The sequence below is a fragment of the Achromobacter ruhlandii genome (genome assembly GCF_002082135.1).
GTDB classification, from domain to species: domain Bacteria; phylum Pseudomonadota; class Gammaproteobacteria; order Burkholderiales; family Burkholderiaceae_B; genus Achromobacter; species Achromobacter ruhlandii.
The window spans coordinates 833,700-947,419 of record NZ_CP017433.1 but is presented as its reverse complement, the minus strand read 5'-3'; the positions used below and the strand labels follow the sequence as shown (position 1 = coordinate 947,419).

Here is a 113,720-nt window from a genome sequence, read left to right as displayed (position 1 = left end):
CGCGGCAGCGCCGTCTCAAGACATTGTTCAGCGGCTTCCTGGCGCAACAGGCGCCGCTGGCCCCCGCGCCCGACTGGCAACGGCTGGACGTGGACGCACGCTCGGCCAGGGGCATCGACCGCTGCCTGCACGCCGCCCCGGTTTTTGCGCAAGCCTGCACCATCGGCCTGCCTGGCGCCGTGGCCGCGGAATGCGCACGCGATATCGGCGCGTTCCTCGCAGCCCTGCCACCCTCCGCCGCCGAGGACCGGACAGCGGCCGGACACGCGGCGGCCGAGCGCCTGCTGGCGCGCCTGCGCGCCCATTTGGACGGTCCCGCCGCCAGCCCGGCCTTGCGCGAATTGCGCATCCAGGGCACAGAGGCCGGCCTGGATCCGATGCTGCTGGCCGCCAACCTGGCGGGCCTGCTGTTCCAGGCCTGCGAAGCCGGCGCCGGCCTGCTGGGCAATGCGCTGCTGCGCGCCGCGCGCCTGGGAGCCGGAGCGGACCTGACGCGGGCGCAGGCCTGGGAAATGGTCGATGCGACGCTGCGGCACGACCCGCCCATCCACAACACCCGCCGCTTCCTGGCCGGCCCGATTGAACTGGACGGCCAGCGCATCGAGGCCGACGAAACCGTGCTGCTGGTGCTGGCCGCGGCCGCCATGGCGCAACCCGACGCGCACTGGACCTTCGGCGCACAGGGCCATGCCTGCCCGGGCCGCGACGCCGCACGGCGCGATGCGGCGGGCGCGCTCGTTCACCTGCTGAAGGCCGGCATCGATGGCGCCGCCCTGGCGGCGCGCTTTCGCTACCGCCCCCTGCCCAACGCGCGCATTCCCCAATTTGATTTCACCGAGGAGCCCACCCCATGATCGCCGTGATATTCGAAGTCGAACCCGCCGATGGCAACCCCGCCCCCTATCTGCACATCGCCGCGGGCCTGATCGATGAACTGAAGACCATTGACGGCTTCCTTTCGGTCGAACGCTTCCAGAGCCTGACGACCCCAGGCAAACTGCTGTCGCTGTCGTTCTGGCGCGACGAGGACGCGGTCAGGCGCTGGCGCTCGCTGGAATCGCATCGCCGCGCCCAGGAGGCGGGACGGGGCGGCGTGTTCGCCAACTATCGCCTGCGCGTCGCGCAAGTGCTGCGCGACTATGGCATGCGGGACCGCGACCAGGCGCCGGGCGACAGTCGCGCGCATCATGGCTGACGCCGCGTCTGTCCGTTACCATTGCAGCACCGCCGCTCCCGCCCGCCCCACTGCGCTGCAAGTCGACCTGGCGCGCCTGATCGCGCAGGACATCGCGGCCGCCCGGGCGCGGCCACGCGCGCGCCATCAGGCCAGATGGCGCGCCACGGCCTCGACCACCCGGCGCACGTCGTCGCGCGACACGTCCAGGTGCGTCACCATGCGGGTCGGGCCGCCATAGACAGCGCGCATCAGGATGCCGTCGGCCGCCAACGCGGCGGTCAGGGCCTCGCACCGTGCCGGCTCGAACTCCGCGAACACCATGTTGGTGTCCTGGCTCAACACCCGCACGCCGGCGATGGCGCGCAGGCCGTCGGCCAGCAGGCGCGCGTTGGCGTGGTCTTCGGCCAGGCGGTCGACGTTATGTTCCAGCGCATACAGGCAGGCCGCCGCCAGCACGCCGGATTGGCGCAGGCCGCCGCCCAGCACCTTGCGCCAGCGGCGCGCGCGGGCGATCAGTTCCTCGCTACCCACCAGCACCGAACCGACCGGCGCGCCCAGGCCCTTGGAAAAGCAGATCGACACCGAATCGAACGGCGCGCACAGTTGGGCCAGCGGCTTGCCACTTGCCACGGCGGCGTTGAACACGCGCGCGCCATCCAGGTGCGTGGCCAGGCCATGGCCGCGGGCCCAGTCGGTCGCCGCGCGCACGTAGTCGGCCGGGATCAGCTTGCCATGGAACGTGTTTTCCAACGCCAGCAGACGGGTGCGAGCGAAGTGCGGATCCCCTTCGGGCTTGAGCGCCGCCGCCAGCTTTTCCAACGGCAGCGTGCCATCCTCGGCGTGTTCGATGGGTTGAGGCTGGATGCTGCCCAGCACCGCCGCGCCGCCGCCTTCGTACTTGTAGGTATGCGCCTGCTGGCCCACAAGATACTCATCGCCACGCTCGCAGTGCGCCATCAGGCCGGCCAGATTGCTCTGTGTGCCCGACGGAAAGAACAGCCCGGCGGCCTTGCCGGCACGTTCGGCGACGGCTTGCTGCAGCTGGATGACGGTGGGGTCATCCCCCATCACATCATCGCCCAACGGCGCGCTGACCATGGCCTGCAACATGGCCGGGGACGGCCGGGTGACGGTATCGCTGCGCAAATCGATCATGAAACTTCCTTGGAGGAAAATGGAATCCGGTACTGCACGGGCCGGTCAGCCCGCGCGCGCGGCGGGCGCCGCGCGGCTCACGACAAAAATGCCGGCGAGAATCAAGGCCATGCCGCCCAGCTCGACCGGCGACGGACGCTCGGACAGCACCGCCCACGCCATCAGCATCGCCACCACCGGCACGCCCAGGCTGGACAGGCCGGCAATCGAAGCCGGCACCCGCCGCACCACCTGCAGCCACAACAGCCAGCCGGCGGCCGTGGCGATCAGGACGATATAGACCATGCCGGTCCACAGCTGCCAGCCCCACTGCGCCGGAATCTGCGGCACCAGCCACGCCACCGGCGTCATCACCAGTCCGCCAAACAGCATCTGCCAGGCCGTGAAGGTCATCACATCGGGCGCGTGACGCTCGAACAGGCGCTTGGACAGCACCGTGCCCACGCCCCAGCACAGGCCGCTGCCCAACCCCAGCAGCACCGGCCGCATCTCGCCCACCCCGTGCCAGGGTTCGATGAACAGCACCAGGCCGATCGCGGCCAGGCCGATGCCGACGCCGTGGCGGGCCGTCGGCCGCTCGCCCAGCAGGCCCCACGCGAACAGCACCACCCAGAACGGCATGGTATAGGCCATCAACGACACCTTGCCGACACCGCCGGATACCAGCGCGGTCTGCACGAAGCCCTGGAAACCGGCGGTCTGGGTCAGGCCGATCAGCAAGGTCAGCTTCCAGGACGGCAGGCCCAACGGCCGCCGGGTGGCGGCGGCCAGCGCGAACAGCACCAGCGCGCCGGTCACGTAGCGCAGCGCCACGAAATCGAACGGACCGATGTACGGCACGATCAGCTTCATCGCGATCCAGCTGCCCGCCCACACGAGGATGGTGCTGAACATCAGGGCCAGCCCTGCGCGATCGAAACTGCTGCGGCTCACGGCGGCGTCTCCAGTGAAAGTGACGAAGAAAAAAACGACGATGCCCATGCCGGCAAACCGGCATGGGCATCTCGCATTATGCTCCCGTCGGGCGGGCAACCGTCCACGCCGTCCGCATGACGGACGGCGCGCGCCGCGTCACAGCGGCTTGGACAGCTGTTCCAGGATGGCGGGGTTTTCCAGCGTGGACACGTCCTGCGTCACTTCCTCGCCCTTGGCGACCACGCGCAACAGGCGGCGCATGATCTTGCCGGAGCGGGTCTTGGGCAGGTTGTCGCCGAAGCGGATGTCCTTGGGCTTGGCGATCGGGCCGATTTCCTTGGCCACCCAGTCGCGCAGCGTCTTGGCGATGGCCTGCGCCTCGGCGCCTTCGGGACGGGCGCTCTTGAGCACCACGAAAGCCACCACGGCTTCGCCGGTGGTGTCATCGGGACGGCCGACCACGGCGGCCTCGGCCACCAGTTCGTGCGCGACCAGCGCCGATTCCACTTCCATCGTGCCCAGGCGGTGGCCCGACACGTTGAGCACGTCGTCGATGCGGCCCATGATCCAGAAGTAGCCGTCCGCATCGCGCTGCGCGCCGTCGCCGGCCAGGTAATAACCGCGCAGCTCCGACGGGAAGTAGCTCTTCTTGAAGCGCTCCGGGTCGCCCCAGATGTTGCGGATCATCGCCGGCCACGGACGCTTGATCACCAGGAAGCCGCCGTTGCCCTGGTCGACGTCGCCGCCGGTTTCATCGACGATGGCGGCGGCGATGCCCGGCAGCGGCAGCGTGCACGAGCCCGGCTTGGTCGGCGTGGCGCCCGGCAGCGGCGTGATCATGTGGCCGCCGGTCTCGGTCTGCCACCAGGTGTCCACGATCGGGCAACGCTCGCGGCCGACGTGCTTGTGATACCACATCCAGGCTTCGGGGTTGATGGGCTCGCCCACCGTGCCGATGATGCGCAGGCTATCCAGGTCGTATTTGGACGGATGGGTCTCGGGCGCGGCCTCGGCGGCCTTGATCAGCGATCGGATCGCGGTCGGCGCGGTGTAGAAGGTGGTGACCTTGTGGCGCGCGATCATGTCCCAGAAGCGGCCGGCGTTGGGGAACGTCGGCACGCCCTCGAACACCACCTGCGTCAGGCCGGCGGCCAGCGGACCGTAGGTGATGTAGGTATGGCCAGTGACCCAGCCCACGTCGGCCGTGCACCAGTAGACGTCGTCCTTGCGCGCGTCGAAGGTCCACTTGACGGTCAGCAGCGCCCACAGCAGGTAGCCGGCGGACGAGTGCTGCACGCCCTTGGGCTTGCCGGTCGAACCGGAGGTGTACAGGATGAACAGCGGATGCTCGGCATTGACCGGCACCGGCTCGCAGGTGTCGGCCTGGCCGGCCTCGACGTCGTGCATCCAGAGATCGCGGCCTTCGTTCCAGGCCACCTTGCCGCCGGTGCGGCGATAGACGATGACGCGCTTGACGGCTTCGCAGCCGCCCATGGCGATGGCGTCTTCCACCGCCGGCTTGAGCGGAATGGTCTTGCCGCCGCGCACCTGCTCGTCGGCGGTGATGACCAGCGAGGCGCCCACGTCGACGATGCGCTCCTGCAGGCTCTTGGCCGAGAAGCCGCCGAACACCACCGAGTGCGTCACGCCCAGGCGGGCGCAGGCCTGCATCGCCACCACGGCCTCGATCGACATGGGCATGTAGATGATGGCGCGGTCGCCCTTCTTGTAGCCCAGCTTGGCGATGCCGTTGGCGAAGCGGCACACGCGCGCCAGCAGTTCGCGGTAGGTGACCTTGGTGACCTTGCCGTCGTCGGTCTCGAAGATGATGGCGGTCTTGTCGGCGTTGCCGTTGGTCAGGTGCACGTCCAGGCAGTTGGCCGAAACGTTCAGTTCGCCGTCGCCGAACCAGCGGTAGAACGGCGCGTTCGATTCGTCCAGCACCTCGGTGAACGGCTTGGTCCACTGCAGGTTGTCGCGCGCCTGGCCGGCCCAGAAGCCGTCGAAATCCTTTTCGACCTGCGCGCACAGCGCGTTGTACGCGTCCATGCTGGGAATCGCGGCGCCCTGCGCCGCGCGCTCGGGCGGCGGGAACACCCGGGTTTCCACCAGTACGGACTCAATAGCATTCGACATGATCTTGTCTCCAATCTGTGATTCTGTTGTTGATGCCGCTTTTATCTGACTGCCCACTCGCAACCGTATCGCCGCGCTCTTACGGGCACCTTACGCAAAATACGGGCCATAAGCCCGTATCCCGCGGGAACGCGCGCCAAACATGGCGGCAACGGCATCGACAACTGACAGCGCAATACGCAACCCGCCGGACATCGCGCCGCCATCAGGCGCAGCGATGTCCGGGACTTCATAAGAATATCAGTTGCGGCGAACACCCGCGCCGTCAGGCGGCGCGGCGCGCCAGGCCCCGCGCCATGTCCACGCGCGACAGCAGGATCAGGCCGCCGACAAAGAACAGCCCGGTGACCAGGATGGCCAGGCGGTGGTTGCCATGCGTGGCCCAGGTCACCAGGCCGTAGGTCAGCGGGCCAATGACCGCGGCCAGTTGCACCGCGAATGTCCACAGCGAAAAGAATTCGGCCAGGCGTCCGGCCGGCGCCAGCGCGCCGGTCATGGCGCGGCCCGCGCTCTGCGTCGTGCCCATGCACAGGCCGGCCAGCGTCGCGGCCACCCAGAACACCGGCGCCGTCACCGCGGCGTAGGCCACCAGCACCATCAGGATCCAGCCGCACAGCGTGATCGCCAGCGCCGGCTTGTGGCCGATGCGGTCCTGCACATAGCCGAACGAGAACGCGCCGGCCGCGGCGCCGATATTGACGGTGAACACCAACAGCATGATCTGCGGCGTGGTGAAACCCATGACCTCCGAGGCATACACCGCCGCAAGCGTGATCACCACCGAAATGCCGGCCTGATAGCAGGCGATGCACATCAGCAGGCGGCGGAACTCGGGAAAGTGCTGGCCGGTCTCGCGCCAGGCATAGGCCAGGCGCTTGAGCATCGCCAGCGCCGCCTGCGGCTCGCCGGAAGGCCGCGCGCGCTCGCGCAATATGAAGAACGACGGCAGCGCCGCCAGCGCGAACACCGCACAGGTCACCAGGATGACACGTGGCACGAAATGCTCGGCGTCGAGCCCGTCGGCCTCGGCCAGCTTCACCACCACCAGCGACAGGCCCAGCGTGAGCATGCCGCCGCAGTAACCGAAGCTCCAGCCCCACCCCGATACCCGGCCCAGCGCGGAGGGCTTGGCCAACTCGGGCAGGAACGCCGCCACCACGGACTCGCCGACGCAATAACAGTAGTTGGAGATGACGATGGCGGCCAGCGCCAGCCATACGTCGCCCGGCCCCGCCTGGGTCAACACCAGCGTGGCGGCCACGCAGCCGATGGTGCTGCTGTACAGCAGGCGCCGCTTGCCGGCGCGGGCGTCGGCGCGCGCGCCCAGCGTGGGCATCGTCAGCATGATGAGCAGATAGGACAGCGACAGCGCCGCGGTCCAGGCCAGCGTGGCCCACGGCGCGCGGCCGCCGACCACGCCGACGAAATAGGTGCTGAACACCGCCGTGAGGATCACGGTGGTGTAGCCGGAATTGGCGAAGTCGTACATGGCCCAGGCCCAGACTTCGCGCTTGGCCACGCCGGGGTTCAGCGGACTCCTGTCCGCCGCCCCGCCGGCGGAGACGGCGGGGCCATCGGGCGCCTGCCGCGGCGTTTCCTGGCTCACAGGCCCAGCGCGGCGATGCCAGCCTGGGCGATCTGGGCGTCTTCGGTGGACTTCACGCCCGACACGCCGACCGCGCCCACCACGTGGCCGTTGGCCACGATCGGCACGCCGCCTTCCAGCATGCCTTCGATCAACGGCGCCGACAGGAAGGAATAGCGGCCATTGTTGATGATCTCTTCGTAGACGCGCGACTCACGGCGCCCCAGGGCCGCGGTCTTGGCCTTGGCCGGCGCGATGTGCGAGGAAATGGGCGCGGCGTCGTCCAGCCGCAGCATGCCCAGCAGGTGGCCGCCATCGTCCGACACGGCGATGGTGACGGCCCACTTGTTCTGCAGGGCGTGTGCTTCGGCCGCGGCCAGGATTTTCTTGACGTCTTCGGCGCTCAGCACGGGTTTGGTATTCATTGCAGCGACTCCTTGATCTGTTCCAGGGCGGTGGGGTCTTCGATGGTGGTCAGGTCGCCGGGATCACGGCCTTCGCATACCGCGACAATGGCGCGGCGCAACACCTTGCCCGAGCGGGTCTTGGGCAAGGCGCCCACGAACCGGATCCGGGCCGGTCGCGCCACCGCGCCCAGCTGATCTTCCACCAGCCGCATGATATCCGCTTCCAGCTGCTTTGCGCCCTCCGGCGTCTCCGCCGTGGCCGGATTCTTCAGCACGGCGAAGGCCATCGCCACCTGCCCCTTGAGTGCATCGGCCACGCCCACCACCGCGCACTCGGCGATGCCGCTGTGGCTGTTGACCGACTCCTCGATCTCGCGCGTGCCCAGGCGGTGGCCGGCCACGTTGATCACGTCGTCGGTGCGGCCCAGGATGAACCAGTACCCATCCGCGTCGACCAGGCCCCAATCGAAGGTGGAATACACCTGGCGGCCCGGGATCGACGTGAAGTAGGTCTGCACGAAGCGCGCGTCGTCGCCCCAGATGGTCGACATGGCGCCCGGCGGCAGCGGCGGCACGATGGCTACCACGCCCTTCTGGTCGGGGCCCAGGTCCTCGCCGCTGGACTCGCTGACGATGCGCGCATCGAAGCCATAGACCGGGAACGACGGACTGCCGAAACGGGTCGGCACCTTTTCCACGCCCGGCTGTGCCGACAGGATCGGCCAGCCGGACTCGGTCTGCCAATAGTTGTCGATGATGGGCTTGCCCAGCCCTCCGGAAATCCACTGCGCGGTGGGTTCATCCAGCGGTTCGCCGGCCAGGTACACCGCCCGCAGCGAAGACAGATCATGCTTGCGCAGCATGGCCGGATCCTGGCGCTTGAGCACCCGCACCGCCGTCGGCGCCGAAAACAATGTGTTGACGCCGAACTGTTCCACCAGCTTCCACAGGATGGCCCCGTCCGGCCGCACCGGCGTGCCTTCGTACAGCACGGTCGCCTGGCCGCCGATCAGCGGGCCATACACAATATAGGAGTGCCCCACCACCCAGCCGATGTCGCTGGTGCAGAAGAACGTATCGCCGGCCTTGCCGTCGAACAGGTACTCCATCGACGAAGCCAGCGCCACCGCGTAACCGCCGGTGTCGCGCTGCACGCCCTTGGGTTTGCCGGTGGTGCCGGACGTGTACAGGATGTAGCTGGGTTCGGACGACTCCAGCCAGGCCACCGGCACGCGGGCGCCGCGCTGGGCGGCGCGCAGCGTGGCGTAGTCCAGGTCGCGCCCGGGCACCGGCTCGAACGGCGCCAGGCCGCGGTCGAACACCACCACGGAAGCCGGCGGCGTCTTGCACAACCCCAGCGCCCGGTCCAACAAGGGCTTGTACGGCACCACCTTGCCCGCGCGCGAGCCGCCGTCGGTGCACACCACCACCTTGGGCGCGGCATCATCGATGCGCTGCGCCAGGTTGACCGAGGCAAAGCCGCCGAACACCACCGAGTGCACCGCGCCGATGCGCGCGCAGGCCAGCATGGTGAAGACCGCCTCGGGCACCATCGGCATGTACAGCAGCACGCGGTCGCCGCGCCCCACGCCCAGGTCCTGCAGCATGGCCGCGGCCGCATTCACCTCTTCATAGACGTCCTGGCGGGTATAGACACGTTCGCGCTCGACCTCGGTCGAGACCCAGATCAGGGCCGGCTTGTCCGCCTGGGTCGGCAGCCAGCGGTCGACGGCGTTGTAACAGAGGTTGGTCCTGCCGCCCACGAACCACTTGGCGAACGGTGGCCGGGAAAAATCCAGGACCGACTCGAACGGCGTCTCCCAATGCACGCGGTCGGCCTGCTCGCGCCAGAAGGCCTCCCGGTCGTGTACCGAGCGGTAATGGAAATCCCGGGTTTTTTGCATTTTTGTCTCCTGTTATTGTGCATACGCCTTAAGGCTGATTGCTTTCTTTTTGAATCCTTCGGTCATTTTGGTAGGCAAACCTTGCACCAGGCTTGCCGCAAGTCAAAAAATTCTGCCACGCGTCTACGCCGCACGGGCGCCGGGCTGGTTACAGTAACGAACCAGTCTTAAAAGTTTGGTAGAATCCCCCGCAAGTTGTAGACAACATATCAGTTGGTTCGCTGCTTGATTCCCGCTATTCAGGTGTTTTTTAGCGTTTTTGACGCTTTATTACCCGGAAAATGCGAAACAGGCGGCAACCTTCCCTAGGCGAATGCATCGACACTCCAAAAGCGCGCGACTGAATTCATCCTCTGGCCAGGCAAACCGCGGTCTGCGTTTGCTGGCGCTGGCGGCGTGCGTCGCGGGTCTGGCGGGTTGTGCAAGCACCAATCAAAAGTCCACCGCCTATACGTCCGAGATCGATCCGTACGAGACGGAATGGGTCGCCACCGCCGATGACCCCATCGGCATGCTGGTGGTGCAGAAATTCAAGCGTGAACGCCAGCGCAGCCACAGCGGTGTCAACAGCGACAACGCCATGGTCAGCGAAGCCCTGAACTACCTGGGCATCCGCTACCGCTTCGGCGGCAACTCCCCCGATACCGGTTTCGATTGCAGCGGCCTGGTGGCCTACACCGCTGAACGCTCGCTGGGCCTGAAGCTGCCCCGCAACGCCGCCGAAATCGCACAACAGGGCGTGTCCATCGACAAGAACGAGCTCAAGGCCGGCGATCTGGTCTTCTTCAACACCATGGGCCGCCGCTATTCGCATGTCGGCATCTATCTGGGCGACGACCGCTTCGTGCACTCGCCCAGCTCTGGCGGCGTGGTGCGCGTCGAAAACATGACCATGGCGTACTGGTCCAAGCGCTACAACGGTGCCCGCCGCATCGACACCAGCCTGGTGGCCACGGCCCGCGCGGCCAACTGATTCCTGCCATTCTGACCGGCCGGCCTGGCCTGCGCCATCGTCCGAACGGCACGATCCGCGCACGCCGCCGCGCGGCCTGATCCAGACAGCAAAACGCCGCCGGACTTGCCAGTCCGGCGGCGTTTTTCATTCCTCTTCGCGGCGCGGGGCCGCAGGCCTGTTCGGCCTCCCCAGTTTTCAGTGTTGGTGGCGGCTCGGCACGATGTCAGTGGACCGCGGCTCCGGCGGCGCCCGCGCACAGCCCGCATTGCTGCAGGGCCTGCTGCATGCTGCACACCGAACGGCGACAAGCCACGACACGGATACCGCCGCGCTGCGCCGCGTTGCGGAAGGTCTTCATGACGTTATGCCCCAGGAAGTCGGTCAACAGGATAACCAGCTGGGTGCCCGAGGGCAGCTGCAACGTCTTCTTCTGATGCGAGGGATCACGGCCACTGATGTGGTGCGTGATCGAAATGTTGTGTCCTTTGAGCAGATCCGGGATGTTGCCGAGCCTGTCGGCCCCCACTACCACTGCACTCAATCCTGCCGTCATGTTGAACCTCACTGGGTCGTTGAGACTGGATGTAATGATAATGATTCCTATTTTTTAGTCAACTCAAATGAGATCAGTTCTTATTTAATTATTTTTATGAGCTCATGGAAAGGGATAGCGAGCGGCCCCTTTCTTCGCGCTTCCCCGCGCCCTGGACGGACAACGGGCAAGAAAAAAGGCGGTCTCCCGAACGAAGAACCGCCTTGGCTCGACACGCCGCCGCGCTTATTTCGGCACGCCCTGCACCGCCTCGGTCACCACCGCGCGGGTCAGGGACGGGGCCAGCATTTCCAGGAAGGTGTACACGTAGTCGCGCAGGAACACGCCGGCCTTGACGCCGACGCGCGTGGTGTGGGTGCCGAACAGATGCCCCACGGGCAGCCCGACCAGGCTCGAATCCCGTCGCGGATCGTAGGCCACCCCGGCGATGATGCCGATGCCCAGGCCCACGTCCACGTAGGTCTTGATCACGTCGGCGTCGATGGCTTCGAGGACGATGTCCGGGTGGATGCCCTGATTGGCGAAGACCTCGTCGATCGTGCTGCGGCCGGTAAAGGCGCGGTCATAGGTCACGATGGGGTATTCCGCCAGTTGCGCCAGCGACAGGCGCTTGGCGGCGCTGGAAGTCAATTCGGCCAACGGATGGTCCGGCCGCACCACCACGGTGTGCTCCCAGGCATAGACCGGCAGGGTCGCCAGGCCGGGCGTCAATGCCAGCGACTCGGTCGCCAGCGCCAGGTCGGCCTGCTCGTGCAGCACCATCTCGGCCAACTGCGCCGGGCTGCCTTCGGCCAGCGACAGGTGTACCTTGGGGAACTGCTTGCGGAACGCCGGGATCACGCGCGGCAGCAGGTAGCGCGCCTGGGTGTGGGTGCAGGCGATCACCAGGCCGCCTTCGTCGCGGCGGGCGAATTCGTCGCTGACCTTCTTCAGATTGTCGACCTCGCGCATGATGCGGTCGATCACCTGCGACACGGCCAGGCCGGGCTTGGTCAGCCCTTTGATGCGCTTGCCGTGGCGTTCGAAGATCTTGATCCCGAGTTCATCCTCGAATTCGATGATGGCCTTGGATACGCCCGGCTGTGAGGTATAGAGCATCCGGGCGGCTTCGGTCAGGTTGAAGTCGCGCCGGATGGTTTCGCGCACAAAACGAAATTGCTGCAGGTTCATGAATTGGCCCCTGATAGACGGGCCAATTATAAGTAATAAAGACGCCTTATTATATAACTTATTAATATAAGCTTAGGACAAGGCGTCCCTCTTTCAGCGCATCGAGATCGTGGTGTTCACGGTCTTGGCATGGGCCGACCAGCGCGCCGTGACGGTCTTGGTCTGGGTCCAGAACTGCACCGCCTGCTTGCCGTTGGGACCCAGGTCGCCCAGCTTGGAGCCGCGCGAACCGGTGAAACTGAACCACGCCACCGGCACCGGGATCGGCACGTTGATGCCGACCTGGCCGACGTCGATGTTGTTCTGGAAGTAACGCGCCGCGCCGCCGTCCTGCGTGAACAGGGCAACGCCGTTGCCGTTGGGGTTGCGGTTGATGAATTCCACCGCCTCTTCCAGCGTTTCCGCGCCGACCACGCACAGCACCGGACCGAAGATTTCCTCGGTGTAGATGGTCATGTTCTCGGTCACGCCATCGAACACGGTCGGGCCGACGAAGTTGCCCTGCTCGAAGCCGGAGACCTTCAGGTTGCGGCCGTCCAGCAGCAGCTTGGCGCCTTCGTCCACGCCCTTCTGGATCAGGCTTTCGACGCGCTTCTTGGCGTTCGGCGAGACCAGCGGGCCCAGGTCGGCGGCGCGGTCCATGCCCGAATTGACCTTGAGTTTCTTGGCGCGCTCAACGAAATCGGGCAGCCAGTTGCGGGCTTCGCCCACCAGCACGGCCACCGACGAGGCCATGCAGCGCTGGCCGGCCGCGCCGAAGGCCGCGCCCAGCAATTGGTTCAGCGCCACTTCCGGATCGGCGTCCGGCAGGATCACGCAGTGGTTCTTGGCGCCCATCATCGACTGGCAACGCTTGCCGGCCGCCGAAGCACGGTTGTAGATCTCGGTGCCGACGCGGGTCGAACCAATGAACGACACGGCCTTGATGTCGGGATGCTCGCACAGCCCGTTGGCCGTTTCCGGACCACCATGCACCACGTTCAGCACGCCCGGCGGCAGGCCGGCTTCCAGCGCCAGCTGCGCCAGGAACAGCGACGAGCTCGGGTCCTGCTCGGACGGCTTGAGCACGAAGGTATTGCCGCAGGCCACCGCGATCGGGAACATGAAGCACGGCAGCATCACCGGGAAGTTGAACGCGGTGATGCCCGCGCACACGCCCAGCGGCTGGATCAGCGTGTAGACGTCGATGCCCGAAGCGGCGTTCTCGGCGTACTCGCCCAGTTGCAGATTGGCGATCGAGCAGGCGTGCTCGACCACTTCCAGGCCGCGGCCGACTTCGCCTTCGGCGTCGGGCAGGGTCTTGCCATGCTCGCGGGTGATCATCTCGGCCAGCTTGGCGGTGTTGGCGCGCAGCAGTTCCTGGAACTTCAGCATGACGCGCATGCGCGCGCCCTGGCCGCTGTTGCGCCAGGTCTTGAAGGCTTCCTTGGAATTGGCGATGGCCTCGTCCAGTTCCGCGCGCGTGGCGAACGGCACCTTGGCCACGACTTCCTGGGTGGCGGGGTTGATCACGTCGCGCCATTCGGTGGTCTTGGACTGCACGAGCTTGCCGCCGATCAATAGCGGAACGCGGGGGACTTCACTCATTTGATGCTCCTCACACTGCATAGTCGATGCGGATGGATTCCGCGTTCTTGGATCTCGCGCGCGCGCCGCCGGGCGAGCCCTGGCGGCGCGCCGCGCCTTACTTCTGCACCAGCGGGCAGGCCGAATCGGCCAGCGGCTGGAAGGCCTCGGCCGCCGGAATGGTGGCCACCAGCTTGGAATAGTCCCAACCACCCTTGGACTCGGATGGCTTTTTCACTTCGTACAGATACATGTCGTGGATCACACGGCCGTCGGGGCGGATCGAAGCGTTGCGCATGATCGGGTCCTTGATCGGCAGTTCGCGCATCTTGTCGGCCACCACCTTGCCGTCGGTGCTGCCCGAGGCCGCCACCGAACGCAGGTAGTGCAGCACGCTGGAGTACACGCCGGCCTGCGTCATGGTCGGCTTCAGGCCGCGGAAGGCCTTCTCGAAGCGGGTCGACCACTGGCGCGTGGCGTCGTCGTAATCCCAGTAGAAGCCGTCCACGTACGACAGGCCCTGGGCGCTCTCCAGCCCCAGCGCGCGCAGGTCCGACAGGAAGATCAGCAGCGACACCAGGCGCTGGCCGCCGGCCACGATGCCGAACTCGCGCGCCTGCTTGACCGCGTTGACGGTATCCTGGCCGCCGTTGGCCAAGGCCACGACCTGCGCCTTGGAGCTTTGCGCCTGCAGCAGATAGGAGGCGAAGTCCGGCGCGTTCAACGGATGCCGCACGCTGCCGGCGACGGTGCCGCCCAGCGCCTTGACCGCCTTGGCCGTGTCGGCCTCGAGCGAATGGCCGAAGGCGTAGTCGACGGTGATGAAGTACCAGGACTTGCCGCCCGCCCTGACCGTGGCCTTGGCGCCGCCGGCGGACTGCGAATAGGTGTCGAACATCCAGTGGAATCCGACCGGCGAGCATTCCTTGTTGGTCAGCGCCGTGGTGGCCGGGCCGGAGAACATCACGACCTTGTTCTTTTCGCGCGCGATGCCCTGCACCGCCAGCGCCACGGCCGAATTGGTCAGGTCGGCGATGGCGGTGACGCCGTCGCGATCGAACCATTCACGCGCCTTGGCCGCGCCCACATCGGCCTTGTTCTGGTTGTCGGCCGACACCAGCTCGATCTTCATGCCCTTGCACTCGGCCGCCAGGCAATCGTCGATAGCCAATTGAGCCGCCGCCACCGAACCGGGCCCGCCCATGCCGGCGTAGGTGCCCGACATGTCGGTCAGGATGCCGATCTTCACCGGCGGTTTATCCGCCGCGTACGCCTGGCCCAACAGCGCTGCGCCCAGACACAAGCCTGCGGCCAGCCCGCGTGCGTGCAATTCCATGGATTTGTCTCCTGAGTTTTATGCGTTATGGGGCCGTCTTCGCGACCCGCGGCTCCCGGAGCATTACCCCCAGGGCTGCCGACCCAGTGTAGATGTGTGAAAATCAACAAGCAACACCAGAAATGCACATTCCTTGTGCATCAATGCACAATCAATGCGGGGACGAAAAACATGCTGGATTGGGACAGCCTGCGGTATTTCCTGGAGGTCGCGCGAACCCAGCGCGTCAGCGCCGCGGCGCGCAAGCTGGGCGTCGAACACACCACGGTCTCGCGCCGTATCCGCGCCCTGGAAGCCGAATTGGACACGCTGCTGTTCGAGAAATCGCGCAGCGCCGGCTTCGTGCTGACCGAGGACGGCCAGCGCCTGTTCGTACACGCGGAGCAGATGGAGAGCACGGTGCACAGCGCCCGCGAGACGCTGTCCGGGATCGGCCAGGCGCTGTCCGGCCACCTGCGCATCGGCGCCACCGAGGGTTTCGGCAGCTACGTGCTGACGCCGCTGGCGGCCGATTTCCAGCGGCGCTATCCGCACATCACGCTGGACATCCTGCCGGTGCCGCGCTTCGTCAGCCTGTCCAAGCGCGAGGCCGACCTGGCCATCACAATCGAACGGCCCCAGCGCGGGCCCTACGTGTGCAGCAAGCTGTGCGACTACACGCTGCGCCTGTACGGCACGCCCGAGTACCTGGCGCGCCATCCGCCGATCCGCGGCCGCGCCGACCTGGCCGGACACAGCTTCATCGGCTATGTCGACGAATTGCTGTTCAGCGAACGCCTGCGCTACCTGGAAGACCTGTTGCCGGCCAGCCGGGTGGTGTTGCGCAGCACCAGCGTGGTGGCGCAATACCATGCGGCGCTGCAGGGCCAGTCGCTGGCCATCCTGCCCTGCTTCATCGCGGCGCAGGACCCCAGGCTCAAGCCGGTGCTGGAAAAGGAAGTGGAGATCACCCGCTCGTTCTGGATGTACTGCCACGAAGACCTGCGCAAGCTCAAGCGCGTGACGGTGCTGTGGGAGTTCATCCGCAAGTCGGTGCTGAAGAACGCCGACCTGCTGGCCGGCAAGCGCGGCACGATGAAATACCTGCCCTGAAGCCGGCAGCGGCGGCGCGGGTCAGGCCGCGCCGACGGCCAGGCCTGGCAGCGGGACGCCGTGGCTGGCGGCCCGTCCGGCATGTCCCCGCGTCCCTGGGGCGGGCCGCGGGTCGGGCCGCTAGCTGTTCTTGGGCGCCTTGACGCGCAGGCGGCGCATCAACAGGAAGGCCGTGAAGGCGGCCACCACCAGGTGGATCGCCACGGTGCCGACGCCGAAACTGAGCTTGCCGTTGGAAATCCAGGCGCACGACAGGTTGATCAGGTTCATGTACAGCAGGCCCACCAGGCCGGCGATCAGCAGGTCGCCCGAACGTCCCAGGCGCGGGTTGACGGCGCCCAGCGGAATCGCCAGCAGCGCCAGGTTCAGCGCGGCCAGCGGCAGCGAGATGCGCCACATCACCTGCGACCAGCTGCTGGTGGTGTTGTCGGCCATCAGCTGCGGGGTGGTGCGCGCCTTGGCCGAGCGTTCGGCGGCGGCGCGCGCGGACGCGACCGGGTCGTCGCCGCCCTTGCTTTCCAGGCGCAGCCCGTATTTATCGAAGTGCACCAGGCGGATCTCGGGCGTACCTGGCTTCAGGTCGTAGCGATGGCCCTCGCCCAGCACCAGGAAGCGGTCGCCGTTGGGCAGGGTTTCGCTGTGGGCGCTGCTGGCGGTCAGGACGCTGAGCCATTCCGGCCCGGTCTCGCGCGCGAACACGTTGCCCAGTTCGTCGGTCGGCTTGGCCGGATCCTCGGCGAAGAACACGCGGTTGCCGCCCGCCGATTCCGCGAACTGGCCCGCCGTGACCTTGGACAGATCGGAGCGCTGTTCAAAGCGTTCGTGGTATTCGCCGATCTGCCGATAGGCCCAGGGCGCGGCCACCAGCGTCAGCCCGGCCACCGCGATGGCCACGGGAATGGCGACGCGCAGCACCGGCTTGAGCCAGTCCGCCAGCGACAGGCCGCTGGCGAACCACACCACCATCTCGGATTCCCGGTAATTGCGCGTGACCGTGGTCAGCACCGCAATGAAGACCGACACCGCCAGGATGGTCGGCAGGGCCGTGATGGTGGACAGCGCGGCCAGCACGAGCACGACGTCCGCCCCGATGTTGCCGCCCGCCGCCTCACCGAGCAGGCGCACCAGCAGCACGCTGAGCCATACGATGAGCAACGTGGAAAAGACAACGCCAGCGTGACTGGTGATCTCGCTGACGACAGAGCGTTTGAATAGAGACATGGGAGAATATGCGGGATAATCGACCGCATCATACAGACGCACACGGGAAACCCTCATGGAATTTAGCACACAGACCACCGCTTCCCTGCACCAGATCAAAACCGCCGCGCTGGCGGTCGGGGTCTACGCCGACGGCGTGTTGAGCCCCGCGGCCGACCTGATCGACCGCGCCTCCAACGGCGCCGTGCGCGCCGTCGCCAAGAACGAGTTCCGCGGCCGCGCTGGTTCCACCCTGGTGCTGCGTTCCCTGCCGGGCGTGGCGGCCCAGCGCGTGGTCCTGGTGGGACTGGGCAAGCAGGATGAATACGCTGCCCGCGCCCACGCCTCGGCGGAACAGGCCTTCGCCGCCGCCTGCGTCGCGGCCCAACTGACCGAAGGCGTGTCCACCCTGGTCGCCAACCCGATCGCCGACGTGCCCCTGGTTGCCCGCGCCCGCAGCGCCGCCATCGCCGCCGGCAGCGTCACCTATCACTACGACGCCAGCTTCGGCAAGCCCGACCGCGACGCCCGTCCCAAGCTCAAGAAAATCGTGCAGATCGTCGAGCGCGCGGACGCCGCCCAGGTCCAGAAGGGCCTGCGCGAAGGCGCCGCCATCGCCAACGGCATGGAACTGACCCGCACCCTGGGCAACCTGCCTGGCAACATCTGCACCCCCACCTACCTGGGTGACACCGCCAAGCGCCTGGCGCGCGAATACAAGTCGCTCAAGGTCGAGGTCATGGACCGCAAGCAGGTCGAGGCGCTCGGCATGGGCTCGTTCCTGTCGGTGGCGCGCGGCTCCGAGGAAGCGCTGCGCTTCATCGTCCTGCGCCATGCCGGCAAGCCCGCCAAGAAGGGCGCCAAGACATCCGAGGGCCCGATCGTGCTGGTCGGCAAGGGCATCACTTTCGACGCTGGCGGCATCTCGCTCAAGCCCGCCGCCACCATGGACGAAATGAAGTACGACATGTGCGGCGCCGCCAGCGTGCTCGGTTCGTTCCGCGCCCTGGCCGAGCTGGAACTGCCGCTGGACGTGATCGGCCTGATCCCGGCCTGCGAAAACCTGCCGAGCGGCAAGGCCAACAAGCCGGGCGACGTGGTCACCAGCATGGCCGGCCTGACCATCGAGATCCTCAACACCGACGCCGAAGGCCGCCTGGTGCTGTGCGACGCGCTGACCTACGCCGAGCGCTTCAAGCCGTCCACCGTGATCGACATCGCCACCCTGACCGGCGCCTGCGTGGTGGCCCTGGGCCACGTCAACACAGGCCTGTTCACCAAGGACGACGCGCTGGCCGAGGCCCTGTCGGCCGCCGGTCGCCAGGCGCTGGACACCGCCTGGCGCATGCCGATGGATGACGCCTACCAGGACCAGCTCAAGTCCAACTTCGCCGACCTGGCCAACATCGGCGGCCCCCCGGCCGGCGCCGTCACGGCCGCCTGCTTCCTGTCGCGTTTCACCAAGGCCTACCGCTGGGCCCACCTGGACATCGCCGGCACCGCCTGGAAGAGCGGCAAGGACAAGGGCGCCACCGGCCGTCCCGTGCCGCTGCTGATGCAGTTCCTGCTGGACCAGGCTTGACCCCGCACGCACGGAAACCGGCATGACGCGCATCGACTTCGCCTTCGGCGCGCCCGACCGCCTGCGCATGGCCTGCCAGGTGGTGCGCAAGCGCTACCTGGCGGGGCAACGCTTGGTGGTGTACTGTAAAGAAGGCTCGCGCCTGGCGGCCTTCGATCGCATGTTGTGGGCCTTCGACGACACCTCGTTCGTGCCGCACGTCCTGGCCAATGACCCGCTGGCGGCCGAGACGCCCGTCGTCCTGACCGCCGGCGATCCGCAGCAGGCGGCGCAGGCCGCCGGCGACGGCCCTTCGCCCTGGCTGCTCAATCTCGACGACAACTGCCCGCCGGGCTTCGAGACCTTCGAGCGGCTGCTCGAGATCGTCTCGGACGATCCCGACGACAAGCAGGCCGCGCGCCAGCGCTGGCGCGTCTATCAGGGCGCCGGCCACACGCCGCAAAGCCACGACCTGAGCCAACGGCAGCCGGGCGCCTGACCGCCCTCTCCGCCTCCCGCGCCGCCCCCGGCGGCGCCATCTCGACCCTCGGGAGCCCCCATGCCCCACCGCCCTTCCGACCCCGGTATCCCCACCCTGACCCAGCGGGCCGAGCCGACGCTGTCGCCGTCCACGCCGCCGGACATCGCGCCGCTGACCAATGTGGCGAGCGGGCGCGAATCCGCCCATGACAGCGACGCCTTCCCCCTGCTGACCGACATAGCTCGGCGTGACGACGCCTTTCCGTTGCTGACGGACGTCGCCCGGGATGACGACGCCTTCCCGCTGCTGACCGACGTCGCCCGGGATGACGACGCCTTCCCGCTGCTGACCGACGTCGCCCGGGATGACGATGCCTTCCCGTTGCTGACCGACGCCGCCCGGGATGACGACGCCTTCCCGTTGCTGACCGACGCCGCCCGGGATGACGATGCCTTCCCGCTGCTGACCGATGTCGCCCGGCACGGCGCCGACGCGCCGCTTCCGGCTGAAGCGACCGATACGCCCGCCCTGCCGTCGCCCGCCGCGGTGGTCGCGCCAGCCGCCCCGGCCGCCGCATCGCCGCAGGCCTCGGTGCTGGCCGCCCGCCTGCAGGCGGAAGTCGAACAGGTCATGCGCCAGGCCCTGGCCGACGCCATTGAACAGATCCAGGCACGCATGGACGAGGAACTGCCGCGTATCGTGGCGCGGGTGATGCAGGACGTCAGGCCCGGTTGAAACCGGCTTGACCATCCCCATAACAGGGTCATGCCTGCCCGCCCTGCGCGCTAATGCTTCCGAAAACTGGATTCTTCAGGGAACTGTAAGGTATCCTTGGCATCTAAGCCTTCTAGGCAAATCAATTTCTGCCGTACACAGGAGTCCTCCATGAACGAATACCGTCCGTCCCCCTTTAACCGTTCCGGCACCCTCGCCGGCGCGCCGGGCGAGGTCGTGCGCAACAAAGTGCTGCGCAACACCTATTGGCTCCTGGCGCTCTCGCTGATCCCGACCGTATTGGGCGCGGCCGTCGGCCTGTACACCGGCATCAATCGTGTCATGGGTGCCAGCCCGGGTCTGTCCGCCATCGTGTTCCTGGTGGGCGCCTTCGGCATGATGTTCGCCATCGAGAAGAACAAGAACAACTCGCTGGGCGTGGTGTTGCTGCTCGCCTTCACGTTCTTCATGGGCGTAATGCTGTCGCGCCTGCTCGGCTTCGTGATGGGCTTCAGCAACGGCTCGCAGCTGGTCATGACGGCCTTCGGCGGCACGGCGATCGTGTTCGGCACGATGGCCACGCTGGCCACCACCATCAAGCGCGACCTGTCCGGCCTGCAGAAATTCCTGTTCATCGGCGCCGTCGTGATCCTGGTGGCGGCCCTGGCCAACATCTTCCTGCAACTGCCCGCGCTGATGCTGACCATCTCGGTGCTGGCCATCGTGATCTTCTCGGCGTTCATGCTGGTCGACCTGCAGCGCGTCGTGAACGGCGGCGAAACCAACTACGTGTCCGCCACGCTGGCCATCTACCTGGACGTCTACAACGTCTTCTCGAACCTGCTGATGCTGCTGGGCATCTTTGGCGGCAACCGCGAGTAAGCGCGCCGCTGTCACAGTCGCAAGGGCCTGCATGAACCATGCAGGCCCTTTTTCATTGGAGCGAGCCATGCCTGATCGCCGTCGATTCCTGCAGGCCGCCGCCTGCGCGCCGCTGCTGGCCCAGTCCTGGACGGCAAGCGCCCTGAGCCTCCAGCGGCCGATGCTGACCCGCCCGATCGGGGCCGCCGGCGACATGCTGCCGGTGATCGGCCTGGGCACCGCCGACACCTTCAATGTGTCGCCCTCGGACGCGGCCGCCATGGCGCCGCTGGCGCAGGTCGTGGACGCCTTGCTGGAGGCGCGCGGTTCGCTCATCGACACCGCCCCCAGCTACGGACAGGCCGAGGCCGTCACCGGCGCGCTGCTGGCGCGCGAGCCGGACCGGCGTCCGCTGGTGTTCCTGGCCACCAAGATCAGCACCCAGGGCCACGAGGCGGCCCGGCGCCAGATCGAGAACTCGCTGCGCGCGCTGCGCACGCAGAAGCTCGACCTGATCCAGGTCCACAACCTGATCGACACCCGCAACCAGCTGGCGCTGCTGCGCGAACTCAAGCAGCAGGGCGTGACGCGCTACCTCGGCATCACGCACTACACCGACGCCGCCCACGACGAACTGACCGAGCTGGTCGAGAAGGAAAAGCCCGACTTCCTGCAGATCAATCTGTCGGTGGGCGCGCGCAATGCCGAAAAGCGCCTGCTGCCGGCCTGCCAGGCCAACGGCGTCGCGGTGCTGATCAACCGCCCGTTCCAGGACGGCGCGCTGTTCCGCCAGGTCCGGGACCGGCCGCTGCCGGCCCTGGCCGGTGAAATCGACTGCACCTCATGGGCGCAGTTGTTCCTGAAATTCATCATCGGCCATCCCGCCGTGACCGCCGTCATCCCCGCCACCTCCAAGCCGGCCAACATGGTGGACAACGCGCGGGCCGGCTTCGGTCCGCAACCGGACGCGGCGCTGCGCGAACGCATCGCCGCCCTGCTGGGCTGAAGCCATGCGCGCCCCCGGCTCCTGGCGCCAGCGGGCGGCGCAAGCGCTGGGGATCCAGCCCGGCGAGGTGGCGGCGGGCGCCTGCGGCTTCGCCTTCTTCTTTTTCCTGTTCTGCGGCTATTTCATGCTGCGGCCGATCCGCGAGACGCTGGGCATCCAGGCCGGCGTCGACCAGTTGCAATGGCTGTTCACGGCCACCTTCCTGGCCATGCTGGCGGTGGTGCCGCTGTTCGGCTGGCTGTCTGGCCGGGTGCCGCGCGCCACGCTGGTGACCTGGGCCTACGCGGTGTTCGCCGCCACCATGGCCGGCTACGCGGCGCTGTTCCACTGGCAACCCGATGGCGTCTGGGCCGCGCGCAGCTTCTACGTGTGGTTGTCGGTCTTCAACCTGTTCGTGGTCTCGCTCGGCTGGAGCCTGATGGCCGACGTCTTCCGCATGGAGTCGGCCAAGCGCCTGTTCGCCTTCATCGCCGCCGGCGCCAGCGCCGGGGGATTGTGCGGCCCCCTGTTGGGCGGCCTGCTGGCGGGCACGCTCGGCGCGGCGGGCCTGCTGCTGTTGTCGGCGCTGCTGCTGACGGCGACGCTGCCGCTCAAGCGCTGGCTGCTGCGCTGGCGCGCCGCGACCCGCCCCGAGGCCGAGACCGCCGCACTGGCGCGCCCGATCCCGGGCGCCATGCTGGCCGGACTGTCGCGGGTGTTCCAGTCGCCCTACCTGCTGGGCATCGCCGTGCTGGTGCTGCTGCTGGCCACGCTCAGCACCTTCCTGTACATGGAGCAGGCGCGGCTGGTGGCCGAGACCTTCCCGGACAGAGCGCAGCGTATCCGCGTCTTCGCCACGCTGGACTTCATCGTGCAAGCCCTGGCGCTGCTGTCGCAGCTATTCCTCACCGGCCGCGTCGCCGCCTGGCTGGGCGTGCGATTCCTGATGGCGGCGGTACCGCTGGCCATGGCGCTGGCGTTCCTGGCGCTGGCGGCCTACCCGGTGTTCGCGGTGCTGGCCGTCGCCATGATCTTGCGACGCGCCGGCGAATACGCCCTGGTCAAGCCGGGACGCGAAATGCTGTTCACCGCGGTCTCGCCCGAGGACAAATACAAGACCAAGAACGTCATCGACACCGTGGTCTACCGCGCTGGCGACGCGGCCAGCGGCTGGGTCAAGGCCGGGGTCGACGCGCTGGGCCACGGCGTGGCGCTGATCGCCCTGCTGGGCGCGCTGTGCGCGCTGGCCGCGGCGGCGCTCGGCTATGGGCTGGGACGCAAGGCCGACCGCCAGCCGCCGCAACCTTAGATTCTTTCAAATACCCATCTGATAAAACCAAACGGAATCCCGACGCGGCCGCCGCACAATAGCGCAGCCCTCAACGTCCCGGGAACCGTCATGAAACGCTCCGCCAGCCTTGCCGCCCTGTTGCTTTGCCTGACCGCGCAGCCCGCGCTGGCCGAATACCCGGAACGGCCCATCACGATGATCGTGCCGGCCGCCGCCGGCGGCAACGCCGACATCACCGCCCGCCTGGTCGGCCAGGAAATGAGCCGCGTGCTGGGCCAGCCGGTGGTCATCGAGAACCGTGTGGGCGCGGGCGGCCGCATCGGCACCCAGGCGCTGGTGCGCGCCGCGGCCGACGGCTATACCATCGGCTACGCCCACGTCGGCACGCTGGTGCTGCATCGCTATCTCTTCAAGCAGCAGCTCTATGACCTGGACCGCGACATCACGCCGATCGGGCTGGTGGCCGAAACCCCCAACGTCATCGTCGTCAACGCCGCCTCGCCCTACCGCGATCTCAAAAGCTTCATCGACGCCAGCCGCGCCCAGCCCGACCGCCTGACCATGACGTCGGCCGATCCCGGCACCACCAGCGAAGTCGGCGTCAAGCTGTTCATCGCCCAGACCGGCGCGGCGGTGCGGCAGATTCCCTACAAGGCCACGGCCGCGCAGTTGGCCGACCTGCTGGGCGGCCACGTCGATTCGATGATGGAGAACCTGCCGCCCCTGATCGGCAACCTGAAGGATGGCCGCCTGCGCGCGCTGGCAGTCACCACCAAGGCCCGCGCGGCATCCAACCCGGATGTGCCGACAGTGGCCGAGCAAGGCTATCCCGACTACGAGCAATCGGCCTGGAGCGCGCTGGTGGCGCCGGCCGGCACGCCGCCCGCCGTCATCGCGCGGCTGAACGCCGCGATGAACGCCGCGTTGCGGGCGGAACCCGTCGCGCGTGAACTGCGCAGCCGCTCGCAGGAGCCGCTCGGCGGCGCGCCTGCCGACGTCCAGACCCAGATCCAGAAGGAACTGCCCAAATGGGAAAATCTCATCAAGGCCGCCGGCACCACGCTGGATTGATTCACCCTCGCCCCCGACCGGAAGCCACGCCATGATCCAGGTAAGCCGCGAAGACTTCAGCTGCGCCGCCACCAACGCCTCGGCCTACCGGCGCGTGACCATCCCGGTGCTGAAGATCGAGGCCGGCCCCGGGCCGGCCGTGGCGCTGATGGCCGGCGTGCATGGCGACGAATGGGAAGGCCAGGCGGCCATCCTGCAGCTCTGGCAACTGCTGCCGGGCGTCCTGCAGCGTGGCACGGTCTACCTGCTGCCCGCCGCCAATGCCGAGGCCTCGCTGGCCGGCACGCGCCTGTCGCCCTCCGACGGCGGCAACCTGAACCGCGCCTTCCTCGGCGCGCCGGCGCGCGGCTATACCGAGAGCGTGGCCGCCGCGCTGGAGGCGCGGCTGCTGCCGCGCATCCAGGCGCTGGTGGACGTCCACAGCGGCGGTGCGTCGCTGCGCTATCTGCCGTCTTCGGTCATCACGCGCTACGGTGATGATCCCTATGATGAACGCCTGCCGGCCCTGGCCCGCGCCTTCGGCATGCCGCATTGCGTCTTCTTTCGCGGCGGCGAATCCGGTTCGATGCCGGCCGCCGCCAGCCGCCTGGGGGTGCTGCGCCTGAGCGCGGAAGTCGGCGGCGGCGGCGAGACCACCCGCGCGCTGGTGGAACGCTGCCGCGACGGCCTGCTCGGCTGCCTGGCCGAACTGGGCCTGCTGGCCGCCGCCACGCCACGCCAGCCGGCCCCGTTGCTGCACGACCTGGACGCGCCGGCCGCCACCCTGCGCGGCCGCGAACCGGGCGTGTTCATCCCCGCCGTCGATCTGGGCCAGACCGTGACCGCCGGCCAGACCATCGGCCAGCTCATAGAACCCGCCCGCCCCGATCTGCCCGCGCGCGCCCTGGCCAGCCCGCAGGCCGGCACCGTCGTCTGCCTGCGCGCCATCGCCCGCAGCGACGACGGCGACTGCCTGCTGCAGGTCGCGCCCGCCCTTCCCCTGGACTCCCTTGCCTCGTTGTACTGACCCATGCTGATGAACCCCCGCTTGTCCGGCCTGCGCTGCATCCGCTGCGACAGCCACCTGCCGCCCGCCGACTACCCGGAAGGCTGCCCGCATTGCCTGGAGGCCGGCCATCCCGCGTCGCTGGAATGCCAGTACGCCGCAGGCTCTGGCGACGCAATCGACCTGCCGGTGCTGGACCCCGTCACGCTGGGTGAAGGCGCCACGCCCTGCCTGGACGCGCCCGCGCTGGCGCAGGCCGAGGGCGTGGGCCGGCTCTGGCTCAAATGCGAGAGCGCCAACCCCACCGGCAGCCACAAGGACCGCATGGCCGCGCAACTGGTGTCGCGCGCCCGGCTGGCCGGCGCCACGCGCGTGGCCGCGGCTTCCAGCGGCAACGCCGGCGTCTCGCTGGCGGCCTATTGCGCCGCCGCCGGTTTGCAGGCCGACATCGCCATCACCCGCAACTGCCCGCCGCTGCAGCGCGAGGCCATGCAGCGCTTCGGCGCCCGTCTGACCGCGTTCGACGACAGCCTGGGCCGCTGGCCCCATGTCGCCGACCTGTGCCGCAACCAGGGCGCTTTCGCTGGCACCAACTATCTCAACCCGCCGGTCGGTACACACCCCCACGGCGTCGAAGGCTATAAGCCAATCGCACAGGAATTGTTCGACCGCTGCGGCCTGCCCACCGACATCGTCGTGCCAACCGCGCGCGGCGACCTGCTGTGGGGCATTCTGCTGGGCTGGCAGCAATTGCTGCGCGCCGGCCGCATCCCCCGGCTGCCACGGCTGCATGCGGTCGAGCCGTACGCCCGCCTGTCGCGGGCCCGCGCCGCGGGCGATGCGCGCGGCCTGTGGGAAGGGGCCACCGACCAATACTCGATCGCCGGCGGCACGGTCACGCTGCAATCGCTGGAGGCGCTGACGCGCTCAGGCGGCTCGCCGGTCGAGGTCTCCGATGCCGCCGCCGCCCAGGCGCAGCAGCGGCTGGAGCGCCTTGGACTGGCTACGGAGCTGTCGTCGGCCGCCGCTCTGGCGGCGGTCACGCGGTTGCGCCGCGCCGGCCAGCTGGATGCGGAATCGTCGGTGGTGCTGATCCTGACGGCGGACGGCCGCCGCGGCTAGGCGGCGGCAACGGCTGCGCGGGCCGCGCACCCGTCAGCCGCGCTTGACGCCGTAGCGTTCCACCAACGGCGCCAACGCCGCGCGCAGGCAGGTCGCCCAGTACTTGCCAGCCTCCGACAGCGGCCGGCTGCCATGCAGGATCATGTGGCATTCGAAATGCACCGGCGCCGCCAGCGGCCGGTGGCACAAGCCCGCGGCTTCCAGCCCCACCGCGGTGGCGGGGTTGGCGATGCCGACGCCATGGCCGGCCAGCGCCAGCTGGCAAACCGTGCTCGAGTACGGCGTCTCGATCGCGACGCGCAGGCCGAGGCCGGCCTGCAGCACCAGCGCGTCCAGCCGCTGGCGCGAGGCATCCTCGGCATTCAGGGCGATCACGTCCACCTCGGCCAGTTGCGCCAGGCCGACCTGCTCCAGGCGCGCCAGCGGATGGCCGTCCGGGAACACCGTCACGGCCCGCAGGCTGGCCAGGCGGTGGCCGCGCAGGCCCTCCAGTTCCGACTCATCGGCCACGGCAGCCAGATCGAGTTCGCCCGACACCACCATGTCGCGCAGCGTGTTCGAATCGCGGATCTGCAGATACAGGGGCGTGTCCGGATAACGCTCGCGAAAGCGCGCGATGGTAGCGTTGACGATCGCCCCGCTGTAGGCATGGATGCAGCCGATGCGCAAGCGCGGCTGGGCCGCGCCGCGGATCGCGCGGATCTTGCGGCCCAGGCTTTCCAGGCCGACGTTCAAACGGCGGATTTCCTCGTACAGCAGCGTGGCCTCGGGCGTGCGCTGCATGCGCTGGCGCACGCGCTCGAACAGTCGCAATTCGATGCTGGCCTCGAGCGCGGCCAGCGTGGCGCTGACCGTGGCCGGCGACACATCGAGCCGCCGGGCCGCGGCGGTCACGCTTTCCGTTTCATAGACGGTGCGGAAGGTCTCGACCTGCTTGAGCGTGAAGGTCATGGCCGGCGCCCCGCGGGTTCAGATACGCTGCAGGTCCATCAGCACCCGGCGCGTGGCCAGGGGCCGGCCGGCCAGGTTCTCGGCCAGGCGTTCGCGCAGGTCGCGGCGTAGCGCCGGCTCGATGACAGGGTCGTCGAAATCGGGTTCGGCCTCATCGACGCCGTAGCCGGTCTCGCGCAGCAGCGTCCATTCGAAGCGGCGCAAGGCCCCCGCCGCGCGCGTGCCGCCCGACAGCTGCTGCAGCGCCATGTCGTAGGCGTCGAACAGCAGCGGATGGGCATCCTCGCGCGGCAGCAGCCGCAGCAGCAGTTCATTCATGTACCACGCCGACATCAGCGCGGTGCCGCTCAGGGCACGCACGCCCATGATCTCGGCGCGGGTCAGGGTCTTGACCTCGCCGTTGCCGGTCCACGACAGCAGCAGCGGCTGGAACGCCGACAACACCGGACGCAGCACGGAATACGGGCGCTTGGCGCCCTTGGCGACCATGGCCACACAGCCGTGGTCGCGCGAGAAAGTCTGAACGATGAGGGACGTCTCGCGCCACGCGGTGGCGTGGAGCATGTATCCCGGGCGATCCTGGACGCGAGGCGCCCGTCTACTCATAGCCCAGGTCGCGCAGCGCACTCTCGCGGTCGGACCAGCCCTTGCGCACCTTGATGTAAATCTCCAGGTGCACTGGCTTGTCCAGCAGCTTGGCGATGTCCTGCCGCGCCTCGGAGGCGATGCGTTTCATGTGCATGCCGCCGGTGCCCAGCAGGATCGGCTTGTGGCTGTCGCGCTCCACCACGACGCAGGCGGCGATGCGCGCGCCCTTGTCGGTCTCTTCCCACTGCTCGATCACGACCGTACAGCCGTAGGGCAGTTCGTCGCCGACCAGGCGGAAGATCTTCTCGCGCACCAGTTCCGCGGCGATGAAGCGCATCGGCCGGTCGGTCAGGGTGTCTTCCTCGAACATCGGCTCGCCTTCCGGCAGCCGCGCCGCGATTTCCTGCAGCAGCTGGTCGAGCTGCTGGTTCTTGGTGGCGCTGACCGGCACCACGGCGCCGAACGGACGCAGCGCCATGATCTTCGAAACGAACGCGAACAACTCGTCGCGGTTCTTCAGCGCGTCGATCTTGCTGACGACCAGGATGGTGCGTTCCGGCGCCGGCAGCAGCGGCAGCAGCTTGGCGTCGCCTTCCGACCACTTGCCGGCCTCGACCACGTGCACCACCACGTCGACGTCGGCCAGCGCCTGCGTCACGACGCGGTTCATCATGCGGTTCATGGCGCCGCCGTGGCGCGTCTGGAAGCCCGGCGTATCGACGAACACGAACTGTTCGTGGTCGCGCGTCAGCACCCCGTGGATGCGGTGGCGCGTGGTCTGCGCCTTGCGCGACACGATGGAGATCTTGGAACCGATCAGCGCGTTCGTCAGCGTGGACTTGCCCACATTGGGGCGGCCGACGATGGCCACGAAACCGGTACGGAAAGGGGTATCGCTCATTTAGTCTCTTGGGACACTGCCACGGGCAGCGACAACTGCGCGGTCTTGCGCGCCTTGCCCGACTTGCGGGCGGCCTTGGACGCCGGGCTGATGGCCTGCGCCGCCTCCAGCGCCAGCTTGGCGGCCGACTGCTCGGCCGCGCGGCGGCTGGCGCCGGGCGCGTTCACCTTGATCTCGAGCGCAGGAATGGCGCATTCGACCTCGAACTGCTGGCTGTGGGCGGCGCCGTGCGTGGCCACCACGGTGTACACGGGCAAGGCCAGCTTGCGGCCTTGCAGGAATTCCTGCAGCAAGGTCTTGGCGTCCTTGCCCAGGGTCTTGGGGTCGACCGAGGCCAGCACCGGCTGGTACTGGCGCACGATCACGCGGCGGGCAGCGTCGAAACCAGCGTCCAGGAACACCGCGCCGAACAGGGCTTCGACCGTATCGGCCAGGATCGACGGCCGGCGGAAACCGCCGCTCTTCAGTTCGCCTTCGCCCAGGCGCAGGTATTGGGACAGCTCCAGGCGCTGGGCGATGTCCGCCAGCGAAGCCTGCTTGACCAGGTTGGCGCGCAGGCGTGACAGATCGCCCTCGTCGATTTTCGCGTAACGCTCGAACAGCATCGCCGCGACGACGAAGTTGAGCACGGAATCCCCGAGGAACTCCAGGCGCTCGTTGTGGCGCGCACCATGGCTGCGGTGGGTCAGCGCCTGTTCAAGCAGTGCTGGATCACCGAAGTGATGATCCAGCCGGTTTTCTAGCGTGGCTAGCGACATAATCAGTTGAACCGGCCGATGCGGCTGAGATCGCTGAAATTCATCCAGATGAAGAACGCCTTCCCGACGATATTGGATTCCGGCACGAAACCCCAGTATCGGCTGTCGGCGCTGTTATCCCGATTATCGCCCATGGCGAAGTATTGCCCCTCGGGTACTTTGCAGCGTACCCCATCGCGCGAATATTGGCAGTTCCCGAGGTTGGGAAATTGGTACTGCGGGCGATATTCCTGCGGCCTGCCTTCATCCAACAGGATATTGTGGCTAACTTCGCCCAATTTCTCCTTATATTGTGCGATATAGGAGACACGATCAGGCTCAAAGTAGTCACCGTCGCGCGTATGCGGCACCAATTGGCCGTTCACATACAGTTTTTTGTCGAGGTAGGCGATTTCGTCGCCGGGCAGGCCGACCACCCGCTTGATGTAATCGACGTCCGGATCGACCGGGTAGCGGAACACGAACACGTCGCCGCGCTGCGGCTTGCCGATGTCGATGACCTTCTTGTCGATCACGGGCAGGCGCAGGCCGTAGCTGAACTTGTTCACCAGGATCAGGTCGCCCGATTGCAGCGTCGGCAGCATCGAACCCGAGGGAATGCGGAACGGCTCCACCACGAACGAACGCAGCACGAACACGAACAGGATCACGGGAAAGAAACTGACCGCGTATTCGATCCACCACGGCACGCGGCGGGCCTTGTCGCCGGCCTCGCGTCGCAAACGCTCGGCCTCTTGCGAATCGCCGATCAGCGCCGCGTCGTACTGCGCCATCGCCTCTTGCGCCCGGCGCTCGCGGCCGCGCCGCAATACGGCCAGATCGAGCGCCCAGATAATGCCGGTCAGCACCAGCAGAACAAACAGGATCAGGGCAAAGTTCCAACTCATCAGCTAACCGCCTTCTCGGGTTCTATTTGTCTTCCACTTGCAGGATGGCCAGGAAGGCCTCTTGCGGAATTTCCACCGTGCCGACCTGCTTCATACGCTTCTTGCCGGCCTTCTGCTTTTCCAGCAGCTTCTTCTTGCGCGAGATGTCGCCGCCATAGCACTTGGCCAGCACGTTCTTGCGCAGCGCCTTGACGTTCTCGCGGGCGATGATTTCGGCGCCGATGGCCGCCTGGATCACCACGTCGAACATCTGGCGCGGAATCAGGCCGCGCATGCGCGTCACCACGTCGCGGGCGCGATGGCGGGCGTTGCTGCGGTGGACGATCACGGCCAGCGCGTCGACGCGATCGTTGTTGATCAGCAGGTCCACGCGCACCACGTCGGCCGAGCGGTATTCGAGGAACTCGTAGTCCATCGAGGCGTAGCCGCGCGACACCGACTTGAGCTTGTCGAAGAAGTCCAGCACGATCTCGGCCAGCGGGATCTCGTACACCAGGTGCACCTGGCGGCCGTGATAGCTCATGTTGATCTGCACGCCGCGCTTGTTGTTGCACAGCGTCATCACCGGACCGACATAGTCCTGCGGCATGAACAGCGTGACCTTCACGATCGGCTCGCGGATGTCGGCGATCTTGCCGATCTCGGGCATGCGCGACGGGCTTTCGACGGTGATCACCGAGCCATCGCGCTGCTCGACTTCGTACACCACCGACGGCGCGGTGGTGATGATGTCCATGTCGAACTCGCGCTCCAGGCGCTCCTGCACGATTTCCATGTGCAGCAGGCCGAGGAAGCCGCAGCGAAAGCCAAAGCCCAGCGCCTGCGACACTTCGGGTTCGAACATCAGCGCCGCGTCGTTCAGCTTGAGCTTCTCGAGCGAATCGCGCAGCTGGTCGTATTCGGAGCTTTCGACCGGGTACAGGCCGGCGAACACCTGCGGCTTGACTTCCTTGAAGCCGGGCAGCGGCTCGGCGGCCGGCTTGCTCGCCAGCGTGACCGTGTCGCCGACCTTGGCGTCCTCGAGCTGCTTGATGCCGGCGATGATGAAGCCCACCTCGCCCGCCGACAGGTGCGGACGCTGCTGCGACTTGGGCGTGAACACGCCGGTCTGCTCGCACAGGTGGGTGGCGCCGGAAGCCATCAACAGGATCTTGTCCTTGGGCTTGAGCATGCCGTTGACGATGCGAACCAGCATCACCACGCCAACGTAGTTGTCGAACCACGAGTCGATGATCAGCGCCTGCAGCGGCGCATCGGGATCGCCCTTGGGCTGCGGCACCCGCGCGACGATGGATTCGAGGATCTCGTCGATGCCCATGCCGGTCTTGGCGCTGGCCAGCACCGCCTGCGAGGCGTCGATGCCGATCACGTCCTCGACTTCCTGGCGCGCGCTGTCCGGATCGGCCTGCGGCAGGTCCATCTTGTTCAGCACCGGCAGCACTTCCACGCCCAGCTCGATGGCGGTGTAGCAGTTGGCCACGGTCTGCGCTTCGACGCCCTGCGAGGCGTCGACCACCAGCAGCGCGCCTTCGCAGGCCGACAGCGAGCGGCTGACTTCATACGAGAAGTCGACGTGCCCCGGGGTGTCGATCAGGTTCAGGTTGTAGATCTTGCCGTCCTGCGCCTTGTAGTGCAGGGCCGCCGTCTGGGCCTTGATGGTAATGCCGCGCTCGCGCTCGATCTCCATGGAGTCGAGCACCTGCGCCGACATTTCGCGATCCGCCAATCCGCCGCAGCGCTGGATCAGGCGATCGGCCAGGGTCGATTTGCCGTGATCGATGTGGGCAATGATGGAGAAGTTGCGAATATGCTGCATGCTTGAATTTAAAAGGGACGGAACATTCGGCAAACTGCCGGAAGACGCCGCCACCAGGGTAGGCACGGCTGACGGGTTGGGGCCGCCAGGCCGGACCGCCCGCCGCCCCGGCCTCGCTTGCGGCGGGCTGCGGACGGCGTCTGGCGGGGGCAAAAACGAGGGGGCGCCAGGCGCCCCCTCTTGCGGCAACCAGCCATTTTAGCCGGTCTTGGGCCTTATTTGCTTGCCGGCACCGCCACCCACTGGGTCTGCTCCCCCCGGCGCACCAGCAGGCCGACCGCGCGGCCCTTGTCCAGCTTGCCGACCAGCTCGGCGAACTGCTTGGCGCCGGTGACGTCGGTGTCGTTCAGGGCCAACACAATGTCGCCTTCCTGCAGGCCGGCCTTGGCCGCGGCGCCTTCGGCGACCTTGACCTGCACGCCGCCCTTGATGCGCAGCTTCTTCTGCACGTCGGCGGGCACGTCGATCACACCCAGGCCCAGCGCGTTGGTGACTTCCGGCGCCGGCGGCGCGCCCTTCTTGCCCGGAGCGGCCTTGTCGACCGGAATCTCGCCGACCTTGACCGACAGGGTCATCTTCTTGCCCTTGCGCCACACTTCCATGTCGGCGCGCGTGCCCGGCTTGGTCTCGCCGACGATGCGCGGCAGGTCGGACCAGCGCTTGATCGGTTCCTTGTTGAAGGTCAGGATCACGTCGCCCGGCTGCACGCCTGCCTGCTCGGCGGGACCGTCGGCCTCGACGCTGCTGACCAGCGCGCCCTCGGCCTTGGGCAGGCCGATGGCCTCGGCCACGTCCTTGCCGACTTCGCCGATCTGCACGCCGACGCGTCCGCGCGTGACCTTGCCGGTGGCGCGCAGCTGGTCGACCACCCGCATCGCTTCGTCGATCGGGATGGCCAGCGAGATGCCCATGAAGCCGCCGCTGCGCGAGATGATCTGGGAGTTGATGCCCACCACCTCGCCCGCCAGGTTGATCAGCGGGCCGCCCGAGTTGCCCGGGTTGACCGCCACGTCCGTCTGGATGAAAGGCAGGTATTCGCCGGTATCGCGGCCGATGGCGCTGACGATGCCCGAAGTCACGGTGGAATCCAGGCCGAACGGCGAACCGATCGCCAGCACCCACTGGCCTTTCTTCAGCTTCTTGGGATCGCCGATCACCAGCGGCGTCATGTCCTTGGCCTCGATCTTGATCAGCGCCACGTCCGTGCGCTCGTCGGTGCCGATGACCTTGGCCTTGAATTCGCGGCCGTCGGTCAGGGTGACGTAGATGTCGGTTGCATCGCTGACCACATGGTTGTTGGTCATGATGTAGCCGTCATCGGAAATGAAGAAGCCCGAGCCCACGCCGCGCGGCACGGTGCGCTCCTCGGGCTGCTGCGGCTGCGGACGCTGGCGCGGATTGGGCGACTGCTGGCCCGGCGGCTGGAAGTCCGGACCGAAGAACCAGCGGAACAGTTCCGCCGGATCGTTGCCACCCGGGCCCACGCCGCGGATCGGCACGGTGGCGGTGGTGCGGATGTTGACGACCGCCGGGTCGGCCTTTTCGATGATGCTGGTGAAGTCAGGCAACGCCACCGTCGGGGTCGGCGTAGCGGCCGCGGGGGTCTGCGCCTGCGAGACGGGCGCGAACGCGGCCGACATCATGAGCCCCGCCGTCGCGGCCGCCAGGAAGCGGCGCAGGCTGGGGTTCGACACCATCATTGCTTTCATAGATTGCTCCGAAATCACTTCTTGCCGCAGAGGCCGCTCGTCACTTGGCGCCGGCCGCCGGAGCGTTCGCCACGGGTACGTATTCAGTCGATTGCGCCAATTGTTCCAGCGTCGCCACGGGCACTTCGCCCACGGCAGTCAGCCAGAAATCGGCGATGCGCGTGCCATAGACAGTAATCGATCCGCGCTGTGCCGCGCCAGGGGGCGGATGATGACCGCGCTGGCTGTCGTACGGCTCGATGAAGACCGAGATGGCCGCCAGGCCGTCGGACAGCACCATCTGGTTGACCGTCGCGCCGCGCCCCATCGAGCGCGCCACCTGCATCACCACGGAAAAGCCCTTGGGCGCCGGAATGCGCCAGCCGAGCGCCCCCAGGTCGACCGGCTTCATGGAGGGTTCGAGCACCTTCCAGTCGCGCGTGTTCCAGCGCGACGTCAGCGACTGCGGATCGACCTCGGCCCCCAGGCGCAACGACGTGAACGACACCTGTTCGACCACCCCGCGGGCGGCGTTGAGGGTCTGGGCCTTCAGCAGCAGATTGGTCTCGACATCAGCACAGAGCCGATAGCCATAACGCAACTTGTCCAGCGGTTCGATAGTGATCAGCCGGCACTCGCGCCCGGCGACGCGGTGCAGGGCCGACTCGGTGCGGATCTTGTAGTGTTCGGTCAGGTTGGCCGGATCGCCCAGCAACAGACCGGGGAAGCGGTCGCCGCGCCGGCGTTCGAGCAGCACGGTCTTGCGCTCGGGGATCAGGCACTGCACGTCTTCGTTGTGGCGCAGGTATTCGCGCGGCTGGCCGTCGAGGATCTCGAGGCGCTCGCGCTCGCCGGTGCCATCCAGGACGTGCACCAGGCGCGACGACTGGATCATCTCGCCCTGCTGGTACATGAAGACGCCTGCGTAGTCCTGCTTGCGCGCCGCTTGTTGGATGCGCGAGAGCAACTGGACCACGTCATCGCCCTGCTGGGCGGGCGCGGTATCTGCGGCGCGCGCGGGATCGTGCGCGGCCAGGAATGCGGTCAGGAGCGTAGCGGCGAACCAGCCGGCGCGGTGGGCCTGCCATGCGGCAGCCCGTCCCAGCACCGGCCAACGGGTCGGAAGCACCAGGGCCATCAGCGCCCCGCCCCGACGTCGAAGGACACCTGACGCACCGCGCTGGGACCCGCCATCTGGCGATGGGCCTCCAGGTAGTCGCTCAGGCCCGACGTGTCGGCGCCGCCGCTGACGCTGGCGTCGGCCAGCACGCGGGTCTCGGTGCCGGGCGAGCCGCCCGCCAGGTACGGCTGGGCCACCCAGGCCACCGTGGCGACCGCCGCCGCCACCGCCAGGCCCGACAGACCCAGGCGCAGCGGGGAGCGACGCCGGGGCGCGGCCACGATCGGCAGTTCGGCATCCAGCGCGCGCGACAGGCGGGCATGGAAGTTGGCGCTGGGCGTCAGCGCCAGATCGGTGTTGCGCAGGGCATCGCCGATCAGATGATAGGTATCCCAGGTCTGTCGCCCTTCGCGGGTCAACAGGCCAGGGAGAATATCGTCGGTTTCTTCCCCGTCCATCCAGGCGGAAACAGATTCCTCCCAGGCGGCTTCGGAAGCAACGACGGACTTGGCTGCTGTAGTCTGCATGACTGCCACTCCTTACCAGCGACGCTCGGCATCGGTGCCAAGCAATGGGCGCAACTTGGTCGCAATGGCTTCCCGCGCACGGAAAATGCGGGAGCGCACCGTACCAATGGGGCAGTCCATGCTCTGGGCGATGTCTTCGTAACTCATACCTTCGATTTCACGCAGGACGATTGCGGTGCGCAATTCCTCGGGCAATTCCTCGATGGCCGCGTTCACCGTCTCGGCGATTTCGCGGCTGGCGACCATGGATTCCGGCGTGCTTATATCGGTTAGGTTGTCGGTTTCGTTAAAAGTTTCACCGTCTTCCGTTTCTATCGCATTGGGCGCGCTCGGCCGCCTGCCCTGGGAGGCGAGCCAATTTCGGGCCGTATTGATGGCGATACGATACAACCAGGTATAGAACGCGCTCTCTCCCCGGAACTGGGGCAAGGCCCGGTAGGCCTTGATGAACGCTTCCTGGGCCACGTCCTCGATCTCGGCGGGGTCGCGGATCATGCGCGCCAGCAGACGCAGGATCTTGCGCTGATACTTGAGCACCAGCAGATCGAACGCCTTCTTGTCGCCCCGCTGGACGCGCGCGACAAGCTCGGCGTCGACTTCGCGCTCGCTCATGTGGCCTCCCGCAGGCCGACCGCCTTGGACACGCGCCGCGCCGCGCCAGCCAGCAGGCACAGGCGCCGCCAGCAGTCGGGTCGCAACGTCCGTTGCCAGACGGTGAAAGTTACATGGTGGTCGTTAAAGGCCGTACTCCCGGAGGACAAGGGCTGCAGGGTAAGCGTGAGCCACGCCGGGCCGCGTCGCTGGTCAAGCAGCGCCGCGTCCCGCCAGCCGCCCGGCAGGCGCACCTGCCAGTGGCCGGCGCCCGCCGCCGTGCGCAATGCCGATACCGGGGACGGGCTGTGGCGGCTCAAGTGTAACAGCCCCGCAGCCACGGGGAGCGCAACCGCCGCGGCCAGCGCGGCCCAGGCCGAGCCGAGCCAGGCGGCCACGATCACGGCACTGGCCGCGGCCGCGGCCAGTCCCAGGGCGGACAGCGCCGCGACGCCGCGCGGCCGCAGGACAGGCACGCGAAACGTCCAGCGCCCCTTGCCCGGGCCTTCCAAATCAGATCCGGCGAACGGCCATCGAGCCGTTGGTGCCGCCGAAACCGAACGAGTTGGACAGGCCGACATCGATCTTCATCTGCCGCGCCTCGTTGGCGCAGTAGTCCAGGTCGCATTCGGGATCCTGGTTGAAGATGTTGATGGTCGGAGGCGAGACCTGGTTGTAGACCGCCAGTGTCGTGAACACGGCCTCGATGCCGCCGGCGGCGCCCAGCAGGTGGCCGGTCATGGACTTGGTCGAGTTCACCACCAGCTTCTTGGCGTGGTCGCCGAAAGCCAGCTTGAGCGCGTCGGTCTCGTTCTTGTCGCCCAGCGGCGTCGAAGTGCCGTGCGCGTTGACGTACTGGACGTCTTCCAGGTTCAGCCCGCCGTTGCGCAGCGCGTTCAGGACGCCGCGACGCGGGCCGTCCTTGTCCGGCGCGGTGATGTGATGCGCATCGGAGCTCATGCCGTAGCCGGCGAACTCGCCATAGATGCGCGCGCCGCGCTTCTTGGCGTGTTCGTATTCTTCCAGCACCAGCACGCCGGCGCCCTCGCCCAGCACGAAACCGTCGCGGTCGCGGTCCCAGGGACGCGAAGCCGTTTGAGGATCATCGTTGCGGGTCGACAGCGCGCGCATCGCGGCGAAGCCGCCGATGCCCAGCGGCGACACGGTCGATTCGGCGCCACCGGCCACCATGACGTCGGCATCGCCGTACTCGATCAGGCGGGCCGCATCGCCGATGCAGTGCAGGCCCGTGGTGCAGGCCGACACGATGGCGTAGCTGGGACCCTTCATGCCGTAGGCGATGGACAGGTGACCGGAGATCAGGTTGATCAGCGAACCCGGCACGAAGAACGGCGAGATGCGTCGCGGACCCTTGGCCATGTATTCGACCTGGGTTTCCTCGATGCGCGGCAGGCCGCCGATGCCCGAGCCGACGATCACGCCGATGCGTTCGGCGTTGGCTTCGGTGACTTCCAGGCCGCTGTCGCGCCAGGCCTGCATCCCGGCAGCCAGGCCGTAATGGATGAAGGTATCCATCTGGCGGGCTTCCTTGGCCGAGATATAGGCGCTGATATCGAAGTCCTTGACTTCGCCGGCGATGTGCGTGGTGATGGCCGAGGGATCGAAACGGGTGATGCGGCTGATGCCAGAACGTCCGTTGACGATATTGTCCCAAGCGGTGGTCAGGTCGTTGCCGACAGGCGACACGATACCAAGGCCAGTGATGACGACTCGTCGCTTCACGGATGACTCCTCAAACAGACAAAAGAAAGGCGGTTTTCGGGATGCACTGCGCGTGCGGCACACGCAACAGCGGGACGGGCATCAATGCCCTTCCCGCGCGTGGACCACACGGCAAATTCCTGAAACCGCCCCGGTTCCCGGTTGGCGCCGAAATCGAGTTCGGGGCAACCGGAAGGATATAGGCTGAGCTTACTGCTTACCGTTCGAATTGATGTAATCAATCGCTTGTTGCACGGTCGTGATCTTTTCGGCCTCTTCGTCGGGGATCTCGGTCTCGAATTCGTCTTCGAGCGCCATGACCAGTTCGACCATGTCGAGCGAATCGGCACCGAGGTCGTCAAGGAAGGAGGATTCGTTCTTGATCTCGGCTTCGTTCACGCCAAGTTGTTCAGCGACGATCTTCTTGACGCGCTGTTCGATGCTTTCCATGCAGATCTCCAAATGGGAAAAATCCCGCGAATTATAGCCAAGCGCAGAGTACTGCAAACGCCAGGCCGTGACAAAAATAACACCGCACACCTTGATCTGTCGCCATCGGGGCGCAGGAGTGCCGATATGCGGCGTTTCCGGATGAACCGCGCGGTGCCGCGCCGGTTGCCCGGCGGCGGCGCGGCGGCCTGGGCCGCCCACGCGATTCGTGACTTATTGCATGTACATCCCGCCGTTGACGTGCAGGGTGGTGCCGGTAATGTAACCCGCCTGCGGCCCGGACAAAAAGGCCACCGCATGGGCGATATCCGCCGGGGAACCCAGGCGGCCCAGCGGAATCTGCTGCAGCAGCGCCGCGGTCTGGTTCTCGCCCAGGGCGCGCGTCATGTCGGTATCGATGAAGCCCGGGGCCACGCAATTGACGGTGATGTTGCGGCTGCCCAGTTCGCGCGCCAACGCCCGCGACATGCCGGCAACGCCGGCCTTGGCGGCGGCGTAGTTGGCCTGACCGGGATTGCCGCTCGACCCCACCACGGAGGTGACGTTGATGATGCGTCCCCAGCGAGCCTTCATCATGTTGCGCAGCACTGCGCGCGACAGACGGAAGACCGAAGCCAGATTGGTGTCGATGACCGCCGACCAGTCGTCGTCTTTCATGCGCATTGCCAGCGTATCGCGGGTGATGCCTGCATTATTGACGAGGATGTGCGGACCTCCGCCCTCCTTGCCGAGCGCATCGATCAAGGCGTCACAGGCTTCGGCGTTGGTCACGTCCAGCACCACGCCGCGACCGCCAAACGGGGCCAGCGCCTCGGTGATGGCGGCGGCGCCCGACTCGGACGTGGCGGTGCCTACGACCACCGCGCCGCGCGCGGCCAGTTCCTGCGCAATGGCACGGCCGATGCCACGCGTCGCGCCCGTCACCAGGGCAATCTTGCCCTGCAATTCGATCGAGGTGTTTTCCATGGTCTTAGTTTCCGTTGACCGCGGCCAGCGCGGCTTCGAGGGAAGCCGGATCCGTGATGGCCAGGCCGGTGAGTTCGGGGTCGATACGCTTGGTCAGGCCGGTCAGCACCTTGCCGGGACCGCATTCGATGACGTGGGTCACGCCCTGCGCCTTCATCGCGCGCAGCGTTTCCACCCAGCGCACAGGATGCCATGCCTGACGCACCAGCGCATCCCGGATTGCCCCGGGCTCGGTCGGGGCGGCGACGTCGACGTTGTTGATGACCGGCACCTGCGGCGCCGACACCGTCACCGCCGACAAGGCGCCGGCCAGCACATCGGCGGCGGGCTTGAGCAGACTCGAATGGAACGGCGCGGACACCGGCAGCAGCAGCGCGCGCTTGGCGCCAGCGGCCTTGGCCAGTTCGCAGGCGCGCTCGACGGCGCCCTTGTGGCCGGCGATCACGACCTGGGCCGGCGCGTTGAAATTCACGGCCTCGACCACTTCGCCCTGGGCCGCCGAGGCGCAGGCAGCGCGCACGGCGTCATCATCCAGGCCGAGGATGGCGGCCATGGCGCCGGTGCCGACGGGCACCGCGGCTTGCATGGCATCGGCGCGCACGCGCACCAGGCGCACGGCGTCTTCGAGCGCCAGCGAGCCGGCGGCCGTCAGCGCGGCGTATTCGCCCAGGCTGTGGCCCGCGACGACGTCGGGATTGCGGCCGCCCGCCGCGCGCCAGGCCGCGAAGAACGCGGCACCGGCCGTCAGCATGGCGGGCTGCGTGTTGGTGGTCAGGTTGAGCTGTTCGGTGGGACCTTGCGCGATCAGGGCGCCGAGATCCTGGCCCAGCGCCTGGGAGGCGCGCGCCACGGTATCGGTAACGGCGGCGACATCGGACCAGGCATCCAGCATGCCGACCGCCTGGGAACCCTGGCCGGGAAAGACAAAAGCGATTTTCATGTTTGACCGTGTGGATTGATTCTGAGTCTGTGGAATGTCGGACTTGCCAGCCAGGCGGGCGCGCCGTGGCGCGCCCCGGCCGATCCCGTCCTTACATGCGGGCCAGCACCGAACCCCAGGTGAACCCACCGCCCACGCCCTGCATCAGCACCAGCTGGCCGGGCTTGACGCGGCCATCGCGACGCGCCGCATCCAGCGCCAGCGGCACACTGGCGGCCGAGGTATTGGCATGGCTGTCGACGGTAATGACGACCTTCTCGACCGGCACGGCAAGCTTGCGCGCCAGGAAATTCAGGATGCGGACGTTGGCCTGGTGCGGAATCAGCCAGTCGACGTCGCCGATCTCGACGCCAGCTTCCGCGCAGGTGTCGCGAGCGGAGCGGTCCAGCACCGTGACGGCCTGCTTGAACACCGCCTGGCCATCCATGCGCAGGAACGGGTCGCCCGTGACGTCGCCGTAGGCCACGTTGCCGGCGGCGCTGAGGATCTTCATCTGGCTGCCATCGGCATGCAGCTGCGCGGCCAGGATACCGGGCTTGTCAGAAGCCTTCAGCACCACCGCGCCAGCGCCGTCGCCGAACAGCACGCAAGTGCTGCGGTCATTCCAGTCGAGGATGCGCGAGAACACTTCCGCGCCGATCACCAGCGCGCAACGGGCGCGGCCAGCGCGGATGAAGCTGTCCGCGGTGCTCAGCGCGTAGACGAAACCACTGCACACGGCCTGCACGTCGAAGGCGGCGGAGCCCTTGGCGCCCAGGTTGGCCTGCACCAGGCAGGCGGTGCTGGGAAAAACGAAATCGGGCGTGGACGTGGCCAGCACGATCAGGTCGATCTCGGAGGCATCGACCCCGGCGTCGGCCAGCGCGCGGCGCGCGGCCTCGGTGGCCAGCTGGCTGGTGGTCACGCCGCGTTCGGCCAGGTGGCGCTGGCGGATGCCCGTGCGCTCGACGATCCATTCGTCGGACGTGGCGATGTCGCGCGTCGCCAGTTCCGCCGCCAGGGCGTCATTCGAAACCACGCGTTCCGGCAGGAAGCTGCCGGTGCCCGCGATCACGGAATATTTCATTGCGGTATCCATCAAGCGGTGTCCCCAGCCGCGCCCGATTCAAGCGCCGAAGCACCCGAGGCCGACTGCACGCGCTGGTTGATCTGCGCCACCGTCTGTGCGGTGCGCTCCAGCAGTTTACTCACGACGGCCTCGCGCGCCCGCTGCAGGGCGAAACCGAAGGCATAGGCATCGGCCGAGCCGTGGCTCTTGATGACCACGCCGCGCAGGCCCAGCAGCGCCGCGCCGTTGTAGCGGCGATTGTCGACGCGGTTGCGCAGCCGGTTGAGCACCGGCTTGGCCAGTGCGCCCACCAGCAGCGTGATCAGGTTGCGTTTGAATTCTTCGCGGATGACGCTGGACAACATCTTGGCCAGGCCTTCCACGGATTTGAGCACGACATTGCCGACGAACCCGTCGCAGACGACGACGTCGACCGTGCCCTTGAAAATGTCATTGCCTTCGACGTTGCCGTAGAAGTTCAGGGGACTGGCGCGCAGGAGCTCGGCGGCTTCCTTGACGACCTCGTTGCCCTTGATGACCTCTTCGCCAATGTTGAGCAGCCCCACCGTGGGACTGTCGCGATGGTCCACCGCCTGCGACAGCGCGGCGCCCATGATGGCGAATTGCAGAAGGTGCTCGGCCGAACAGTCCACATTCGCGCCCAGGTCCAGCACCGTGGTGGCGCGGCCCGTCTGGTTCGGAATGGACGTGGCGATCGCCGGGCGGTCGATACCATCCAGCGTCTTGAGCACATAGCGTGAAATGGCCATCCAGGCGCCGGTGTTGCCCGCGGAAACGCAGGCGTCGGCGCGCCCGTCCTTGACGGACTGGGCGGCCAGGCGCATGGAGGAGTCTTTTTTACGGCGCAGGGCGACCTCGACCGGGTCGTCCATGGTGACGACTTCGGAAGCCGCCACGATCTCGAAACGATCACGCTCGACGCCGCGATGCTCGGAGAGCGCCGCTTCGATGGCGTCGGGAAGCCCGACCAGCAATAGCCGGGTATCCGGGAATTGCCGGGCGAACTCGATCGCAGCCGGAATCGTGACGGGCAGACCGAAGTCTCCGCCCATACAGTCTATGGCGATGCGTATCACGGGTGCCAGGTATCAGCGCTCAGCCGAATTGGTCCGAGTACGAGTTCGGCCCGGGGGCCTTATTCGTCGGCCTTGGTCTTCAGGACCTTGCGGCCACGGTAGAAGCCGTTGGGGCTGATGTGGTGACGCAGGTGCGTTTCGCCCGTGGTGGGTTCGATCGCGGTCGACGGATTCACCAGAAAATCGTGCGAGCGGTGCATACCGCGCTTGGACGGGGACTTCTTGTTTTGTTGAACGGCCATGATGACTCCTAGAAACGGGGCGCATTGTACGCGATGCGGCCCGATGTTGATCTCAATCTTTGTGCTTCAGTTGTTCCAGCACCGCAAACGGCGACGGACGCTTGACAACAGGCTCTTGGGAAGCCTCGCTGTCCTTGGCCTGCGCGCCCGGGCATACATCATGCTTGGGCACATACGGAACGCTCAGAATGAGCTCATCCTCGATCTGGGCCAACAGATCGAAGTGATGCGAACCCACCACCTTTTCAGGCTGGTTGGACACAAAACCTTTTCCTGCGTTTCCTGCTTCCTCGCCGTCCCCATCCTCGTCGTCGAAACCCGCGGCGTGACCGCCGAAGGCAAAGCCGTCGTCGAGGTCGGCTTCGGACTTGACCAGTTGCAGCAGGACCTCGCTGTCCACCGGATAGGCGAACGGCTCATTGCACCGCTGGCACACCACGACCGGATTCGCCCGCACATGAATGTGCAGGAGCGGCTGACCTTGCAGCAGCCCGGCCTTGCCCATCTCGCCGCGCACGGACCACGTCACGAGGCCGGCCTCACCCGTCGGTTGCTCGGGAAGCCCGTCAACCGCGCGCGTCAACCGCACAAGAGGAATGGTGCCTTGCGCTTCCTTGCCCGAATGGGCGAATGCGAATGCGTCGATGGGCTTGATGATCTGTCCTTGCAATTTCGCGGCCCGCGCCTGGCCAGCTTGCACCCTCCCCGAACCGCAAAAGGGGTTTGCTGCCCTGCAAAAATGCCGCAACACGTTAGATAATACTGTGACTTACGTCCCAGCGTCAAATATCGAATGCCCTCACAACCCAGCCTGATCCTCGCTTCCAGCTCGCGCTACCGCAAAGAACTGCTCAGCCGCCTGCGCCTGCCCTTTACCGCCATTTCGCCGGATGTGGACGAAACGCCACAACTGGGCGAATCCCCCGAAGCGCTGGCGCTGCGCCTGTCGGTCGCCAAGGCCATGGTGGTGGCTTCCGCGCACCCGGGCGGCATCGTGATCGGCTCGGATCAGGTGGCGACCGTGGACGGCCAGCCCATCGGCAAGCCTGGCGACTTTTCGCGCGCCCAGGCGCAATTGCGGGCACTTTCCGGACAGATGGTGGAATTTCACAGCGCGTTGGCGGTCACGGACGGTCAACGGGTGGAAAAAGCCGACATCGTCACGCGCTGCCGCTTCCGACGCCTGTCCGACCGCGCGATCGACGCCTACCTGCGCGCCGAGGAACCCTACGATACCGCAGGCAGCGCCAAGGCGGAAAGCCTGGGCATCGCCCTGATGGAAAGCATCCAGAGCGACGACCCGACCGCCATCATCGGCCTGCCGCTGATCGCCCTGACCGGCATGCTGGCCGGATTCGGGCTGGACCCCCTGGACGCCCCGGGAGCGCCCGCATGAGCGGCGCACTGCACCTGATCCCGGTCGGCTTGGGCGAAGCCGGCCCCGACAGCTGGCTGCCCGTCGACGCGCGCGCGCTGGCCGGCCGCCTGGATACCTACATCGCCGAAAACGCCAAGACGGCGCGCGCCTTCCTCAAGCTGATCGGCACGACCCGGCCACTGCAGGAAATCACCATCCACACGCTCAGCGACAAGACCGACGCCGCCGAGATCGGCGCCTGGCTCGAGCCGGTGCGCCGCGGCGCCGACATCGGCCTGGTGTCCGAAGCCGGCTGCCCGGCGGTCGCCGACCCTGGCGCCAAGGTGGTGGACGCCGCCCACCGGCTGGGCATCACCGTCAAACCCTGGGTCGGCCCCTCCTCCATCCTACTGGGCTTGATGGCCAGCGGCCTGGACGGCCAGCGCTTCGCCTTCCACGGCTACGCGCCGGTGGACGCCGGCGAGCGCGCCAAGCAGCTCAAGGCCTGGGAACAGCACTCCGCCCGGCACAACCAGACGCAACTGCTGATCGAAACCCCCTACCGCAACGCCGCCATGTTCGCGACGCTGCTGGCCAGCCTGAAAGGCGACACCAGGTTGTGCGTGGCCCGCGCGCTGACCACCGCCGACGAATGGATCGCCACCCGCACCATTGCCGACTGGAAAAAGCAGCCCGCCCCGCAGCTGGACAAGATGCCCACCCTGTTCCTGTACCTGGCGCGCTGACCATGATCCGACTTGCCGCAGTACTCCTGGCCCTCGCGGCGCTGGCCGGGTGCGCCCAGCGCGGTCCCGCCGGCCTGAACCTGGACACCTCCATCACCGCCGTCAGCCAGAGCAGCCGCGTGCGCTTCGTGGTCCTGCACTACACCTCGACTGACGACGCGCTGTCGATGAGATTGCTGTCGCAGGGCAAGGTCAGCGCCCACTACCTGATCGACACCCCGGGACGCGCCTACCGCCTGGTGGATGAGACCCGCGCCGCCTGGCATGCCGGCGAAAGCGCCTGGTACGGCCTGAACGCCATGAACAGCACTTCGATCGGCATCGAGATCGTCAACCCGGGCTGGACCGACGGCAATGATGGCAAGCCGCAGTGGCACGCCTATGGCGACCGCCAGATCCGCACACTGACCATCCTGCTGCGCGACATCATCCAGCGCAACGGCATCGCCCCCGAGAACGTGGTGGGCCACAGCGACATCGCACCCCAGCGCAAGGTCGACCCCGGCCCGCTGTTCCCGTGGAAGCAACTGGCGGCGGCCGGCATCGGCCGCTGGTACGACGAAGCCGGCGCCGCCTCGCATCTGGCGCGCCTGCAGGCCCAGGGCACGCCCGACGTCGCCTGGTTCCAGCAGCAGTTGCAACGACTGGGCTACACCGTCCCGCAGAACGGCACGCTGGATCGGGCCACCCTCAATGTGCTGGCGGCGTTCCAGATGCACTACCGCCCCGCCCTGCACGACGGCCAGCCCGACGCCGAGACCGCGGCGATCATGCTGGCCATGCCTTAGCCGGACCGCGCGCCACTCACCCCGCGCGGCGGCGCCACCAGACGACCAGCCGCCAGCCCAGCAGCAACGCCAGCACCGCGGCATACAGGATTGGCTGCGACAGGTCGTTCTTGCCGGCCTTATGCCACCAGTAGTGCAGTATCGCCAGCAGGCCGATCAGATAGATGGCACGGTGCAGTTGCTGCCAGCGCCGGCCCAGCTTGCGCATGGCCCACTGCGTGGAGGTGGCCGCCAGCGCCGTCATCAGCACGAAGGCGGCGAATCCCACCATGATGAAGGGCCGCTCGCCGATGTCCTGCAGCATGGCCGCCGGATCAAGGCCCCGGTCCCACCAGACCCAGGCCATGAAATGCATGGCGCCATAGAAGAACGCGAACAGGCCGCACATGCGGCGCAGCCGCACCAGCGCCGGCTGCCCGGTCAGGCGCCGCAAGGGCGTGATCGCCAGGGTCACGAGCAGGCACACCAGCGTCCAGGTGCCCGACGAGCGCGTCAGGAATTCCACCGGATTGGCGGTCAGGCCGTTATTGAATCCCAGCCAGATCCAGCGCGCGAACGGCGCCAGGCCCAGCAGGAACAACCAGGGCTTGGCGCGCCCGACGGCCCGCGCCGACCACTGCGGCTTGCGCGCCACGGCCGCGCCGGTCCTTTCGGCCACGGGCGGCTTCAATAGTTGGCCTTCAGGTCCATGCCCTGGTAGAGCGACGCGACCTGATCGGCATAACCGTTGAACATCAGGGTCTTGCGCTTAGGCGTGAACAGGCCGTCCTCGCCGATGCGGCGCTCGGTGGCCTGGCTCCAGCGCGGGTGCGGCACCGTGGGATTGACGTTGGCATAGAAGCCGTATTCCTGCGGCGCGGCCTTGATCCACGAGGACACCGGCTGCTTTTCCACCAGGCGGATCTTGACCAGCGACTTGCCCGACTTGAAGCCGTACTTCCAGGGCACGGCCAGCCGCAACGGCGCGCCATTCTGGTTGGGCAGCACCTTGCCGTAGACGCCGAACACCAACATCGCCAGCGGGTGCATGGCCTCGTCGATGCGCAGGCCCTCGACATAGGGCCAATCGAGGATGGCGGCGCGCACGCCCGGCATGTTCTCGCGCTGCACGGCCGTGACGAATTCCACGTACTTGGCATTGCCCGTGGGCTCGACCTGCTTGAGCAGCGCCGATAGCGAATAGCCGACCCAGGGGATCACCATGGACCACCCCTCGACGCAGCGCAGCCGGTACACGCGCTCTTCCATGGGCGCCAGCTTGAGCAGCTCGTCGATGTCGAAGGTGCGCGGCTTGCCGACTTCGCCTTCGACGCTGACCGTCCACGGGCGGGTTCGCAGCTTGCCTGCGTTGGACGCGGGCTCGCCCTTGTCGACACCGAATTCGTAGTAGTTGTTGTAGGACGTGATATCAGCGAAGGAAGTCTGCTTGTCCATGACGCTGAAGGCCGCATTGGGCTGGCCCGCCAGGGTGCCGGCAGCGGCCCCCTGGGCAAAGGCGCCGCGCGCTGCCCAGCCCGGCAACCCCAACCCCGCAGCCGCGACGCCCGCGCGCAGAATCAGGTCGCGGCGTGACCGCCAGACCGCCTCGCTAGTGATATCGGACGGAATGATGTCGTCGGGCTTGCGTATCAGCATGGGATTCTCCTGGAAGGGCCGGCGCGTGGGGACGGCTTTCGACCACCTTGCACAGCGTGTGGACGTTGCGCGCCCCCATGATATTCCGCCGACAGCGGCGGCGCAGATCAGCGATAGACCCAATCGGGCCGCGGGCGTTCCCGCCCGATTGCCCGACCCAGCCCCGCCGGGGACGGCTCAGGCGGCCGCCGCCAGCGTGCGGCCAAGCAGCCATTCGCGCACCCGCGGCACGCTGTCCAGGATGGCCTGCGGGCCACAACCTTCGAGTTCCTTCAGGGTGTGCGCACCGTAGGTGACGCCCAGGCCATGCACGCCGGCATTGGCGGCCATCTGCAGATCATGGGAGGTGTCGCCCACCATCACCACCCGGGCCGGATCGACGTCCAGTTCGGTCATCAGCTCGTGCAGCATGGCCGGATGCGGCTTGCTGAAGGTCTCGTCGGCGGTGCGGGTGGCGTCGAACATCGGCCCCAGGCCGGTCGCCGCCAGGGCGCGGGTCAGGCCGACCCGGCTCTTGCCCGTGGCCACGGCCAGGCGCACGTCGCGCTCGGCCAGCGCCGTCAACAGCTCGGGAATGCCCTCGAACAGACGCAGTTCTGGATCGCGCAGCAGGTAATGGGTTCGGTAGCGCTCCAGGAAACGCGGCAGCATCGCCTGGGTCAGTTGCGGCACGGCGCGGCGCAGCGCGCTTTCCAGCGACAGCCCGATCACCCAGCTGGCGTCGGAGGCCGATGGCACCGGCAGCTCCAGGTCGCGACAGGCACCCTGGATGGCGGCCACGATGCTGTGCGTGGAATCCATGAGGGTTCCATCCCAGTCAAAAACGACCAGCGAATACGACATATCAGACCGACTCCAGTTGTTTCAGTATTTTCCGGCAAGCAGGCGGCAATTCGGCCGTCAGCGTCATCGGTTCGCCCGTCAGCGGATGGTTCAGGGTCAATTGGTGCGCGTGAAGGAACATGCGGCCGAAGCCCATGCGGGAGAACTCGGCGCGCACTTCATCGTGGCCGTATTTGTCGTCGCCGACGATGGGAAAGCCGCTCGCCGCCAGGTGCACGCGGATCTGGTGGGTACGCCCGGTGCGCAGCTCGGCGTCCACCAGGCTGTAGCGGCCAAAGCGCTGCTTGAGCGTAATGATGGTGTGGGCGGTCTGCCCGTCGGGATCGACCTTGACGCGGCGTTCGCCGGACTGGGTGGTCCACTTGGACAACGACAGCTTGATGTGCTGGCGGTCGTTGACCCAGTCGCCCTCGACCAGCGCGTAATAGTGCTTGTCGCTGCGCCCCTCGCGCAACATGGCGTGCAGGGCCAGCAGCGCGCTGCGCTTCTTGGCCACCATCAGCAGACCGGAGGTCTCGCGATCGAGCCGGTGCACCAGTTCCAGAAACTTGGCCTCGGGACGCGCGGCACGCAATTGCTCGATGACGCCGAAGGACACGCCGCTGCCGCCGTGGACGGCCACGCCAGCCGGTTTGTCCACCACCAGCATGGCGTCGTCCTCGAACACCACCGGAAACTCGGCGGCCGGCACCGGCTTGGGCTTGCCCGGGTCGGGCAGGCGCAGCGGCGGAATACGGACCATATCGCCTTCCGCGACCCGATAGTCGACCGAGATACGTCCCTTGTTTACCCGGACCTCGCCGCCGCGGATAGCCTTGTAGATGTGGGTTTTGGGGACACCCTTGCACAGGCGCATCAGGTAATTATCCAGGCGCTGGCCGGCGTGCTCGGCCCCCACTTCCACCATGCGGACGGAGGGGGTGGCCATAGGGGAGGAAGTTTCTTTGCGCATTGCGGAAAGCGACATATAATCGGGACAGCCTTAAGGGGCTGAATCAGCCGCTGGCGTAGAGATGCAACTCAAGTACGCAACTCCGTCGAGCGCGTGGGCCGCCATTGTACTGCCTGCTCATTCAACCCCTGGGTCATTTGGTCGCCGGCGCAACCGCGCCCTGCCGGATAGTGGTGTGGCATTCATCTTGCCCGCTGTCCCAGCAGGTCCGTTGCCTGCCGCAAGCGGCTTGAAGCACTGCAAGAATCGTCGCATATTTAAAGCACCAGCTGCGCGTCGGCAACCAATCCGGCCGCAACTGCCGTTCACAGCACATTTCCGTCAAACCACATTCAGTGAAGCTGACCCTCCTGCTGAAAGAACCCCGTGCCCCACGGCACGACGTGCCCGCCTGACCCGCGGCGGATACGCCTGGGCGCCGCCCAGGTACGGTCCGCATCTTCTTGCCCGCTTCAGCCGCAGCCCGAGTGGCCCGAGGTCACGCGCCGATATCGGCGCGTCATGACAACGGAGAAACCCTCTCATGAAGCGCATGCTGTTCAATGCGACGCACCAGGAAGAATTACGCGTCGCTATCGTCGATGGGCAAAAACTCATCGACCTCGACATCGAGACTGCCGGCCGCGAACAACGCAAAGGCAACATCTACAAAGGTGTCATCACCCGGATCGAACCCGGCCTCGAAGCTTGCTTCGTCAACTACGGCGAAGACCGCCACGGCTTTCTTCCCTTCAAGGAAGTGGCTCGCAGCTTCTTCAAGGAAGGCGTCGACGTCCGCACCGCCCGCATCCAGGACGCCCTGCGCGAAGGCCAGGAACTGATCGTCCAGGTTGAAAAGGAAGAGCGCGGCAACAAGGGCGCCGCCCTGACCACGTTCATCTCGCTGGCCGGCCGCTACCTGGTCCTGATGCCCAACAACCCCCGTGGCGGTGGCGTTTCGCGCCGCGTCGAGGGCGAGGACCGCCAGGAACTGCGCGACACGATGGAGCAGCTCGAACTGCCCCAGGGCATGAGCATCATCGCCCGCACCGCCGGCATCGGCCGCAACGTCGAGGAACTGCAATGGGACTTGTCGTACCTGTTGCAGCTCTGGACCGCCATCGACGGCGCCGCGCGTGACAACTCCGCGCCCATCCTGATCTACCTGGAATCGAGCCTGGTCATCCGCGCCATCCGCGATTACTTCTCGCCCGAGATCGGCGAGATCCTGATCGACACGGACGAAATCGCCGACCAGGCCACCGCGTTCATGAGCGTGGTGATGCCGGACAACGTCCAGCGCGTGAAGCGCTACCGCGACGACATCCCGCTGTTCTCGCGCTTCCAGATCGAACACCAGATCGAAACGGCCTACTCGCGCACGGTCACGCTGCCCTCGGGCGGCGCCATCGTCATCGACCACACCGAAGCGCTGGTGTCCGTGGACGTCAACTCGGCCCGCTCGACCCGCGGCGCCGACATCGAGGAAACCGCCCTGCGGACCAACTCGGAAGCCGCCGACGAAGTGGCCCGCCAGTTGCGCTTGCGCGACCTGGGCGGCCTGATCGTCATCGACTTCATCGACATGGAAGACAGCAAGAACCAGCGCGCCGTCGAACAGCGCCTGCGTGATGCCCTCCATTTCGACCGCGCCCGCGTCCAGATGGGCAAGATCTCGCGCTTCGGCCTGATGGAACTGTCGCGCCAGCGCCTGCGTCCGGCCCTGAACGAAGGCTCGCACATCACCTGCCCGCGCTGCAACGGCACCGGTGTGATCCGCGACGCCGAATCGAGCGCCCTGCACGTCCTGCGCCTGCTGCAGGAAGAAGCCATGAAGGAAAACACCGCGGCGGTCCACGCCCAGGTGCCGGTCGACGTGGCGACCTACCTGCTGAACGAAAAGCGCGCCGACATCACCAAGATGGAAGCCCGCCTGAAGGTCAACCTGGTGCTGATCCCCAACAAGCACCTGGAAACGCCGCACCACCACATCGAGCGCCTGCGCCACGACGATCCGCGCCTGGAAGAAGTGAAGACCAGCTTCGAGCTGGTCGAGGCTCCCGCCACCGACGCCCCCTGGCAGCCGCGCGAAAGCGAGATCAAGGCCCGTCCGGAGGCGCTGGTCAAGGGCATCACGCCTTCGCAGCCGGCTCCCATGTCGACCCCAGCCCCGGCGCCCGCCCCCGCGGCCGCGCCGGCGCAATCGGGCGGCCCCAGCCTGCTCAAGCGCCTGTTCGGCTGGCTGACCGGCAACAGCGAGCCCGCCAAGGCCGCGCCCGCCACCCAGGACGAGACCAGCGCCAAGCGCGCTGCGTCGCCGGCCCGCGGCAAGGGCCGCAGCGGCCACGATGGCCAGGAACGCCGCGGCGAACGCCACGGTTCCGACCGCAACCGCAACCGTCGCGGTGAGTCCCGCGCCGAAGGCGCCGAGGGCAGCGAAGGCGGCCGTCCGCATATCCGTGGCAACCGTCGCCCCGAAGGCGAACGCGGCGAGCGCCAGGAACGCGGCGAGCGCCACAACCGCAACGAGCGCGGCGATCGCGATCAGGCCATGCAAGCCGCGCAAGCCTCCAACCGCCCCGACATCGCGCCGGAAGCCGCTGGCGATGATGCCGGCGCCGGTCGCAACCGCCGTCGCGGCCGTGGCCGCAACCGCCGCGAGGAAGGCCAGGCCGACGCGCCGATGAGCGAGCAGGAAAGCATGGTCGCCGCGCTGGCCCAGTCGGTCGCCACCGCGCTGCCTGAAGCCAAGCAGCCCGCCGAGGCCCAGGCCGAAGCGGCCGAAGCCGTCGAGCAGACCGCCGATGGCGTGCCCGCCGTCGAAGGCGCCGAAGCCGGCGCCGACCCGGAACGCAAGCGCCGCCGCCGCCGCAGTCGCCGCGGCCGCCGCAGCCCGGACGAGGCAGGCGTGGCAGGCAGCGACGAGCAACTGGAAGACGGCGCCGAGGAAGACGCCGGCGAGCCGGCCGAGAACGTGACCGCCGCGCCCGCGCCAGTCGCCGCCCCGGTGACCGCCGTTCCGGCCGAAGTCCCCGCCCCCGCCCCGCAAGCCGAGACGCCGGTACGGCAGGCCGAAGCCGCCCAGGCTGAGACCGCGCCGGCACCGGCCCAGGTCGAACAGGCGCCCGCCGCCGCGCAGGAACCGCAGGCCCAGCAGCCCGTACCGGCCGCGGCCCCCGAGGCGATCACCCCGGTGACCGTCGAACCCGCCAGCCAGGTTTCCGAGCCGGTCGCGCCTGTCGCGGCCCCGGTGGAAGCCGCCGCGGTCGAACCGGTGGTGGAACCTGCCGTGACGGCCGCGCCGGTCGAACCGGAAGCCGCGCCGGCGCCGGCCCCCGTGGCCGCCGCGCCTGTGGCAGCGGCGCCCGCCAGCGCCCAGCCCATCGTGGTGCCGGCGACGGCCCCCTCGGCCAAGGCGCAGGCCCTGCACGAAGTGGTCAACGCCGCCGGCCTGCAGTGGGTGGAAACCGACCCCGAGCGCCACGCGCAGACGCAACTGCGCATCGCCGCCGCGCACACGCCGGCCCGCCTGGGCCGCGAGCGCAAGCCGGTGGCCCCGGTTTCGAACGAACCCCTGGTTCAGGTCGAAACCCGCCACTAAAGGCAAGCCGCGCAAGCAAAAGCCCCCATCGAATGATGGGGGCTTTTTTATTTGCCAGCCGACCACGCCGCCCGGGTATGGCGCCGGAACACGCCGGCGGAACATGGCGCCGGGATAGGGCGCGAACATGGCCGAAAAAAAACCCTCGTCACCGAGGGTTCTTTCGTCAGGCCGGATCGCGCCGCGATCAGAACTGGTACGTGTAGGTCAGCTGCACCGTATCCAGGCCCGGATTCGGGCGCTTGATGCTGGCGTTGGAGAAGTGCGAATAGCGCACGCCGATGCGGTTGTTCGGCGTCAGCAGGAAACCCAGACCGACGTGGTCGCCGAACTGGAAGGCGGTGCTGATGTTCTCGTTGGCGAAGCGGGTGCGCGAGAACACGGTGGCGCCGATACCGGCTTCGAGGTAGAAGCGCTCACCCGCCCACCAGCGGAACATCGGGATGGCGTTCAATTGCCACACATTGCTCGGCGAGCGGTCGCCGTCGGCCCACCAGTAAGACACGCCGAGTTCGGGCGTCAGATCCAGGCGGCCCCAATTGCCGCCGAACTGATAGGTCCACACCGACGGCGTTTCGTAGTTCAGGGTGAAGCGCTGATAGTGGTCGCCCACGCCATAGTGCAGGCTCACGCCGCCCTGCGTACCCTCGGACGACTGGGCGCTGGCGAGGGTCGCGGCGCCGGCGAGGGCCAAACCGACAAGGCGGACAAGCATTTTCTTCTTCGTCGACTGCATTGGGAGCAACTCCGTATTTTGTTGGGATGACATCTCGGCGCAATTCACGAGTGTTATCCAGTACTACAGAACATAGCAAAAACCGGGCCAGAAGGCTCGCAATATGTCGCAATAAGGCAACAAAAATCATGAAAAACACTGTTCCGCCCGACGCACGAAAAATGACGCTGTCAGAGGGCTGAACAAACGGCCATGAAAAAACCGCCGGCACGAATGCGCGGCGGCTTTTTCATCTTAGCCCCCAGTCCGAAGGAGCCGGGGAAACGCGATCAGGCCGCGGTGACGACGTCGGCCGGCTGGTTGGTCAGCAAGGCCAGCAGGCGAGCGATTTCCTCGCGCAGCTGACGGCGGTCGACCACCATGTCGATGGCGCCCTTCTGCAGCAGGAACTCGGCGCGCTGGAAGCCCTCCGGCAGTTTTTCGCGCACGGTCTGTTCGATCACGCGCGGGCCGGCAAAGCCGATCAGGGCCTTGGGCTCGGCGATGACCACGTCGCCCATGAAGGCGAAGCTGGCGGACACGCCGCCCATGGTGGGATCGGTCAGCACACTGATGAACGGCAGGCCCGCGGCCGACAGGCGCGTCAGCATGGCGTTGGTCTTGGCCATCTGCATGAGCGACAGCAGGCTTTCCTGCATGCGCGCGCCGCCCGAAGCGGCGACACAGATGAAGGGCGTCTTGTTGTCCAGCGCGGCCTGGGCGCCGCGAGCGAAGCGCTCGCCGACCACCGAGCCCATGGAGCCGCCCATGAACTCGAATTCAAAGCAGGCCAGCGTCGCCGGCACGCCACGAATCGAGCCGCTGACCACCACCAGCGCATCGGTCTCGCCGGTCTGCTTGACGGCTTCGGCCAGGCGCTCGGGATATTTGCGGGTGTCCTTGAATTTCAGCGAATCGACCGAGCGCGTGCTCTGGCCGATCTCGACGCGGCCTTCCATGTCGAGCAGCGAGTCGATGCGGGCGCGGGCGCCGATGCGCATGTGGTGATCGCACTTGGGGCAGACGTGCAGGTTGGCCGCCAGGTCTTCGCTGTACAGCACCGTTTCGCAAGACGGGCATTTCACCCACAGGCCTTCGGGCACGCGGCGGGCGCCGCTGTCGCTGGTTTTGTTGATGCGAGGCGGCAGGAGTTTTTCGATCCAGCTCATTGTTTGTTCATCCCGTAAGGAAGTCGCGCCAGGCCGCTCAGGCCGACGCGCTCGGTCGTTTTACTTGATCCAGCGCCTGCCGGATGGTGCGCAGCCAGCCGCTGGCGGCGGCGACTGCGGCGTCGGTTTGCTGGGCAGCGGGGGCGTTGGCCACCGCCTGCTCCATGGTTTCAATCAGTTTGCTGCCGATGACGACCGCGTCGGCCACGCGCGCCACGCGCTGCGCGCTGTCGGCGTCGCGGATGCCGAAGCCCACGCCGACCGGGATCTCGCGCACATGGCGGCGGATCACCGCCACGCGCTCGGCCACGTCGTCGGTATTGAGCGAACCGGCTCCCGTCACGCCCTTGAGCGACACATAGTAGACGTAACCGCGCGCCACGGCGGCCACGGCCTGGATACGCGCGTCGGTCGAGGTGGGGGCCAGGAGAAAGATCGGGGCGATGCCATGGCGGCCGAGCGTGCTGGCGAATTCGATCACTTCCTCGGGCGGATAGTCGACCACCAGGACGCCATCCACGCCCGCGGCCTCGGCGCGGCGGGCGAATTCAGCCTGGCCCATGCGTTCGATGGGGTTGGCATAGCCCATCAGCACCACGGGGGTGGCGGTATCGCGCTGGCGGAACTCGGCCACAAGGTCGAGCACGCGGCCCAGGCCCACGCCCTGCGCGATGGCGCGCTCGGCGGCGCGCTGGATCACCGGGCCGTCGGCCATGGGATCGGAGAACGGCACGCCCAGTTCGATGACGTCGGCGCCGGCCTCGACCAGCGCGTGCATCAGGGGAACGGTGGCGGTGGGCGACGGATCGCCGGCCGCGATGTAGGGGATGAGCGCCGCGGCGCGGCCGGATTCGGCGGTGCGCGCGAAGGCGGCGGCAATGCGATCGGAACGGGTTGTCGTCATGTTAGAGCTCGATACCGGCACGTTCGGCGACGGTATGCATGTCCTTGTCGCCGCGGCCCGACAGATTGACCAGGATGACGGCGTCGCGCGGCAGCGTGGCCGCCATCTTCACGGCCTGGGCGATGGCGTGCGAGGACTCCAGCGCCGGCATGATGCCTTCGATGCGGCAGCAATCGTGGAAGGCCTTGAGCGCTTCATCGTCGGTGATGCCGACGTATTCGGCACGGCCGGAGTCCTTGAGCCAGGCATGCTCGGGACCCACGCCGGGGTAGTCCAGCCCGGCCGAGACCGAATGCGTTTCCTGGACCTGGCCGTCGGCGTCCTGCATGACGTAGGTGCGGTTGCCGTGCAGCACGCCCACCTGGCCGGCGGCCAGCGACGCGGCGTGCTTGCCGCTGTCCATGCCCTCGCCGGCGGCTTCGACGCCGATCAGGCGCACGTTCTCGTACGGAATATAGGGGTGGAAGATACCCATGGCGTTGGAACCGCCGCCGACCGCGGCCACGACGTAGTCGGGCTGGCGGCCGATGGCCTCGGGCATCTGCGTCAGGCATTCATTGCCGATGACGGTCTGGAAATCGCGCACCATGCGGGGGTAGGGATCGGGGCCCGCCACCGTGCCGATGATGTAGAAGGTGTTCTCGATGTTGGTGACCCAGTCGCGCATGGCTTCGTTGAGCGCGTCCTTCAGGGTGCGCGAGCCGGAGGTGACCGGCACCACCGTGGCGCCCAGCAGCTTCATGCGGTAGACGTTGGAGGCCTGGCGGCGGACGTCCTCGCTGCCCATGTAGACCACGCATTCCATGCCGTAGCGGGCCGCCACCGTGGCCGTGGCCACGCCGTGCTGGCCGGCGCCGGTTTCGGCGATGACACGCGGCTTGCCCATGCGCTTGGCCAGAAGCGCCTGGCCGATGCAGTTGTTGACCTTGTGCGCGCCGGTGTGGTTCAGGTCTTCGCGCTTGAACCAGATCTGGGCGCCGCCCACCAGCTCGGACCAGCGGCGAGCGTGATAGACCGGGCTGGGACGGCCGACGAAATGCTTGAGTTCGTAGTTGAACTCTTCCAGGAAGGCGGGATCGACACGGTAGCGGTCATAGGCGGCACGCAGCTCGTCGAGCGCGTGCATCAGCGTTTCCGCCACGAAAACACCGCCATAAGGGCCGAAATGGCCCTGGGCATCCGGAAAATCGTAAGGTTTCACCAAGCATCTCCCCCGGTATCACGGCCAGCGTCTGCCGCCCGCAAATCCGGTTTGCAACCCGTCATTTTACCTGACGCCGGTCGCGGACGGGGGCAACGCCCCCCGCTCCCGCACCGGCGTTGCCGGGCCGGGCCTACCCGGCCAGACGCGTCAGAGCGACTGCCCCATGCGGCGCAGGAAGGTCTCGCAGGCGGCGAGCTGGTCGAGCGCGACGAACTCGTTGGGCTTGTGCGCCTGCTCGATGTGGCCGGGGCCGCAGACCACCGTGGGGATGCCGATGCCCTGGAACAGGCCGGCTTCGGTGCCATAGGCGACCTTGCGCGTGGCGCGGTCTTCGGTCAGGGCGCGCACCAGCTGGGTGATGGCGGCCTCTTCGGAGGCCTCCAGGGCGGGCGCGGCGGCGCCGGTCTCGATTTCGATGCTGGCGCCGTCGAATTCGGCCTTCATGCGCGGCAGAAGCTCATCGCGCACGTATTTTTCGACTTCCGCCTGGATCTGGTCGGGTTGCATGCCCGGCAGGTTGCGGAATTCATAGGTGAATTCGCACAGTTCGGGAATGGTGTTGACCGCAATGCCGCCGCGGATCTGGTTGGTGGTCATGGTGGAGAACGGCACGTCGTAGAACTGGTCGTACGGGCCGTTGGCCTTGAAGCTGTCGGCCAGGTCGCGGATGCGGCAGATCAGGCGGGCGGCGTATTCGATGGCGTTGCAGCCGCGCGGAGTCAGCGACGAGTGCGCCGCCTTGCCGTGCACCTTGCAGCGGAACAGGTTGATGCCCTTGTGCGCCACCACCACCTGCATGCCGGTGGGTTCGCCCACCACGCAGCCTTCGGGGCGGATGCCGCGCTCGTGCAGGTCGGCCAGCATGTACGGCGCGCCGGCGCAGCCGACTTCCTCGTCGTAGGAGAACGCCAGGTGGATCGGCTTCTTGCGCGGCATGGCCAGGAATTCCGGCACCAGCGCCAGCGAACCGGCAATGAAGCCCTTCATATCGCAACTGCCGCGGCCGTACAGCAGGCCGTCTTTCTCGATCAGCTGGAACGGGTCGGTGCTCCAATCCTGGCCATCGACCGGCACCACGTCGGTGTGGCCCGACAGGACGATGCCGCCCTGCTGGTTGCCGTCCTGCGCCGGCAGGGTGGCGAACAGGTTGGCCTTGGTGCGTTCGGGATTGTGCGCCAGCCATGCATCCACGCCCTGGCCCTTGAGCCAATCACGGACGGTCTCGATGAGGGCAAGATTGGAATTGCGGCTGGTGGTGTCGAAACCGACCAGCGTCTCCAGCCAGGTGCGCGCGTTCATGTAGCAACTCTCTTGGGTAAAAGCAGCAGTGTAAAGCCAGGACGCGTCCGCGTCCCGCGCCCCGGGCCGGACGCAGGCCGTGCCTGGGCCTAGAATGACGCCCTTCAAGCAGCAAAGCCCCCAAGGAGAAACCGTGCAGCACAAAGCAGTTCCCACGCGCAATATCGTGGCGGCAGTCATCGGCAACGCCCTCGAATGGTATGACTTCCTGGTGTTCGCGTTCATGACACCGATCATCTCGAAACTGTTCTTTCCGACCGATCCCAGCGTTCCCGGCAGCGAGCTGAACGCGATCCTGATGACCACGGCGATTTTCGGCGTCGGTTTCTTCATGCGCCCCGTGGGCGGCATCATCCTGGGCCTGTATGGCGACAAGAAGGGCCGCAAGGCGGCCATGGTGCTGGTCACGTCGCTGATGGCGGTGTCCATCGCCCTGATCACCGTGGCGCCGACGTATCACGCGGCCGGCATCCTGGCACCTATCTTCATCCTGATCGCGCGGCTGCTGCAGGGCTTCTCGGCCGGCGGCGAGTTCGGCACCTCGACCGCCCTGCTGATCGAGATGGCGCCCAATGGCAAGCGCGGCTTCTACGGCTCGTGGCAGATGGCCGGGCAGATGCTGGCGCTGCTGATCGGCGCAGCCTGCGGCACGCTGATCACCGAATTCTTCACGCAGGAGCAGATCGCGGCCTGGGCCTGGCGCCTGCCGTTCGCGTTTGGCCTGGTAATCGTGCCGATCGCCATCTATATCCGCCGCAACATCGACGAAACCGACGCCTTCAAGCAGATGAAGGAAGACGAGCGCCAGGCCGCCGCGCGCGGCGAGGTGCAGCGGCTGAGCCTGGCCGAGATGGTCCGCACCCACACCCGCGAGACGCTGATCGGCGTGGGCCTGGTGGTGACGGCGACGGTGTCCATCTACATCACCTTCACCTACCTGGTGACCTACTCGACCCAGATCCTGAAGCTGCCGCTGAACCAGACCTTCCTGGTGCAGATGGCGGGCGCGGCGCTGATGGTGCTGCTGACGCCGTTCATGGGCGCCTGGTCCGACCGTGCCGGCCGCCGCCCCATCGTGATCGGCTCGCTGATCGGCTACCTGGTGGTGTTGTACCCGCTGTACTACTGGCTGTCGGACGCGCCGTCGATCGGCCGCCTGCTGACCGTGCAGATCGTGGTGTGCTTCTTCGTGTCGGCCTTCTTCGGCGTGTTCAGCACCGTCATGGCGGAACTGTTCCCGGCGCGGGTGCGCTCGGTGGGCCTGTCGCTGGCCTATAACGTGGCGGTGATGATTTTCGGCGGCTTCGCCCAGTTCATCGTGACCTGGCTGATCAAGACCACCGGTTCGCCGATGGCGCCGGCCTACTACGTGATGTTCGGCGTGGCGCTGGGGCTGGTGGCGTCGTTCTTCATGCGCGAACGCGCTCACGAGAACCTGGACCACTGAACTTCGCCGGAATGCGCCCGGGCCGCGATGGCCCGGGCAGCCGCTTCCGCATTCTGTCCCGCGCGGCCTGCATCCGGGCTCCATCCCGGATGGCCTGCCTTGGGACCTCTTCCTCCAGGATGCCGCGCCGGGCTAGCGGCGCACCGCCGACGACACGCCCGGCACTTCTGCCAGCGCATCCAGCGCGCGCGCCAGCGATTCGCCGCCGCGCACTTCCACCGTGAACACCATATGGGCCAGCGACTGCCGGCTCTGGGTGTTCACGCCCACTACGTTCAAACGCAGGCGCGCGAACACTTCGGACAGGTCGCGCAGCAGGCCGGAGCGGTCGTGCGCGCGCACGCTGATGTCGACCGGGTAGAACGTGTCGGCCGGGGTCTCGCCCCAGGCCACCTCGATCACCCGCTCAGGTTCGCGCGCGGCCAGCGCCAGGTAGCTGTGGCAGTCGCAGCGGTGGATCGACACGCCGCGCCCGCGTGTCACGAAGCCGGCGATGGCATCGGGCGGCGCGGGCCGGCAGCAGCGCGCCAGCTGCGTCAGCAGCGAGCCCACGCCCACCACCAGCACCCCGCTCTTGCCGCTTTTCTCGGCGCTGCCGGCGCTGGCGTGGCGCAGGGCGGCCGGTTGCGGCTCGGCGGCGGGCGCCGGCTGCTGGAACACGGCGTCGATCTGGCGCAGGCTGAACTCTTCCTTGGCGGCGGCCACGTACAGGTCGTCGGCGCGGGCGAAACCGAGGTTCTGCGCCAGCTGTTCCAGGTTGACCGCGGTCTTGCCGAGCCGCTGCAGTTCCTTTTCGACCAGCGCCTGGCCTTGCGTGATGCGCTGCTGCAGTTCGATGGCGTTGAACCACATGCGCACCTTGGCGCGGGCCCGCGGGCTGGCCAGGAAACCGAGTTGCGGGTTGAGCCAGTCGCGCGACGGGCCGCCGGACTTGGCCGAGATGATCTCGACCGTCTGGCCGGTGGCCAGACGAGTCTGCAGAGGCACCATCTGGCCGTCGACCCGCGCCCCGCGGCAGCGGTGGCCCAGGTCGGTGTGCAGGTGATAGGCGAAGTCGACCGGCGTGGCGCCGGCCGGCAACTCGATCACGCGGGCCTGCGGCGTCAGCACGTAGATGCGTTCGTCCGTGGGCGCAGGCGTGACGGCGGCATGGCGGCTCTTGCCCGGGCCGGATTTGCCGGCCGGCCTGGCCGCATCCTGCTTGTCGGCGGCGGGCGCCTCGCCCGCCTCGACATCCGTATTCCAGGCCAGCAGTTGCCGCATCCAGGCCAGTTGCCGGTCGTATTCGCTGGAGGCGGCCACCTGCCCGCCCTTGGCGCCCGCTTCCTTGTAGCGCCAATGCGCGGCCATGCCGTACTCGGCGAACTGGTGCATCTCGCGGGTGCGTATCTGCACTTCGAACGGGCGGCCGTCATCGTCGGCCACCACCGTGTGCAGCGAACGGTAGCCGTTGGGTTTGGGCCGCGAGATGTAATCGTCGAATTCGTCGGACAGCGGCGTCCACATCTCGTGCACCATGCCCAGCGCCGTGTAGCAGGCGCGCACGTCGTCGACGATGATGCGCAGCGCGCGCAGGTCATACATCTGCGAGAAATCCAGGCGCTTGACCCGCATCTTGTTCCAGATGCTGTAGATGTGCTTGGGCCGGCCGCTGACCTCGGCTTCGATGCCATGTTTGGCCAGCGCCGTCTGCAGGCGCTCGATGGCGCCGGCGATGAAGGCCTCGCGCTCGACCCGCTTTTCCTCGAGCAGGCGGGCGATCTGCTTGTAGCGGTCGGGCTCCAGGAAGCGAAACGCCAGGTCTTCCATTTCCCACTTGATCTGCCAGATGCCCAGGCGGTTGGCCAGGGGCGCGTACAGGTCCAGGGTTTCACGGGCGAAGGCGATCGAACAGGGCGTCTTGCTTTCGGCGTGCCAGCGCAGGGTGCGCAGGCGCGAGGCCAGGCGCATCAGCACGATGCGCAGGTCGGCGGCCATGGCCAGCAGCATCTTGCGCTGCATTTCCTTCTGCGAGCCGGTTTCCGCCTCGGCGTCGCTGGCCTGGCGCGCCACCACGCCCAGCCGCAGCAGGGCGCGCGTGCCCTGCACCAGGCGGGCGACTTCGGCGCCGAAGGCGGCGGCGACCGGGTCGTTGCGCAGCGCCGGTGCCGGCGCGGTCAGGTCGGTCGGCAAGGCGGCCAGCAGGGCCGCGGCGCGCGTGGCGGCGTCGGTATGCAGGCCCGCCAGGATCCGCACCACGCCCGCGCCGTGCGAGGCCAGCGGCTCGCCCGTCAGGGCCTGCTGGCCCTCGAAACGGGGAACCGACCAAGCCACCGCCTGGTCGATAAGCGCAAGACCGTCGGCGTCGAGGCCCGCCCCCGCCTCCTGTCGCCAGGAAGCGTCGAAAGTCGAAGGCGCATCAGGTACGGGCGGGGCGGACATCGCGGGCGTATTGCGGTTACGGTAATCGAGGATTCCGACACTCTACACTAGGGCCTGTTCACACTGAAAACCCCGGCAACGACCGGGCACATATACAAGGAACCCAAGCTTATGTTGCGCTGGCTCAAGGGCCGGGGCGCGCGTGCCGCCGAGGTGGCGCAGATGCAGGCCCGGATCGCCCCCGAACTCTGGCGGCAGGTGCTGGACGCCCACCCTTTCCTGGCGGCGCTGGACGCCGACGAATCGGCGCAGTTGCTGGCGCGCTCGGCCTGGCTGCTGGCCAGCAAGACGATCAATGGCGCGCGGGGGCTGGAAGTGACCGACTTCATGCGGTTGTCGATCGCGGCCCAGGCCAGCCTGCCGATCCTGAACCTGACGCCCGCGCTGTACGAGGGCTGGGAGGAGATCATCGTGTACCCCGCGGGCTTTCGCATCCCGCGCAAGCAGATGGACGAGGACGGCGTGATGCACGAATACCTGGAAGACGCCGCCGGCGAGGCCTGGGACGGCGGCCCGCTGGTGCTGTCCTGGGAGGACACGCAGTTGTCCGAAGGCGGCTTCAACGTGGTGATCCACGAGTTCGCGCACAAGCTCGACCTGCAATCGGGCTTTGCCGACGGCATGCCGTCGCTGGCGGCGCACGGCGATATCAAGCCGCGCGAATGGCGCCGCATCCTGGATGACAGCCTGGACCGCTTCATCGCCGCGGTCGACGCGGTGGAGGCCGCCATTCCGCATGACGTCGATCCGGAAAGCGCCGAGGCCGACGCCTGGTACGGGCGCTTGCCACTCGACCCTTACGCCGCCACCGACGAAGCCGAGTTCTTCGCCGTCAGCTCCGAGCACTTCTTCGTCGATCCCCACCCGATGGCCGTGGCATTGCCGGAATGGTTCGCCCTGCTGCGGGCCTATTACCGCCAGGATCCCCTGGCGCGCTACGCATGAAACGGCTGCTGATCGTGTGGCATTCCCGCACCGGCGCGGCCCGCCAGATGGCCGAGGCCGCCGCCCGGGGAGCGGCCGCGGCGGCGGCGCTGCTGGAACAGCCGGACGATCTGGCGGTGACCCTGCGCCGCGCGGCGGACAGCGGCGTGGACGAGGTGCTGGCCAGCGATGGCCTGCTGTTCTGCGCGCCGGAGAACCTGGCCAGCCTGAGCGGTGAAATGAAGGAATTCTTTGACCGCTGTTATTACGGCGTGCTGGACCGCATCGCCGGCCGTCCCTACGCCTGCCTGGTCAGCGCCGGCAGCGACGGCGCCGGCGCGGCGCGCCAGGTGGAGCGCATCTGCACCGGCTGGCGCCTGCGGCCCGTGGCACCAGCCCTGATCGTCAACCTGGGCGCGCAGACGCCCGACCAGATCCTCGCCCCCAAGACGGTGGCGCCGGCCGAGCTGGCGCGCTGCGAGGAAGTGGGCGGCCTGCTCGCCGGCCTGCTGCTGACCGCGGGTTGACGCAGGCCCGGCGCCGACTGCCGGTCAACACGGGCCTGACGTGTCCTTCCCCCGCGGGGCCCGCGCTCCTTCCCCGTGGCCAGGGAGCGCCGCGACGCCACGCGGGGGACGACCAAAAAAAAGCCCTCCGGCATGCCGGAGGGCTTTTCATCAGGCGCGCGCCAATCAGGCGACGGCGGCGGTGACGACGATCTCGACCTTGAAGTCGGGGTTGGCCAGGCGGGCCTCGACGGTGGCGCGCGGGGGCGAGTTGCCGTCGGCGACCCAGGCGTCCCAGGCCTTGTTCATGCCGTCGAATTCCTTCATGTTGGCCACGTAGATCTGGGCCATCAGGATCTTGGTCTTGTCGGTGCCGGCTTCGGCCAGCAGGCGGTCGATGGTGGCGAGCACTTGCTCGGTCTGGCCGGTGATGTCCAGCGTGGAATCGTCCGGCACCTGGCCCGCCAGGTACGCGACGCCGTTGTAGACGGCCATGTCCGACAGGCGCTTGGCGACGTGGAAGCGCTTGATGCTGCTCATGAATATTCCCCTAATGACGAGTTGCGGGTTGAACAATGCGAAGAATGGCGAACTTTACCCTGCCCGGACCACGGCCCGCTAGGCGGGCGGCAGCTGGAACACCTGGCGCAGATAGGCCAGGTAGGCGGGATCGTCGCACATGGTCTTCTCGGGCGCGTCGGACACCTTGGCCACCGGCTGGCCGTTGCAGCGGACCATTTTCATGACGATCTGCAGCGGTTCGTGGCCCAGGTCGTTGGTCAGGTTGGTGCCGATGCCGAACGACACCTTGCAGCGCCCGGCGAACTGGCGCGCCAGTTCGATGGCGCGCGGGAAGGTCAAGGAATCCGAGAACACCAGGGTCTTGGCGCGCGGGTCGACGCGGTTCTTGCGGTAGTGCTCGAGCAGCCGCTCGCCCCAGACGAAGGGATCGCCCGAATCGTGGCGCGCGCCGTCGAACAGCTTGCAGAAATACATGTCGAAGTCGCGCAGGAAGGCGTCCATGCCATAGACGTCCGACAGCGCGATGCCGAGGTCGCCGCGGTATTCCTTGGCCCACACCTCCAGCGCGAACACCTGCGAATCGCGCAGCCGCGGGCCCAGCGCCTGGCAGGCCTGCAGGTATTCGTGGCCCATGGTGCCCAGCGGCAGTACCTCGTGCTGCTTGGCCAGCAGCACGTTGCTGGTGCCGGCGAAATGCGGACCCATCTGAGCCTTCATGGTCGAGACGATCTCTTCGTGCCAGACCTTGGAGAAGCGGCGCCGGGTGCCGTATTCGGCCACGCGGAAATCGGCCAGCGCCGGGTCGTCCAGCACCAGGTGCATCTTGGATTGCAGGCGTTTGCGGCCCTCGGCCCAATCCGGGTTCTTGCGCGTGTTGCGGAAGTAGACCTCGTTGACGATGGCCAGCACCGGGATCTCGAAGAGAATGGTGTGCAGCCAGGGGCCCTTGACCTCGATGCTGATTTCGCCCGGCCCCTCGCCTTCCTGGATGCTGATGCAGCGCTCGGGCAGGTGGAACAGTTCGAGAAAATCGACGAAGTCGCTTTTGATGAAACGCAAGCCGCCCAGATATTTAAGTTCGTCCTCGGTGAAGCGCAGCTGGCACAGCTGGTGCACTTCTTCGCGGATTTCATCCAGGTAGGGGCGCAAGTTGACCCCGGGAGTCCGGCATTTGTAACGGTACTCGACCTGGGCAGCGGGAAACTGATGCAGCACCACCTGCATCATGCTGAATTTGTACAGGTCGGTGTCGAGCAGCGAGGTGATTATCATGATTGCGCGTATCGTTTCGCGACACCATAGCATAGCGGGCCCGGCCCACCCCCCATTGCGCCACGATGTCAACAGGGTATTGGCGGCGTATCGGCGCCGCATTGGGTAAAATCCGGCCAACAAGACACATATGCCGCCAGCCCGGAGTTCCTGAGAATGACCCACGTAGTCACCGAAAACTGTATCAAGTGCAAATACACCGATTGCGTCGACGTATGCCCGGTGGACTGTTTTCGTGAGGGTCCGAACTTCCTGGTGATCGACCCCGACGAATGCATCGACTGTGCCGTGTGCATCCCCGAATGCCCGGCCAACGCCATCTACGCCGAGGAAGACGTGCCGCAGGACCAGCTCAACTTCATCGCCCTGAACGCCGAACTGTCGCCCGAATTCGCCAGTATCAGCCGCGCCAAGAAGCCGCTGCCCGACGCCGACGAATGGAACGGCAAGCAGGACAAGCTGCAATACCTGGAAAAATGATCCGCGAGCGCGCGGCCGCCAGCGGCCCGCGCCGTGCGATGTGCCGATGACCGACGATTCCAAATACACGCGCCAGACCGTCACCCACGTCCATACCTGGGTGCCCGACAAGCTGTTCTCGGTGCGCGTCACGCGCGACGACGCGTATGCCTTCCAGCCGGGCCAGTTCGCCCGGGTCGGCCTGCCAGGCGCCGAGGATCCCGAAGGTCCGCCCACCCTGTGGCGCGCCTACTCGATGGTCTCGGCGCCGCGCCAGCCCTGGCTCGAGTTCTATTCCATCGTGGTGCCCGAAGGCCTGTTCAGCCCGCGCATGGCGCGGCTGCGGCCGGGCGACGCCCTGTACGTCGAAAAGGCCCCCTACGGTTTCCTGACGCTGGAACGCTTCGCGCCCGGCGGCGACCTCTGGCTGCTGGCCTCCGGCACCGGGCTCTCGGCCTACCTGTCGATCCTGCGCGACCCGGCCGTCTGGCGCGCCTATCGCCGCATCATCCTGGTGCATGGCGTGCGCACCGCGGCGGAGCTGGCCTACCGCGAGGAAATCGAGGGTTGGCGCAATGATCCGTCCCTGGCCGAGCTGTTCTCGGCCGAACCGGGCAAGCTTACGTACCTGCCCATCGCCACCCGCGAGGCCCTGCCCGGCATGCCGCAGGCGCGCCTGACCACCCTGATCGCCGACGGCGGACTGGAGCGGCTGGCAGGCCTGCCGCTGGACCCGGAGCAAGCCAAGATCATGCTCTGCGGCAATCCGGACATGCTGGCCGATGCCCGCAAGCTGCTGGGGGAACGCGGTTTCAAGCCCGGCCGCCGTGGCATCCCCGGCAACCTGGCGGTGGAAAACTACTGGTAAGCCTCACCCACCCGGATACCGCCCCGGCCCGTCCGGCCTAGACCGAAAATCCGCCGTTTTACTTCCCCGCCAGCCGCTGATTACGCCCTAAACTGGTGCGCAAGGGATGACGGGTCGCATTTTTGCAACACAAACTCCGGTTTTCCGACGCTTTCGTCAGACGAATTGGAAATACCGTTACTCCCCGGCGCAATAATCGGGGCACACGCACGACCCAGAAGGACTTCCCCAAATGCTGTACCAATTGCACGAAATGCAGCGCGCCTTCCTGACTCCGTTCGCTGCATTCACGGATGCCGGTTCCCAGCTGTTCTCCAGCCCCTACAGCCCCCTCGCCTACACCCCGATCTCGCGCCAGATGGCCGCGGGGTACGAGCTGATGACGCGCATCGGCAAGGAATACCAGAAACCCGCGTGGAACCTGCCCGCCACGGAAATCAACGGCAAGTCGGTCCGGGTCACTGAATCGGTCGTGCTGGACAAGCCCTTCTGCCGCCTGGTGCACTTCCACCGCGATGTGCGGCAGGCGCCGCAGGACGATCCCAAGGTGCTGCTGGTGGCGCCGCTGTCGGGCCACCATGCCACGCTGCTGCGCGATACCGTGCGCGCCCTGCTGCCTGGGCACGACGTCTACGTCACCGACTGGATCGACGCCCGCATGGTGCCGCTGTCGGCCGGCCCGTTCCACCTGAACGACTACGTGCGCTACGTGCAGGACTTCATCCGCCACCTGGGGCCGGACGTGCATGTGATCTCGGTCTGCCAGCCCACCGTGCCGGTGCTGGCCGCCGTGTCGCTGATGGCCTCGGCCAACGATCCCTGCCAGCCGCGCAGCATGGTCATGATGGGCGGCCCGATCGATCCGCGCCAGTCGCCCACGCAAGTGAACCGCCTGGCCACCACCAAACCCTATTCGTGGTTCGAGAACCAGGTCATCCACCCGGTGCCGCCGCGTTACCCGGGGTCGGGCCGCAAGGTCTACCCGGGCTTCCTGCAGCATGCCGGCTTCATGGCGATGAATCCCGACCGCCACATGAAGTCGCACTACGACTTCTACCTGGACCTGCTGCGCGGCGACGACAGCGACGCCGAGGCCCACCGCCGTTTCTACGACGAATACAACGCGGTGCTGGACATGCCGGCCGAGTTCTACCTGGACACCATCCGCATGGTGTTCCAGGAGTTCGCGCTGCCCAACGGCACCTGGGAAGTCGACGGCCAGGCGGTGCGCCCGGCCGACATCAAGAAAGTGGCGCTGTTCACCATCGAAGGCGAGCTGGACGACATTTCCGGCCAGGGCCAGACGCGCGCGGCCATCAAGCTGTGCAAGAACATCCCGGCCGACCGCAAGATGCACTACACCGCCCCCAACTGCGGCCACTACGGGATTTTCTCGGGCCGCCGCTGGCGCGAAATGATCTGTCCTAAAATCGCGGAATTCATCCGGCAATCGGCCTGAGGCCTTTCACCGTCCGTCCACGGGGGCCCGCGCGGGCCCCTTTGCTTTTGCTCGTTGTCCGCCATGTCCAGTCGCTCCCTCGCCGATCGCATCGACGCCCTGCTGCCCCAGACGCAATGCACCAAGTGCGGCTACGACGGCTGCCTGCCGTATGCCGAGGCCATCGCCGCCGGGACCGCCCCGATCAACCGCTGCCCGCCGGGCGGCGACGAAGGCATCGCCGCGTTGGCGGCGCTGCTGGAAACCCCCGCCCTGCCGCTGGACCTGAGCCGCGGCGAACCCGGTCCGCTGCTGGTGGCACGCATCGACGAGGCGCATTGCATCGGCTGTACGCTATGCATCCAGGCCTGTCCGGTCGATGCCATCGTCGGCGCCAACAAGCACATGCATACCGTGCTGCCCGACTGGTGCACGGGTTGCGACCTGTGCGTGGCGCCCTGTCCGGTGGATTGCATCGAGATGGTCCCCGCCGGCCGCGCCTGGAGCGCCGCTGACGCCGCCGCCGGCCGCCAGCGCCACCGCCACCACCAGGCGCGCATGGAGCGGCTGGCGGCCGACAACGCCCGCCTGATGGCGCCCGAGCCCGCCACCACGCCGGCGCCCGCCGCCCCTTCCGATGACGCGCAAGGCGAAGACCGCAAGCGCGCCGCCATTGAATCCGCGCTGGCCCGTGCCCGCGCCCGCCGCAACGCCCCGCGCCCATGAACGCCGCCAAACGCCGAGAGATCTTCGCCCGCCTGCAAGCGGCCAACCCGCACCCGACCACCGAACTCGAATACGACACGCCCTTCCAGCTGTTGATCGCGGTGCTGTTGTCGGCGCAGGCCACCGACAAGTCGGTGAACATCGCCACCCGCAAGTTCTTCCCGAAGTACGGCACGCCGCAGGCGCTGCTGGCGCTGGGCGAGGAAGGCCTGGCCGACTACATCAAGACCATCGGCCTGTATCGCACCAAGGCCAAGAACGCCATTGCCACCTGCCGCATCCTGATCGAGCAACACGGCGGTGAAGTGCCGCGGACCCGCGAGGCGCTGGAAGCGCTGCCCGGCGTCGGCCGCAAGACGGCCAACGTGGTACTGAACACCGCCTTCGGCCAGCCCACCATGGCGGTCGACACGCATATCTTCCGGGTCTCGAACCGCACCGGCCTGGCGCCCGGCAAGAATGTGCTGGAAGTCGAGCTGAAGCTGGAGAAATTCGTGCCGCGCGAATATATGCAGGACGCGCACCACTGGTTGATTCTGCAAGGCCGTTATATATGCGTGGCTCGCAAACCGAAATGTCCGCAATGCGGCATTTCCGATCTCTGCGAATTCAAGGATAAAACCCCCGCTTGAAAAACGCGCCGCGTACGCGGCGATTGACGCGGCATGCTGCTTCGCGCATCGCCAAAACCGGGTTTTCCCCGATGCGCGCGACGATGACGGATTGATGACGATCAATGCGGTTTTGCTGCAACGCATTGCATGTCGGCATAGGGTTTTCGCCCAGCCTCCATGCGAATTGTCCGCTATCCGACAATTCACCTTTCCGCACCGCAAAACCTATGACAAACCCTCATGGAATTTTGATTCAGAGGTGCGCATACTCGCCGGCAACTCTTATAGAAAACCATGCCGTCCGCATGATTTTCCTTACCCTGCGGGGGCCCTGCGCATGACGCCGGGCAGGGTCCATATAAATACAACGCCGGTGCAGCGGACATGGACGACACGATCCTGGAGACAAAAGGCCTCACCAAGGAATTCCGCGGTTTCGTCGCGGTCAATGGGGTCGATTTGCGTATCAAGCGAGGCGAGATTCATGCCTTGATCGGGCCGAACGGCGCGGGCAAGACGACATGCTTCAACCTGCTGACCAAGTTTCTCTCTCCCACCTCGGGAACCATCAAGTTCAACGGCATCGACATCACCGGTGAGCGTCCGGCGCAGATCGCGCGGCGCGGCGTGATCCGCTCGTTCCAGATTTCGGCGGTGTTTCCGCACCTGACCGTGCTGGAGAACGTGCGCATCGGCCTGCAACGCAAGACCGGGCTGTCGTTCCATTTCTGGCAAAGCACCAAGCGCCTGGCCGCCCTGGACGAACCGGCGCGCGCCCTGCTCGAACAGGTCGACCTGGGCGCCTTCGCCAACGAGACCACCGTGAACCTGCCATATGGCCGCAAACGCGCGCTGGAGATCGCCACCACGCTGGCGATGGAACCCGAGCTGATGCTGCTGGACGAGCCCACGCAAGGCATGGGCCACGAGGACGTGGACCGCGTCACGCAGCTGATCAAGCGCGTCAGCGCCGGCCGCACCATCCTGATGGTGGAGCACAACATGAACGTGGTGTCCTCCATTGCCAACACCATCACCGTGCTGGCGCGCGGCGCCGTGCTGGCCGAGGGCAACTACGCCGAAGTGTCCCGCCATCCCGCCGTGATGCAGGCCTACATGGGCACCACCGACGGCGAACTCCAAGGAGCGCACGCATGAGCACCCCGGCACTGGAAATCTCGGGCCTGCAGGCCTGGTACGGGGAATCGCATATCCTGCATGGCGTGGATATGCGCGTGGGGCAAGGCGAGGTCGTCACGCTGCTGGGCCGCAACGGCGCCGGCCGCACCACCACGCTGCGCGCCATCCTCGGCCTGACCGGCTCGCGCAAGGGTTCGGTGCGCATCCATGGCACCGAAGCCATCGACCTGCCGACCTACAAGATCGCCCACCTGGGCGTGGGCTATTGCCCCGAGGAACGCGGCATCTTCGCCAGCCTGTCGTGCGAAGAGAATCTGCTGCTGCCCCCCGTGGTCGGCTCGCTCGGCGGCGGCATGTCGCTGGCCGAAATCTACGACATGTTCCCCAACCTGCAGGAACGCCGGCATTCGCCCGGCACGCGCCTGTCGGGCGGTGAACAACAGATGCTGGCGGTGGCACGCATCCTGCGCACCGGCGCCAATCTGCTGCTGCTGGACGAAATCTCCGAAGGCCTGGCGCCCGTCATCGTGCAGGCCCTGGCCCGCATGATCACCGCGCTCAAGCAGCGTGGCTACACCATCGTCATGGTGGAACAGAATTTCCGCTTCGCGGCGCCGCTGGCCGATCGCTTCTACGTCATGGAGCACGGCCAGATCGTCGAACATTTCGAAGCCGCAGAACTTTCAGAAAAACAGGACACGCTCAACGAATTGTTGGGCGTTTGAAAAACCTGTCATCCGCCGGGTTCCCGGCATCCCATATACCAAAGGGAAGAGGAGTCATCCCATGAAGCTGCACACCATCACTGCTGCACTGGCCATGGCGGGCCTGGGATTCGCCGGGGCAGCCGCCCAGGCCCAAGGCATCTCCGACGATGTCATCCGCATCGGCTTCATCACCGACATGTCCGGCGTGTATTCCGACATCGACGGCAAGGCGGGCCTGGAAGCGGTCCGCATGGCGATCGAGGATTTCGGCGGCAACGTCAACGGCAAGAAGATCGAAGTGCTGTCCGCCGATCACCAGAACAAGGCAGACGTGGCCTCGGCCCGCGCGCGCGAATGGTTCGATCAGCAGAAGGTCGATGTCATCATCGCCGGCACCAACTCGGCCACCAGCCTGGCCATGGCGGCCGTGGCGGCTGAAAAGAAGAAGCCCTTCATCGCCATTGGCGCGGGCGCTTCCGACCTGACCAACGCCCAGTGCTCGCCGTACACCGTGCACTACGCCTACGACACCGTGGCGCTGGCGCGCGGCACCGGTTCGGCGGTGGTGAAGGATGGCGGCAAGAGCTGGTTCTTCCTGACCGCCGACTACGCCTTCGGCCACGCCCTCGAACGCGACACCATGGCCGTGGTCAAGGCCGCCGGCGGCGAGATCAAGGGCCAGGTGCGCGCTCCGCTGGGCGCTTCCGACTTCTCGTCGTTCCTGCTGCAGGCACAGTCTTCCAAGGCGCAGATCCTGGGCCTCGCCAATGCCGGCGGCGACACCATCAACTCGATCAAGGCCGCCAACGAATTCGGCGTCACCAAGACCATGAAGATGGCCGGCCTGCTGGTGTTCATCAACGACATCCACTCGCTCGGCCTGGAAGCCACCAAGGGCATGTACCTGACCGACGGCTGGTACTGGGATCAATCCGACGCCTCGCGCGCCTGGTCCAAGAAATTCGAAGCCAAGGTGGGCCGCAAGCCGTCCATGCTGCAGGCTGGCGACTATTCATCGGTCACGTTCTACCTGAACGGCGTGAAGGCCACCGGCACCGACGATGCCGACACCCTCATGAAGTGGATGAAGTCGAACAAGATCAACGACTTCTTCACCCAGGGCGGCTATGTGCGCGAAGACGGCCGCATGATCCACGACATGTACCTGATGCAGGTGAAGACGCCGGCCGAATCCAAGGGTCCGTGGGACTACTACAAGGTCGTGGCCACGCTGCCGGGCGACGAGGTCTACACCAAGCTGTCCGAATCGACCTGCAAGCTGGTCAAGAAGTAATTCCCGTCGATGCGACCCATTGATGCGACCTGGCCCGCGCGGCCGGGTCGCGTCCTGAATTTGTCCGCTTCCCTTCGTACGCGCAGGATTTTCACAAGATGACTGATATTTTCGGCATCCCCATACAGGCCTTGTTCGGCCAGTTGCTGCTGGGACTGGTCAACGGTTCGTTCTATGCCATGCTGTCGCTCGGCCTGGCGGTTATCTTCGGACTGCTGAACGTCATCAACTTCGCGCACGGCGCGCTCTACATGCTGGGCGCCTTCCTGGCCTGGATGGGGCTGTCGTACCTGGGGTTGAACTACTGGGTCATGCTGATCCTGGCGCCGCTGGTGGTCGGGTTGTTCGGCATCATCATCGAAAAACTGTTGCTCAGGCACCTCTACAAGCTTGACCACCTGTACGGCCTGCTGCTGACCTTCGGCCTGACGCTGCTCATCGAGGGCCTGTTCCGCAGCTTCTACGGGGTGTCGGGCCAGCCCTATCCGACGCCCGACGCCCTGCGCGGCGCGACCAACCTGGGCTTCATGGTGCTGCCGAACTACCGAGGCTGGGTGGTGGCGGCATCCGTGGTGGTGTGCCTGGCGACCTGGTTCGTGATCGAGCGCACCCGCCTCGGCGCCCTGCTGCGCGCCGGCACCGAAAACCCGCGACTGGTGGAAGCCTTCGGCGTCAACGTGCCGCGCATGATCACGCTGACCTACGGCTTCGGCGTGGCGCTGGCGGGCTTTGCCGGCGTGCTGGCGGCGCCGGTGCTGCAGATCTCGCCGCTGATGGGGTCCAACCTCATCATCGTGGTGTTCGCGGTGGTCGTGATCGGCGGCATGGGGTCCATCATGGGCGCCATCGTCACCGGCCTGGGCCTGGGCGTGATCGAGGGCCTGACCAAGGTGTTCTGGCCTGAAGCGTCCAGCACGGTCGTCTTCATCATCATGGCCATTGTCCTGTTGCTCCGCCCGGCCGGGCTGTTCGGAAAAGAGAAATGAATCGTCAATTCCTGGGCTATGCGGTCCTGGCCGTCGTGGTGGCCATTCTTCCCTTCGTCGGGGTGTATCCGATCTTCGCCATGAAGATCATGTGCTATGCCCTCTTCGCCTGCGCCTTCAACCTGCTGCTGGGCTTCACCGGCTTGCTGTCGTTCGGCCACGCCGCCTTCCTCGGCAGCGCCGCCTACGCCACCGGCCACGCGCTCAAGGTGTGGGGCGTGCCGACCGAGATCGGATTGCTGTTCGGCGTCGCGGTGGCCGCGCTGCTGGGCCTGGCGATGGGCGCGCTGGCGATCCGCCGCAGCGGCATCTACTTCGCCATGATCACGCTGGCGCTGGCGCAGATGGTGTTCTTCTTCTTCCTGCAGGCCAAGTTCACCGGCGGCGAAGACGGCCTGCAGAGCGTGCCGCGCGGCACGCTGCTGGGCATCATCGACCTGTCGAAAGACCTGAACCTGTACTACCTGGTGATGGGCGTGTTCATCATCGGCTACTTCATCATCTGGCGCACGGTGCATTCGCCGTTCGGCCAGGTGCTGCAGGCACTGCGCGAGAACGAACCGCGCGCGGTCTCGCTGGGCTACGACGTCGACCGTTTCAAGCTGCTGGCCTTCGTGCTGTCGGCCGCCATCGCCGGCCTGGCCGGCGCCACCAAGACGCTGGTGTTCGTGTCGGCCACGCTGTCCGACGCGACCTGGCAGATGTCGGGCCTGGTGATCCTGATGACGCTGATCGGCGGGCTCGGCACGCTGACCGGACCGATTCTCGGCGCCTTCATCGTGGTGCTGCTGGAAAACAAGGTGGGGGACTTCGGCCAGATGATGGCCAGCCTGACCGGCGTCGACTGGTTCCTGCGCCTGGGCGAGTCGGTCACCATCGTGATCGGCCTGATCTTCGTGATCTGCGTGCTGGCCTTCCGTCGCGGCATCGTCGGCGAGATCGGCGCGCTGATCGAGAAGCGGCGCGCCGCGCGCGCCTGATCCGCGCGGCCGCCGGCCGCATCGCCTGCCTGACCCTCGGGGCCGCTGAACGCGGCCCCGATTGCATGGGACCTTTACAATGACCGGCACGCAATCAGAAAGGTGCTCCATCATGCGCATGAAGCCTTTGCTCGCCGGCGCCCTGGCGCTGTCCGCCGCCCTGCTGGCGCCCGCCGCGGTCCACGCCGCCAAGCCGGTCTGCGAGGTCGACCGCCCGGTCCGTTTCAGCGGCCTGAACTGGGAATCCAACCTGGTGCTGGCCGGCATCGAGCGCTACGTGATGGAGCACGGCTACGGCTGCAAGACCAGCGTCGAGATCGGCGAGACGCTGCCCATGCTGGCCGCCCTGCAGCGCGGCGACGTCGACGTCACGCCGGAGGTGTGGCCGGGGCAGATCGAGGTGGCCTGGAAGAAGGCGCTGGCCAGCGGCCGCGTGCAGGGCCTGGGGCATGTCTACGACGCCGGCGAAGGCTGGTACGTGCCGCGTTACACCGTGCAGCGCCATCCCGACTTGAAATCGGCGGCGGACCTGGCGCGCTTCAAGCAGGTCTTCGCCGATCCGGAAGACCCGGGCCGCGGCCGCATCTACGGCTGCCCCGCCGGCTGGGCCTGCGGCACGCTGAACGACAACCTGTTGCGCGCGCTCGGTCTGGACCGCGACTACAGCCTGTTCGCGCCCGGTTCCGGCGCGGCGCAGAAGGCCGCCATCCTGTCGGCCTACAAGCGCAAGCGCGACATCGTCTTCTACTACTGGACGCCCACCGCGCTGGTCGGCGCGCTAGACCTGGTCAAGCTGGAACTGCCGGCCTTTGACCAGACCGCGTATACCTGCCTGACCGATCCCAAGTGCGCCAAGCCGGTGGCCACCGAGTTCAAGCCCAACCCCGTGGTGACGGGCGTGAACAGCGCTTTTGCCAAGGAGGCGCCGCAGCTGGCCGCGTTCCTGGCCAAGCTGACCATTCCCAGCGACGCCATCGACGCCACGCTCGGCTGGCTGGAGAACGAAGGCAAGGAACCCGAGGAGGCCGCGCGCTACTTCCTCAAGCAGTACGGCCCGGTCTGGCGGCAATGGATGCCGGCCGATGCGGCCGAACGCGTGCAGGCGGCGCTGGACAAGGAGTGAGACGGTCCGCGCCTCATGTATCCTGACGTTTCGGCGCCATTGTCGCGCCACCCGATACCCGCGAAGGAAACCACCATGGATGCCCTGTTCTGGCACAACGGTCACTGGACCCCTGAAAACCCCAAACTGCTCGGCCCCGCCGACCACGCCTTCTGGATGGCCAGCATGGTCTTCGACGGCGCGCGCGCGTTCCGCGGCCTGACGCCCGACCTGGACCTGCATTGCCAGCGCGTGGTGCGCTCGGCCGAAAAGATGCTGATGAAGCCGCAGATCACCTGGCAGGAAATCCAGGCGCTGTGCCTGCAGGCGGTGGCCAAATTCCCCGAGGGCAGCGAGCTCTACATCAAGCCGATGTTCTTCTGCGCCGACGGCTTCCTGCTGCCCGACGCCGACAAGACCCAGTTCGTGCTGCACGTGTTCAAGGTGCCGATGCCGGGCGACCAGGGCTTTGCCGCCTGCTTCTCCAGCTTCGCGCGTTCCTGGCCCAACATGGCGCCGACCGACGCCAAGGCCTCCTGCCTGTACCCCAACGGCCAGCGCGCCATCCGCGAGGCGATGGACAAGGGCTTCGACAACGCCATCATGCTGGACGGCGCCGGCAACGTCGCCGAGTTCGCCTCCAGCAATCTGTGGATCGCCAAGGACGGCGTGGTTTCGACCCCGGTGGACAACGGCACCTTCCTGAACGGCATCACGCGCCGGCGCGTGCTGGCGCTGCTCAAGGCCGACGGCGTCGAGGTGCAGGAACGCAGCCTGACGCGCGCCGACATCGAGGCCGCCGACGAAGTGTTCTCGTCCGGCAACTACGGCAAGGTGGTTCACGTGAACCGCGTCGAAGACCGCAAGCTGGAATACGGCCCGCTGGCGCGCCGCGCCCACAAGCTGTACATGGACTACGCCGAAAGCACGCGCAAGCAATAACCCCTCCGGCCGCGGCGCGGCGGAGCACGCCGCCCATTTCGGGCGGCGCCGCATGACAAGGAAGATCCCGCATGCAAACCCGACGCGAGTTCCTGCGCGGCGGCGCCGCGATCGCCGGCGTCGGCAGCGCCCTGGCGCTGCTGCCGGCCTCCATCCGCCGCGCGCTGGCGATTCCCGCCAACCGCCGCAAGGGCACGATCGAAGACGTCGAGCACATCGTCATCTTCATGCAGGAAAACCGGTCGTTCGACCACTACTTCGGCGGCCTCGCCGGGGTGCGCGGCTTCGGCGACCGCTTTCCGATCCCGGTGCCCGCCAGTCCCGACTTCGAACGCCGCACGGTCTGGGCGCAGTACAACGGCCGCCCCGACGAGGGCGCGCCGCGCAGCGTGCTGCCATTCCGGCTCGACACCGGCGCGGCCTACGAGGCCATGCGCGTGGCCAGCACGCCGCACACCTGGTCCAACGCCCAGGACGCCTGGGACGCCGGCCGCATGGGCCAATGGCCGGCCGCCAAGAAGAACCATTCGATGGCGTACTACACCGAAGCGGACATGCCGTTCCAGTACGCCATGGCGCGCGCCTTCACCGTGTGCGACGCCTATCACTGTTCGTTCACCGGCGGCACCAACACCAACCGCCTGTTCGTCTGGAGCGGCACCAACGACGGCCTGGGCCGCGGCCACGGCCCGGCGCTGGGCAACACCTACAACAAGCTGGGCGGCGGCGATCCCGCCGGCGCCTACACCTGGACCACTTATCCCGAGCGGCTGGAACGTGCCGGCATCCGCTGGCGCATCTACCAGGACATGGCGGACAACTACTCGCTCAACCCGACCGCGGGCTTCAAGGCCTACCGCGACGCCTACCACGGCGTGCCGGGCTCGCTGGCCGCGCTCAAGGACAAGGCGTTGACCACCCGCGGCCTGGACCAGCTGCGCCAGGACGTGCTGGATGGCACGCTGCCGCAGGTGTCGTGGATCTGCGCTACCAAAGCCGGCTCCGAGCACCCCAGCCCTTCCAGCCCGGCGCAGGGCGCGGAGTACACGGCAAAGGTGCTGGACGCGCTGACCGCCAATCCCGAGGTCTGGAGCAAGACCGTCCTGTTGCTGATGTTCGACGAGAACGACGGCTTCTTCGACCACATGCCGCCGCCGGCGCCCCCCTCGCGCGGCCCTGACGGCAGGCTGGCGGGCGCGTCCACCGTGGACACCGCCGGCGAATACCACGAGATCGTCACCGGCGCCGAAAAGGACGATACGGTCGCCCACCTGCACGGCGTCTATGGCCTGGGGCCGCGCGTGCCGATGTACGTGCTGTCGCCCTGGACCAAGGGCGGCTGGGTCAACTCGGAGGTGTTCGACCACACCTCGGTGTTGCGCTTCGTCGAGCGCCGCTTCGGCGTCGCCGAACCCAACATCTCGCCGTGGCGCCGCGCGGTCTGCGGCGACCTGACCTCGATCTTCGATTTCGCCACGCCCGATGAGGCCGACCTGACCCGTGGCCTGCCGGCCACCGCCACGCGCGCGGCCCAGGCCGCCGCGCTGCCTGGCACCGTCACCCCGCCCGCGCCCGAACGGCCCGCCCTGGCGCGGCAGGCGGCCGGCACCCGCCCATCGCGCGCGCTGCCCTATGCGCTGTCGGTGCAGGCCAGCGCCGGCAAGGAAAGCATCGCGCTGCGCATGGACAACAGCGGCGCCGCCGGCGCCGTGCTGCATGTGTACGACCGCCTGCGCCTGGAGGACGGCCCGCGCCGCTACACCCTCGAGGCAGGCAAGCATCTGGAAGCCAGCTGGCCGGTGACGGGCAACGACGGCCGCTACGATCTTTGGCTGCTCGGCCCCAATGGCTTCCATCGTCATGTCGCGGGCCGGCTGCACGCGGACGCCGAGCCGCTATCGGTCGAGGCCATCTGCGATGCCGCCGGGCCGACGTTGCGCCTGAAACTGCACAACCCGGGCGCATTGCCGCGCGGCTTCCAGGTCGAAGCCAACGCCTACGGCTACGCCGGCCACCTCGAACCGGCGCTCGCACCCGGCGTCGGCGCCACCCTGGCCTGGGACCTGGCCGCCAGCGGCGGCTGGTACGACTTCAGCGTGCGCGCCGACGACGCGCCCGGCTTCCTGCGCCGCCTGGCAGGACGCATCGAAACCGGCGCTCCCTCCACCTCCGACCCCGCGATGGGCCAGGAACTGATTCTGCATTGGACGCTGCCGGCATGAAACCGCCCGCCCCTTACGAGAACGCCGTGACCTTCCAGTTCGGCGATTCGCCCGAGCTGGCCGATGAACTGCTGGCATTGGTGTTGTCGGGCGCCAAGACCGCGACCTGCGGCGCGCTGCGCGACTTCGACGAGAAGGAACCGGTGCCCGAGCCGGGCCGACGCGACGTGGTGCTGGATGGCCGCGGCCGCCCGGCCTGCGCCATCGAGACGATCAGCATCGTCATCCAGCGCTTCGACGAAGTGGACGAAGCCTTCGCCGTGGCCGAGGGCGAAGGCCCCTACGACGCCTGGCGATCCGGACACATCGATTACTTCGACCGCAATGGCGGCTACGCGCCAGACATGCTGCTGGTGTGCGAGCGCTTCCGGGTGGTCGAGGTGTTCAAGCGCGAGGCGGACTGACACGTCCGCCTCGCGGCGGGGATCAGGCCTCGGCCTGCTCCGCGCCCTTGCCCAGGCCGAGATAGCTCTCGATCACCTTGGGATCGCCGGCCAGCTCGCGCGCCGGACCGTGCAGGATGACTTCGCCGGTCTCGAGCACGTAGCCGTAGTCGGCCACCTGCAGCGCCGCGCGCGCATTCTGTTCCACCAGCAGGATCGCCACGCCGGTCTCGCGCAGGCGCGCGATGATGTGGAAGATCTCGCGCACGATGCGCGGCGCCAGGCCCAGGCTGGGCTCGTCCAGCATCAGCAGCGCCGGCTTGGCCATCAGCGCGCGGCCGACCGCCAGCATCTGGCGCTCGCCGCCCGAGAGCGTGCCGGCCTGCTGGGCGCGGCGTTCGCGCAGGCGCGGGAACAGGTCGAAGACTTCGTTGAGCGTGTCGCGCCAGCCGCTTTCGCGGGCGCGGTAGCGGCGGAAACCGCCCAGCAGCAGGTTGTCTTCGACCGACATGCTGCCGAACAGCTCGCGCCGCTCGGGCACCAGCGACATGCCGGCGGCGACGCGGCGCTCGACCGGCCAGCTCGACACATCGGTGCCCGCGTATTGCACGGAGCCGGCCGCGTGGCCGGTCTGCGGCAGCGATCCCATCATGGCGTTCAGCATGGTCGACTTGCCGGCGCCGTTGGCGCCGATCACGGTGACGATGCTGCCGGCCGGAACCGTCAGCGTGGCGCCGGCCAGCGCGCCGACCTTGCCGTAGCGGGCCGACAGGTTGCTGACTTCAAGAACGGGTTTGGACGTCGTCATTGCACGCCTCCCGCGGACACCGGCTTGGCCTGGTCGGCTTCGGGCAGGTCGTCGTCGATGCCGCCCAGGTAGGCTTCCAGCACCGCCGGGTTCTGTTGCACCTCGGCCGGCACGCCTTCGGCCAGCTTGGTGCCGAAATCCATCACCACCAGGTGGTTGGTCAGGCGCATCACAAAATCCATGTCGTGTTCCACCAGCAGAATGCTCATGCCCTCGGCGCGCAGCTGTTCCAGCACGCGCGCCAGGTCCTGCTTTTCCTTGTAGCGCAGGCCGGCGGCCGGCTCGTCCAGCAACAGCAGCACCGGATCGCTGGCCAGGGCCCGCGCGATTTCCAGGATGCGTTGCTGGCCCAGCGCCAGGTTGCCCGCTTGTTCGTACAGGTATTCGCCAAGGCCGACGCGCTTGATCTGCTCGGCGGCCTCGTGCAGCAGTTGCGCCTCGCGTGCGCGGTCGGTGTGCAGGGCGCCCGCCCACACGCCCACGTCGGAGCGCAGGTGCGCGCCCAGCGCGACGTTTTCCAGCACCGTCATGCCCGGCAGCAACTGCACGTGCTGGAAGGTGCGGCCCACGCCCAGCTTGGCGATCTCGCGCGCCGAACGGCTATCGATGCGCTCGCCCATGAAGGTGACTTTGCCGCGCGTCACCGGCAGCACGCCGCTGATCAGGTTGAAGGTGGTGCTCTTGCCGGCGCCGTTGGGGCCGATCAGGCCCATGATCTCGCCGGAGCGGACCTTGAAGCTGATGTCGTTGACGGCGACCAGGCCGCCGAATTCCTTGCGGATGGCATCCACTTCCAGCACCACCTGCCCGGCTTGCGGCCGCGCGCGCAGCGGCAGCGCCGGCGCCGGCTTGGGCGGGGCCAGGTTGCGGCGCGAGCCATCGGCGCCGGTGAGGCTGCCCCACCAGCCCGCCAGGATCGGCCAGAGGCCGTTGCGGGCGTATTGCAGCATCAGGATCAGCAGCACGCCGAAGACGATCATCTCGAAGTTGGCGTTGGTGTCCAGCAGCTTGGGCAGCAGGTTCTGCAGCTGGTCCTTCAGCACCAGGATGACGCTGGAGCCGAGCAGCGCGCCCCAGACGTAGCCGGCGCCGCCGACCACGGCCATGAACAGGTACTCGATGCCGTAGTTGATGCCGAACGGGCTGGGGCTGACGGCGCGCTGCATGTGCGCGTAGAGCCAGCCCGAGACGCAGGCCAGCAGCGCGGCCCAGACGAAGATCACGACCTTGTAGGCGGCCGTGTTCACGCCCATCGACTCGGCCATGCCGGCGCCGCTCTTGAGCGCGCGGATGGCACGGCCCGGACGCGAGTTCAGCAGGTTGCGGGTCGCCCACAGCGCCAGCAGCACGAACACCCAGATCAGGTAGTAGATGTGACGGCCGCTGGCCAGCGACATGCCGAAGATGCTGATGGGCTCGATGCCGGCGATGCCGTCATGCTTGCCCAGCCAGTCCAGGTTGCCGAACAGGAAGTACAGCGACAGGCCCCAGGCGATGGTGCCCAGCGGCAGGTAGTGGCCCGACAGGCGCAGCGTGATCGCGCCCAGCAGGTACGCCACCACGGCGGTCAGGATCAGGCCGGCGGGCAGCGCCAGCCACGGCGACACATCGTATTGCGTGGTCAGGTAGGCGGTGGTGTACGCGCCCAGGCCGACGAACGCGGCCTGGCCGAACGAGGTCAGGCCGCCGACGCCGGTCAGCAGCACCAGCCCCAGCACCACCAGGCTGGCCAGCCCGATGTAGTTCAATTGCGTCACCCAGAACTCGGGCGTGACAGGCAAGAGCGGCAGCCCCGCCAGGACGACGATGAAGACGGCAAGCAGAATGCGGTTCATGGCGTTTACTCCTCTTCGTCCACGTGATGGGTGCTGAACGAACGCCAGACCAGAACCGGGATAATCAAGGTGAAGACGATCACTTCCTTGTAGGCGCTGGCCCAGAAGGACGAGAACGATTCCAGCACGCCCACCAGCAGCGAGCCGGCGGCCGCCACGGGGTAGCTGGCCAAACCGCCGATGATGGCGCCGACAAAGCCCTTCAGGCCGATCAGGAAGCCCGTGTCGTAGTAGACCGTGGTGATGGGCGCGATCAGCATGCCGGACATGGCGCCGATGGCGGTGGCCAGCGTGAAGGTCAGGCTGCCCGACATGGTGGTGCTGATGCCCACCAGGCGCGCGCCGCGGCGGTTGACGGCGGTGGCGCGCAGCGCGCGGCCGTACAGCGTCTTGCCGAAGAACAGCCACAGCGCGATGATCAGCAGCGCGCAGGTCGCGACCACGAACAGGCTCTGCGCCGACCAGGTGGTGAAGCCCAGGTCGACCTGGCCGCTCACGAACGCGGGCGTGCGCCAGCCTTCGGCGCCGAAGAACACCAGGGCCAGGCCGGTCAGCGCGAAGTGCACCGCCACCGACACGATCAGCAGCACCAGCACGGTGGCCTCGGCCAGCGGCTGGTAGACGATGCGATAGACCATCGGGCCCATCGGGATCACCAGCAGCAGCGTCAGCAGCATGTTGAGCCACAGCGAATTGCCGGCGGCGGTATAGGTGGTCGTCAGCCACAGCAGCGCGAGCGGCACGACGAGACAGGTCAACACGGCCTTGGGCAGGCCAGCCGCGCTGCGGGTCCGCAGCGCGCGCAGCAGCTCGAGCGCCAGGCACACCACGCCCAGCAGCGGCAGGAGATAGGCGGTGCCGGGCACCTTGCCGTCCACCAGCATCGCGAGCGTCAGGGCGCCGAACGCCACGAACTCGCCCTGGGGAATGAAAATGACGCGCGTAACGGCGAACACCAGCACCAGCGCCATGCCCAGCAGGGCATAGATGGCGCCGTTGACGATACCGTCTTGCAGCAGAATCAGCGCAATTGAGGAATCCATCTAACAACCTTATTGATTCTTGGTGTTCCGACCCCGCCCGGAACACTGATACGACACACCGGCCGGAGAGGCCGGTGCGAAGCATGGGGCGCCCGCAAGGGGCGCCCTTGGATCGGGCAATCCAGGGAGATTACAGGCCGGGCTGGTAGACCCACTTGCCGCCTTCGACCTTGACGATGACGCGCGAGCGCTCGTCGAAGCCGGCGTGGTCCGTCGGCGACATGTTGAACACGCCTTGCGAGGCGGCCAGGTCCTTGACGTTTTCCAGGGCGTCGCGCATGGCGGCGCGGAACTCCGGCGTGCCCGGCTTGGCGCCGGTCTTCAGGGCCGCGGGCAAGGCCGCCACCACCAGTTGGCCGGCATCCCACATGTGGCCGCCGAAGGTGTTGGTCGAACCGGCGCCGTTGGCCTTCTCGTAGGTCTCGACGTAGGCCAGGGCCGACTTCTTGACCGGGTTGCTGTCGGGCAGCTGGGCCGCGACCAGCAGCGGGCCGGCCGGCAGGTACATGCCGTCGCAGTCCTTGCCGCAGACGCGCAGCACGTCGTTGTTGGCGGCGCCGTGGGTCTGGTAGATGGTGCCGCCGTAGTTGCGGGCCTTCAGCTCCTTTTGCGGCAGCGCGGACGGAGTGCCGGCGCCGGCGATCAGGATGGCGTCGGGCTTGGCGCCGATCAGCTTGAGCACCTGGCCCGTGACGCTGGTGTCGGTGCGGCTGTATTTCTCGATGGAGACGATCTCGATGCCCTTGGCCTTGGCGGCCTTCTGCATCACGTCCAGCCAGCCGTCGCCGTAGGCGTCGGCAAAGCCGATGAAGCCCAGCGTCTTGACCTTGGACTTGGCCATGGCATCGGCCAGCGCGCCGGCCATCAGGGCATCGTTCTGCGGGGTCTTGAAGACCCAGCGGCGCTTGTCGTCCACGGGTTCGACGATCTTGGCGCTGGCGGCCACGCTGATCATCGGCACCTTGGCTTCGGCGGCCACGTCCACCATGGCCAGCGAGCCCGGCGTGACCGACGTGCCGATCAGCACGTCGACCTTGTCGTCGGAGGCCAGCTTGCGCGAGTTCTTGACGGCTTGGGTCGTGTCGGTGGCGTCGTCCAGGACGATCCACTCGATCTTCTGGCCGGCCACTTCCTTGGGCAGCAGCGCGACCGTGTTGCGCTCGGGAATGCCCAGCGACGCGGCAGGGCCGGTGCTGGACACCGTGACGCCCACCTTGACCTGGGCGCTGGCCAGCAGCGGCAGGGTCAGGGCAACGGCGGCGGCGGCCGCGGACAAGCCGAAGTGCTTGCGCATGTTTTGTCTCCTGTGGTGGCTCTTTTGTGCCCCGGACGAGGCGGAAGCGAGCCTAGTTAAAGTTATACAGAAAAAAATATTATAGGGTTAAAACAGTATCAGATGACTTCGCGCAACTACGGTAAATCCCTGATGTGCTACGGAAACCGCGATCCAGCAAACGCATTCGTTAATGGCGAACTTGTACTTGAAAGCCCTTCGGGCGTCAGTTGGGGGATTCCCTTGGCCCCGCCCCGGCGCGAAACTCACTGACCGCGCATGGGCCAGACCCGCTCGACCCGCGTCGCCACCCACGCGGCCAGCGCGGCCTTGATCAGGTCGCCGGGCACGAACACCACCACCGCCGTCGCCGCCTTGGCCAGCCCCATCTTGGTGACCGTTGCCAGCCAGGGCACGCCGAAAGCGTAGACCACCGCGATGCCGCCCAGCACGCAGGCAATGGCGGCGCCGGCCAGTTGGCCGCCGAAACCCGTCGCCCTGCCCGCGAGGCGCCGCGCCAGCCAGCCGGTCACGAATGCCCCGGCCACCAGCCCGACCAGGAAGCCCCCGGTCGGCCCGAAGAACGCGCCCAGGCCGCCGCGTCCGCCCGGCAGCACCGGCAGGCCGATGGCCGCCAGCGCCAGGTACAGCAGGCAGGCCAGCGCGCCACGGCCCGGCCCCAGCATGGCGCCGGCCAGCATGGCACCGAGCGTCTGCAGCGTGATCGGCACCGGGATGCCCGGCAGCGGAATCGGCGGAATCAGGCTCAGCACCACGATCAGCGCGGCGAACAGCGCCACCAGCACAGTATTGTTGGATTTCATGGCAATGCCCTTTCTATCTAGTGGGACAGGGAATCAGGGATGAGGAGGGACAGTCACAGGCTGCGGGCGTCGATGGCCTCGGCCACTTCCTGGGCCCGCTTCAGTGTCAGCACCACCAGCGGCACGATCAGCGCCACCGGGTTGGCGCCCAGTCCGCGCGCCGCCTGGGCCTCGCGAATCTCGTGGAAATTGCGCCAGATCTCGGGCACGAAGCGCAGGGCCAGCGCCAGCGCCAGCGACACCTTGCCGGCGTCCAGCAGGCCAATGCGCTGCAACGGCATGAGCACCCGCTCGCACACGGCGATCAGGTCGGAACTGCGGGTCGACAGCGTCACCGCCAGCGCCAGCCCGACCATCGCGGCGATACGCAGGAGTACCGCCAGCGCCTCGCGCCAGCCCTGGAACCAGGCCGTGAACGCGCCGACGGCCAGCAACACCCAGACCAGGCCGCGCACCTGGCGCCAGACGCCGCCGGGCGTGGCGCCGGCGCACCACAGCAGCAGGCCGGCGACCGCGCAGGCGCCCGCCAGGAGGGCGGGATCGCGCACCAGGAACAATCCGGCGCCGGCCGCGGCCAGCGCCAGCAGCTTCAGGCCGGCGGGCAGCCGGTGCAGCGGCGAGTCGCCGGGAATATATAGGGGCTCGATCACGCGCAGTGATTCCGGTACCAGCGCAGCGCGGCGGCCGGCTCGTCGTCGGCGGCAATGACGCCGTCCTGGATCACCAGCACCCGCTCGAAGTCTTCCAGCAGCGCCAGGTCGTGGCTGACCACGATGGCGTCCTGCGGCATGGCGGCAATGGCATCGCGCACCCGGTTGCGGTTGCGCAGGTCCAGCTGGGTGGTGGGTTCGTCGAACACCACCAGCCCCGGCCGCATCACCAGCACCGCCGCCAGCGCCACCAACTGGCGCTCGCCGCCGGACAGGGTGTGGCTGGTGCGATCCGCCAGGTGCGCCACGCCCAGGGCCGCCAGCGCGGCCTCGATGCGGGCCTCCCGCTGGACGCGATCCGGCTCCAGGTGCTTCAGGCCGAACGCCAGATCTTCCCGCACGATCGGAAAGACGATCTGGTTCTCGGGGTTCTGGAATACGAAGCCGACCTGGCGGCGCACCGCCTTCAATTCATGCCGCGTATCCAGGCCGCCAACCCGCACGCAGCCGGAGGTCGGCAGCACCAGCCCATTGACCAGCCGCGCCAGTGTGCTCTTGCCGGCGCCATTGGGGCCGACGATGCCGACCCGGCGCCCGGCCAGCGCCACGCTCACCCCGCGCAACACTTCCGCCTGGGGCGTCGATACAATCGCCTGGTCAAACTCGATTAACATGGGGCGGGATTATGCCCGAACCATTTCGGGCATCGGGACTCCAAGAGCTGATATGGACAAAGTACGCAAAACCGACGCCGAATGGCGGGCCCAGCTGTCCCCGGAAGAATACGTCGTCACCCGCGAAAAGGGTACCGAACGCGCATTCACCGGGCGCTACTGGAATACCTTCACCCCGGGCATCTACCGCTGCGTGGGCTGTGGCACCGCGCTGTTCGCGTCCGACACCAAGTTCGACGCCGGCTGTGGCTGGCCCAGCTACTTCCAGGCGCTCGACCCGGAACTGGTGCGCGAAGAACGCGACACCAGCCACGGCATGGTGCGCACCGAGGTGCTGTGCAACGTCTGTGACGCGCACCTGGGGCATGTCTTCCCCGACGGGCCCGAGCCCACCGGGCTGCGCTATTGCATCAATTCCCTGTCGATGACGTTCGAACCCATAGAAGAATGAAGAAGTTCCTGTTCGACCTCTTTCCGCTGTTCCTGTTCTTCCTGGCCTACCGGTTCACGGACATCTTCGTGGCCACCGGCGTGGCCATGGCGGCGGCGGTGCTGCAGATCGTCTGGCTCAAGGTCACCGGCCGGCCCACCGAAGCCATGCACTGGATCAACCTGACCGTGATCCTGGTGTTCGGCGGCGCCACCATCTGGCTGCACAGCGACGTCTTCATCAAGTGGAAGCCGACGGTGCTGTACTGGCTGTTCGGCGGCGCGCTGGTGTTCGCGCGCCTGCTGTTCGGCCGCAACCTGATCCGCCGCCTGATGGAAAAGCAGATCCAGCTGCCGGACGCCGCCTGGGACAAGCTCAACCTGATCTGGGCCGGCTTTTTCCTGTTTGCCGGCGCCATCAATCTCTACGTGGCGTTCTCGGGGCATTTCACCGAATCCCAGTGGGTCAGCTTCAAGGCCTTCGGCCTGATGGGCCTGATGATCGTCTTCGTCATCGGCCAGTCCCTCTGGCTCGGCAAGCACATCCAGGCCGACGACGGCGCGGGCACCCCGCCCAAGGCCTGACGTACACGGCCGGGCCACGGGGTCCGGCCCTTTCTCCCCATGGCGCGCCCCTGCGCGCGCCGGAACTTTTACGATCGACGCCATGTCAGAGACCACCGACCGCATCACCCTGATCCGGGAGCGCCTGGCCGTCCTGGAACCGGTTTCCCTGGACATTCAGGACGACTCGCATTTGCATGCCGGTCACGAAGGCAGTAAAAACGGCGCCGGCCATTATCGCGTCCATATCGTGGCGTCCTGTTTTACAGGACTGACTGCCGTGGCGCGACATCGGCTGGTGTATCATCATCTGCAAGATTTGATCCCCTATCCGATTCATGCGCTGGCGCTCGACGCCCAGGCTCCCAAATAGAAAGTAAAAGGATATTCATGAAACGCATCGTCATGCTGGCCGCCGCCTGCGTCATCGCCGTGCCCGCTTTCGCCCAGAACGTCGCCACGGTCAATGGCAAGGCCATTCCGCAGAAGAGCCTGGATCAATTCGTCAAGCTGCTGGTCAGCCAGGGCGCCACCGATTCGCCCCAACTGCGTGAACAGGTCAAGCAGGAAATGATCAACCGCCAGGTCTTCGTGCAAGCGGCTGAAGCCGGCGGCATCGCCAAGCAGGCCGACGTCCAGACCGAAATCGAACTGGCCCGCCAAGGCATCCTGGTCCGCGCCCTGATGGCCGACTACCTGGCCAAGCACCCGGTGTCGGACGCCAAGGTCACGGCCGAGTACGAGAAGATCAAGAAGGAACAGGCCGGCAAGATGGAATACAAGGTCCGTCACATCCTGGTCGAAGACGAAAAAACCGCCAACGACCTGCTGGCCCAGCTGAAGAGCAACAAGGGCAAGTTCGACGACCTGGCCAAGAAGAACTCGAAGGACCCCGGCAGCGCCGAAAAGGGTGGCGACCTGGGTTGGGCTCCTCCCACCAACTACGTCCAGCCGTTCGCCCAGGCCGTGACCCAGCTCAAGAAGGGCCAACTGGTCGACAAGCCGGTGCAGACCCAGTTCGGCTGGCACATCATCATGGTCGACGACACCCGTCCGGTCGAATTCCCGCCGCTGGACCAGGTCCGCACCCAACTGGAAGAAATGCTGCGCCAGCAAACCCTGGCCGACTACCAGAAGGAACTGCGCGAAAAGGCCAAGATCCAGTAAATCTGGTTCCCGCCTCCAAGAACTGCCCGCCCTGCGCGGGCAGTTTTTTTTGTGCGCGCCAAGCCCAAGAGGCGCTCAAGGCCGCGCCGGAAATGAAAACAGGCCGCACGCCAGGGGCGGACGGCCTGTTCGACAGGGCCAGGCGGCGGGCCGGCAGCGCGGCCCGCACGATCAGGACGAACCCAGCAGTTCCTTGAGCCCGTCCTCGTCCAGTACCGTGACACCCAGTTCCTGGGCCTTGGTGAGCTTGCTGCCGGCGTCTTCGCCCGCCACCAGATAGGCGGTCTTCTTGGACACCGACCCACTGACCTTGCCGCCCGCGGCCTGGATGCGCATGGAGGCCTCCTCGCGCGTCCAGTTGGGCAACGTGCCGGTCAACACGAACGTCTTGCCCGCCAGCGTGGTGTCCTCGGGCACCGCCTCGGCCACCGGTTGCACGCCTTGCGCCTTGAGCTGATCGATCACATCGCGGTTGTGCTGCTCGGCGAAGAAGCGGCGGATCGATCCCGCCACCACCGGCCCCACGTCGGGCACCGAGGACAAAGCGTCCTCATCGGCGTCCATGATGGCCTCGATGGTGCCAAAGTGCCGCGCGACATCGCGCGCCGTGGTCTCGCCCACGTGGCGGATACCCAGCGCGAACAGCAGGCGTCCCAATGCCGGCGCGCGGGCCTTGTCGATGGCCTCGACCAGGTTGTCGGCCGACTTCTGGCCCATGCGGTCCAGCCCGACCAGCTCGAGCGGGCGCAGGCTGAACAGATCGGCTAGCGTTTTGACGCGGCCGCTGTCCACCAGTTGCTCCACCAGTTTCTCGCCCAGGCCCTCGATATCCAGGGCCTTGCGGCTGGCGGCGTGCCACAGCGTCTGCTTGCGCTGCGCGGCGCAGAACAGGCCGCCGGTGCAGCGGGCGATGGTTTCATCCTCCAGGCGCTCGATCGCCGAGCCACAGACCGGGCAGGCCTTGGGCATGACGAACTCGCGCGCGTCGGCGGGACGCTTTTCGAGCACCGCGCCCACCACCTCCGGGATCACGTCGCCGGCGCGACGCACGATAACGGTGTCACCGATGCGCACGTCCTTGCGGCGGATCTCGTCTTCATTGTGCAGCGTGGCGTTGGTGACGGTCACGCCGCCCACGAACACCGGCTTGAGCCGGGCGACCGGGGTGATGGCGCCGGTACGGCCGACCTGCACCTCGATGTCCAGCAGCGTGGTGGTGGCCTCTTCGGCCGGGAATTTGTGCGCCAGCGCGAAGCGCGGCGCGCGCGCCACGAACCCCAGCAACTTCTGCGCCGGCAACGAATCCACCTTGTAGACCACGCCGTCGATGTCGTAAGGCAGTTCGGGCCGCAGGGCGCCCACCTTGGCGTAGAAGGCCATCAGCCCCTCGGCGCCGGTGGCGCGGTGGTTGTGCTTCACGTTGACCGGCAGGCCCAGCGATGCCAGCCAGTCGAGCATGGCGCCATGCGATTTCTCGGGCAGGGTCGAGGTATCCGCCGCGCCGGCCGACGCTTCGTCGAACAGGCCGCTCTGCGTGCCCGGCAGGCCGCGCACCTCGCCCCAGCCATAGGCGAAAAAGCGCAGCGGCCGCTTGGCGGTGATGCGCGGGTCGAGCTGGCGCAGGCTGCCGGCGGCGGCGTTGCGCGGGTTGACGAAGACTTTTTCGTCGCGCTTGGCCTGCGCCGCGTTGAGCTTCTCGAAATCGGCGCGGTTCATCAGCACTTCGCCGCGCACCTCCAGCACCTTGGGCGCCGCGCCGCTCAGTTGCAGCGGGATCGCCTTGATCGTGCGGATGTTGGACGTGACGTCCTCGCCGGTCTGGCCGTCGCCGCGCGTGGCAGCCTGGACCAGCCGGCCCTCCTCGTAGCGCAGGCTGATCGCCAGGCCGTCGAGCTTCAGCTCACAGAAATATTCCGCCTGCTGCGCCGGGCCCAGCAGGCCGGCGCCGCGCAGCGTGTCGGTAACGCGGCGGTCGAATGCCGCCACGTCCTCTTCGTCGAAGGCGTTGCCCAGCGACAGCATCGGCACCGCATGGCGCACGCTGCCGAAGGCCGAAACCGGCGCCGCGCCGACCCGCTGCGTGGGGGATTCGGGCGTGACCAGTTCCGGATGCGCGGCTTCCAGGTCCTGCAACTCACGCATCAGCCGGTCGTACTCGGCATCCGAGATCGACGGGTCGTCGTAGACGTAGTAGCGGACGTTGTGCTGCTCGATTTCCGCGCGCAGGCGCGCCGCGGTTTCCGCCGCGGGGGTCCCTCCTGCCTTGCTCATTATGCAAACACCCGCTGGGCGCGCTCGCTGCCAGCGGGCAGGCCGGCCTGCTCGAGCTGGCCGAACAGCACCTGCAGCCGTTCGTCGATGACGCTTTCCGATCCATCCGCCAACGGCTTGCCCTGGTCATCCACCAGGTCGGCGCGCAGGCGGGCGGCCAGTTCACGGCCCACGTCGACCATGCGGCCGAAGGCGCGGCTGTCGGCTGGGCTGCAAGGCACGTCCAGCAACAGGTACAGGCGTTCGATGCCACCCATGCCGGCGTCGAAGGCGGCGCCGTCGGCGCGCGCCAGCGTGAAGCGGGCCACGCCGTTCTCGGCCGGCCAGGCCAGGCGGTTGCCATCGGCGACGAAGCCGGCATCGCGGGCCACGTTGAGCACCTCGGCGGCAGGCTGGGCGGCGCCCAGCAGCAAGGTCAGGCCGACCTGCGTGTCCAGGGCGGCGCAGGTGTCGTCCAGGCGCGCGGCCTGTTCCAGGACCGCCTGCTGGTCGGGGCCCTCGATGGTGGCGTCGAAGCGCTCTGCCATGTCCTGGGCGCGGGCCCAGGCCTGCGACCACTCGATCGCGGTCAGCGGGCCGCTGCGGTTGGCCAGCAGCACGGCCAGCTGCATCGAGGCATACGACTCGCCGGCATGCACGCGCGCGCGGTGGCGGCGCTGGTCGGTCTCGGCGAACACCCGCATGGGCTTGCGGCCCACGTGGCGCAGGCTTTGCATGTAGGGCAGCAGGTCGGCGCCGCGCACCGGTTCGGCGAAGTTGATCTCGATGACCACTTCGCAGGCGGGATCGGGTTCCTCGGCATCATCGGCGTCGCTGCCCGGATCGACCGGCTTGGGCTGCTCCGGATGCGCCTTGGGCGCATCACCGATGCCCGGCTCGCGGCGCGTGGCCGCGCCCCCCGTGGCGGCGGCCGCGCCCGCGCCCAGCAGCGGATCCTGCTCGGAGGTGGGGAAATGGCTTTGCATCTTGCGGCGGACACGGCGGTCCTGCCACCAGTTGAAGCCCAGCACCAGCAGTATCAGCAAGACGCCCAGGGCAATCAGCCCGATCTGCAAATCACTCATGTGTAAATCCCGCGCCAGGAAGCCGGCGCCATTCTGAATATTGGGTTTATGCCGCTTCGGAGGCCATCATCTGGACGGCCGAATCTATGTCTACCGCAACGATACGCGAAACCCCCTGCTCTTGCATGGTGACGCCGATCAGTTGCTTGGCCATCTGCATCGCGATCTTGTTGTGCGAGATGAACAGGAACTGGGTCTGCTCGCTCATGTTGGCGACCAGGTTGGCGTAGCGTTCGGTATTGGCGTCGTCCAGCGGCGCGTCCACCTCGTCCAGCAGGCAGAACGGCGCGGGGTTCAGCTTGAACAGCGCGAACACCAGCGCGGTGGCCGTCAGCGCCTTTTCGCCGCCCGACAGCAGGTGGATGGTGCTGTTGCGCTTGCCCGGCGGCTGCGCCATGACCTGCACGCCGGCATCGAGGATTTCCTCGCCGGTCATGGTCAGCTTGGCCTCGCCGCCGCCGAACAGCTTGGGGAACAGCTCGCCGAAGTGACCATTGACGACGTTGAAGGTCTCTTGCAGCAGGTCGCGGGTTTCGCGGTCGATCTTGCGGATCGCGTCTTCCAGGGTTTCGATGGCGGTCATCAGGTCCTGGTGCTGGTCGTCCAGGAAGCCCTTGCGTTCGCGCGAGGTGTTCAATTCGTCCAGCGCGGCCAGGTTGACCGAGCCCAGCGACTCGATCTGGCGCGAGATGCGGGTCACTTCGGATTGCAGCCAGCTGGCGCGGCGCCATTCGTCTGGCTGGTTGGCCAGCTCCTGGGCCAGGGCCTCGCGGTCAACCTCGCGGGCATTGAGCTGCTCGGTGAATTGTTCTTCGGCCAGGCGCGCGGCCTGTTCCTGCAACTGCAATTCGGTAATGCGGGCGCGGCGCGGTTCGAGCGTGCGCTCCTGCTGCATGCGGTCTTCGTCGGCGCCACGCAGCAGCGCCGACAGGTTTTCCATTTCCTGGCGGGCGCGCGACAGCGCCTCTTCGCGCTCGGCGCGCACTTCCAGGGCGTCCTGCAGGCCAGCCTGGGAAGCCGAGGCGTCCAGGTCGACCAGGTCGGCCAGCAGTTGTTCGAGTTCGACGCTGCCGCGCTGGCTCTGGTCAGCCGCCAGCTGCTGGTTGCGCTGCAGGTCGGTGATGCGGACCTGGATGCCGCGTTCAGCGAACTCGGCTTCCTGGGCGGCGCGCTCGAGCTCGCGCAGGCGGGCGCGGGCAGCCTCGGCCTGGGCGGCCAGGGTCTCGCCGTCCATCTCGGCGTCGGCGAAACGCGATTGGTGCTCGGCCAGTTCCTCGTCCAGGGCCTCGAAGCGGGCCTCGGCCTCTTCGCGGGTGGCGCGCAGGTCTTCCTCGTGCGCGGAGATCTCTTCGAGATCCTGGCGCAGGCGCGCGGCGTGCTGGCCGGACTGCTCGGCCTGCTGCTGCAGGCGCGAGTGTTCCAGCTGGATGTCATGCACCCGGCGGGTCACTTCGGCGACGTGCTGGCGGGCCGGCGCGATCGCCTGGGTCACCTGCTGCCAGGCCACTTCGGCGCGGGCAACCGCGGCGCGGGCCTGGTCGGTGATCAGCTGCTGCGCCTTGATCTCGCGTTGCAGGTTCTCGATTTCCTGCTGGCGCGCCAGCAGGCCGGCCTGCTCGGAATCGGGCGCGTAGAAGCGCACGCTGTGCGCATCCACCAGGTGGCCGGCCTTGACCACGCAGGCGGCGCCGGGGGGTAGCGTGGCGCGGGTCGCCAGGGCCTGGGCCAGGTCGGTGGCGGTGTAGATGCCGGCCAGCCAGTCATTGAGCAGCGTGCGCAGATCGGGATCGGTGATGCGCAGCAGGCTCGCCAGCGGCGTCAGGCCCGCCGGCGCGGCCGGCGCGGGCGCCGCGGGCGGCAACTGGTAGAACGCCAGGCGGGCGGGCGGCGCGTCGTCGGAAAAGGCGCGGGCCCAGTCCAGGCTGCGCACTTCAAGGGACGCCATGCGTTCACGCAGGGCGGCTTCCAGGGCGGTTTCCCAGCCCGGTTCGATATGCAGCTTCTGCCACAGGCGCGCCAGGCCGGCAAGCTCGTGCTTGGCCAGCCAGGGTTCCAGCGCGCCCTGCTTCTGTACGTCTTCCTGCAGCTTCACCAGCGCAGACAGGCGGGCTTCCAGGCGGGCCAGGTTCTGCGCGTCGGTCTGGGCGGCCGCCTGGGCGCGGCTGCGCTCGGCGTCGGCGTCCGGCACCTTGCCTTCCAAAGTGGCCAGTTCCGCCTGGGCCTCCTCGAGCTGCTCCTCGCCGGCAACGCGGTCGCCGGCCAGTTGCTCCAGGCGCACCGGGTCGGGGCTGTGCAATTCGCGCAGTTCCTGTTGCAGGCGCTCACGGCGCTGCTCCAGCGCCTGCATCTGGCGGTCGGCGTCGCGCTGGGTCTGCGCCACCAGGGCCAGGTTCTGTTCCACGCGGGCCAGGGCGGCACGCATTTCGTCACGGCCGGAGGCGGCTTCGCGCACACGCTGCTCAACCGACGGCAGCGCGGCCTGGGCGTCCTCGGCGGCGGCCCGCGCCTCTTCGGTGCGGGCGGCGCCGGCGGCCAGGTCTTCCTCGGCCTGCGCGATCTGCTCAGCGCAGTGCTCGCGCTGGCTGTTCCATTCGGCGATCTGCTGCTGCAGCTGGTCGCGGCGCGCCTGCAGGCGGTTGCGGGAATCCACCACGTGGCGGATTTCGGCTTCCAGGCGGCTGACCTGGGCGTTGGCCTCGTACAGGGCGCCCTGGGCGGTGTGGACCGCGTCGCTGGCGGCGTAGTGGGCCTGGCGCCGGGATTCAAGCGCGGCTTCGCCGGCCCGCAGGCCGGCAATGGCGGCTTCCAGCTCGTTCTGGGCCTGGGCCATTTCCTGGGCCTTCCTGGCGCGCTCTTCGCGCGCGCCGGTTTCCTTCAGGAACCACAGCGCGTGCTGCTTCTTTTCGCCATCGGCCTGCAGCTCGCGGTAGCGGGTGGCGACCTCGGCCTGGGCCTCCAGCTTTTCCAGCTGGCTGTTCAGTTCGCGCAGGATGTCTTCGACGCGGGTCAGGTTCTCGCGCGTGTCGGAGAGGCGGTTTTCGGTCTCGCGGCGGCGCTCTTTATAGCGCGACACGCCGGCGGCCTCTTCCAGGAACACCCGCAGTTCCTCCGGACGCGCCTCGATCAGCCGGTTGATCATGCCCTGGCCGATGATGGCGTAGCCGCGCGCGCCCAGGCCGGTGCCCAGGAAGATGTCGTGAATATCGCGGCGCCGCACCTGCTGGTTGTTGACGAAATAGCTGCTGGTGCCGTCGCGCGTCAGCACGCGGCGCACGGCGATCTCGGCGTAGCTGCTCCATTGCCCGGCGGCGCGGCCCTCGCTGTTGTCGAACACCATTTCGACCGACGCCCGGGCCGCCGGCTTGCGGTTGCCCGAGCCGTTGAAGATCACGTCCTGCATGGACTCGCCGCGCAGTTCCGAGGCCTTGGCTTCGCCCAGCACCCAGCGCACCGCATCGATGATGTTCGATTTGCCGCAGCCATTGGGTCCCACCACGCCCACCAGCTGGCTGGGCACGGGAATCACGGTGGGATCGACGAAGGACTTGAAGCCGGCGAGTTTGAGCTGAGTAAGACGCACAGTACGATGACGACGGGGTGGGTTGAACGAAAGGCGTTAACGGACCTGCCGCACACATTGCAAACCGGCCCACGGAGGGCCGGCTTGCGGATGGGTCGTATGATACCGCAGGCAGTCTGTCCCCAAACGTGAACAACGGTCAAGCCGGGGACAGCCCGCCCCCTTGCCGTCCGCCACCTGACCTGCCGCAACCCGCGGGCAAACGCTGAATAGCCCTACCCGCGCCACGGGCTATACTCGCTGACACTTTTTCGCAAGACGCATAATTTTCACGCAGACCGACCGGGCTCAGGTCAAAGTACGGGGACATTCTTGAAACGAGGTTTCTATCTGGTCATGGCCGCGCAGGCCTTCTCGTCATTGGCGGACAACGCGCTATTCATTGCCGCGATCGCCTTGATACAGGAACTGCACGGCCCGGACTGGCTGGCCCCGATCATGAAATGGTCCTTCGCGCTGGCCTACGTGGTGCTGGCCGCCTTCGTTGGCGCCATCGCCGACTCGTACCCCAAGGGCCGGGTGATGTTCTCGACCAACGCCCTGAAAGTGGCCGGCTGTCTGCTCATGTTCTCGTACGCCAGCATCGGCGTCGCCCCTGAATACCAGACCTACCTGGTCTGCGCCGCCTACGGCGTGGTGGGCATCGGCGCCGCCGCCTACTCGCCGGCCAAGTACGGCATCGTCACGGAAATGCTGCCGCCGACCATGCTGGTCAAGGGCAACAGCTGGATCGAGGGCCTGACCGTCTTCTCCATCATCCTGGGCACCGTGCTGGGCGGCCTGCTGATCTCGACCACGGTATCCACCGCGCTGCTGCAGCACTCCTTCATCGGCAAGCTGGTGCATACGCCGGCCGAAGCCGCCATCCTGGTCATCGCCTTCGTCTACCTGCTGGCGGCGCTGTGCAACCTGCTGATCCCGCACACCCACGTGCGCTACCCGCCGCAGCAGAAGAACCCGGTCAAGCTGATGCGCACCTTCTGGGGCTACGTGCGCGTGCTATGGAAGGACAAGCTGGGCCAGATCTCGCTGGCCGTCACCACCCTGTTCTGGGGCGCCGGCGCGACGCTGCAACTGATCGTCATCGAATGGGGCCGCAGCCACCTGGGCTACCAGCTGGACAAGGCCTCGATGCTGATGGGCGTGGCCGCGCTGGGCACGGTGGTGGGCTCGATCCTGGCCGGCCGCATCCCGTTGCGCCGCGCCCTGTCGGTATTGCCGGTGGGCGCCGCCATGGGCCTGGTGGTGCTGCTGATGCCGCTGGTCTATGCGCCCTGGAGCGTCTACCTGCTGCTGCTGATCACGGGCGGGCTGGCGGGCTTCTTCGTGGTGCCCATGAACGCCCTGCTGCAGCACCGCGGCCACGTTCTGCTGTCGGCCGGCCATTCGATCGCGGTGCAGAACTTCAACGAGCAGCTCAACATCCTGCTGATGGTGGCCATGTACACGCTGCTGCTGTGGCTGCAACTGCCGATCAACATCATCATCGTGATCTTCGGCACCGTGGTGGCCGTGCTGATGGTGGTGTTCATGCGCTGGAGCCGGCGCAACCTGGCGGCCAATCCCGAACTGCACGACCAGATCGGCCAGGAAGGCCACGGCCACGCGCTGGACTCGCACACCCGCTGATCGCCCGCCGGGGCCGCCCTCGCGGCCCTGTCCGGCGGCGCCGCCGGGAAAAGGCTTTCCCGCCTACAGCTGGCGGGAGGCCAGCTTCAGGTCTTGCCAGGCCCGCGCCTTCTCGGCCGGGCTGCGCAACAGATAGGCCGGGTGATAGCTCACGATCACCGGGATCTCGCGCCCCTCTTCCGTCTTCATCTGGTGTACCCGGCCGCGCAGGCTGCCGATGGTCGAGTCCGTGCCCAGCAGCGTCTGGGCAGCGAAGCGTCCCAGCACCAGAATGCGCTCCGGCTTGAGCAGCGCGATCTGGCGCATCAGGTACGGACTGCAGGCCGCGATTTCCTCGGGCTTGGGATTGCGGTTGCCGGGCGGGCGGCACTTGATGACGTTGGCGATGAAGACATCGCGCTCGCGGCTCATGCCCACCGCCGACAGCATCGAATCCAGTAACTGCCCGGAGCGGCCCACGAAAGGTTGACCCTGCCTGTCTTCCTGTTCACCGGGCGCCTCGCCGACCACCAGCCAGCGCGTGGGCTGGCCGCCATGGCCGAACACCGCGTGGCGGCGGCCGCCGCACAGGCCGCATGCGGTGCACGCCACCACCTGTTCGCGCAGTTCGTCCAGGGTGGCGTTCTTGACCGCTTCGGCCACCGGAATCACCGCCGGGGCGGCATCCGTGACCACTTCGGCCTTGGGCGCCGGCTTGGGCGGAGGGCCGTTGCGCAGGCCCGGGCCAGGGCCGGCCGGGCGAACCGCCGAGGCCGGCGGCGGCGCAGCGGCATCACGGGCCGGCACCGCTCCGACGCGGGCGGGCATCGCCGGCGCCGGAGACTCCTGTTTGGAAACAGCCACCTGGGGCGTCGCGGCGGGCGATTCCTGTTTGGGAACAGGCACTTGGGGCATGGCAGCGGGCGCGGCCTGCGGCTGGGGCGCGGGCCGCAGCCACAGGCGCTCCATGCCCAGCTCGCGCAGCCACAGGCGCTGCAGCGGATTGACGCGGGGCGCGGCCGATGCCGGCGGGGAATGCGGCGCCGTCACGCCGCCGCTCCCAGGGGCGCGGCCGCCGCCGTGTCCAGGCGCTTCTGCATCACCAGCGCATCCTCGCGCCCGCCCTTCTCGGCCGGATAGTAGCCCCGCCGCAGGCCGATCTGCAGATAGCCGCGGTCCTTGTAGAACGCGACCGCCGAGGTATTGGACGGACGCACTTCCAGCAGCACGCCATCCAGGCCGCGCTCGCGCGCCTGCTGCTCGCACCAGTCCAGCAGCAGGCTGCCCAGGCCCTGGCGGTGCAGGTCGCGCGCCACGGCGATCACCAGCAGATGGGCCACGTCGGGCGCAAACATCAAGATACAGAACCCGGCCAGCCGGCCATCACGCCGCAATGTCCAGGCGCCATAGCCGGCCGCCAGCGCATCGGCGAAATTGCCGCGGGTCCAGGGAAAGGACTGGACATTGGCTTCCAGCGCCACCACGTCGTCCAGGTCGGCGTCGGTCAGCGCCTGCGGCACCAGCGGCGCCAGCGTCGAGCGGGCCTTGGGATTGCCGCCCTCGCCGCGCTGACGCTCGGCGGTGGTGAATGCGACCTTGTCGCGCACATAGAGCGGCGCGGCCTGCTCCGGCGGCAGCGCCTCCCCCCGCAGCCAGGCCTGGCTGGCCAGCCGCGCCACGCTGGCCGCCTCGGGCCGCTGCGCCTCGACGGCGCGGCGCCAGTCGGCGGGAGCGGGCATGTCGGCCGCGTAGGCCTCCCACGCATCGCCCGCCAGCAGCGGGGTCAGCGGGCGGCCTGCGGCGCGCGACCAGGCGGACAGATGATGCGCCGTCCAGGGCACCACTTCGGCCGCCGCGATCAGCAACGGGGCCTGCAGCGTGTCCCACGCGGACTCGCCGGAGGCGCCCGCCACCTGCCGGTAGACCGCCAGATAGACTTCATTCATGCGGGCGTCCAGCGCCACCACGATGGCCTGGTCCGCCGTGCCGCCCGCCTGGGCGGCCACGGCCTGGTGCGATACGACCGGCAGCACCGGGATGCCCAGGCCCATCGCCATCCCCTGGGCCACGCCGCAGGCCACCCGCAACCCGGTGAAGCCGCCCGGCCCCTGGCCGAACGCCACCGCCTGCAGGGCGCCGGGCGTCAGGCCGGCCTCGGCCAGCAGCTCGTTGGCCATCGGCAAAAGGCGTTCGGCGTGCTCCTGGGAGCCTTCATGTTCGCGGACGGCAACCTCCAGCCGCCCGCCAGAGGCGCGCAAAAGGGCCACGCCGCAGCGCGACGAAGAGGTTTCCAGAGCCAGCAGGTTTAGTTCCATAGATGCAGATTGTACGAAATACCGGGGGATTGGCCCCGTATGTAAGGGGGATTTCAACCATGGTTCGCAATGTGTAATATCTTGTGAACGCCCACTAGCCGCTGGTTCTTGTCACTGTTACATTTCCGGCCATGAATACGCAAAACACCACCCCCACCCGAAAAATCCTCGTCGTTGACGATGATCCGCGCTTGCGCGATCTGCTGCGCCGGTATCTGTCCGAGCAGGGATTCAACGTTTTCGTTGCCGAAGACGCCAAAGAGATGGGCAAACTCTGGCAACGCGAGCACTTCGACCTGCTCGTGCTGGATCTGATGCTGCCCGGCGAAGATGGCCTGTCCATCTGTCGCCGGCTGCGCGGTGGGCACGACAATACCCCCATCATCATGCTGACGGCCAAGGCGGAAGAAATCGACCGCATCGTCGGCCTCGAGATGGGCGCGGACGACTATCTGTCCAAACCGTTCAACCCTCGTGAGCTGCTGGCCCGGATCAACGCGATCCTGCGCCGCCGCGGTACCGAGGAACATCCCGGCGCTCCCAGCCAGGAAAACGAATCCATCGCCTTCGGCCCCTACGTGCTGAACCTGTCGACCCGCACGCTCACGCGCAACGGCGAACAGGTGCCCATCACCACCGGCGAATTCTCGGTGCTCAAGGTGTTTGCCCGCCACCCGAAGATTCCGCTGTCGCGCGACAAGCTCATGGAACTGGCCCGCGGCCGCGAATACGAAGCCTTCGACCGCAGCCTCGACGTGCAGATCTCGCGCCTGCGCAAGCTGATCGAGCCGAACCCGTCCAAGCCCGTATTCATCCAGACCGTCTGGGGTCTCGGATACGTGTTTGTGCCGGACGGTGGTAGTTGATCGACACGCCCGCCCCGGGCAGGAGCGCAGCCTCGTGCCCCGCTTGCGCAAAACCTTCAGGAACCTGACTTCACGTTTGCGGCTCGGCTTGTTCGGCCGCACGTTCCTGCTGCTGGCCGCGCTCATGCTGGTCAGCCTGGGGGCGTGGCTACAAGTCTTCTTCAGCATGGAGCTGGGACCGCGCGCCAATCAGATGGCGCAGCGGGTGATCACGGCCGTCAATATCACGCGCACCGCGCTGATCTATTCGCACAACGGCGAACGCAGCAAGCTCCTGCTCGACCTGGCCACCAATGAAGGCATCCAGGTCTATCCGCGCGAAGTCACCGACTTCGCCGAAGCCCTCCCCGACGACGATTACTGGCAGCGCGTGGCGCAACATATCCGCACGCGCTTCGGCCCCGAGACCCAGATCGCCTGGGGCGTGAACCAGGTGCCGGGTTTCTGGGTCAGTTTCCAGATCGAGAAAGATCTATATTGGCTGGTGTTCGAGCGCGAGCAGATCGGGCTGACGGGCGGCATCGAATGGCTGGGATGGGGCGCCACGGCGCTACTGCTGTCCCTGGTGGGCGCGGCGGTCAGCGTCGGTTTCGTGAACCGGCCGCTGTCGCGGCTGGCGCGCGCGGCCCAGGTGCTGTCGCGCGGCGAGACCCCGGCGCCGCTTCCCGAGCAGGGCCCGCTGGAAATCCGCGACCTGAACGCCTCGTTCAACCGCATGGCCAAGGACTTGCGGCAGGCCGAGGCCGACCGCGAGCTGATGCTGGCGGGCATTTCCCACGACCTGCGAACGCCGCTGGCGCGCATGCGCCTGGAAATCGAGCTGAGCGGCGTGTCGGAAGACGCGCGCCAGGCCATCGACGAGGACCTCGGCCAGATCGACCACAGCATCGGCCAGTTGATGGAGTACGCCCGTCCCGCCGGCACCCTGCCGCAACTGGCGACCGACATTTCCGCCGTGCTGGCCGAGCTGTACGAACGCGAGCGCAGCCACACCTCGTCGCTGGGCGGCGAGCTGGAGGCCATCCTCGAACCCGGCCTGCGCGCCCGCATCACGGCGCTGGACCTCAAGCGCATCGTCAGCAACCTGATCGAGAACGCGCGCCGCTATGGCCGCTCGACCGACGGCATGGCCCATCTGGTCATGACATTGCAAGCTGAGGGCGGCATGATCGTCATCGAGGTGTCCGATCGCGGCCCCGGCATCGCGCCCGAAGACGTCGACCGCCTGCTGCGTCCCTTTTCCCGCGGGGAAGCCGCGCGCACCGGCGTCAGCGGCGCCGGCCTGGGGCTGGCGATCGTCGAGCGCCTGCTCAAGCACGTCGGCGGCGCCCTGCGCATGCTGCCGCGCGAGGGTGGCGGCCTGACCGCGCGCATAGAGCTGCCCAAAGCGAATTTTAGGAATTATCAATTAGACAACGATAATCCATAGCGTAGAATTTATGGTTTGAGGCACCGCCTTAATTCCACCAACAACTACTGGGAGTAAACATGAAAACTGTTGGCGACAAACTCGAGCCCTTCAAGGTTACCGGCGTCAAGCCCGGCTTCAACCAGCACGAAGAAAACGGCGTCTCGGCTTTCGAAGACATCACCGAAAGCTCGTTCCCCGGCAAGTGGAAGGTGATCTACTTCTACCCGAAGGACTTCACGTTCGTGTGCCCGACCGAAATCGTCGGCTTCAACAAGCTGGCCAAGGATTTCGAAGACCGTGACGCCGTCCTGCTGGGCGGCTCGAGCGACAACGAATTCGTCAAGCTGGCCTGGCGCCGTGAGCACCCGGACCTGAACAAGCTGGGTCACTACCAGTTCGGCGACACCACCGGCGCCCTGATCGACCAGCTGGGCGTGCGTGAAAAGGGCGCTGGCGTTGCCCTGCGCGCCACCTTCATCGTCGACCCGGACAACACGATCCAGCACGTTTCGGTGAACAACCTGAACGTCGGCCGTAACCCGGAAGAAGTCCTGCGTCTGCTCGACGGCCTGCAAACCGACGAGCTGTGCCCGTGCAACCGTACGGTTGGCGGCGCCACGCTGTAATTTCCAGCCCGGCCGGGGACCTGTCCGCAGGTCCTTCGCCGGGCTTTAACTGCGCTAGATTATAGGTAAAAACTATGGAATTTCTGACGACCATTAAGGAACAGCTGCCGGATTGGGCCAAGGACATCCGCCTGAATCTGGACGCCGTGATCGCCCGCTCGACCCTGGCCCCCGAAGACGCCGTCGGCGCTGCCCTGTCGGCCGCCTACGCCGCGCGCAGCCCGGTGCTGATCGAAGCCTTCAAGAGCGGCCTGTCCGAAACCGACGCCAATGCCGCGTTGACCGCCTCGGCGCTCATGGGCATGAACAACACCTGGTACCCGTATGTCGAGATGAGCGGCGACGCCCAGCTCAAGAGCCTGCCGGCCCAATTGCGCATGAACGCCTACGCCACCCACGGCGGCGTCGACAAGAAGCGCTTCGAGCTGTTCGCGCTGGTGGCCTCGATCATCGGTAAGTGCCACTTCTGCGTCGGCTCGCACTACGAGAACCTGAAGAAGGACGGCCTGTCGACCGAACAGTTGCGCGACGCCGGCCGCATCGCCTCGGTGGTCAACGCCGCCGCCCTGGCGCTGGCCGCGCAGGGCAAGTAAGCCTGGCGCGCCTTCGCGCGAAACAATGCAAAAGCCCGCCTGTGCGAACAGGCGGGCTTTTGCATTTGCCGGACGGTCGTTGCGCCGCCCGGTGATCCTTCTTATTGCCCCTGCGACTTCACGGCGGTCGTCGGCAGGCCGTTGGCAACCCAGGCCTCCATGCCGCCGCGGTACCAGTAGACCGGCCAGCCCATCATGCCGGCGCGCAGCGCGGCGTTATAGGACGAGCGGTCATTCATGCCGGCGCCCATGATGATCAAGGGCACATTGTGCTCTTTCTCGGTGCCGGTCTTCTTGTGCAGCCAGCCATCGAAGGCTTCCTGCATCTGGTCCGTAATGGCGCCATCCGAACCCGCGTCGCTCAGGGGGAACGCGCCGGGGATGGTCTCGCGCAGGCCGCTGGTATCGATCACCAGGAAGTTCTTGTTCTTTTCATCGGTCAGCAGGGCCACCACGTCCTTGGTGGTGATCACCTTGGCGCGCGGATGGGTGTTGGGCGTCGGGCCCTTGTAGGGCGCCGAGAACAGCAGCGTCGTCGGCGGCACGCCGCTGTCCTGCAGTTCGTCGAAGCCGCCGTTGCCGGGCGCGCGCTGCGGCTGGCCGGCGGGCGGCTGCTGGCGCGGCTGTTGCGGCGCCTGTTGCGGAGACCGCTGCGGCGCCGCCCCGCCCTGCTTGGGCTCGCCGCCGACCGTGCCCATCTCGATGTCGGAGATCATCACCGCGATGTTCTCGATCAGCTCGTAGCACATCGTGATCGAGCCTTCGCGCGGGCTGTACCAGGCGTTGAGCTTGCCACAGTCCTTGAAGACCACGTTGACCGGCCGCGGCAGGACGTAGGTCTGGCCCAGCAGCTTGATGTTGTTGGTGATGGCTTCGGACAGGTTGTTGGCGAACAGGTTGCCGATGCGGCGCGAAGACGGCTCGAACGTCACGTTCACCGGCGCGCCGGGCGCGTTCGCCGGCTGCTGGCCGTCGGGCGACCAGGTACCGACGCGGGTATGCGGGGCCAGGATGCGGCGCCAGGCGCGGTTCTGCTTGGTGAACTCGTCCGCGCAACGCGCCTTGGTGCGGTCTTCGAAGCCAACCTGCTCGACCAGCGATTCGAACACGCCCGGGTTGCCGCCGTACATGATGCACAGCATGTTGCGGAAGCGCTTGAGGTCGCCGGTATGCTCGTCCTGCCAGGGAGAATTGCCGGCGCCCTGGGCCTCGGCCAGCTTGCCGCTGTAGTACCACTGCAGGGCCGCGTACTTGGCCGCGCCCTGGGCCATGGCGTTGGTGTCCTTGTCGCTGGACGGGTACATGGTGGGTTCGACGATCTGCAGCGCCGAATAGATATCGACCGCGTCTTCCTCGGCGCCGGTCGAAGGCAGCTCGAGTTCGCCGATCAGGGCGTGGCCGAACTCATGCATGAAAATGCTGCGCATGATGCCGATGTACACCGCCACGATGCGCAGCGAGTCGCCGCCGAAGCGCGGGTACGGACCGGAACCCGGCAAGCCGCTGCTGGCGCCGGAATCCGGCGAGGCCTGCGGCGCGCGCGTCGGCTGCTGTTGCGGTTGCCCGCCACCCTGCCCGGTGTTGGCGTTGACGTTCGTGTTGATGGTGAAGTCCGCGATCCCGAAGGTGCCGACCTCGTAGGCCATGATGCCCAGTTCGGATCCCAGCGCGGGTTCGTTCTCGATATCGCCGATCTTCTGGCCGTTGACGATAAAGCGCGCCGCGCCCGGCACCTCGACCACCTTGATGCGGTCGGAGCCGTCCAGCTTCGCCACGTTGGGCACGTTGGCGATATCGCGGCGCTTGTCGCCATCCAGACAGAACAGCAAGGTCTGCTTGGCGGCCGTGAGTTCGAGCAGGCACAGGCCCTTGCGCGCACGGTTGGTCAGCGCCAGGCCGATGGAAGCCTTGGGATTCTTCGAATTCAGGACCACGTTCACGTCGGTGATACGGCCGCCTTCGGGCGGTTGTCCGACGTTCAGGTAGAGCGTCTGTTCGCTGCCGGCCGTGGCCTTGTTGCGCAGCGTGAACCAGCCATCCTCGACCCCCGCGGTCCAGCCCTGCAGCAGCTGCGTGCGGACAGCGCCCGCGAGCGGGCCGAGCTGCTGCTCGAATTCTGCATGTGCAGGCGAACCAAAGGCGACGAGAGCCACGAATAAGGCAGCGCCACGTACATGCATCCTAGTGTCCCTATTATCCAGACGTTAAGTAGCCGCAGAATATTCCAGTTCAAATGCCCCGGCAAGACGAAAACACGGGGCATTTTCGGGCTGCGCGCCCCAAATGACGCGGGATTCGCGCCAAACCATAGCAGCCACGCGGTCCGCGCCCTTTTTTGCGGTTTGTTAATTAGTTGTGGACATGTATCCGTGCGAATAAAACAACGCCGGCACGCAAAAAAATGGCGCGGTGAACACCCGCGCCATCGATTCAGGCAAGGCCCCGGGGCGGCGATCAGATCCGCGCCAACAACGCCACCACCGTGGCCGAAATGCCTTCCTTGCGGCCCAGGTAGCCCAGGCCTTCGTTGGTCTTGGCCTTGATGTTGACCTCGGTCTCGGCCAAGCCGGTATCGGCGGCGATATTGCTGACCATGGCCGGCGCATGCGGGCCGATCTTGGGGGCCTGTGCGTGCACGGTGGCATCGATGTTCACCGGCGCCCAGCCGGCCTGGCGCACGCGCGCCACGGCCTCGCGCAACAGCACGCGGCTGTCGGCGCCCTTGAAGGCCGGATCGGTGTCGGGAAAATGGCGGCCGATGTCGCCCAGTCCCGCCGCGCCCAGCAGCGCATCCGTGATCGCGTGCAGCAGCACATCAGCATCCGAATGGCCCAGCAGGCCGTGGCTGTGCGGAATGGTCACGCCGCCGATGATCAGCGGCCGGCCTTCGACCAGCGCATGCACGTCAAAACCCTGTCCGACACGGAAAGGAATACTACTCATAGCCATTTTTCCATCAGTTCGAAATCGTCCGGCCAGGTCACCTTGAAATTGCGCAGGGCGCCGGGCACCAGCAGCGGCGCATAGCCCGCGGCCTCGAGGGCCGAGGCCTCGTCGGTGACGGCGATGCCATTCACCGCGGCGGCCGTCAGCGCGTCGCGCAGCACGCCGGCGCGGAACATCTGCGGCGTCTGCGCCAGCCACAGCCCGTTGCGGTCCAGGGTGCGCTCGACACGCTCATGGCCGGCCTTGACGGTGTCCGCCACGGGCAGCGCCAGCAGGCCGCCGACGGGATCCGCAAGGCAGGCGTCGATCAGGCGCGCCAGCGCCGCGGCCGGCAGGCCGGGGCGGGCGGCATCGTGCACCAGCACCCAGGTATCGTCGGACACCCCGCTTTCGGCCAGCGCCCCGGCCACGGTATCGGCCCGGGTGGCGCCGCCGCAGGCGCGCCAGACCGTGCGCGGCAGGCCGGCCACGGCCTGGTCGACCCAGCCGTCGCCCGGCGTCACCGCCACCCGCACCTGCGACACGCGGTCGTCCGCGAGCAGGGCAGCCACGGCGTGGCGCAGCATGGGCTGTCCGGCCAACGGACGGTATTGCTTGGGCACGCTTTCGGCGCCGGGGTGGCTGGCACGGGCGCCGACGCCGGCGGCGGGAACGATTGCGATGATTGAGTCAGACATGGTGCGGTGATTTTATAATCTTCCGCTTGATGCCTGCTCCCAGCCTGATGCCCGCCCCCACCTCCTCCGCCACGGCAGCGCCGCCCGTTCCCGCGACCGCCCCCACTCTCGCCGCGCTCAAGCCCGGCACGCGTTATGCGCAACCGCGCCCGCCCGGCTCGGGCGACGCCTGGCTGCTGGCCGACCTGGCGCGGCAGGCCGGCGCGCCGCTGGTGGTGCTGACCGCCGAGCCGCTGGAAGCGCAGCGCCTGGCCGAGGAAATCGCGCTGTTCGCGCCCGGCCTGCGCGTGCGCCAGCTACCCGACTGGGAAACGCTGCCGTACGACGCCTTCTCGCCGCACCAGGACCTGATCTCCGAGCGCCTGCACACCCTGCACTCGCTGATGATGAAGACGGTGGACGTGCTGACGGTGCCGGTCACCACGGCGCTGTACCGGCTGGCGCCGCCGTCGTTCCTGGCGGCCTATACCTTTTCCTTCAAGCAGAAGGACAAGCTCAACGAGGCGGCGCTGCGCGCACAGCTGACGCTGGCCAACTACAACCACGTCACGCAGGTCACCGCGCCCGGCGAGTTCTGTCTGCGCGGCGGCCTGATCGACCTGTTCCCGATGGGATCGGCGCTGCCTTACCGGCTGGACCTGTTCGACGACGAGATCGAGACCATTCGCAGCTTCGACGTCGACACCCAGCGCAGCCTGTATCCGGTGCGCGAGGTTCAGCTACTGCCGGGCCGCGAATTCCCAATGGACGAGGATTCGCGTAATCGCTTCCGCGCGCGTTTCCGCGAAGTGTTCGAAGGCGACCCGTCGCGCGCCCTTCCCTACAAGGACATCGGCAACGGCATCCCCTTTGCCGGGGTCGAGTACTACCTGCCGCTGTTCTTCGACGAGACCGCGACGCTGTTCGACTACCTGGCCGACAACGCCATCACCGTTACCGTCGGCGACATCGACGACGCCATGATGCGCTTTCACCAGGACACCGGCAGCCGCTACGGCTTCCTGAAAAGCGACCGCGAGCGTCCGGTGCTGCCGCCGTCGGCGCTGTTCCTGGACGAGCAGACGCTGTACGCCCGCCTGAAGGATTTCCGCCGCCTGGCGCTGGCCGCGGGCCAGCCCCATCCCGACTTCCGCGCCGCGCCAGACGTGAGCGTGGCGCGCCGCGCCGAAGACCCGATCGCCAAGTTGCGCACGCATGTCGGCAAGCCGCAAGGCCGTGTGCTGCTGTGCGCCGACTCGGCCGGCCGCCGCGAGACGCTGGTGCAAATGCTGAACGAGTTCGGCGTCACCCCCGACGCGCAGCCGGACAGCATAGAAGCCTTCCTGGCTTCGGACGCCCACTTCGGCATCGTCGCCGCGCCCCTGGCCACCGGCTTCGAGTTGCCGCAGGCCAACCTGGCCTTCCTGACCGAGAACGACCTCTATCCGGGGCTGGCCAGCACCGGCCGGCGCGGCAAGCGCGACCAGGAACGCGCCAGCAACGTCGAAGCGATGGTGCGCGACCTGTCCGAACTGCGCGCCGGCGACCCCGTGGTGCACGCGCAGCACGGCATCGGCCGCTACCACGGCCTGGTCAACATGGACATGGGCGAAGGCGAGATGGAGTTCCTGCATCTCGAATACGCCAATGGCAGCACGCTGTATGTGCCGGTGTCGCAACTGCACGTGATCGCCCGCTACAGCGGCGCCGATCCGGAAGCCGCGCCGCTGCACCAGCTCGGCTCGGGCCAGTGGGACAAGGCGCGCCGCAAGGCCGCCAAGCAGGTGCGCGACACCGCCGCCGAACTGCTGGCGCTGTATGCCCAGCGCGCCGCGCGCGAGGGCTTCGCCTTCAACCTGCCGCTCAACGACTACCAGGCCTTCGCCGAGGGCTTCGGTTTCGAGGAAACCGCCGACCAGGCCGCCGCCATCGAGGCCGTGATCGCCGACATGACCTCGGGCCGGCCGATGGACCGCCTGGTGTGCGGCGACGTCGGCTTCGGCAAGACCGAGGTGGCGCTGCGCGCCGCGTTCCTGGCCGTGGCCAACGGCAAGCAGGTCGCCCTGCTCTGCCCCACCACGCTGCTGGCCGAACAGCACGCCCAGACCTTCTCCGACCGCTTCGCCGACTGGCCGGTGCGGGTGGTGGAGCTGTCGCGCTTCCGCTCGGCCAAGGAAGTGTCGGCGGCCATCGAGGGCATCAACGACGGCCGTGTCGACATCGTCATCGGCACCCACAAGATCCTGTCCAAGGACGTGAAGTTCAAGCGCCTCGGGCTGGTCATCATCGACGAGGAACACCGCTTCGGCGTGCGCCAGAAGGAGGCGCTCAAGGCGCTGCGCGCCGAGGTCGACGTGCTGACCCTGACCGCCACGCCGATCCCGCGCACGCTCGGCATGTCGCTCGAAGGCATCCGCGACTTCTCGGTCATCGCCACCGCGCCGCAAAAGCGGCTGGCGATCAAGACCTTCGTGCGGCGCGAGGACGGCAGCACGCTGCGCGAGGCGCTGCTGCGCGAGCTCAAGCGCGGCGGCCAGTGCTACTTCCTGCACAACGAGGTCGAGACCATCCACAACCGCCGCGCCCGTCTCGAAGAGCTGGTGCCCGAGGCCCGCATCGCGGTGGCCCACGGCCAGATGCCCGAGCGCGACCTGGAACAGGTGATGAAGGGCTTCTACCAGCAGCGCTACAACGTGCTGTTGTGCACCACCATCATCGAAACCGGCATCGACGTGCCCAGCGCCAACACCATCGTGATCCACCGCGCCGACCGCTTCGGCCTGGCGCAGCTGCACCAGCTGCGCGGCCGCGTCGGTCGCTCGCACCACCAGGCCTACGCCTACCTGCTGACGCCGGGCGAGGACGCCATCACCAACAACGCCAAGAAGCGGCTGGAGGCGATCCAGGCCATGGAGGAACTGGGATCGGGCTTCTACCTGGCCATGCACGACCTGGAGATCCGCGGCACCGGCGAAGTGCTGGGCGATTCGCAGTCCGGCAACATCCAGGAAGTCGGCTTCTCGATGTACAACGAGATGCTGAACGAAGCGGTGCGCGCCCTGCGCGCCGGCGAGGAGCCGGACCTGGACGCCCCCTTCAACCTGGCCTGCGAGGTCAACCTGCATGCGCCGGCGCTGCTGCCGTCCGACTACTGCGCCGACGTGCATGCGCGCCTGAGCGTCTACAAGCGCCTGGCCCACGCCGCCGACGAGGACGACCTGATCCAGATCCAGGAAGAACTGATCGACCGCTTCGGCAAGCTGCCCGAAGCGGCGCAGACGCTGCTGACCACGCACCGCCTGCGCCTGGCCGCGCAACCGCTGGGCATCGTCAAGATCGACGCCAGCGAAACCCAGGCGCTGCTGCAGTTCGGCCCCAAGACCAGCGTCGATCCGGCGAAAATCATCGAACTGGTGCAGCGGCAACGCCACATCAAACTCGCAGGACAGGATAAATTGCGGGTTGAGATCAAGGCCGCGCAGATCCCGGCCCGCGCCGACGCCGTGCGCGCCGTGCTGCGCGCCTTGAAGTAACCCGCCCCGACCTTCGCATTTTTATGACTATCCATCACCTCGTCGTCCAATCCCCCGGCCTGACGGTCGAACACGCCGAACAGATCGCCGCGCTCGCGCAGGCGCAGGGCGTGGCCCGCATCAGCGCCACCGCGGCCCGTCTACTTGACGTGCAGCACGACGATGCCACCCGCGCCGACGTGGTGGCCTGGGCCGAACGCCATGGCGTCGACACCGCCTTCGTGCCCGCCGGCCTGAAGCTGTCGCACTGCAAGGTGCTGGCGATGGACATGGACTCGACGCTCATCAACATCGAGTGCATCGACGAGATCGCCGGCGTGGCCGGCGTCAAGGACAAGGTCTCGGAGATCACCGAGGCCGCGATGCGCGGCGAGATCAAGGACTTCGCTGAAAGCCTGCGCCGCCGCGTGGCGCTGCTCAAGGACGTGCCGGCCGAAGCCCTGGAACAGGTCTACACCGAGAAGCTGCGCCTGAACCCCGGCGCCGAACGGTTGATCACCACCGCCCAGGCGGCCGGCATCAAGGTGCTGCTGGTGTCGGGCGGCTTCACATTCTTTACCGACCGCCTGCGCGAGCGCCTGCGGCTGGACAGCGCCCACGCCAACACGCTGGAGATCGACAACGGCGTGCTGACCGGCCGCGTGCTGGGCGACATCCTGGACGCCGACGCCAAGGCCGTGTACCTGCGCGAGTTCGCCCGCACCCACGGCGCGACCAAGGAGCAGGTCATCGCCATGGGCGACGGCGCCAACGACCTGAAGATGCTGGGCGCCGCGGGCTTCCCGGTGGCCTACCACGCCAAGCCGCTGGTGCGGCAGCAGACGCGCTACGCGCTGAACGTCTCGGGCCTGGACGGCGTGCTGAACTGGTTCGAAGGCTGATCGCCGCACGGCCGCGCCACCCGGGAAAGCCACCGCGAAGGTGGCTTTCCTGTCTGCCAGCGTCGATCAGTAGCGCATTCTCACCGACAGCAGCGCTGCCCTGCCCGCGCCGAGCGCGGCGTGGTTACTCGGTCGGGCCCGCGTGTAGTACGTCTGATCAAACAGGTTCATCACGTTGAGTTGCAGCGACAGTCCCGGGCTGACCTTGTACTTGGCCATCGCATCGAAACGCCAGTACGACGGCACCCAACGCGCCCGCGGCACGCCATTGGCGTCGACGCTTGCATCCGCGTTGCCATAGACTTTGCTGACATAGTAGGCGCCGCCGCCCAGAGTCAGTTCAGGCAGTACCTTGTAGGAAGACCACAGGCTGAACGCGTTGCGCGGCGTGTTCGGCAGGTCCTGGCCCTCGGCGCCAACGTCTCGGCGGCCACCCCGGATCAGCTTGCTGTCCATGAATATATAGCCCCCGTAGACATTCCAGGCCGGCGTGATCGCACCCGAAAAGCCCAGTTCAAATCCGCGCACGCGTGTCTGGCCAACCTGTTCGTACTCGTTCGGCAACACCTCGACGTTGGTGTTCTTGCGCGTATCCTGAAACACCGCGCCCGAGAGCGTCAGGCGTTCGCCGAACAGCTGCCACTTGACGCCCGCTTCCATCGAACGGCTTTTCTCCGGAGCCGCTGCCTCGTCGCGACCTCTCCTCAAGATGTCGGAAGCCGTAGTGCCGGCGACGGCGGACGGGGTCGATGCCGTTCCATAGCTTGCGTAGATCGTGCCTTCCGGCATGGGTTTGTAGACCAGGCCCAACTGGTAGTTCAACAGGTTGTCGGAGCGGCTGTAGTGTTCGGTCACGGAGGGACGGCCGCTGGTGCGATAGTTATCCCAGCGCAGCCCGACGCCGGCCTGCCATTGCTCGTCGAACTTAATGGTATCGAACGCATACAGTGCCGCCGTATCGGTAGCATAGGGCGCCGGCAAACCCCGCGCGGTGCGGCAAGGATAGGGCACGTTCGGATCGGGATTCTGCAACGAGGTGTGTGCCAGTGCGTCCGGGCACGCGGTGAGCCCGTCCGACACCAGGACCTGATCGTTGTTTCTCGCCATGCTTTGTCTGACAGTGCTGTACTCGAAACCCAGGTCGAATGCGTGCTTGACCGCGCCCGTTTGGAACTCGCCGCTCAAGTCGGTCTGGTTGGTGAATGCCTTGGTGACGAAGTATCTGCCATAAGCCGGCCTGTCCACGATTCCGGCAGGCAGGTTCGCGAGCGTGAGGTTGGGTTGGGTGGCGAGGTAATCGGCGGTCTCGTGACCATATCGCGCCACATTGCGCAGTTTGAGCTTGTCGGAAAAATCGTGCTGGAAGTCGACGGTGGCCATGTCATCACGCGTCTTCATGAAATCGCGCCCCGCCAGGCCGTAGAAGTTTTTGCGACTGATCCCGAGGGTCTCCGTGACTGGCAGGCCCACTCGAGGGTCGTAGGGAATCGAGTAATCCGGCATGCTGTCGTTCTGGTAGTGGTAATAGCTGAGCGTGATGCGGGTCGGCGTGCCCATGCCCAGCGTCAGCGACGGCGCCATTCCCCAGCGCTCGAAATTCACCGCCCTGTCGCGGCCCGGTACGTCGCCCTTCGCACCCATGACGTTCAGGCGGAAGGCCGACTTTTCGCCAAGGCGCCAGTTGCTGTCGAGCGTTGCGCGGTAGTTTCTATCGGTGCCGATCTGCCCCATGGCTTCGATGGCATCCTTGGCCTTGGGCGCCTTGCTGACCATGTTGATGCTGCCCCCCGCGCCGCCACGGCCGGCATAGACGGAATCCGGGCCCTTGATGATCTCCACCTGCTCCAGGTTGAAGGTATCGCGCGCCTGCATGCTGACGTCGCGCACGCCATCCAGGAACAGGCTGCTGGCGGCGTTCTGGCCGCGAATGATGGGCAGGTCGCCGCCAGCGCGTCCGCCCTCGCCCGCGGCGAAGGTGATGCCCGGCGAGTTCTGCAGCACGTCCTGCAACGATGTCGCGGACTGGTCGGACATGACCTGCTTGGGCACCACCTGCACCGAACGCGGCGTGTCCAGCAGCGGCGCGGTCATCTTGGAGGACTGGACGCTGTCGGGCTGGTAGGGCGAGCTTTCGCCTTCCACCTGCACCGGCGCCAGCTGCGGAACGTGGCCGGCGCCCGATTGCGCCATTGCATAAGGACTGATGAACAGCGCGGGTACCGCCACCGCGGCGGCCAGCGATCCGGCCAATGAATTCAGCGCGTACGAATCTTCGAGTTTCAAGATGAGGCTCTCCTGGACGGGAATGGAAACCATTCCTGTTTATGACAGCCTGCGATTCTGTACGTGAAAGTTGATCGGGTTCGGCCACGCCAGTGAAATCGGACGCGATAACGCAACGATGCCGTGACTTGATGGCGTTTGGCCACAGAATCCGCAATCGGCGATGACGCGACCTCAAAACAAAACGCCCCTTGCGGGGCGTTTATGCGGTGCGTGGGGCGGCCGGTTCAGGTCCGCAGGCGCGGATGCCGCTTGAACAGATAGCGGTACACGAACCCGGGATAGGCCAGCACCAGGTACAGGCTCAAGGTGATGGCGTAGAACTCCCAGGTCTGCGCGAAGCGGTTGCCCAGCGCGGACTCGAACGTGAAGCCCAGGGCGCCCACGATCAGGTAGAACACCAGCACTTCGACCAGGCGCATCCAGAACGGCTTGACGGCTTCGGCCCCGCCCTGCTTCCACGGCAGCACGGCGAACACGCGCTCCGTCAGGAAGGGCAGGTTCGCGCTGACCAGGGCCAGCGCGATCAGGAGCCATACCGCCAGGGTCTGGTTCATGGCCCGCTTCGCTTACAGGCTAAGCGAGCTGCGGATGGCCTGCACGCACAGGGCCATCAGGCCGCCCGGCAACAGGCCCAGCACCAGAATCAGCAGGCCGTTGACCGACAGCACGCCGCGCTGGCCGCAGGTGGCCGCCATCGGGGCGGCATCGGCCGCCGGCTCGTCGAAGTACACGACCTTGACCACGCGCAGGTAGTAGAACGCGCCGATCAGCGAGAACACCACCGCGACCACCGCCAGCGTGACGTGGCCGGCGCTGACCAGCGCCTGCAGCACCGCCAGCTTGGCGTAGAAGCCCACCAGCGGCGGGATGCCGGCCAGCGAGAACATCAGCAGCAGCACGATGGCGGCATGCCACGGGCTGCGGCGGTTCAGGCCCTTCAGGTCGTCGATGTGCTCGCACTCGAAACCCTGGCGCGACAGCAGCAGCACGATGCCGAAGCTGGCCAGCGTGGTCAGCACGTAGGTCAGCATGTAGAACAGCGACGCGCCGTAGGCGGACGAGGCCAGTTCCGGTTTGCCGACCACCGAGCCCGACATCAGGCCCAGCAGCACGAAGCCCATGTGCGAGATGGTCGAGTAGGCCAGCATGCGCTTGAAG

At 67.2% G+C, this 113,720-nt stretch carries 105 protein-coding genes (2 of these 105 cut by a window edge); 45 read left to right on the top strand and 60 right to left on the bottom strand.

The genetic code is table 11. The features are described from left to right. Positions 1 to 854, top strand: partial view of a cytochrome P450 family protein gene (locus AruCF_RS04325; protein WP_049072214.1) — the 3' portion only. The gene continues 265 nt to the left of window position 1, outside the view; 854 of the gene's 1,119 nt are visible here — the last part of the coding sequence; its start codon lies off the left edge, out of view; it ends in the stop codon at positions 852 to 854. Further along, positions 851 to 1,195: an antibiotic biosynthesis monooxygenase family protein gene (locus AruCF_RS04320; RefSeq protein ID WP_049072213.1), complete on the top strand. Its 345-nt coding sequence runs from the start codon at positions 851 to 853 to the stop codon at positions 1,193 to 1,195. Before AruCF_RS04325 ends, AruCF_RS04320 begins: the two co-directional genes overlap by 4 nt. Positions 1,196 to 1,321: 126 nt before the next feature. Here AruCF_RS04320 and ltaE read toward each other — a convergent pair whose 3' ends face one another. From ltaE to AruCF_RS04290, 6 genes are all read right to left on the bottom strand, one after another. Next, positions 1,322 to 2,332, bottom strand: a complete 1,011-nt coding sequence (ltaE, locus tag AruCF_RS04315; RefSeq protein ID WP_049072212.1) for a low-specificity L-threonine aldolase — start codon at positions 2,330 to 2,332, stop codon at positions 1,322 to 1,324. Positions 2,333 to 2,377: 45 nt separating this feature from the next. Next, entirely contained in the window at positions 2,378 to 3,265 is an 888-nt protein-coding gene (locus AruCF_RS04310) for a DMT family transporter (RefSeq protein ID WP_144419086.1), read from the bottom strand. Positions 3,266 to 3,403: 138 nt separating this feature from the next. Then, positions 3,404 to 5,383: an acetate--CoA ligase gene (gene acs / locus AruCF_RS04305; RefSeq protein ID WP_049072210.1), complete on the bottom strand. Its 1,980-nt coding sequence runs from the start codon at positions 5,381 to 5,383 to the stop codon at positions 3,404 to 3,406. Between the two features lie 265 nt (positions 5,384 to 5,648). Next, complete coding sequence (locus AruCF_RS04300) at positions 5,649 to 6,989, bottom strand: MFS transporter (protein ID WP_049072208.1); 1,341 nt, start codon at positions 6,987 to 6,989, stop codon at positions 5,649 to 5,651. Then, a complete protein-coding gene (locus AruCF_RS04295; RefSeq protein WP_049072207.1) occupies positions 6,986 to 7,393 on the bottom strand; it encodes a heme-binding protein in 408 nt (135 codons plus the stop codon). The genes AruCF_RS04300 and AruCF_RS04295 overlap by 4 nt, the downstream gene beginning before the upstream one ends. After that, positions 7,390 to 9,279, bottom strand: coding sequence for a propionate--CoA ligase (locus tag AruCF_RS04290; RefSeq protein ID WP_049072206.1), 1,890 nt, complete (start codon positions 9,277 to 9,279; stop codon positions 7,390 to 7,392). Before AruCF_RS04290 ends, AruCF_RS04295 begins: the two co-directional genes overlap by 4 nt. A 313-nt stretch (positions 9,280 to 9,592) precedes the next feature. Here AruCF_RS04290 and AruCF_RS04285 point away from each other — a divergent pair, with 313 nt between their 5' ends. After that, positions 9,593 to 10,252: a C40 family peptidase gene (locus AruCF_RS04285; protein WP_049072205.1), complete on the top strand. Its 660-nt coding sequence runs from the start codon at positions 9,593 to 9,595 to the stop codon at positions 10,250 to 10,252. 205 nt (positions 10,253 to 10,457) lie between these two features. Here the strand turns inward: AruCF_RS04285 and AruCF_RS04280 are convergent, their stop codons facing one another. The 4 genes from AruCF_RS04280 to AruCF_RS04265 all read right to left on the bottom strand — a co-directional run bounded on the left by AruCF_RS04280 (position 10,458) and on the right by AruCF_RS04265 (position 14,859). After that, positions 10,458 to 10,787: a DUF2325 domain-containing protein gene (locus AruCF_RS04280; RefSeq protein ID WP_006389316.1), complete on the bottom strand. Its 330-nt coding sequence runs from the start codon at positions 10,785 to 10,787 to the stop codon at positions 10,458 to 10,460. A 225-nt stretch (positions 10,788 to 11,012) separates the two neighbouring features. After that, positions 11,013 to 11,957: a CysB family HTH-type transcriptional regulator gene (locus AruCF_RS04275; RefSeq protein ID WP_049072204.1), complete on the bottom strand. Its 945-nt coding sequence runs from the start codon at positions 11,955 to 11,957 to the stop codon at positions 11,013 to 11,015. A gap of 93 nt (positions 11,958 to 12,050) precedes the next feature. Further along, positions 12,051 to 13,544, bottom strand: coding sequence for a CoA-acylating methylmalonate-semialdehyde dehydrogenase (locus tag AruCF_RS04270; protein ID WP_049072202.1), 1,494 nt, complete (start codon positions 13,542 to 13,544; stop codon positions 12,051 to 12,053). Between the two features lie 97 nt (positions 13,545 to 13,641). Further along, a complete protein-coding gene (locus AruCF_RS04265; protein WP_049072200.1) occupies positions 13,642 to 14,859 on the bottom strand; it encodes an ABC transporter substrate-binding protein in 1,218 nt (405 codons plus the stop codon). Between the two features lie 171 nt (positions 14,860 to 15,030). Between AruCF_RS04265 and AruCF_RS04260 the strand changes: the two genes are divergently transcribed. Further along, positions 15,031 to 15,951 carry a LysR family transcriptional regulator gene (locus AruCF_RS04260; protein WP_049072197.1) on the top strand — a complete coding sequence of 307 codons (921 nt, stop codon included), beginning with the start codon at positions 15,031 to 15,033 and terminating at the stop codon, positions 15,949 to 15,951. Between the two features lie 120 nt (positions 15,952 to 16,071). Here AruCF_RS04260 and lptF read toward each other — a convergent pair whose 3' ends face one another. Beyond that, positions 16,072 to 17,172 carry an LPS export ABC transporter permease LptF gene (lptF, locus tag AruCF_RS04255; RefSeq protein ID WP_083036555.1) on the bottom strand — a complete coding sequence of 367 codons (1,101 nt, stop codon included), beginning with the start codon at positions 17,170 to 17,172 and terminating at the stop codon, positions 16,072 to 16,074. A gap of 55 nt (positions 17,173 to 17,227) precedes the next feature. Here lptF and AruCF_RS04250 point away from each other — a divergent pair, with 55 nt between their 5' ends. The 9 genes from AruCF_RS04250 (at position 17,228) to AruCF_RS04210 (ending at position 26,222) form a co-directional block, all read left to right on the top strand. Then, entirely contained in the window at positions 17,228 to 18,733 is a 1,506-nt protein-coding gene (locus AruCF_RS04250) for a leucyl aminopeptidase (protein WP_083036554.1), read from the top strand. A 22-nt stretch (positions 18,734 to 18,755) separates the two neighbouring features. After that, positions 18,756 to 19,211: a DNA polymerase III subunit chi gene (locus AruCF_RS04245; RefSeq protein WP_049072187.1), complete on the top strand. Its 456-nt coding sequence runs from the start codon at positions 18,756 to 18,758 to the stop codon at positions 19,209 to 19,211. Positions 19,212 to 19,271: 60 nt separating this feature from the next. Next, positions 19,272 to 19,928: a hypothetical protein gene (locus AruCF_RS29750; RefSeq protein ID WP_049072185.1), complete on the top strand. Its 657-nt coding sequence runs from the start codon at positions 19,272 to 19,274 to the stop codon at positions 19,926 to 19,928. A gap of 150 nt (positions 19,929 to 20,078) precedes the next feature. Further along, on the top strand, positions 20,079 to 20,789 hold the full coding sequence (locus AruCF_RS04235; protein WP_006393496.1) for a Bax inhibitor-1/YccA family protein: 711 nt from the start codon (positions 20,079 to 20,081) through the stop codon (positions 20,787 to 20,789). A gap of 67 nt (positions 20,790 to 20,856) precedes the next feature. Further along, complete coding sequence (locus AruCF_RS04230) at positions 20,857 to 21,774, top strand: aldo/keto reductase (protein ID WP_049072183.1); 918 nt, start codon at positions 20,857 to 20,859, stop codon at positions 21,772 to 21,774. Positions 21,775 to 21,778: 4 nt separating this feature from the next. Further along, positions 21,779 to 23,062, top strand: coding sequence for an NTP/NDP exchange transporter (locus AruCF_RS04225; protein ID WP_049072182.1), 1,284 nt, complete (start codon positions 21,779 to 21,781; stop codon positions 23,060 to 23,062). Positions 23,063 to 23,152: 90 nt separating this feature from the next. Further along, on the top strand, positions 23,153 to 24,115 hold the full coding sequence (locus AruCF_RS04220) for a Bug family tripartite tricarboxylate transporter substrate binding protein (RefSeq protein ID WP_049072181.1): 963 nt from the start codon (positions 23,153 to 23,155) through the stop codon (positions 24,113 to 24,115). A gap of 31 nt (positions 24,116 to 24,146) precedes the next feature. Next, positions 24,147 to 25,121 carry a M14 family metallopeptidase gene (locus AruCF_RS04215; protein WP_049072180.1) on the top strand — a complete coding sequence of 325 codons (975 nt, stop codon included), beginning with the start codon at positions 24,147 to 24,149 and terminating at the stop codon, positions 25,119 to 25,121. Positions 25,122 to 25,124: 3 nt separating this feature from the next. Then, positions 25,125 to 26,222: a pyridoxal-phosphate dependent enzyme gene (locus tag AruCF_RS04210; protein ID WP_049072178.1), complete on the top strand. Its 1,098-nt coding sequence runs from the start codon at positions 25,125 to 25,127 to the stop codon at positions 26,220 to 26,222. 33 nt (positions 26,223 to 26,255) lie between these two features. On the opposite strand, the gene AruCF_RS04205 is transcribed toward AruCF_RS04210, so the two are convergent. From AruCF_RS04205 to AruCF_RS04115, 19 genes are all read right to left on the bottom strand, one after another. Further along, a complete protein-coding gene (locus AruCF_RS04205) occupies positions 26,256 to 27,173 on the bottom strand; it encodes a LysR substrate-binding domain-containing protein (RefSeq protein ID WP_049072177.1) in 918 nt (305 codons plus the stop codon). Between the two features lie 18 nt (positions 27,174 to 27,191). Beyond that, positions 27,192 to 27,779, bottom strand: a complete 588-nt coding sequence (gene recO / locus AruCF_RS04200) for a DNA repair protein RecO (protein WP_006393489.1) — start codon at positions 27,777 to 27,779, stop codon at positions 27,192 to 27,194. Beyond that, the gene (gene era / locus AruCF_RS04195; RefSeq protein WP_049072175.1) at positions 27,772 to 28,662 is read right to left on the bottom strand and encodes a GTPase Era; all 891 of its coding nucleotides are present in this window, start codon (positions 28,660 to 28,662) and stop codon (positions 27,772 to 27,774) included. The genes recO and era overlap by 8 nt, the downstream gene beginning before the upstream one ends. After that, complete coding sequence (gene rnc, locus AruCF_RS04190; RefSeq protein WP_049072173.1) at positions 28,659 to 29,420, bottom strand: ribonuclease III; 762 nt, start codon at positions 29,418 to 29,420, stop codon at positions 28,659 to 28,661. The genes era and rnc overlap by 4 nt, the downstream gene beginning before the upstream one ends. Positions 29,421 to 29,422: 2 nt before the next feature. After that, a complete protein-coding gene (lepB, locus tag AruCF_RS04185) occupies positions 29,423 to 30,307 on the bottom strand; it encodes a signal peptidase I (protein ID WP_049072172.1) in 885 nt (294 codons plus the stop codon). A gap of 22 nt (positions 30,308 to 30,329) precedes the next feature. Then, positions 30,330 to 32,123, bottom strand: a complete 1,794-nt coding sequence (gene lepA, locus AruCF_RS04180) for a translation elongation factor 4 (RefSeq protein WP_049072171.1) — start codon at positions 32,121 to 32,123, stop codon at positions 30,330 to 30,332. Between the two features lie 215 nt (positions 32,124 to 32,338). Next, on the bottom strand, positions 32,339 to 33,832 hold the full coding sequence (locus AruCF_RS04175; RefSeq protein ID WP_049072170.1) for a DegQ family serine endoprotease: 1,494 nt from the start codon (positions 33,830 to 33,832) through the stop codon (positions 32,339 to 32,341). Positions 33,833 to 33,872: 40 nt separating this feature from the next. Beyond that, a complete protein-coding gene (locus AruCF_RS04170; RefSeq protein ID WP_049072168.1) occupies positions 33,873 to 34,949 on the bottom strand; it encodes a MucB/RseB C-terminal domain-containing protein in 1,077 nt (358 codons plus the stop codon). After that, positions 34,949 to 35,458, bottom strand: a complete 510-nt coding sequence (locus AruCF_RS04165; protein WP_049072167.1) for a sigma-E factor negative regulatory protein — start codon at positions 35,456 to 35,458, stop codon at positions 34,949 to 34,951. The genes AruCF_RS04170 and AruCF_RS04165 overlap by 1 nt, the downstream gene beginning before the upstream one ends. A gap of 12 nt (positions 35,459 to 35,470) precedes the next feature. Next, complete coding sequence (rpoE, locus tag AruCF_RS04160) at positions 35,471 to 36,070, bottom strand: RNA polymerase sigma factor RpoE (protein WP_006389292.1); 600 nt, start codon at positions 36,068 to 36,070, stop codon at positions 35,471 to 35,473. Further along, positions 36,067 to 36,561 (bottom strand): hypothetical protein, encoded by a 495-nt coding sequence (locus AruCF_RS04155; RefSeq protein WP_049072165.1) that lies wholly within the window; start codon positions 36,559 to 36,561, stop codon positions 36,067 to 36,069. The genes rpoE and AruCF_RS04155 overlap by 4 nt, the downstream gene beginning before the upstream one ends. A gap of 1 nt (position 36,562) precedes the next feature. Beyond that, a complete protein-coding gene (gene fabF, locus AruCF_RS04150) occupies positions 36,563 to 37,792 on the bottom strand; it encodes a beta-ketoacyl-ACP synthase II (RefSeq protein ID WP_054518829.1) in 1,230 nt (409 codons plus the stop codon). Between the two features lie 189 nt (positions 37,793 to 37,981). After that, a complete protein-coding gene (gene acpP / locus AruCF_RS04145; protein WP_005012191.1) occupies positions 37,982 to 38,221 on the bottom strand; it encodes an acyl carrier protein in 240 nt (79 codons plus the stop codon). Positions 38,222 to 38,434: 213 nt separating this feature from the next. Further along, complete coding sequence (gene fabG, locus AruCF_RS04140) at positions 38,435 to 39,187, bottom strand: 3-oxoacyl-ACP reductase FabG (RefSeq protein ID WP_049072164.1); 753 nt, start codon at positions 39,185 to 39,187, stop codon at positions 38,435 to 38,437. Between the two features lie 4 nt (positions 39,188 to 39,191). Further along, positions 39,192 to 40,127 carry an ACP S-malonyltransferase gene (gene fabD, locus AruCF_RS04135; RefSeq protein ID WP_054419882.1) on the bottom strand — a complete coding sequence of 312 codons (936 nt, stop codon included), beginning with the start codon at positions 40,125 to 40,127 and terminating at the stop codon, positions 39,192 to 39,194. 91 nt (positions 40,128 to 40,218) lie between these two features. After that, on the bottom strand, positions 40,219 to 41,205 hold the full coding sequence (locus AruCF_RS04130) for a beta-ketoacyl-ACP synthase III (RefSeq protein ID WP_049072160.1): 987 nt from the start codon (positions 41,203 to 41,205) through the stop codon (positions 40,219 to 40,221). Beyond that, on the bottom strand, positions 41,205 to 42,272 hold the full coding sequence (plsX, locus tag AruCF_RS04125; RefSeq protein WP_049072158.1) for a phosphate acyltransferase PlsX: 1,068 nt from the start codon (positions 42,270 to 42,272) through the stop codon (positions 41,205 to 41,207). Before plsX ends, AruCF_RS04130 begins: the two co-directional genes overlap by 1 nt. A gap of 59 nt (positions 42,273 to 42,331) precedes the next feature. Continuing rightward, the gene (gene rpmF, locus AruCF_RS04120; RefSeq protein ID WP_006389284.1) at positions 42,332 to 42,514 is read right to left on the bottom strand and encodes a 50S ribosomal protein L32; all 183 of its coding nucleotides are present in this window, start codon (positions 42,512 to 42,514) and stop codon (positions 42,332 to 42,334) included. 52 nt (positions 42,515 to 42,566) lie between these two features. Next, the gene (locus AruCF_RS04115; protein WP_080977338.1) at positions 42,567 to 43,184 is read right to left on the bottom strand and encodes a YceD family protein; all 618 of its coding nucleotides are present in this window, start codon (positions 43,182 to 43,184) and stop codon (positions 42,567 to 42,569) included. Between the two features lie 123 nt (positions 43,185 to 43,307). Here AruCF_RS04115 and AruCF_RS04110 point away from each other — a divergent pair, with 123 nt between their 5' ends. Genes AruCF_RS04110 through AruCF_RS04100 form a run of 3 tightly spaced genes read left to right on the top strand, consistent with a single transcriptional unit; the run spans position 43,308 to position 45,405 of the window. Beyond that, the gene (locus AruCF_RS04110) at positions 43,308 to 43,910 is read left to right on the top strand and encodes a Maf-like protein (protein WP_049072154.1); all 603 of its coding nucleotides are present in this window, start codon (positions 43,308 to 43,310) and stop codon (positions 43,908 to 43,910) included. Continuing rightward, positions 43,907 to 44,617 (top strand): SAM-dependent methyltransferase, encoded by a 711-nt coding sequence (locus tag AruCF_RS04105; RefSeq protein ID WP_049072153.1) that lies wholly within the window; start codon positions 43,907 to 43,909, stop codon positions 44,615 to 44,617. The genes AruCF_RS04110 and AruCF_RS04105 overlap by 4 nt, the downstream gene beginning before the upstream one ends. Next, positions 44,614 to 45,405 carry an N-acetylmuramoyl-L-alanine amidase gene (locus AruCF_RS04100; protein WP_372363311.1) on the top strand — a complete coding sequence of 264 codons (792 nt, stop codon included), beginning with the start codon at positions 44,614 to 44,616 and terminating at the stop codon, positions 45,403 to 45,405. The genes AruCF_RS04105 and AruCF_RS04100 overlap by 4 nt, the downstream gene beginning before the upstream one ends. A gap of 16 nt (positions 45,406 to 45,421) precedes the next feature. Here AruCF_RS04100 and msrQ read toward each other — a convergent pair whose 3' ends face one another. From msrQ to AruCF_RS04080, 4 genes are all read right to left on the bottom strand, one after another. Continuing rightward, positions 45,422 to 46,075: a protein-methionine-sulfoxide reductase heme-binding subunit MsrQ gene (gene msrQ / locus AruCF_RS04095; protein ID WP_049072150.1), complete on the bottom strand. Its 654-nt coding sequence runs from the start codon at positions 46,073 to 46,075 to the stop codon at positions 45,422 to 45,424. After that, on the bottom strand, positions 46,072 to 47,040 hold the full coding sequence (msrP, locus tag AruCF_RS04090; protein WP_049072148.1) for a protein-methionine-sulfoxide reductase catalytic subunit MsrP: 969 nt from the start codon (positions 47,038 to 47,040) through the stop codon (positions 46,072 to 46,074). The genes msrQ and msrP overlap by 4 nt, the downstream gene beginning before the upstream one ends. Positions 47,041 to 47,217: 177 nt before the next feature. Then, complete coding sequence (locus AruCF_RS04085) at positions 47,218 to 47,883, bottom strand: HAD family hydrolase (protein ID WP_049072147.1); 666 nt, start codon at positions 47,881 to 47,883, stop codon at positions 47,218 to 47,220. 1 nt (position 47,884) lies between these two features. Continuing rightward, positions 47,885 to 48,850: an RluA family pseudouridine synthase gene (locus AruCF_RS04080; RefSeq protein WP_100505113.1), complete on the bottom strand. Its 966-nt coding sequence runs from the start codon at positions 48,848 to 48,850 to the stop codon at positions 47,885 to 47,887. A gap of 508 nt (positions 48,851 to 49,358) precedes the next feature. Here AruCF_RS04080 and AruCF_RS04075 point away from each other — a divergent pair. Beyond that, on the top strand, positions 49,359 to 52,415 hold the full coding sequence (locus AruCF_RS04075) for an Rne/Rng family ribonuclease (protein ID WP_049072144.1): 3,057 nt from the start codon (positions 49,359 to 49,361) through the stop codon (positions 52,413 to 52,415). Between the two features lie 187 nt (positions 52,416 to 52,602). Here AruCF_RS04075 and AruCF_RS04070 read toward each other — a convergent pair whose 3' ends face one another. The 5 genes from AruCF_RS04070 to argE all read right to left on the bottom strand — a co-directional run bounded on the left by AruCF_RS04070 (position 52,603) and on the right by argE (position 57,706). Continuing rightward, positions 52,603 to 53,151: an acyloxyacyl hydrolase gene (locus tag AruCF_RS04070; protein WP_049072143.1), complete on the bottom strand. Its 549-nt coding sequence runs from the start codon at positions 53,149 to 53,151 to the stop codon at positions 52,603 to 52,605. 269 nt (positions 53,152 to 53,420) lie between these two features. Beyond that, positions 53,421 to 54,299, bottom strand: coding sequence for an acetyl-CoA carboxylase, carboxyltransferase subunit beta (gene accD / locus AruCF_RS04065; protein ID WP_049072142.1), 879 nt, complete (start codon positions 54,297 to 54,299; stop codon positions 53,421 to 53,423). Positions 54,300 to 54,336: 37 nt separating this feature from the next. Next, positions 54,337 to 55,203, bottom strand: coding sequence for a tryptophan synthase subunit alpha (gene trpA, locus AruCF_RS04060; RefSeq protein ID WP_049072139.1), 867 nt, complete (start codon positions 55,201 to 55,203; stop codon positions 54,337 to 54,339). Position 55,204: 1 nt separating this feature from the next. After that, on the bottom strand, positions 55,205 to 56,404 hold the full coding sequence (gene trpB, locus AruCF_RS04055) for a tryptophan synthase subunit beta (RefSeq protein ID WP_049077531.1): 1,200 nt from the start codon (positions 56,402 to 56,404) through the stop codon (positions 55,205 to 55,207). A 150-nt stretch (positions 56,405 to 56,554) separates the two neighbouring features. Continuing rightward, positions 56,555 to 57,706 (bottom strand): acetylornithine deacetylase, encoded by a 1,152-nt coding sequence (gene argE, locus AruCF_RS04050; RefSeq protein WP_049072138.1) that lies wholly within the window; start codon positions 57,704 to 57,706, stop codon positions 56,555 to 56,557. 133 nt (positions 57,707 to 57,839) lie between these two features. On the opposite strand from argE, the gene AruCF_RS04045 reads away from it, so the two are divergent. Further along, complete coding sequence (locus AruCF_RS04045; RefSeq protein WP_080977337.1) at positions 57,840 to 59,153, top strand: MFS transporter; 1,314 nt, start codon at positions 57,840 to 57,842, stop codon at positions 59,151 to 59,153. A gap of 132 nt (positions 59,154 to 59,285) precedes the next feature. Here the strand turns inward: AruCF_RS04045 and AruCF_RS04040 are convergent, their stop codons facing one another. After that, the gene (locus AruCF_RS04040; RefSeq protein ID WP_049072133.1) at positions 59,286 to 61,574 is read right to left on the bottom strand and encodes a RelA/SpoT family protein; all 2,289 of its coding nucleotides are present in this window, start codon (positions 61,572 to 61,574) and stop codon (positions 59,286 to 59,288) included. Between the two features lie 111 nt (positions 61,575 to 61,685). Here AruCF_RS04040 and AruCF_RS04035 point away from each other — a divergent pair, with 111 nt between their 5' ends. Together AruCF_RS04035 and AruCF_RS04030 are read left to right on the top strand one after the other, a co-directional pair. Next, positions 61,686 to 62,519, top strand: a complete 834-nt coding sequence (locus tag AruCF_RS04035; RefSeq protein WP_049072131.1) for a M90 family metallopeptidase — start codon at positions 61,686 to 61,688, stop codon at positions 62,517 to 62,519. Continuing rightward, the gene (locus AruCF_RS04030) at positions 62,516 to 63,025 is read left to right on the top strand and encodes a flavodoxin family protein (RefSeq protein WP_049072129.1); all 510 of its coding nucleotides are present in this window, start codon (positions 62,516 to 62,518) and stop codon (positions 63,023 to 63,025) included. The genes AruCF_RS04035 and AruCF_RS04030 overlap by 4 nt, the downstream gene beginning before the upstream one ends. 165 nt (positions 63,026 to 63,190) lie before the next feature. Here AruCF_RS04030 and AruCF_RS04025 read toward each other — a convergent pair whose 3' ends face one another. Further along, complete coding sequence (locus tag AruCF_RS04025; protein ID WP_006389266.1) at positions 63,191 to 63,544, bottom strand: RidA family protein; 354 nt, start codon at positions 63,542 to 63,544, stop codon at positions 63,191 to 63,193. A gap of 78 nt (positions 63,545 to 63,622) precedes the next feature. Continuing rightward, positions 63,623 to 64,798: a nicotinate phosphoribosyltransferase gene (pncB, locus tag AruCF_RS04020; protein WP_049072128.1), complete on the bottom strand. Its 1,176-nt coding sequence runs from the start codon at positions 64,796 to 64,798 to the stop codon at positions 63,623 to 63,625. A gap of 156 nt (positions 64,799 to 64,954) precedes the next feature. On the opposite strand from pncB, the gene fdxA reads away from it, so the two are divergent. The 14 genes from fdxA (at position 64,955) to AruCF_RS03950 (ending at position 78,680) form a co-directional block, all read left to right on the top strand. Beyond that, positions 64,955 to 65,278: a ferredoxin FdxA gene (fdxA, locus tag AruCF_RS04015; RefSeq protein ID WP_006389264.1), complete on the top strand. Its 324-nt coding sequence runs from the start codon at positions 64,955 to 64,957 to the stop codon at positions 65,276 to 65,278. A 46-nt stretch (positions 65,279 to 65,324) separates the two neighbouring features. After that, the gene (locus AruCF_RS04010) at positions 65,325 to 66,125 is read left to right on the top strand and encodes a ferredoxin--NADP reductase (RefSeq protein ID WP_049072126.1); all 801 of its coding nucleotides are present in this window, start codon (positions 65,325 to 65,327) and stop codon (positions 66,123 to 66,125) included. 232 nt (positions 66,126 to 66,357) lie between these two features. Continuing rightward, entirely contained in the window at positions 66,358 to 67,584 is a 1,227-nt protein-coding gene (locus tag AruCF_RS04005; RefSeq protein ID WP_049072123.1) for a polyhydroxyalkanoate depolymerase, read from the top strand. A gap of 63 nt (positions 67,585 to 67,647) precedes the next feature. Continuing rightward, a complete protein-coding gene (gene rsxB / locus AruCF_RS04000; protein ID WP_049077530.1) occupies positions 67,648 to 68,289 on the top strand; it encodes an electron transport complex subunit RsxB in 642 nt (213 codons plus the stop codon). Beyond that, positions 68,286 to 68,921 (top strand): endonuclease III, encoded by a 636-nt coding sequence (gene nth / locus AruCF_RS03995; protein WP_049072120.1) that lies wholly within the window; start codon positions 68,286 to 68,288, stop codon positions 68,919 to 68,921. Before rsxB ends, nth begins: the two co-directional genes overlap by 4 nt. A gap of 366 nt (positions 68,922 to 69,287) precedes the next feature. After that, positions 69,288 to 70,061: an ABC transporter ATP-binding protein gene (locus AruCF_RS03990; protein WP_049072117.1), complete on the top strand. Its 774-nt coding sequence runs from the start codon at positions 69,288 to 69,290 to the stop codon at positions 70,059 to 70,061. Further along, positions 70,058 to 70,768, top strand: a complete 711-nt coding sequence (locus AruCF_RS03985; RefSeq protein ID WP_006389258.1) for an ABC transporter ATP-binding protein — start codon at positions 70,058 to 70,060, stop codon at positions 70,766 to 70,768. Before AruCF_RS03990 ends, AruCF_RS03985 begins: the two co-directional genes overlap by 4 nt. A gap of 61 nt (positions 70,769 to 70,829) precedes the next feature. After that, positions 70,830 to 72,044, top strand: a complete 1,215-nt coding sequence (locus AruCF_RS03980; protein ID WP_049072114.1) for an ABC transporter substrate-binding protein — start codon at positions 70,830 to 70,832, stop codon at positions 72,042 to 72,044. Positions 72,045 to 72,142: 98 nt separating this feature from the next. Continuing rightward, the gene (locus AruCF_RS03975; protein ID WP_049072112.1) at positions 72,143 to 73,030 is read left to right on the top strand and encodes a branched-chain amino acid ABC transporter permease; all 888 of its coding nucleotides are present in this window, start codon (positions 72,143 to 72,145) and stop codon (positions 73,028 to 73,030) included. After that, the gene (locus AruCF_RS03970; protein WP_049072110.1) at positions 73,027 to 74,010 is read left to right on the top strand and encodes a branched-chain amino acid ABC transporter permease; all 984 of its coding nucleotides are present in this window, start codon (positions 73,027 to 73,029) and stop codon (positions 74,008 to 74,010) included. Before AruCF_RS03975 ends, AruCF_RS03970 begins: the two co-directional genes overlap by 4 nt. A gap of 112 nt (positions 74,011 to 74,122) precedes the next feature. Beyond that, the gene (locus AruCF_RS03965) at positions 74,123 to 75,133 is read left to right on the top strand and encodes an ABC transporter substrate-binding protein (RefSeq protein WP_049072107.1); all 1,011 of its coding nucleotides are present in this window, start codon (positions 74,123 to 74,125) and stop codon (positions 75,131 to 75,133) included. A gap of 75 nt (positions 75,134 to 75,208) precedes the next feature. Continuing rightward, positions 75,209 to 76,054 (top strand): branched-chain amino acid aminotransferase, encoded by an 846-nt coding sequence (locus AruCF_RS03960; RefSeq protein WP_049072102.1) that lies wholly within the window; start codon positions 75,209 to 75,211, stop codon positions 76,052 to 76,054. 71 nt (positions 76,055 to 76,125) lie between these two features. Beyond that, positions 76,126 to 78,276 (top strand): phosphocholine-specific phospholipase C, encoded by a 2,151-nt coding sequence (locus tag AruCF_RS03955; protein WP_049072100.1) that lies wholly within the window; start codon positions 76,126 to 76,128, stop codon positions 78,274 to 78,276. Continuing rightward, positions 78,273 to 78,680 (top strand): ASCH domain-containing protein, encoded by a 408-nt coding sequence (locus AruCF_RS03950; RefSeq protein ID WP_049072097.1) that lies wholly within the window; start codon positions 78,273 to 78,275, stop codon positions 78,678 to 78,680. The genes AruCF_RS03955 and AruCF_RS03950 overlap by 4 nt, the downstream gene beginning before the upstream one ends. Before the next feature lie 22 nt (positions 78,681 to 78,702). Here AruCF_RS03950 and AruCF_RS03945 read toward each other — a convergent pair whose 3' ends face one another. The 7 genes from AruCF_RS03945 to AruCF_RS03915 all read right to left on the bottom strand — a co-directional run bounded on the left by AruCF_RS03945 (position 78,703) and on the right by AruCF_RS03915 (position 85,766). Further along, complete coding sequence (locus tag AruCF_RS03945) at positions 78,703 to 79,467, bottom strand: ABC transporter ATP-binding protein (RefSeq protein WP_006389249.1); 765 nt, start codon at positions 79,465 to 79,467, stop codon at positions 78,703 to 78,705. After that, positions 79,464 to 81,302 carry a branched-chain amino acid ABC transporter ATP-binding protein/permease gene (locus AruCF_RS03940; RefSeq protein WP_006389248.1) on the bottom strand — a complete coding sequence of 613 codons (1,839 nt, stop codon included), beginning with the start codon at positions 81,300 to 81,302 and terminating at the stop codon, positions 79,464 to 79,466. Before AruCF_RS03940 ends, AruCF_RS03945 begins: the two co-directional genes overlap by 4 nt. Before the next feature lie 5 nt (positions 81,303 to 81,307). Further along, positions 81,308 to 82,345, bottom strand: coding sequence for a branched-chain amino acid ABC transporter permease (locus tag AruCF_RS03935; RefSeq protein ID WP_026382592.1), 1,038 nt, complete (start codon positions 82,343 to 82,345; stop codon positions 81,308 to 81,310). Positions 82,346 to 82,475: 130 nt separating this feature from the next. Continuing rightward, on the bottom strand, positions 82,476 to 83,639 hold the full coding sequence (locus AruCF_RS03930; protein WP_049072095.1) for an ABC transporter substrate-binding protein: 1,164 nt from the start codon (positions 83,637 to 83,639) through the stop codon (positions 82,476 to 82,478). Between the two features lie 245 nt (positions 83,640 to 83,884). Next, complete coding sequence (locus AruCF_RS03925; protein WP_049072094.1) at positions 83,885 to 84,442, bottom strand: biotin transporter BioY; 558 nt, start codon at positions 84,440 to 84,442, stop codon at positions 83,885 to 83,887. Positions 84,443 to 84,495: 53 nt separating this feature from the next. After that, the gene (locus tag AruCF_RS03920) at positions 84,496 to 85,092 is read right to left on the bottom strand and encodes an energy-coupling factor transporter transmembrane component T family protein (protein ID WP_054474946.1); all 597 of its coding nucleotides are present in this window, start codon (positions 85,090 to 85,092) and stop codon (positions 84,496 to 84,498) included. Next, positions 85,089 to 85,766, bottom strand: coding sequence for an energy-coupling factor ABC transporter ATP-binding protein (locus AruCF_RS03915; protein WP_049072091.1), 678 nt, complete (start codon positions 85,764 to 85,766; stop codon positions 85,089 to 85,091). Before AruCF_RS03915 ends, AruCF_RS03920 begins: the two co-directional genes overlap by 4 nt. Before the next feature lie 52 nt (positions 85,767 to 85,818). On the opposite strand from AruCF_RS03915, the gene msrB reads away from it, so the two are divergent. The 4 genes from msrB (at position 85,819) to AruCF_RS03895 (ending at position 87,926) form a co-directional block, all read left to right on the top strand. Next, on the top strand, positions 85,819 to 86,217 hold the full coding sequence (gene msrB / locus AruCF_RS03910; RefSeq protein ID WP_006389242.1) for a peptide-methionine (R)-S-oxide reductase MsrB: 399 nt from the start codon (positions 85,819 to 85,821) through the stop codon (positions 86,215 to 86,217). Further along, positions 86,214 to 86,780 (top strand): septation protein A, encoded by a 567-nt coding sequence (locus AruCF_RS03905; RefSeq protein WP_049072089.1) that lies wholly within the window; start codon positions 86,214 to 86,216, stop codon positions 86,778 to 86,780. Before msrB ends, AruCF_RS03905 begins: the two co-directional genes overlap by 4 nt. A gap of 82 nt (positions 86,781 to 86,862) precedes the next feature. After that, positions 86,863 to 87,132, top strand: coding sequence for a BolA family protein (locus AruCF_RS03900; RefSeq protein ID WP_054419473.1), 270 nt, complete (start codon positions 86,863 to 86,865; stop codon positions 87,130 to 87,132). A gap of 17 nt (positions 87,133 to 87,149) precedes the next feature. Continuing rightward, a complete protein-coding gene (locus AruCF_RS03895) occupies positions 87,150 to 87,926 on the top strand; it encodes a peptidylprolyl isomerase (protein WP_006389239.1) in 777 nt (258 codons plus the stop codon). Between the two features lie 171 nt (positions 87,927 to 88,097). Here the strand turns inward: AruCF_RS03895 and ligA are convergent, their stop codons facing one another. The 3 genes from ligA to smc are packed head-to-tail and all read right to left on the bottom strand — an operon-like array spanning position 88,098 to position 94,841. Next, positions 88,098 to 90,197 carry an NAD-dependent DNA ligase LigA gene (gene ligA / locus AruCF_RS03890; protein ID WP_049072085.1) on the bottom strand — a complete coding sequence of 700 codons (2,100 nt, stop codon included), beginning with the start codon at positions 90,195 to 90,197 and terminating at the stop codon, positions 88,098 to 88,100. Beyond that, positions 90,197 to 91,261, bottom strand: coding sequence for a cell division protein ZipA C-terminal FtsZ-binding domain-containing protein (locus AruCF_RS03885; protein ID WP_049072083.1), 1,065 nt, complete (start codon positions 91,259 to 91,261; stop codon positions 90,197 to 90,199). The genes ligA and AruCF_RS03885 overlap by 1 nt, the downstream gene beginning before the upstream one ends. 46 nt (positions 91,262 to 91,307) lie before the next feature. After that, positions 91,308 to 94,841: a chromosome segregation protein SMC gene (gene smc / locus AruCF_RS03880; protein WP_049072080.1), complete on the bottom strand. Its 3,534-nt coding sequence runs from the start codon at positions 94,839 to 94,841 to the stop codon at positions 91,308 to 91,310. A 312-nt stretch (positions 94,842 to 95,153) separates the two neighbouring features. Here smc and lplT point away from each other — a divergent pair, with 312 nt between their 5' ends. Further along, the gene (gene lplT / locus AruCF_RS03875) at positions 95,154 to 96,470 is read left to right on the top strand and encodes a lysophospholipid transporter LplT (protein ID WP_049072079.1); all 1,317 of its coding nucleotides are present in this window, start codon (positions 95,154 to 95,156) and stop codon (positions 96,468 to 96,470) included. A 63-nt stretch (positions 96,471 to 96,533) separates the two neighbouring features. On the opposite strand, the gene AruCF_RS03870 is transcribed toward lplT, so the two are convergent. Both AruCF_RS03870 and tsaB read right to left on the bottom strand, forming a co-directional pair. Then, the gene (locus AruCF_RS03870) at positions 96,534 to 97,499 is read right to left on the bottom strand and encodes a uracil-DNA glycosylase (protein ID WP_172803057.1); all 966 of its coding nucleotides are present in this window, start codon (positions 97,497 to 97,499) and stop codon (positions 96,534 to 96,536) included. Further along, entirely contained in the window at positions 97,496 to 98,764 is a 1,269-nt protein-coding gene (gene tsaB / locus AruCF_RS03865; protein WP_049072077.1) for a tRNA (adenosine(37)-N6)-threonylcarbamoyltransferase complex dimerization subunit type 1 TsaB, read from the bottom strand. Before tsaB ends, AruCF_RS03870 begins: the two co-directional genes overlap by 4 nt. A gap of 131 nt (positions 98,765 to 98,895) precedes the next feature. On the opposite strand from tsaB, the gene risA reads away from it, so the two are divergent. The 4 genes from risA to AruCF_RS03845 all read left to right on the top strand — a co-directional run bounded on the left by risA (position 98,896) and on the right by AruCF_RS03845 (position 102,260). Continuing rightward, on the top strand, positions 98,896 to 99,630 hold the full coding sequence (risA, locus tag AruCF_RS03860; RefSeq protein ID WP_003813882.1) for a response regulator transcription factor RisA: 735 nt from the start codon (positions 98,896 to 98,898) through the stop codon (positions 99,628 to 99,630). A gap of 34 nt (positions 99,631 to 99,664) precedes the next feature. Then, positions 99,665 to 101,059: a sensor histidine kinase RisS gene (gene risS, locus AruCF_RS03855; protein ID WP_049072075.1), complete on the top strand. Its 1,395-nt coding sequence runs from the start codon at positions 99,665 to 99,667 to the stop codon at positions 101,057 to 101,059. A gap of 59 nt (positions 101,060 to 101,118) precedes the next feature. Next, positions 101,119 to 101,667 carry a peroxiredoxin gene (locus AruCF_RS03850; protein WP_006389231.1) on the top strand — a complete coding sequence of 183 codons (549 nt, stop codon included), beginning with the start codon at positions 101,119 to 101,121 and terminating at the stop codon, positions 101,665 to 101,667. Positions 101,668 to 101,741: 74 nt separating this feature from the next. After that, complete coding sequence (locus tag AruCF_RS03845) at positions 101,742 to 102,260, top strand: carboxymuconolactone decarboxylase family protein (protein ID WP_049072072.1); 519 nt, start codon at positions 101,742 to 101,744, stop codon at positions 102,258 to 102,260. Between the two features lie 101 nt (positions 102,261 to 102,361). Here the strand turns inward: AruCF_RS03845 and AruCF_RS03840 are convergent, their stop codons facing one another. The 3 genes from AruCF_RS03840 to ispD form a co-directional block, all read right to left on the bottom strand. Further along, positions 102,362 to 104,413, bottom strand: a complete 2,052-nt coding sequence (locus AruCF_RS03840) for a DUF4344 domain-containing metallopeptidase (protein ID WP_235432748.1) — start codon at positions 104,411 to 104,413, stop codon at positions 102,362 to 102,364. A gap of 301 nt (positions 104,414 to 104,714) precedes the next feature. Beyond that, a complete protein-coding gene (gene ispF / locus AruCF_RS03835) occupies positions 104,715 to 105,209 on the bottom strand; it encodes a 2-C-methyl-D-erythritol 2,4-cyclodiphosphate synthase (RefSeq protein WP_049072068.1) in 495 nt (164 codons plus the stop codon). Further along, positions 105,200 to 105,883: a 2-C-methyl-D-erythritol 4-phosphate cytidylyltransferase gene (gene ispD, locus AruCF_RS03830; protein WP_049072066.1), complete on the bottom strand. Its 684-nt coding sequence runs from the start codon at positions 105,881 to 105,883 to the stop codon at positions 105,200 to 105,202. The genes ispF and ispD overlap by 10 nt, the downstream gene beginning before the upstream one ends. A 29-nt stretch (positions 105,884 to 105,912) precedes the next feature. Here ispD and mfd point away from each other — a divergent pair, with 29 nt between their 5' ends. Continuing rightward, the gene (gene mfd, locus AruCF_RS03825) at positions 105,913 to 109,395 is read left to right on the top strand and encodes a transcription-repair coupling factor (protein ID WP_080977549.1); all 3,483 of its coding nucleotides are present in this window, start codon (positions 105,913 to 105,915) and stop codon (positions 109,393 to 109,395) included. Between the two features lie 23 nt (positions 109,396 to 109,418). Beyond that, positions 109,419 to 110,276 (top strand): phosphoserine phosphatase SerB, encoded by an 858-nt coding sequence (gene serB, locus AruCF_RS03820; RefSeq protein WP_049072061.1) that lies wholly within the window; start codon positions 109,419 to 109,421, stop codon positions 110,274 to 110,276. A 66-nt stretch (positions 110,277 to 110,342) separates the two neighbouring features. Here serB and AruCF_RS03815 read toward each other — a convergent pair whose 3' ends face one another. From AruCF_RS03815 to nuoN, 3 genes are all read right to left on the bottom strand, one after another. Next, the gene (locus AruCF_RS03815) at positions 110,343 to 112,592 is read right to left on the bottom strand and encodes a TonB-dependent receptor (protein ID WP_049072058.1); all 2,250 of its coding nucleotides are present in this window, start codon (positions 112,590 to 112,592) and stop codon (positions 110,343 to 110,345) included. Positions 112,593 to 112,786: 194 nt separating this feature from the next. Beyond that, positions 112,787 to 113,116 carry a DUF2818 family protein gene (locus tag AruCF_RS03810; RefSeq protein WP_049072056.1) on the bottom strand — a complete coding sequence of 110 codons (330 nt, stop codon included), beginning with the start codon at positions 113,114 to 113,116 and terminating at the stop codon, positions 112,787 to 112,789. Between the two features lie 12 nt (positions 113,117 to 113,128). Continuing rightward, positions 113,129 to 113,720: the final stretch of an NADH-quinone oxidoreductase subunit NuoN gene (nuoN, locus tag AruCF_RS03805; protein WP_049072054.1), read on the bottom strand. It continues 893 nt past the right edge of the window; the window shows 592 of its 1,485 coding nt (coding positions 894-1,485); its start codon lies beyond the right edge, outside the window; its stop codon occupies positions 113,129 to 113,131.

Bases quoted from the DNA above. Each gene is read 5' to 3' on its own strand.
- AruCF_RS04320 (WP_049072213.1), top strand. From the start codon at position 851: ATGATCGCCGTGATATTCGAAGTCGAACCCGCCGATGGCAACCCCGCC.
- ltaE (WP_049072212.1), bottom strand. From the start codon at position 2,332: ATGATCGATTTGCGCAGCGATACCGTCACCCGGCCGTCCCCGGCCATG.
- acs (WP_049072210.1), bottom strand. From the start codon at position 5,383: ATGTCGAATGCTATTGAGTCCGTACTGGTGGAAACCCGGGTGTTCCCG.
- AruCF_RS04295 (WP_049072207.1), bottom strand. From the start codon at position 7,393: ATGAATACCAAACCCGTGCTGAGCGCCGAAGACGTCAAGAAAATCCTG.
- AruCF_RS04290 (WP_049072206.1), bottom strand. From the start codon at position 9,279: ATGCAAAAAACCCGGGATTTCCATTACCGCTCGGTACACGACCGGGAG.
- AruCF_RS04285 (WP_049072205.1), top strand. From the start codon at position 9,593: ATGCATCGACACTCCAAAAGCGCGCGACTGAATTCATCCTCTGGCCAG.
- AruCF_RS04280 (WP_006389316.1), bottom strand. From the start codon at position 10,787: ATGACGGCAGGATTGAGTGCAGTGGTAGTGGGGGCCGACAGGCTCGGC.
- AruCF_RS04275 (WP_049072204.1), bottom strand. From the start codon at position 11,957: ATGAACCTGCAGCAATTTCGTTTTGTGCGCGAAACCATCCGGCGCGAC.
- AruCF_RS04270 (WP_049072202.1), bottom strand. From the start codon at position 13,544: ATGAGTGAAGTCCCCCGCGTTCCGCTATTGATCGGCGGCAAGCTCGTG.
- AruCF_RS04265 (WP_049072200.1), bottom strand. From the start codon at position 14,859: ATGGAATTGCACGCACGCGGGCTGGCCGCAGGCTTGTGTCTGGGCGCA.
- AruCF_RS04260 (WP_049072197.1), top strand. From the start codon at position 15,031: ATGCTGGATTGGGACAGCCTGCGGTATTTCCTGGAGGTCGCGCGAACC.
- lptF (WP_083036555.1), bottom strand. From the start codon at position 17,172: ATGTCTCTATTCAAACGCTCTGTCGTCAGCGAGATCACCAGTCACGCT.
- AruCF_RS04250 (WP_083036554.1), top strand. From the start codon at position 17,228: ATGGAATTTAGCACACAGACCACCGCTTCCCTGCACCAGATCAAAACC.
- AruCF_RS04245 (WP_049072187.1), top strand. From the start codon at position 18,756: ATGACGCGCATCGACTTCGCCTTCGGCGCGCCCGACCGCCTGCGCATG.
- AruCF_RS29750 (WP_049072185.1), top strand. From the start codon at position 19,272: ATGCCCCACCGCCCTTCCGACCCCGGTATCCCCACCCTGACCCAGCGG.
- AruCF_RS04235 (WP_006393496.1), top strand. From the start codon at position 20,079: ATGAACGAATACCGTCCGTCCCCCTTTAACCGTTCCGGCACCCTCGCC.
- AruCF_RS04230 (WP_049072183.1), top strand. From the start codon at position 20,857: ATGCCTGATCGCCGTCGATTCCTGCAGGCCGCCGCCTGCGCGCCGCTG.
- AruCF_RS04225 (WP_049072182.1), top strand. From the start codon at position 21,779: ATGCGCGCCCCCGGCTCCTGGCGCCAGCGGGCGGCGCAAGCGCTGGGG.
- AruCF_RS04220 (WP_049072181.1), top strand. From the start codon at position 23,153: ATGAAACGCTCCGCCAGCCTTGCCGCCCTGTTGCTTTGCCTGACCGCG.
- AruCF_RS04215 (WP_049072180.1), top strand. From the start codon at position 24,147: ATGATCCAGGTAAGCCGCGAAGACTTCAGCTGCGCCGCCACCAACGCC.
- AruCF_RS04210 (WP_049072178.1), top strand. From the start codon at position 25,125: ATGCTGATGAACCCCCGCTTGTCCGGCCTGCGCTGCATCCGCTGCGAC.
- AruCF_RS04205 (WP_049072177.1), bottom strand. From the start codon at position 27,173: ATGACCTTCACGCTCAAGCAGGTCGAGACCTTCCGCACCGTCTATGAA.
- recO (WP_006393489.1), bottom strand. From the start codon at position 27,779: ATGAGTAGACGGGCGCCTCGCGTCCAGGATCGCCCGGGATACATGCTC.
- era (WP_049072175.1), bottom strand. From the start codon at position 28,662: ATGAGCGATACCCCTTTCCGTACCGGTTTCGTGGCCATCGTCGGCCGC.
- rnc (WP_049072173.1), bottom strand. From the start codon at position 29,420: ATGTCGCTAGCCACGCTAGAAAACCGGCTGGATCATCACTTCGGTGAT.
- lepB (WP_049072172.1), bottom strand. From the start codon at position 30,307: ATGAGTTGGAACTTTGCCCTGATCCTGTTTGTTCTGCTGGTGCTGACC.
- lepA (WP_049072171.1), bottom strand. From the start codon at position 32,123: ATGCAGCATATTCGCAACTTCTCCATCATTGCCCACATCGATCACGGC.
- AruCF_RS04175 (WP_049072170.1), bottom strand. From the start codon at position 33,832: ATGAAAGCAATGATGGTGTCGAACCCCAGCCTGCGCCGCTTCCTGGCG.
- AruCF_RS04170 (WP_049072168.1), bottom strand. From the start codon at position 34,949: ATGGCCCTGGTGCTTCCGACCCGTTGGCCGGTGCTGGGACGGGCTGCC.
- AruCF_RS04165 (WP_049072167.1), bottom strand. From the start codon at position 35,458: ATGCAGACTACAGCAGCCAAGTCCGTCGTTGCTTCCGAAGCCGCCTGG.
- rpoE (WP_006389292.1), bottom strand. From the start codon at position 36,070: ATGAGCGAGCGCGAAGTCGACGCCGAGCTTGTCGCGCGCGTCCAGCGG.
- acpP (WP_005012191.1), bottom strand. From the start codon at position 38,221: ATGGAAAGCATCGAACAGCGCGTCAAGAAGATCGTCGCTGAACAACTT.
- fabG (WP_049072164.1), bottom strand. From the start codon at position 39,187: ATGGAAAACACCTCGATCGAATTGCAGGGCAAGATTGCCCTGGTGACG.
- fabD (WP_054419882.1), bottom strand. From the start codon at position 40,127: ATGAAAATCGCTTTTGTCTTTCCCGGCCAGGGTTCCCAGGCGGTCGGC.
- AruCF_RS04130 (WP_049072160.1), bottom strand. From the start codon at position 41,205: ATGGATACCGCAATGAAATATTCCGTGATCGCGGGCACCGGCAGCTTC.
- rpmF (WP_006389284.1), bottom strand. From the start codon at position 42,514: ATGGCCGTTCAACAAAACAAGAAGTCCCCGTCCAAGCGCGGTATGCAC.
- AruCF_RS04110 (WP_049072154.1), top strand. From the start codon at position 43,308: ATGCCCTCACAACCCAGCCTGATCCTCGCTTCCAGCTCGCGCTACCGC.
- AruCF_RS04105 (WP_049072153.1), top strand. From the start codon at position 43,907: ATGAGCGGCGCACTGCACCTGATCCCGGTCGGCTTGGGCGAAGCCGGC.
- msrP (WP_049072148.1), bottom strand. From the start codon at position 47,040: ATGCTGATACGCAAGCCCGACGACATCATTCCGTCCGATATCACTAGC.
- AruCF_RS04085 (WP_049072147.1), bottom strand. From the start codon at position 47,883: ATGTCGTATTCGCTGGTCGTTTTTGACTGGGATGGAACCCTCATGGAT.
- AruCF_RS04080 (WP_100505113.1), bottom strand. From the start codon at position 48,850: ATGTCGCTTTCCGCAATGCGCAAAGAAACTTCCTCCCCTATGGCCACC.
- AruCF_RS04075 (WP_049072144.1), top strand. From the start codon at position 49,359: ATGAAGCGCATGCTGTTCAATGCGACGCACCAGGAAGAATTACGCGTC.
- AruCF_RS04070 (WP_049072143.1), bottom strand. From the start codon at position 53,151: ATGCAGTCGACGAAGAAGAAAATGCTTGTCCGCCTTGTCGGTTTGGCC.
- accD (WP_049072142.1), bottom strand. From the start codon at position 54,299: ATGAGCTGGATCGAAAAACTCCTGCCGCCTCGCATCAACAAAACCAGC.
- trpA (WP_049072139.1), bottom strand. From the start codon at position 55,203: ATGACGACAACCCGTTCCGATCGCATTGCCGCCGCCTTCGCGCGCACC.
- argE (WP_049072138.1), bottom strand. From the start codon at position 57,706: ATGAACGCGCGCACCTGGCTGGAGACGCTGGTCGGTTTCGACACCACC.
- AruCF_RS04040 (WP_049072133.1), bottom strand. From the start codon at position 61,574: ATGTCCGCCCCGCCCGTACCTGATGCGCCTTCGACTTTCGACGCTTCC.
- AruCF_RS04035 (WP_049072131.1), top strand. From the start codon at position 61,686: ATGTTGCGCTGGCTCAAGGGCCGGGGCGCGCGTGCCGCCGAGGTGGCG.
- AruCF_RS04030 (WP_049072129.1), top strand. From the start codon at position 62,516: ATGAAACGGCTGCTGATCGTGTGGCATTCCCGCACCGGCGCGGCCCGC.
- AruCF_RS04025 (WP_006389266.1), bottom strand. From the start codon at position 63,544: ATGAGCAGCATCAAGCGCTTCCACGTCGCCAAGCGCCTGTCGGACATG.
- pncB (WP_049072128.1), bottom strand. From the start codon at position 64,798: ATGATAATCACCTCGCTGCTCGACACCGACCTGTACAAATTCAGCATG.
- fdxA (WP_006389264.1), top strand. From the start codon at position 64,955: ATGACCCACGTAGTCACCGAAAACTGTATCAAGTGCAAATACACCGAT.
- AruCF_RS04010 (WP_049072126.1), top strand. From the start codon at position 65,325: ATGACCGACGATTCCAAATACACGCGCCAGACCGTCACCCACGTCCAT.
- AruCF_RS04005 (WP_049072123.1), top strand. From the start codon at position 66,358: ATGCTGTACCAATTGCACGAAATGCAGCGCGCCTTCCTGACTCCGTTC.
- rsxB (WP_049077530.1), top strand. From the start codon at position 67,648: ATGTCCAGTCGCTCCCTCGCCGATCGCATCGACGCCCTGCTGCCCCAG.
- nth (WP_049072120.1), top strand. From the start codon at position 68,286: ATGAACGCCGCCAAACGCCGAGAGATCTTCGCCCGCCTGCAAGCGGCC.
- AruCF_RS03990 (WP_049072117.1), top strand. From the start codon at position 69,288: ATGGACGACACGATCCTGGAGACAAAAGGCCTCACCAAGGAATTCCGC.
- AruCF_RS03985 (WP_006389258.1), top strand. From the start codon at position 70,058: ATGAGCACCCCGGCACTGGAAATCTCGGGCCTGCAGGCCTGGTACGGG.
- AruCF_RS03980 (WP_049072114.1), top strand. From the start codon at position 70,830: ATGAAGCTGCACACCATCACTGCTGCACTGGCCATGGCGGGCCTGGGA.
- AruCF_RS03975 (WP_049072112.1), top strand. From the start codon at position 72,143: ATGACTGATATTTTCGGCATCCCCATACAGGCCTTGTTCGGCCAGTTG.
- AruCF_RS03970 (WP_049072110.1), top strand. From the start codon at position 73,027: ATGAATCGTCAATTCCTGGGCTATGCGGTCCTGGCCGTCGTGGTGGCC.
- AruCF_RS03965 (WP_049072107.1), top strand. From the start codon at position 74,123: ATGCGCATGAAGCCTTTGCTCGCCGGCGCCCTGGCGCTGTCCGCCGCC.
- AruCF_RS03960 (WP_049072102.1), top strand. From the start codon at position 75,209: ATGGATGCCCTGTTCTGGCACAACGGTCACTGGACCCCTGAAAACCCC.
- AruCF_RS03955 (WP_049072100.1), top strand. From the start codon at position 76,126: ATGCAAACCCGACGCGAGTTCCTGCGCGGCGGCGCCGCGATCGCCGGC.
- AruCF_RS03950 (WP_049072097.1), top strand. From the start codon at position 78,273: ATGAAACCGCCCGCCCCTTACGAGAACGCCGTGACCTTCCAGTTCGGC.
- AruCF_RS03945 (WP_006389249.1), bottom strand. From the start codon at position 79,467: ATGACGACGTCCAAACCCGTTCTTGAAGTCAGCAACCTGTCGGCCCGC.
- AruCF_RS03940 (WP_006389248.1), bottom strand. From the start codon at position 81,302: ATGAACCGCATTCTGCTTGCCGTCTTCATCGTCGTCCTGGCGGGGCTG.
- AruCF_RS03935 (WP_026382592.1), bottom strand. From the start codon at position 82,345: ATGGATTCCTCAATTGCGCTGATTCTGCTGCAAGACGGTATCGTCAAC.
- AruCF_RS03930 (WP_049072095.1), bottom strand. From the start codon at position 83,639: ATGCGCAAGCACTTCGGCTTGTCCGCGGCCGCCGCCGCCGTTGCCCTG.
- AruCF_RS03925 (WP_049072094.1), bottom strand. From the start codon at position 84,442: ATGAAATCCAACAATACTGTGCTGGTGGCGCTGTTCGCCGCGCTGATC.
- AruCF_RS03915 (WP_049072091.1), bottom strand. From the start codon at position 85,766: ATGTTAATCGAGTTTGACCAGGCGATTGTATCGACGCCCCAGGCGGAA.
- msrB (WP_006389242.1), top strand. From the start codon at position 85,819: ATGGACAAAGTACGCAAAACCGACGCCGAATGGCGGGCCCAGCTGTCC.
- AruCF_RS03905 (WP_049072089.1), top strand. From the start codon at position 86,214: ATGAAGAAGTTCCTGTTCGACCTCTTTCCGCTGTTCCTGTTCTTCCTG.
- AruCF_RS03900 (WP_054419473.1), top strand. From the start codon at position 86,863: ATGTCAGAGACCACCGACCGCATCACCCTGATCCGGGAGCGCCTGGCC.
- AruCF_RS03895 (WP_006389239.1), top strand. From the start codon at position 87,150: ATGAAACGCATCGTCATGCTGGCCGCCGCCTGCGTCATCGCCGTGCCC.
- ligA (WP_049072085.1), bottom strand. From the start codon at position 90,197: ATGAGCAAGGCAGGAGGGACCCCCGCGGCGGAAACCGCGGCGCGCCTG.
- AruCF_RS03885 (WP_049072083.1), bottom strand. From the start codon at position 91,261: ATGAGTGATTTGCAGATCGGGCTGATTGCCCTGGGCGTCTTGCTGATA.
- tsaB (WP_049072077.1), bottom strand. From the start codon at position 98,764: ATGGAACTAAACCTGCTGGCTCTGGAAACCTCTTCGTCGCGCTGCGGC.
- risA (WP_003813882.1), top strand. From the start codon at position 98,896: ATGAATACGCAAAACACCACCCCCACCCGAAAAATCCTCGTCGTTGAC.
- AruCF_RS03850 (WP_006389231.1), top strand. From the start codon at position 101,119: ATGAAAACTGTTGGCGACAAACTCGAGCCCTTCAAGGTTACCGGCGTC.
- AruCF_RS03845 (WP_049072072.1), top strand. From the start codon at position 101,742: ATGGAATTTCTGACGACCATTAAGGAACAGCTGCCGGATTGGGCCAAG.
- ispF (WP_049072068.1), bottom strand. From the start codon at position 105,209: ATGGCTATGAGTAGTATTCCTTTCCGTGTCGGACAGGGTTTTGACGTG.
- ispD (WP_049072066.1), bottom strand. From the start codon at position 105,883: ATGTCTGACTCAATCATCGCAATCGTTCCCGCCGCCGGCGTCGGCGCC.
- mfd (WP_080977549.1), top strand. From the start codon at position 105,913: ATGCCTGCTCCCAGCCTGATGCCCGCCCCCACCTCCTCCGCCACGGCA.
- serB (WP_049072061.1), top strand. From the start codon at position 109,419: ATGACTATCCATCACCTCGTCGTCCAATCCCCCGGCCTGACGGTCGAA.
- AruCF_RS03815 (WP_049072058.1), bottom strand. From the start codon at position 112,592: ATGGTTTCCATTCCCGTCCAGGAGAGCCTCATCTTGAAACTCGAAGAT.
- AruCF_RS03810 (WP_049072056.1), bottom strand. From the start codon at position 113,116: ATGAACCAGACCCTGGCGGTATGGCTCCTGATCGCGCTGGCCCTGGTC.